The organism is Arthrobacter sp. fls2-241-R2A-172 (assembly GCF_030208885.1).
Taxonomy (GTDB): Bacteria; Actinomycetota; Actinomycetes; order Actinomycetales; family Micrococcaceae; genus Arthrobacter.
Genome location: NZ_JARVTB010000013.1, coordinates 1 through 111,041 on the forward strand (window position 1 = coordinate 1; position 111,041 = coordinate 111,041).

Annotated in this window: 114 protein-coding genes, 1 tRNA gene, 1 pseudogene and 2 riboswitches (1 of these 118 running past the window's edge); of the genes and pseudogenes, 45 read left to right on the top strand and 71 right to left on the bottom strand. The window is 63.7% G+C overall.

The window, feature by feature from the left end:
* Positions 1–260 precede the first annotated feature (260 nt).
* Both QRM57_RS17270 and QRM57_RS17275 read right to left on the bottom strand, forming a co-directional pair.
* Positions 261–827, bottom strand: a complete 567-nt coding sequence (locus tag QRM57_RS17270; RefSeq protein ID WP_284987477.1) for a GNAT family N-acetyltransferase — start codon at positions 825–827, stop codon at positions 261–263.
* A 48-nt stretch (positions 828–875) separates the two neighbouring features.
* Complete coding sequence (locus tag QRM57_RS17275) at positions 876–1,730, bottom strand: LysR substrate-binding domain-containing protein (protein WP_024818365.1); 855 nt, start codon at positions 1,728–1,730, stop codon at positions 876–878.
* 177 nt (positions 1,731–1,907) lie between these two features.
* On the opposite strand from QRM57_RS17275, the gene QRM57_RS17280 reads away from it, so the two are divergent.
* Entirely contained in the window at positions 1,908–3,308 is a 1,401-nt protein-coding gene (locus QRM57_RS17280; RefSeq protein WP_235517884.1) for an MFS transporter, read from the top strand.
* Between the two features lie 51 nt (positions 3,309–3,359).
* Here the strand turns inward: QRM57_RS17280 and QRM57_RS17285 are convergent, their stop codons facing one another.
* The 4 genes from QRM57_RS17285 to QRM57_RS17300 form a co-directional block, all read right to left on the bottom strand.
* The gene (locus tag QRM57_RS17285; RefSeq protein WP_235517883.1) at positions 3,360–4,517 is read right to left on the bottom strand and encodes a N(5)-(carboxyethyl)ornithine synthase; all 1,158 of its coding nucleotides are present in this window, start codon (positions 4,515–4,517) and stop codon (positions 3,360–3,362) included.
* Positions 4,514–4,648 (bottom strand): hypothetical protein, encoded by a 135-nt coding sequence (locus QRM57_RS17290; protein WP_011776304.1) that lies wholly within the window; start codon positions 4,646–4,648, stop codon positions 4,514–4,516. Before QRM57_RS17290 ends, QRM57_RS17285 begins: the two co-directional genes overlap by 4 nt.
* Positions 4,649–4,862: 214 nt before the next feature.
* Positions 4,863–4,933, bottom strand: a tRNA-Gly gene (locus tag QRM57_RS17295).
* 79 nt (positions 4,934–5,012) lie between these two features.
* Positions 5,013–6,479 (bottom strand): M15 family metallopeptidase, encoded by a 1,467-nt coding sequence (locus QRM57_RS17300; RefSeq protein ID WP_284987479.1) that lies wholly within the window; start codon positions 6,477–6,479, stop codon positions 5,013–5,015.
* Positions 6,480–6,696: 217 nt separating this feature from the next.
* Between QRM57_RS17300 and QRM57_RS17305 the strand changes: the two genes are divergently transcribed.
* Positions 6,697–7,140, top strand: coding sequence for an SRPBCC family protein (locus QRM57_RS17305; RefSeq protein WP_284987481.1), 444 nt, complete (start codon positions 6,697–6,699; stop codon positions 7,138–7,140).
* A 3-nt stretch (positions 7,141–7,143) separates the two neighbouring features.
* On the opposite strand, the gene QRM57_RS17310 is transcribed toward QRM57_RS17305, so the two are convergent.
* Positions 7,144–9,075 carry a CAP domain-containing protein gene (locus QRM57_RS17310; RefSeq protein WP_284987482.1) on the bottom strand — a complete coding sequence of 644 codons (1,932 nt, stop codon included), beginning with the start codon at positions 9,073–9,075 and terminating at the stop codon, positions 7,144–7,146.
* Between the two features lie 125 nt (positions 9,076–9,200).
* Between QRM57_RS17310 and dcd the strand changes: the two genes are divergently transcribed.
* On the top strand, positions 9,201–9,776 hold the full coding sequence (dcd, locus tag QRM57_RS17315) for a dCTP deaminase (RefSeq protein WP_011776299.1): 576 nt from the start codon (positions 9,201–9,203) through the stop codon (positions 9,774–9,776).
* Between the two features lie 231 nt (positions 9,777–10,007).
* On the opposite strand, the gene QRM57_RS17320 is transcribed toward dcd, so the two are convergent.
* Positions 10,008–10,130 carry a hypothetical protein gene (locus QRM57_RS17320; RefSeq protein WP_284987483.1) on the bottom strand — a complete coding sequence of 41 codons (123 nt, stop codon included), beginning with the start codon at positions 10,128–10,130 and terminating at the stop codon, positions 10,008–10,010.
* A gap of 36 nt (positions 10,131–10,166) precedes the next feature.
* Between QRM57_RS17320 and QRM57_RS21075 the strand changes: the two are divergent.
* Positions 10,167–10,334: pseudogene (locus tag QRM57_RS21075) on the top strand (hypothetical protein); the annotation flags it as partial.
* Here the strand turns inward: QRM57_RS21075 and QRM57_RS17325 are convergent.
* The 4 genes from QRM57_RS17325 to QRM57_RS17340 all read right to left on the bottom strand — a co-directional run bounded on the left by QRM57_RS17325 (position 10,308) and on the right by QRM57_RS17340 (position 14,161).
* Positions 10,308–10,931: a hypothetical protein gene (locus QRM57_RS17325; protein WP_284987484.1), complete on the bottom strand. Its 624-nt coding sequence runs from the start codon at positions 10,929–10,931 to the stop codon at positions 10,308–10,310. The pseudogene QRM57_RS21075 and the gene QRM57_RS17325 overlap by 27 nt on opposite strands.
* Positions 10,932–11,009: 78 nt before the next feature.
* Positions 11,010–12,209, bottom strand: coding sequence for a cation:proton antiporter (locus QRM57_RS17330; protein WP_284987485.1), 1,200 nt, complete (start codon positions 12,207–12,209; stop codon positions 11,010–11,012).
* A 5-nt stretch (positions 12,210–12,214) separates the two neighbouring features.
* Positions 12,215–12,697 (bottom strand): cation:proton antiporter regulatory subunit, encoded by a 483-nt coding sequence (locus QRM57_RS17335; RefSeq protein WP_211713611.1) that lies wholly within the window; start codon positions 12,695–12,697, stop codon positions 12,215–12,217.
* Positions 12,698–12,760: 63 nt separating this feature from the next.
* Positions 12,761–14,161 carry an MFS transporter gene (locus QRM57_RS17340; protein ID WP_284987486.1) on the bottom strand — a complete coding sequence of 467 codons (1,401 nt, stop codon included), beginning with the start codon at positions 14,159–14,161 and terminating at the stop codon, positions 12,761–12,763.
* A 159-nt stretch (positions 14,162–14,320) separates the two neighbouring features.
* On the opposite strand from QRM57_RS17340, the gene QRM57_RS17345 reads away from it, so the two are divergent.
* From QRM57_RS17345 to mnhG, 6 genes are read left to right on the top strand one after another with little or no spacing between them, the layout of a single operon-like run.
* Positions 14,321–17,326, top strand: a complete 3,006-nt coding sequence (locus QRM57_RS17345; protein WP_284987487.1) for a Na+/H+ antiporter subunit A — start codon at positions 14,321–14,323, stop codon at positions 17,324–17,326.
* Positions 17,323–17,823, top strand: a complete 501-nt coding sequence (locus tag QRM57_RS17350) for a Na(+)/H(+) antiporter subunit C (RefSeq protein WP_257369358.1) — start codon at positions 17,323–17,325, stop codon at positions 17,821–17,823. Before QRM57_RS17345 ends, QRM57_RS17350 begins: the two co-directional genes overlap by 4 nt.
* A complete protein-coding gene (locus tag QRM57_RS17355) occupies positions 17,820–19,388 on the top strand; it encodes a Na+/H+ antiporter subunit D (RefSeq protein ID WP_284987488.1) in 1,569 nt (522 codons plus the stop codon). The genes QRM57_RS17350 and QRM57_RS17355 overlap by 4 nt, the downstream gene beginning before the upstream one ends.
* A complete protein-coding gene (locus QRM57_RS17360) occupies positions 19,385–19,951 on the top strand; it encodes a Na+/H+ antiporter subunit E (protein WP_257369360.1) in 567 nt (188 codons plus the stop codon). The genes QRM57_RS17355 and QRM57_RS17360 overlap by 4 nt, the downstream gene beginning before the upstream one ends.
* Positions 19,948–20,226 carry an MrpF/PhaF family protein gene (locus QRM57_RS17365; RefSeq protein WP_284987489.1) on the top strand — a complete coding sequence of 93 codons (279 nt, stop codon included), beginning with the start codon at positions 19,948–19,950 and terminating at the stop codon, positions 20,224–20,226. Before QRM57_RS17360 ends, QRM57_RS17365 begins: the two co-directional genes overlap by 4 nt.
* A complete protein-coding gene (mnhG, locus tag QRM57_RS17370; RefSeq protein ID WP_284987490.1) occupies positions 20,216–20,599 on the top strand; it encodes a monovalent cation/H(+) antiporter subunit G in 384 nt (127 codons plus the stop codon). Before QRM57_RS17365 ends, mnhG begins: the two co-directional genes overlap by 11 nt.
* Positions 20,600–20,688: 89 nt before the next feature.
* On the opposite strand, the gene QRM57_RS17375 is transcribed toward mnhG, so the two are convergent.
* Positions 20,689–20,949: a DUF4235 domain-containing protein gene (locus QRM57_RS17375; RefSeq protein ID WP_257369362.1), complete on the bottom strand. Its 261-nt coding sequence runs from the start codon at positions 20,947–20,949 to the stop codon at positions 20,689–20,691.
* A 36-nt stretch (positions 20,950–20,985) separates the two neighbouring features.
* Complete coding sequence (locus QRM57_RS17380) at positions 20,986–21,669, bottom strand: NUDIX hydrolase (protein WP_284987491.1); 684 nt, start codon at positions 21,667–21,669, stop codon at positions 20,986–20,988.
* A gap of 270 nt (positions 21,670–21,939) precedes the next feature.
* Positions 21,940–22,076, top strand: a riboswitch (TPP riboswitch).
* Positions 22,077–22,153: 77 nt separating this feature from the next.
* On the opposite strand from QRM57_RS17380, the gene QRM57_RS17385 reads away from it, so the two are divergent.
* The 3 genes from QRM57_RS17385 to QRM57_RS17395 are packed head-to-tail and all read left to right on the top strand — an operon-like array spanning position 22,154 to position 25,130.
* Positions 22,154–22,774 carry an ECF transporter S component gene (locus QRM57_RS17385; RefSeq protein WP_235517858.1) on the top strand — a complete coding sequence of 207 codons (621 nt, stop codon included), beginning with the start codon at positions 22,154–22,156 and terminating at the stop codon, positions 22,772–22,774.
* Complete coding sequence (locus QRM57_RS17390; RefSeq protein WP_284987492.1) at positions 22,774–24,339, top strand: ABC transporter ATP-binding protein; 1,566 nt, start codon at positions 22,774–22,776, stop codon at positions 24,337–24,339. Before QRM57_RS17385 ends, QRM57_RS17390 begins: the two co-directional genes overlap by 1 nt.
* The gene (locus QRM57_RS17395; protein WP_284987493.1) at positions 24,336–25,130 is read left to right on the top strand and encodes an energy-coupling factor transporter transmembrane component T family protein; all 795 of its coding nucleotides are present in this window, start codon (positions 24,336–24,338) and stop codon (positions 25,128–25,130) included. Before QRM57_RS17390 ends, QRM57_RS17395 begins: the two co-directional genes overlap by 4 nt.
* On the opposite strand, the gene QRM57_RS17400 is transcribed toward QRM57_RS17395, so the two are convergent.
* Entirely contained in the window at positions 25,127–25,726 is a 600-nt protein-coding gene (locus QRM57_RS17400; protein WP_284987494.1) for a GNAT family N-acetyltransferase, read from the bottom strand. The genes QRM57_RS17395 and QRM57_RS17400 overlap by 4 nt on opposite strands.
* Before the next feature lie 48 nt (positions 25,727–25,774).
* Positions 25,775–27,907, bottom strand: coding sequence for a penicillin acylase family protein (locus tag QRM57_RS17405; protein WP_284987495.1), 2,133 nt, complete (start codon positions 27,905–27,907; stop codon positions 25,775–25,777).
* 88 nt (positions 27,908–27,995) lie between these two features.
* On the opposite strand from QRM57_RS17405, the gene QRM57_RS17410 reads away from it, so the two are divergent.
* Positions 27,996–28,730, top strand: coding sequence for a siderophore-interacting protein (locus tag QRM57_RS17410; RefSeq protein WP_284987496.1), 735 nt, complete (start codon positions 27,996–27,998; stop codon positions 28,728–28,730).
* Here the strand turns inward: QRM57_RS17410 and QRM57_RS17415 are convergent.
* Positions 28,727–29,080: a hypothetical protein gene (locus QRM57_RS17415; RefSeq protein WP_235517844.1), complete on the bottom strand. Its 354-nt coding sequence runs from the start codon at positions 29,078–29,080 to the stop codon at positions 28,727–28,729. The genes QRM57_RS17410 and QRM57_RS17415 overlap by 4 nt on opposite strands.
* A 116-nt stretch (positions 29,081–29,196) precedes the next feature.
* A complete protein-coding gene (locus tag QRM57_RS17420) occupies positions 29,197–30,141 on the bottom strand; it encodes a DUF6973 domain-containing protein (RefSeq protein ID WP_284987497.1) in 945 nt (314 codons plus the stop codon).
* Positions 30,142–30,351: 210 nt separating this feature from the next.
* On the opposite strand from QRM57_RS17420, the gene QRM57_RS17425 reads away from it, so the two are divergent.
* The gene (locus QRM57_RS17425; RefSeq protein ID WP_284987498.1) at positions 30,352–31,875 is read left to right on the top strand and encodes a UDP-N-acetylglucosamine 1-carboxyvinyltransferase; all 1,524 of its coding nucleotides are present in this window, start codon (positions 30,352–30,354) and stop codon (positions 31,873–31,875) included.
* Here QRM57_RS17425 and QRM57_RS17430 read toward each other — a convergent pair.
* Genes QRM57_RS17430 through QRM57_RS17445 form a run of 4 tightly spaced genes read right to left on the bottom strand, consistent with a single transcriptional unit; the run spans position 31,872 to position 34,415 of the window.
* On the bottom strand, positions 31,872–32,525 hold the full coding sequence (locus tag QRM57_RS17430; RefSeq protein ID WP_284987499.1) for a hypothetical protein: 654 nt from the start codon (positions 32,523–32,525) through the stop codon (positions 31,872–31,874). The two genes, QRM57_RS17425 and QRM57_RS17430, sit on opposite strands and share 4 nt — an antisense overlap.
* 10 nt (positions 32,526–32,535) lie before the next feature.
* Positions 32,536–33,744, bottom strand: coding sequence for an O-succinylhomoserine sulfhydrylase (locus QRM57_RS17435; RefSeq protein ID WP_284987500.1), 1,209 nt, complete (start codon positions 33,742–33,744; stop codon positions 32,536–32,538).
* A complete protein-coding gene (locus tag QRM57_RS17440; RefSeq protein ID WP_284987501.1) occupies positions 33,745–34,155 on the bottom strand; it encodes a rhodanese-like domain-containing protein in 411 nt (136 codons plus the stop codon).
* Positions 34,152–34,415 (bottom strand): DUF1737 domain-containing protein, encoded by a 264-nt coding sequence (locus tag QRM57_RS17445; RefSeq protein WP_211713632.1) that lies wholly within the window; start codon positions 34,413–34,415, stop codon positions 34,152–34,154. Before QRM57_RS17445 ends, QRM57_RS17440 begins: the two co-directional genes overlap by 4 nt.
* Before the next feature lie 13 nt (positions 34,416–34,428).
* Positions 34,429–34,542: riboswitch (SAM riboswitch) on the bottom strand.
* 165 nt (positions 34,543–34,707) lie between these two features.
* Between QRM57_RS17445 and QRM57_RS17450 the strand changes: the two genes are divergently transcribed.
* From QRM57_RS17450 to QRM57_RS17460, 3 genes are read left to right on the top strand one after another with little or no spacing between them, the layout of a single operon-like run.
* Positions 34,708–36,036 carry an NtaA/DmoA family FMN-dependent monooxygenase gene (locus tag QRM57_RS17450; protein WP_350309855.1) on the top strand — a complete coding sequence of 443 codons (1,329 nt, stop codon included), beginning with the start codon at positions 34,708–34,710 and terminating at the stop codon, positions 36,034–36,036.
* On the top strand, positions 36,036–37,601 hold the full coding sequence (locus tag QRM57_RS17455) for an aromatic amino acid ammonia-lyase (RefSeq protein WP_284987503.1): 1,566 nt from the start codon (positions 36,036–36,038) through the stop codon (positions 37,599–37,601). The genes QRM57_RS17450 and QRM57_RS17455 overlap by 1 nt, the downstream gene beginning before the upstream one ends.
* Positions 37,595–38,668 (top strand): PLP-dependent cysteine synthase family protein, encoded by a 1,074-nt coding sequence (locus QRM57_RS17460; protein ID WP_284987504.1) that lies wholly within the window; start codon positions 37,595–37,597, stop codon positions 38,666–38,668. Before QRM57_RS17455 ends, QRM57_RS17460 begins: the two co-directional genes overlap by 7 nt.
* A 151-nt stretch (positions 38,669–38,819) precedes the next feature.
* On the opposite strand, the gene QRM57_RS17465 is transcribed toward QRM57_RS17460, so the two are convergent.
* The 3 genes from QRM57_RS17465 to QRM57_RS17475 all read right to left on the bottom strand — a co-directional run bounded on the left by QRM57_RS17465 (position 38,820) and on the right by QRM57_RS17475 (position 42,143).
* On the bottom strand, positions 38,820–39,302 hold the full coding sequence (locus tag QRM57_RS17465; protein WP_284987505.1) for a carboxymuconolactone decarboxylase family protein: 483 nt from the start codon (positions 39,300–39,302) through the stop codon (positions 38,820–38,822).
* A 193-nt stretch (positions 39,303–39,495) separates the two neighbouring features.
* On the bottom strand, positions 39,496–40,950 hold the full coding sequence (locus tag QRM57_RS17470) for an amino acid permease (protein ID WP_284987506.1): 1,455 nt from the start codon (positions 40,948–40,950) through the stop codon (positions 39,496–39,498).
* 251 nt (positions 40,951–41,201) lie between these two features.
* The gene (locus tag QRM57_RS17475; protein ID WP_284987507.1) at positions 41,202–42,143 is read right to left on the bottom strand and encodes an aminodeoxychorismate lyase; all 942 of its coding nucleotides are present in this window, start codon (positions 42,141–42,143) and stop codon (positions 41,202–41,204) included.
* A gap of 29 nt (positions 42,144–42,172) precedes the next feature.
* Between QRM57_RS17475 and cls the strand changes: the two genes are divergently transcribed.
* Complete coding sequence (cls, locus tag QRM57_RS17480) at positions 42,173–43,702, top strand: cardiolipin synthase (RefSeq protein ID WP_284987508.1); 1,530 nt, start codon at positions 42,173–42,175, stop codon at positions 43,700–43,702.
* 4 nt (positions 43,703–43,706) lie between these two features.
* On the opposite strand, the gene pabB is transcribed toward cls, so the two are convergent.
* The 3 genes from pabB to QRM57_RS17495 form a co-directional block, all read right to left on the bottom strand.
* Positions 43,707–45,740, bottom strand: coding sequence for an aminodeoxychorismate synthase component I (gene pabB / locus QRM57_RS17485; RefSeq protein ID WP_284987509.1), 2,034 nt, complete (start codon positions 45,738–45,740; stop codon positions 43,707–43,709).
* The gene (locus QRM57_RS17490; protein WP_284987510.1) at positions 45,737–46,297 is read right to left on the bottom strand and encodes a low molecular weight protein-tyrosine-phosphatase; all 561 of its coding nucleotides are present in this window, start codon (positions 46,295–46,297) and stop codon (positions 45,737–45,739) included. Before QRM57_RS17490 ends, pabB begins: the two co-directional genes overlap by 4 nt.
* Before the next feature lie 94 nt (positions 46,298–46,391).
* Positions 46,392–47,018 (bottom strand): TetR/AcrR family transcriptional regulator, encoded by a 627-nt coding sequence (locus QRM57_RS17495; RefSeq protein ID WP_284987511.1) that lies wholly within the window; start codon positions 47,016–47,018, stop codon positions 46,392–46,394.
* 100 nt (positions 47,019–47,118) lie between these two features.
* Between QRM57_RS17495 and QRM57_RS17500 the strand changes: the two genes are divergently transcribed.
* Positions 47,119–47,439 carry a putative antibiotic biosynthesis monooxygenase gene (locus tag QRM57_RS17500; protein WP_257369391.1) on the top strand — a complete coding sequence of 107 codons (321 nt, stop codon included), beginning with the start codon at positions 47,119–47,121 and terminating at the stop codon, positions 47,437–47,439.
* 53 nt (positions 47,440–47,492) lie between these two features.
* Here QRM57_RS17500 and QRM57_RS17505 read toward each other — a convergent pair whose 3' ends face one another.
* The 6 genes from QRM57_RS17505 to uriH all read right to left on the bottom strand — a co-directional run bounded on the left by QRM57_RS17505 (position 47,493) and on the right by uriH (position 52,900).
* Positions 47,493–47,816: a hypothetical protein gene (locus QRM57_RS17505; protein WP_257369393.1), complete on the bottom strand. Its 324-nt coding sequence runs from the start codon at positions 47,814–47,816 to the stop codon at positions 47,493–47,495.
* A gap of 116 nt (positions 47,817–47,932) precedes the next feature.
* Positions 47,933–48,427, bottom strand: coding sequence for a GNAT family N-acetyltransferase (locus QRM57_RS17510; RefSeq protein ID WP_257369394.1), 495 nt, complete (start codon positions 48,425–48,427; stop codon positions 47,933–47,935).
* 30 nt (positions 48,428–48,457) lie between these two features.
* Positions 48,458–49,324 (bottom strand): AraC family transcriptional regulator, encoded by an 867-nt coding sequence (locus QRM57_RS17515; RefSeq protein ID WP_257369396.1) that lies wholly within the window; start codon positions 49,322–49,324, stop codon positions 48,458–48,460.
* Positions 49,325–49,449: 125 nt separating this feature from the next.
* Positions 49,450–50,424 (bottom strand): ribokinase, encoded by a 975-nt coding sequence (locus tag QRM57_RS17520; protein ID WP_284987512.1) that lies wholly within the window; start codon positions 50,422–50,424, stop codon positions 49,450–49,452.
* Positions 50,421–51,863 (bottom strand): uridine transporter UriT, encoded by a 1,443-nt coding sequence (gene uriT, locus QRM57_RS17525; RefSeq protein WP_284987513.1) that lies wholly within the window; start codon positions 51,861–51,863, stop codon positions 50,421–50,423. The genes QRM57_RS17520 and uriT overlap by 4 nt, the downstream gene beginning before the upstream one ends.
* Positions 51,863–52,900: a uridine-preferring nucleoside hydrolase UriH gene (gene uriH, locus QRM57_RS17530; RefSeq protein ID WP_257369720.1), complete on the bottom strand. Its 1,038-nt coding sequence runs from the start codon at positions 52,898–52,900 to the stop codon at positions 51,863–51,865. Before uriH ends, uriT begins: the two co-directional genes overlap by 1 nt.
* A 174-nt stretch (positions 52,901–53,074) precedes the next feature.
* Between uriH and QRM57_RS17535 the strand changes: the two genes are divergently transcribed.
* Positions 53,075–54,109, top strand: a complete 1,035-nt coding sequence (locus QRM57_RS17535) for a LacI family DNA-binding transcriptional regulator (protein WP_284987514.1) — start codon at positions 53,075–53,077, stop codon at positions 54,107–54,109.
* Positions 54,110–54,115: 6 nt separating this feature from the next.
* On the opposite strand, the gene QRM57_RS17540 is transcribed toward QRM57_RS17535, so the two are convergent.
* Positions 54,116–54,739 carry a LysE family transporter gene (locus tag QRM57_RS17540; RefSeq protein ID WP_284987515.1) on the bottom strand — a complete coding sequence of 208 codons (624 nt, stop codon included), beginning with the start codon at positions 54,737–54,739 and terminating at the stop codon, positions 54,116–54,118.
* Positions 54,740–54,893: 154 nt separating this feature from the next.
* On the opposite strand from QRM57_RS17540, the gene QRM57_RS17545 reads away from it, so the two are divergent.
* Entirely contained in the window at positions 54,894–55,985 is a 1,092-nt protein-coding gene (locus QRM57_RS17545) for a DNA polymerase IV (protein ID WP_284987516.1), read from the top strand.
* Between the two features lie 26 nt (positions 55,986–56,011).
* Here QRM57_RS17545 and QRM57_RS17550 read toward each other — a convergent pair whose 3' ends face one another.
* The 7 genes from QRM57_RS17550 to QRM57_RS17580 all read right to left on the bottom strand — a co-directional run bounded on the left by QRM57_RS17550 (position 56,012) and on the right by QRM57_RS17580 (position 62,075).
* On the bottom strand, positions 56,012–56,995 hold the full coding sequence (locus QRM57_RS17550) for an aldo/keto reductase (RefSeq protein WP_284987517.1): 984 nt from the start codon (positions 56,993–56,995) through the stop codon (positions 56,012–56,014).
* A gap of 72 nt (positions 56,996–57,067) precedes the next feature.
* Positions 57,068–57,385, bottom strand: coding sequence for a hypothetical protein (locus tag QRM57_RS17555; protein WP_284987518.1), 318 nt, complete (start codon positions 57,383–57,385; stop codon positions 57,068–57,070).
* A gap of 87 nt (positions 57,386–57,472) precedes the next feature.
* On the bottom strand, positions 57,473–58,801 hold the full coding sequence (locus QRM57_RS17560; RefSeq protein WP_284987519.1) for a C40 family peptidase: 1,329 nt from the start codon (positions 58,799–58,801) through the stop codon (positions 57,473–57,475).
* A 182-nt stretch (positions 58,802–58,983) separates the two neighbouring features.
* Positions 58,984–60,207, bottom strand: a complete 1,224-nt coding sequence (locus tag QRM57_RS17565; RefSeq protein ID WP_284987746.1) for an RNA polymerase sigma factor — start codon at positions 60,205–60,207, stop codon at positions 58,984–58,986.
* The gene (locus QRM57_RS17570) at positions 60,208–60,567 is read right to left on the bottom strand and encodes a YciI family protein (protein ID WP_235517814.1); all 360 of its coding nucleotides are present in this window, start codon (positions 60,565–60,567) and stop codon (positions 60,208–60,210) included.
* A gap of 110 nt (positions 60,568–60,677) precedes the next feature.
* Entirely contained in the window at positions 60,678–61,493 is an 816-nt protein-coding gene (locus QRM57_RS17575) for a methyltransferase domain-containing protein (protein ID WP_284987520.1), read from the bottom strand.
* A 69-nt stretch (positions 61,494–61,562) separates the two neighbouring features.
* Entirely contained in the window at positions 61,563–62,075 is a 513-nt protein-coding gene (locus QRM57_RS17580; RefSeq protein ID WP_284987521.1) for a MarR family winged helix-turn-helix transcriptional regulator, read from the bottom strand.
* Between the two features lie 165 nt (positions 62,076–62,240).
* Between QRM57_RS17580 and QRM57_RS17585 the strand changes: the two genes are divergently transcribed.
* Both QRM57_RS17585 and trxB read left to right on the top strand, forming a co-directional pair.
* Positions 62,241–64,406 (top strand): MMPL family transporter, encoded by a 2,166-nt coding sequence (locus QRM57_RS17585; protein ID WP_284987522.1) that lies wholly within the window; start codon positions 62,241–62,243, stop codon positions 64,404–64,406.
* 185 nt (positions 64,407–64,591) lie between these two features.
* On the top strand, positions 64,592–65,569 hold the full coding sequence (gene trxB / locus QRM57_RS17590) for a thioredoxin-disulfide reductase (RefSeq protein WP_257369414.1): 978 nt from the start codon (positions 64,592–64,594) through the stop codon (positions 65,567–65,569).
* Between the two features lie 14 nt (positions 65,570–65,583).
* On the opposite strand, the gene QRM57_RS17595 is transcribed toward trxB, so the two are convergent.
* The 4 genes from QRM57_RS17595 to QRM57_RS17610 form a co-directional block, all read right to left on the bottom strand.
* Complete coding sequence (locus tag QRM57_RS17595) at positions 65,584–65,925, bottom strand: hypothetical protein (RefSeq protein ID WP_284987523.1); 342 nt, start codon at positions 65,923–65,925, stop codon at positions 65,584–65,586.
* A gap of 3 nt (positions 65,926–65,928) precedes the next feature.
* Positions 65,929–66,384 carry a prevent-host-death protein gene (locus QRM57_RS17600; RefSeq protein WP_235517806.1) on the bottom strand — a complete coding sequence of 152 codons (456 nt, stop codon included), beginning with the start codon at positions 66,382–66,384 and terminating at the stop codon, positions 65,929–65,931.
* A 49-nt stretch (positions 66,385–66,433) separates the two neighbouring features.
* A complete protein-coding gene (locus QRM57_RS17605) occupies positions 66,434–67,291 on the bottom strand; it encodes a prephenate dehydratase (RefSeq protein WP_284987524.1) in 858 nt (285 codons plus the stop codon).
* A gap of 97 nt (positions 67,292–67,388) precedes the next feature.
* Positions 67,389–68,114, bottom strand: a complete 726-nt coding sequence (locus tag QRM57_RS17610; RefSeq protein ID WP_284987526.1) for an ArsR/SmtB family transcription factor — start codon at positions 68,112–68,114, stop codon at positions 67,389–67,391.
* 66 nt (positions 68,115–68,180) lie between these two features.
* Here QRM57_RS17610 and QRM57_RS17615 point away from each other — a divergent pair, with 66 nt between their 5' ends.
* Positions 68,181–68,816, top strand: a complete 636-nt coding sequence (locus QRM57_RS17615) for a flavin reductase family protein (RefSeq protein WP_284987527.1) — start codon at positions 68,181–68,183, stop codon at positions 68,814–68,816.
* Positions 68,817–68,873: 57 nt separating this feature from the next.
* Here QRM57_RS17615 and QRM57_RS17620 read toward each other — a convergent pair whose 3' ends face one another.
* On the bottom strand, positions 68,874–70,286 hold the full coding sequence (locus QRM57_RS17620; protein ID WP_284987528.1) for an aldehyde dehydrogenase family protein: 1,413 nt from the start codon (positions 70,284–70,286) through the stop codon (positions 68,874–68,876).
* Between the two features lie 161 nt (positions 70,287–70,447).
* On the opposite strand from QRM57_RS17620, the gene QRM57_RS17625 reads away from it, so the two are divergent.
* Positions 70,448–71,092 (top strand): LysE family translocator, encoded by a 645-nt coding sequence (locus QRM57_RS17625; RefSeq protein ID WP_284987530.1) that lies wholly within the window; start codon positions 70,448–70,450, stop codon positions 71,090–71,092.
* Positions 71,093–71,094: 2 nt separating this feature from the next.
* Here QRM57_RS17625 and QRM57_RS17630 read toward each other — a convergent pair whose 3' ends face one another.
* The 3 genes from QRM57_RS17630 to QRM57_RS17640 all read right to left on the bottom strand — a co-directional run bounded on the left by QRM57_RS17630 (position 71,095) and on the right by QRM57_RS17640 (position 73,183).
* Positions 71,095–71,817 carry a hypothetical protein gene (locus tag QRM57_RS17630; RefSeq protein WP_284987531.1) on the bottom strand — a complete coding sequence of 241 codons (723 nt, stop codon included), beginning with the start codon at positions 71,815–71,817 and terminating at the stop codon, positions 71,095–71,097.
* Positions 71,807–72,493, bottom strand: a complete 687-nt coding sequence (locus tag QRM57_RS17635) for a helix-turn-helix domain-containing protein (RefSeq protein WP_284987532.1) — start codon at positions 72,491–72,493, stop codon at positions 71,807–71,809. Before QRM57_RS17635 ends, QRM57_RS17630 begins: the two co-directional genes overlap by 11 nt.
* A 99-nt stretch (positions 72,494–72,592) precedes the next feature.
* A complete protein-coding gene (locus QRM57_RS17640) occupies positions 72,593–73,183 on the bottom strand; it encodes a TetR/AcrR family transcriptional regulator (protein WP_235517801.1) in 591 nt (196 codons plus the stop codon).
* 121 nt (positions 73,184–73,304) lie between these two features.
* Here QRM57_RS17640 and QRM57_RS17645 point away from each other — a divergent pair, with 121 nt between their 5' ends.
* The 3 genes from QRM57_RS17645 (at position 73,305) to QRM57_RS17655 (ending at position 77,126) form a co-directional block, all read left to right on the top strand.
* Positions 73,305–75,272: a primary-amine oxidase gene (locus tag QRM57_RS17645; RefSeq protein ID WP_284987533.1), complete on the top strand. Its 1,968-nt coding sequence runs from the start codon at positions 73,305–73,307 to the stop codon at positions 75,270–75,272.
* Position 75,273: 1 nt separating this feature from the next.
* Positions 75,274–75,708 (top strand): hypothetical protein, encoded by a 435-nt coding sequence (locus QRM57_RS17650; RefSeq protein WP_284987534.1) that lies wholly within the window; start codon positions 75,274–75,276, stop codon positions 75,706–75,708.
* A gap of 86 nt (positions 75,709–75,794) precedes the next feature.
* Complete coding sequence (locus QRM57_RS17655) at positions 75,795–77,126, top strand: APC family permease (protein WP_284987535.1); 1,332 nt, start codon at positions 75,795–75,797, stop codon at positions 77,124–77,126.
* On the opposite strand, the gene QRM57_RS17660 is transcribed toward QRM57_RS17655, so the two are convergent.
* Entirely contained in the window at positions 77,104–78,000 is an 897-nt protein-coding gene (locus QRM57_RS17660; RefSeq protein ID WP_284987536.1) for a sigma-70 family RNA polymerase sigma factor, read from the bottom strand. The two genes, QRM57_RS17655 and QRM57_RS17660, sit on opposite strands and share 23 nt — an antisense overlap.
* A gap of 17 nt (positions 78,001–78,017) precedes the next feature.
* Positions 78,018–78,476, bottom strand: a complete 459-nt coding sequence (locus QRM57_RS17665; RefSeq protein WP_284987537.1) for a carboxymuconolactone decarboxylase family protein — start codon at positions 78,474–78,476, stop codon at positions 78,018–78,020.
* 93 nt (positions 78,477–78,569) lie between these two features.
* Between QRM57_RS17665 and QRM57_RS17670 the strand changes: the two genes are divergently transcribed.
* Complete coding sequence (locus tag QRM57_RS17670; protein ID WP_284987538.1) at positions 78,570–79,607, top strand: zinc-dependent alcohol dehydrogenase family protein; 1,038 nt, start codon at positions 78,570–78,572, stop codon at positions 79,605–79,607.
* A 12-nt stretch (positions 79,608–79,619) separates the two neighbouring features.
* Here QRM57_RS17670 and QRM57_RS17675 read toward each other — a convergent pair whose 3' ends face one another.
* Both QRM57_RS17675 and QRM57_RS17680 read right to left on the bottom strand, forming a co-directional pair.
* On the bottom strand, positions 79,620–80,855 hold the full coding sequence (locus QRM57_RS17675; protein ID WP_284987539.1) for a pyridoxal phosphate-dependent aminotransferase: 1,236 nt from the start codon (positions 80,853–80,855) through the stop codon (positions 79,620–79,622).
* Positions 80,856–80,903: 48 nt separating this feature from the next.
* A complete protein-coding gene (locus QRM57_RS17680) occupies positions 80,904–81,563 on the bottom strand; it encodes a hypothetical protein (protein WP_257369440.1) in 660 nt (219 codons plus the stop codon).
* Positions 81,564–81,757: 194 nt separating this feature from the next.
* Here QRM57_RS17680 and QRM57_RS17685 point away from each other — a divergent pair, with 194 nt between their 5' ends.
* Positions 81,758–82,366, top strand: a complete 609-nt coding sequence (locus tag QRM57_RS17685; protein ID WP_284987541.1) for a dihydrofolate reductase family protein — start codon at positions 81,758–81,760, stop codon at positions 82,364–82,366.
* A gap of 94 nt (positions 82,367–82,460) precedes the next feature.
* Here QRM57_RS17685 and QRM57_RS17690 read toward each other — a convergent pair whose 3' ends face one another.
* The 5 genes from QRM57_RS17690 to QRM57_RS17710 are packed head-to-tail and all read right to left on the bottom strand — an operon-like array spanning position 82,461 to position 86,511.
* Positions 82,461–83,447: a sensor histidine kinase gene (locus tag QRM57_RS17690; RefSeq protein WP_284987542.1), complete on the bottom strand. Its 987-nt coding sequence runs from the start codon at positions 83,445–83,447 to the stop codon at positions 82,461–82,463.
* Positions 83,440–84,114: a response regulator transcription factor gene (locus tag QRM57_RS17695; RefSeq protein WP_284987543.1), complete on the bottom strand. Its 675-nt coding sequence runs from the start codon at positions 84,112–84,114 to the stop codon at positions 83,440–83,442. Before QRM57_RS17695 ends, QRM57_RS17690 begins: the two co-directional genes overlap by 8 nt.
* A gap of 4 nt (positions 84,115–84,118) precedes the next feature.
* Positions 84,119–84,802 carry a DedA family protein gene (locus tag QRM57_RS17700; RefSeq protein ID WP_284987544.1) on the bottom strand — a complete coding sequence of 228 codons (684 nt, stop codon included), beginning with the start codon at positions 84,800–84,802 and terminating at the stop codon, positions 84,119–84,121.
* The gene (locus tag QRM57_RS17705; protein ID WP_284987546.1) at positions 84,799–85,518 is read right to left on the bottom strand and encodes a phosphatase PAP2 family protein; all 720 of its coding nucleotides are present in this window, start codon (positions 85,516–85,518) and stop codon (positions 84,799–84,801) included. Before QRM57_RS17705 ends, QRM57_RS17700 begins: the two co-directional genes overlap by 4 nt.
* A gap of 60 nt (positions 85,519–85,578) precedes the next feature.
* Positions 85,579–86,511 carry an NAD-dependent epimerase/dehydratase family protein gene (locus QRM57_RS17710; RefSeq protein WP_284987747.1) on the bottom strand — a complete coding sequence of 311 codons (933 nt, stop codon included), beginning with the start codon at positions 86,509–86,511 and terminating at the stop codon, positions 85,579–85,581.
* A 142-nt stretch (positions 86,512–86,653) separates the two neighbouring features.
* Between QRM57_RS17710 and QRM57_RS17715 the strand changes: the two genes are divergently transcribed.
* From QRM57_RS17715 to QRM57_RS17725, 3 genes are read left to right on the top strand one after another with little or no spacing between them, the layout of a single operon-like run.
* Entirely contained in the window at positions 86,654–87,376 is a 723-nt protein-coding gene (locus tag QRM57_RS17715; protein WP_284987547.1) for a TetR/AcrR family transcriptional regulator, read from the top strand.
* 23 nt (positions 87,377–87,399) lie between these two features.
* Positions 87,400–88,191, top strand: a complete 792-nt coding sequence (locus tag QRM57_RS17720) for an oxygenase MpaB family protein (protein ID WP_284987548.1) — start codon at positions 87,400–87,402, stop codon at positions 88,189–88,191.
* Positions 88,184–89,077: a DUF817 domain-containing protein gene (locus QRM57_RS17725; RefSeq protein ID WP_284987549.1), complete on the top strand. Its 894-nt coding sequence runs from the start codon at positions 88,184–88,186 to the stop codon at positions 89,075–89,077. Before QRM57_RS17720 ends, QRM57_RS17725 begins: the two co-directional genes overlap by 8 nt.
* Here QRM57_RS17725 and QRM57_RS17730 read toward each other — a convergent pair.
* A complete protein-coding gene (locus tag QRM57_RS17730; protein ID WP_284987550.1) occupies positions 89,052–89,438 on the bottom strand; it encodes a hypothetical protein in 387 nt (128 codons plus the stop codon). The genes QRM57_RS17725 and QRM57_RS17730 overlap by 26 nt on opposite strands.
* Positions 89,439–89,689: 251 nt before the next feature.
* On the opposite strand from QRM57_RS17730, the gene dnaK reads away from it, so the two are divergent.
* From dnaK to QRM57_RS17750, 4 genes are all read left to right on the top strand, one after another.
* Entirely contained in the window at positions 89,690–91,555 is a 1,866-nt protein-coding gene (dnaK, locus tag QRM57_RS17735) for a molecular chaperone DnaK (RefSeq protein WP_284987551.1), read from the top strand.
* Between the two features lie 2 nt (positions 91,556–91,557).
* Positions 91,558–92,217 carry a nucleotide exchange factor GrpE gene (locus tag QRM57_RS17740; protein ID WP_284987552.1) on the top strand — a complete coding sequence of 220 codons (660 nt, stop codon included), beginning with the start codon at positions 91,558–91,560 and terminating at the stop codon, positions 92,215–92,217.
* Between the two features lie 188 nt (positions 92,218–92,405).
* The gene (locus tag QRM57_RS17745) at positions 92,406–93,386 is read left to right on the top strand and encodes a DnaJ C-terminal domain-containing protein (RefSeq protein WP_284987553.1); all 981 of its coding nucleotides are present in this window, start codon (positions 92,406–92,408) and stop codon (positions 93,384–93,386) included.
* A gap of 10 nt (positions 93,387–93,396) precedes the next feature.
* A complete protein-coding gene (locus tag QRM57_RS17750; RefSeq protein ID WP_235517781.1) occupies positions 93,397–93,825 on the top strand; it encodes a heat shock protein transcriptional repressor HspR in 429 nt (142 codons plus the stop codon).
* Here the strand turns inward: QRM57_RS17750 and QRM57_RS17755 are convergent.
* The gene (locus tag QRM57_RS17755; protein WP_284987554.1) at positions 93,822–94,220 is read right to left on the bottom strand and encodes a nuclear transport factor 2 family protein; all 399 of its coding nucleotides are present in this window, start codon (positions 94,218–94,220) and stop codon (positions 93,822–93,824) included. The two genes, QRM57_RS17750 and QRM57_RS17755, sit on opposite strands and share 4 nt — an antisense overlap.
* A gap of 19 nt (positions 94,221–94,239) precedes the next feature.
* Positions 94,240–94,629, bottom strand: a complete 390-nt coding sequence (locus QRM57_RS17760) for a hypothetical protein (RefSeq protein ID WP_284987555.1) — start codon at positions 94,627–94,629, stop codon at positions 94,240–94,242.
* Between the two features lie 253 nt (positions 94,630–94,882).
* On the opposite strand from QRM57_RS17760, the gene QRM57_RS17765 reads away from it, so the two are divergent.
* Positions 94,883–95,185, top strand: a complete 303-nt coding sequence (locus tag QRM57_RS17765; protein ID WP_257369463.1) for a DUF3040 domain-containing protein — start codon at positions 94,883–94,885, stop codon at positions 95,183–95,185.
* 30 nt (positions 95,186–95,215) lie between these two features.
* Here QRM57_RS17765 and QRM57_RS17770 read toward each other — a convergent pair whose 3' ends face one another.
* The 3 genes from QRM57_RS17770 to QRM57_RS17780 all read right to left on the bottom strand — a co-directional run bounded on the left by QRM57_RS17770 (position 95,216) and on the right by QRM57_RS17780 (position 97,052).
* A complete protein-coding gene (locus tag QRM57_RS17770) occupies positions 95,216–95,638 on the bottom strand; it encodes a hypothetical protein (protein ID WP_257369464.1) in 423 nt (140 codons plus the stop codon).
* An 87-nt stretch (positions 95,639–95,725) separates the two neighbouring features.
* Positions 95,726–96,376: a CG0192-related protein gene (locus QRM57_RS17775; protein WP_257369465.1), complete on the bottom strand. Its 651-nt coding sequence runs from the start codon at positions 96,374–96,376 to the stop codon at positions 95,726–95,728.
* A gap of 10 nt (positions 96,377–96,386) precedes the next feature.
* Positions 96,387–97,052: a TetR/AcrR family transcriptional regulator gene (locus tag QRM57_RS17780; protein WP_284987556.1), complete on the bottom strand. Its 666-nt coding sequence runs from the start codon at positions 97,050–97,052 to the stop codon at positions 96,387–96,389.
* 82 nt (positions 97,053–97,134) lie between these two features.
* Here QRM57_RS17780 and QRM57_RS17785 point away from each other — a divergent pair, with 82 nt between their 5' ends.
* The 3 genes from QRM57_RS17785 to QRM57_RS17795 all read left to right on the top strand — a co-directional run bounded on the left by QRM57_RS17785 (position 97,135) and on the right by QRM57_RS17795 (position 100,341).
* Positions 97,135–98,193 carry an agmatine deiminase family protein gene (locus QRM57_RS17785; protein ID WP_284987557.1) on the top strand — a complete coding sequence of 353 codons (1,059 nt, stop codon included), beginning with the start codon at positions 97,135–97,137 and terminating at the stop codon, positions 98,191–98,193.
* Positions 98,193–99,911 (top strand): amidase, encoded by a 1,719-nt coding sequence (locus tag QRM57_RS17790; protein WP_284987558.1) that lies wholly within the window; start codon positions 98,193–98,195, stop codon positions 99,909–99,911. The genes QRM57_RS17785 and QRM57_RS17790 overlap by 1 nt, the downstream gene beginning before the upstream one ends.
* Before the next feature lie 88 nt (positions 99,912–99,999).
* Positions 100,000–100,341, top strand: a complete 342-nt coding sequence (locus QRM57_RS17795; RefSeq protein WP_284987559.1) for a hypothetical protein — start codon at positions 100,000–100,002, stop codon at positions 100,339–100,341.
* A gap of 247 nt (positions 100,342–100,588) precedes the next feature.
* On the opposite strand, the gene QRM57_RS17800 is transcribed toward QRM57_RS17795, so the two are convergent.
* From QRM57_RS17800 to QRM57_RS17825, 6 genes are all read right to left on the bottom strand, one after another.
* Complete coding sequence (locus tag QRM57_RS17800; protein WP_284987560.1) at positions 100,589–102,340, bottom strand: glycoside hydrolase family 35 protein; 1,752 nt, start codon at positions 102,338–102,340, stop codon at positions 100,589–100,591.
* Positions 102,341–102,359: 19 nt separating this feature from the next.
* Positions 102,360–103,070, bottom strand: a complete 711-nt coding sequence (locus QRM57_RS17805) for a DUF624 domain-containing protein (protein WP_374111526.1) — start codon at positions 103,068–103,070, stop codon at positions 102,360–102,362.
* Positions 103,067–104,008, bottom strand: a complete 942-nt coding sequence (locus QRM57_RS17810) for a carbohydrate ABC transporter permease (RefSeq protein WP_257369472.1) — start codon at positions 104,006–104,008, stop codon at positions 103,067–103,069. Before QRM57_RS17810 ends, QRM57_RS17805 begins: the two co-directional genes overlap by 4 nt.
* Positions 104,008–104,934 (bottom strand): carbohydrate ABC transporter permease, encoded by a 927-nt coding sequence (locus tag QRM57_RS17815; protein ID WP_089596338.1) that lies wholly within the window; start codon positions 104,932–104,934, stop codon positions 104,008–104,010. The genes QRM57_RS17810 and QRM57_RS17815 overlap by 1 nt, the downstream gene beginning before the upstream one ends.
* 112 nt (positions 104,935–105,046) lie before the next feature.
* Positions 105,047–106,327: an ABC transporter substrate-binding protein gene (locus QRM57_RS17820; RefSeq protein WP_284987561.1), complete on the bottom strand. Its 1,281-nt coding sequence runs from the start codon at positions 106,325–106,327 to the stop codon at positions 105,047–105,049.
* 60 nt (positions 106,328–106,387) lie between these two features.
* Positions 106,388–107,401 (bottom strand): hydroxyacid dehydrogenase, encoded by a 1,014-nt coding sequence (locus QRM57_RS17825; protein ID WP_257369474.1) that lies wholly within the window; start codon positions 107,399–107,401, stop codon positions 106,388–106,390.
* Positions 107,402–107,565: 164 nt separating this feature from the next.
* Here QRM57_RS17825 and QRM57_RS17830 point away from each other — a divergent pair, with 164 nt between their 5' ends.
* The 3 genes in view from QRM57_RS17830 to QRM57_RS17840 are tightly spaced (each overlapping or abutting the next) and all read left to right on the top strand, a layout consistent with a single transcriptional unit that may run on beyond the window.
* Positions 107,566–109,530, top strand: a complete 1,965-nt coding sequence (locus QRM57_RS17830; RefSeq protein WP_257369475.1) for a heparinase II/III family protein — start codon at positions 107,566–107,568, stop codon at positions 109,528–109,530.
* The gene (locus tag QRM57_RS17835) at positions 109,527–110,678 is read left to right on the top strand and encodes a LacI family DNA-binding transcriptional regulator (RefSeq protein WP_284987562.1); all 1,152 of its coding nucleotides are present in this window, start codon (positions 109,527–109,529) and stop codon (positions 110,676–110,678) included. Before QRM57_RS17830 ends, QRM57_RS17835 begins: the two co-directional genes overlap by 4 nt.
* Positions 110,678–111,041: the 5' portion of a DUF2264 domain-containing protein gene (locus QRM57_RS17840; protein ID WP_257369477.1), read on the top strand. It continues 1,526 nt past the right edge of the window; the window shows 364 of its 1,890 coding nt (coding positions 1–364); its start codon is at positions 110,678–110,680; its stop codon lies beyond the right edge, outside the window. Before QRM57_RS17835 ends, QRM57_RS17840 begins: the two co-directional genes overlap by 1 nt.

Genomic DNA, 111,041 nt, shown 5'->3' on the forward strand with positions numbered 1-111,041 from the left:
CGCCCGGATACCGCACCCGTTTGCGCCCCGTGCGCCGGAGGTTACTGGTGCGAACGGCGGGAGGGGTTGCCGCGGAGAGGGTGCGCGGGCATGCCGCGCCCTTTCCCGCCCCGTGCGCTGGGTACGCCCGGATACCGCGCCCGTTCGCGCCCGGTGCGCCCGGTGCGCCCGGATACCGCACCCGTTTGCGCCCCGTGCGCCGGAGGTTACTGGTGCGAACAGCGGGAAAGTGTGCGGGCTACATGTCGCACATCTCCGGGCTACAGCTGGAACCAGTAACGCCGGATCGCCTCGGTGACTCCCAACTCCGGGGCAAAACTCTCCGGTGGCCGGACGCTTTCAAGAACGCCGCCGCACGCCTCGATGGTGCGGGCCGACGCCACGTTCGGCTGCTTGCAGGTCACGAGCACTCGTTCCATGCCGAGGTCACGACCCTCCAGAAGGGCGCTTTTCAGTGCTAGTTTGGCGAGCCCCCGGCCCCGCGCACTGGGCCGGATGCCGTAGCCGATGTTGCCTCCCACCTCAACGAGGTAGTCATTGACCAACGAGTGCCTGAGGCTTGCAGCCCCCATGTAGGCATTGCCCGCGACAACCCAGATGGTGGTCTGGTTGGCCAAGCCTTCGGGAGGTTGGAAGCTCTCCTTGGGCAACTCGTGCAGCAGGCCAACCCATTCCGCGAAGTCGCTGCTGTCGCGGAGATCCAGGCCGTACCTCGCGGCCACAAAAGCCGCCGAGCCATCCTGATTAAGGGTCCCCCACTCGTTCCAGCTCTCCACCCAGGAAGCATGGAAGTTTGCGGACGGCCTCGTGAGCTTGGCGTCAATCATTGGGTGAGCGTACTACGGCCGCTTCAACGGGACCGGCACGCGTGGCCATTAATTCGACTTACTCAGTGTGCGGCCCATGATGGCCTGGGTCAGGGCGTCGATCACTTCAGCGTTGGCCAGCGGATTGCGGATCAGGGTGAAGTCGACGTCACCCACAGGGGGCAGGCCGAAGCGTTGCGTGATGACTTTCAGGTCTTCCGGTACCAGCGAAGCAGGCATCACGGCCACGCCAATACCTGCCCGGACCGCAGCCAGGACACCGCTGATCTGCTTGGTACTGCAGGTGATCCGCCAGGTGCGGCCCTCGGCTTCCAAGGCATCGATGGCGAGCTTTCGGCTGAGGCTGGGTGCCGGGTAGGCGATGAGTGGGACTGGCGCTCCAGGTTCCAGCACGGTCTGCTCGACGCCAACCCAGGCGAAGTTGTCATGCCGGACTACTGTGCCTTCCTTGGCACCGGCCACCCACTTTACGAATACAAGGTCAAGCTGCCCGGCGTTGAGTCGCTTGTAGAGCTGGTCGCTTTGGCTGACGGTGAGCTCGAGGTTGATCTGCGGGTACAACTGCCGGAACTCGCGCAGGATCCGCGGGAGGCCCGTGATAGCGAGGTCGTCGGCGGTGCCAAAGCGGAGTCGGCCGCGCATGGCCGAACCCGAAAAGTATCGTGCGGCGGAGTCGTGGGCGGCAAGGATACTTCGGGCAAAGCCGGCCATGGCGTCACCGTTGTCCGTCAGCCTGACTTCGCGGGTATCGCGGGCCACAAGCACCCGTTTCGCGGCAGCCTCGAGCTTACGGACGTGCTGGCTGACCGTCGGTTGCGCAAGTCCCAGACGCTCTGCGGCTTTGGTGAAACTCAGCGTCTCTGCGACGGCCAAAAAGGAACGGAGCTGGACAGGTTCGAACACGGAACTCCTAAAGCGCAGGTCAACGCCGGGCCGGAGTATTGCGCCGTTTCCCTCGTGCCGCAAGCAGCTCATTGCATTCCGCAATGCTAGTTATAGGCGCAATACGCTTCCATAATTGCTGCTGGCAACCATAGCGTTAAACGCATCCCACCGAAACTCTCCATCCGAGGACTACTTTTGGCACCCCCACCGCCTTCAGCGGCACACGTCAGCCAGCCCGTCATCGATTCTCTGTCCGCCCGTCCCTTGCCGGACACAAACCAGCCGGACACCGTCACCCAGCCACTCGCCGTCGTGAGTGAAAAGCTGCCCTGGCGGCATACCTTCATCTCCCTGAAGGTCCCCAACTTCAGGATTTTCGCGATCGGCCACTTCATCGCCGTGATCGCCATCTGGATGCAGCGCATCGCCCAGGACTGGATGGTGCTGGAACTTTCCGGTTCCGTTACCGCCGTCGGAATTACCGTGGCGCTGCAGTTCATGCCGTCGCTCTTCCTGGGACCGTGGGGCGGCATGATTGCCGACCGTTTCCCCAAACGGAAGATCCTCATTATCTGCCAGTCGGCAGCTGCGGTGCTGGCTGCCCTGTTGGCCGTGCTGTCACTGAGCCAGCGGGTTGAGGTCTGGCACGTGTATGCCATTGCCCTGGCGTTGGGCTTCGTGACGGTCCTCGACCAGCCGGCACGGCAGGTCTTCGTCAATGAACTCGTCGGGCCAAAATACCTGCGCAACGCCATCAGCGTGAACTCAACGACCTTCCAGCTCGGCGGCCTGATCGGGCCGGCCCTGGCCGGTGTGCTGCTCACTGCTGTCGGTGCGGGCTGGGCCTTCGCCGCCAACGCGGTTGCGTGCTGCTCCACCGTGACCATGCTGCTCATCCTGCGCAAGGACCAACTGCACCTCAGCCAGCCCACGCCACGCAAGAAGGGCATGCTGCGCGAAGGCCTGAACTATGCGCTCAGCAAGCCCACCATCTACTGGCCTTGGCTTATGGCGGGCTTCGTCGCAGTTTTCGCGATGAGCCTTCCGGTGCTGTTGGCGGCTTTTGCGGACCACGTGTACGACGCCGGCGCCGGAGGCTACGGCCTGCTGAACGCGATGGTTGCGCTCGGTGCACTGACCGGCGCGGTGGCGTCCACCCGACGTCGGCAGTTGCGGTTACGTTCGGTGGTCACGTCCGCCGGGTTGTACGGCCTGATGCTCTGCCTGTCCTCGATCATGCCGTCCATGGTGTGGTTCAGCGTCATCATGGTGCTCGCCGGATTCTGGTGCCTGATGTTCCTGACCGCCGCCAACCAGATGGTGCAGACCAGCTCCAACATGAGCATCCGCGGCCGCGTCATGAGCCTGTACCTCGTGGTGCTGATCGGTGGCCAGGCCATCGGCGGCCCCATGATGGGTTGGCTCGCCGAACACCTCGGTCCGCACCTGGCTATTTTGATAGCGGGCGGCGTGCCGGCCATCGCGGCCGCGGTAGTCGCCGTCGTACTGGCCAGGAAGTCGTCCTTGCACCTGAAGGTAGACCTGCGCGACCGGCGCCGGGTGCTGCGGATTGTGCAGGAGCCCCAGACGGCTTAACAGGGAAGGCAGCGCCGGTGGTGAACCGCCGGCGCTGCCTTCTGTTTGGTGCTACGACGTTGCGAGGTGCGGGTACTCCGCCGAGCGACCCTGGAACTCCAGGACGTCCAAGTTGCGGATGACGCCGTCGCGGATTTCGATGGCGCGGCTGATGGTCTCGTTGGCATCCCACGCGTCCGGTCCCGCCACCACAGTGTCCAAGAAGGGCAACAAAGCCTCGCTGATTTCCCAGCTGGCCGAGTTCCACAGGTACGACGGACTGTGATCCACCGCGTAGTAATTGACGTGTCCACCCACGCGGAACATGGGCTCGTCGAACGTCGTGGTCCGCGCCCAGCTGAAGCCCATGCCTTCGTCGCAGGAAACATCCACGATCAAGCTGTCCGGCTGGAATTCCGCCAGGTCCTCGGTCCGCAAGTATGTCAGCGGCGCGTTCGGGTCCTGCAGGGTGCAATTGACCACGATGTCGGCCGCCGCAAGGAAGGGCGCCAACGGCTTGCGACCGTTGTTGGTGATGACTTCGCTGAGGAACGGGGCCTTACTGTCATGGTCGAACTGCACGATTCGCACTGAATGGATCGGCGATCCCACGGCAGCGACACCCCGGTTGGTCAGGACCTGCACATCGTGGACGCCATGGGCGTTCAACGCGGTGACGGCACCGCGGGCAGTGGCCCCGAAACCGATGACCACCGCACTCAAGCGCCGGCCGTAGTCGCCCGTGGAACCCGTCAGGGCCAAGGCATGCAGCACGGAGCAGTACCCGGCGAGTTCGTTGTTCTTGTGAAAGACGTGAAGGCCAAAACCGCCGTCCCCTGCCCAATGGTTCATTGCCTCGAAGGCAATGAGCGTGAGCTTCTTATCTATCGCCAACTGGGTGATAGCCCGGTCCTGCACGCAGTGAGGCCATCCCCACAACGTTTGGCCGTCGCGGAGTTCGGCCAAATCCTGGGCCTGCGGCTTCGGGAGCAGGATGACGTCGCTGTTGGCGATCAACTCCTCGCGCGTCCCGAGCCCGCCCACCAAAGATTCAAGTTTGCTGTCCGGGACGCCGAACCGTTCGCCGTAGCCGTATTCGAACCGGAGCTGTTGACGCACTTCCGGAGCAATGCGCTCCAAATGCTGGGGATGGATGGGCAGGCGGCGCTCATTGGGCTTCAGCGAGGAAGCGAGGACGCCTATGCTCAGCTGGCCAGTTGGCGCGGTCACTTCTTGTTGCCGGTGGAAGGCTTCGCGGCCTCGGTGGCGGAGGACTCGGAAGCCCGCTTGTCCGCCCGCTTTTCCTTAATGGACTTGCTGGATTTCTTCGATGCGGTTTGGCGCGGTGATTTGTCGCCCATGATGGCTCCCTTAGAGCGGAGTCGACATGACTCCTGACTCCTGACGATACACCTCTAAGGGAGGCGCTGTGGCCGGTGTCACTGGGGATCTGCGCGCAGGGGAGAGGTGAGCCTCGGGCAGGCGGCCCGCGGGGCGGTGAGCCTCGGGCAGGCAGCCGGAGATCAGGCCTGGGACAGAAGAAACCCCGGATCGCTGGATCCGGGGTTTTCCTTGAGCGGGCGACGGGAATCGAACCCGCGTATCGAGCTTGGGAAGCTAGCGCTCTACCATTGAGCTACGCCCGCGTTGCCCGGGAAATTTCGCCCCGAGCGAGTCCTAGCTTAGCGCAGTTGCGGAGGTGCTCATGACAGGCGCGTCGGCCGACTACTTGAACAGTTTCAAGTTGCTCCACCCCGAGCCCACCTGACCGTATGTGGTCCACTGCCCGCGGCCCAGGCCATAGTTATAGAGGTTGCCGTCGGCGGTCTGCGCTGTAATGCCGCGCGTGCCGGCACCGGTCAGACCGAAGCTCGGAGCCAATACACGCATGTACTGCCAGCCCGTGCCCACTGTTGTGGCCGGTCCGTAGAAGCCTGCCCAACCATCACCGCGGTAGTTGATAAGGGAACCGGATGGGGTCCGGGCCAGAATGTCGTTGGCGCCGTCGCCTTCCCAGTCGGCAATGGTAAGTTCCATGCCGTTCCAGCCGGTGCCGATGGTGCGGGGGTTACTTAGTGCGCCACCAAAAGTGTTGGGGTAGTAGCGGAGCACACCGTCCGGGAAGTATCCGACGACGCCCGGCCGGCCGTCCGCGTGGGTCCACTTGCCCACGGTGATGGTCATCCGATCCCAGCCGCCGTCGCCCACGATCACCTGGCCGGCAAAGCCCCCGCCGGGAAGGCCGCGGAAAACGCCCAGAGTGCCGTTGTTCCACTGGGCCAGGAGGTCATAGACGCCATCGATATCCCAGTCCACAACGAAGGCCTGCTTCAGGCCCGTCCACCCGGAACCGATCTGGACCGCGCCCATGTAGCCGCCAGCCGCCGTCGCAGGGTATCGCAGCAGACGGCCGGAAGCGTCTGCTGCCACCAGGTCTGCTCCGGATTTGATGCTGGCTGCTACCGCGGTGTTGCCGGCAAAATACTGCTCCAAGGTGGGGAAACCGCGGCGGTTCATGTCGGTAGCCAAGGCGACGCCGACGTAGCGTAAGTGCCACGGCTCGTAGCTGTAGCCCGTGGTTCCGGTGTAACCGTTGGGATACCGGACAATGAAGCCATACTTGTGGGCATTGGCCGCTACCCATTTCCCCGCGGCGGTATCGCCAAAGCATGTGCTGAGGCCGCAGGAACCCGCCGCATTGCCGATGTCCATGGCCAGACCGGTCTGGTGCTCGCTGTAGCCGGGGCGGGCAGAAATGGTATCCGCGTACGCCTGGCCGTAAATGCTGACGTAGTACGCGTAGACCTGTTGCTGCTGGGCATAAGAACGGTAACCGCTCACGATCGACAAGCCGCCGGTCCCGGCATCAGCCGCGCCTTGGAACAAGCCGTTAAGCCACGCTGCTGCTTCAGCCCGCATGTACTGGCCCGAGCCGCGGGCGTTGACAAGGTCCGACGGCGCGTAGCTGGCAGGGTTCAATGGCCGGGATTTGTTGACCAACACCGAGTAGTTGGTGGGGTCGCTTATGGGGTCCACGCTGGGAAGAGGATTTACTGTGGCAGGGACGGCAGCCGCCGTGGCAGGAACTGCCGAAACAGCGCCGCCAGCCACTGCAATGGCCAGGAAAACCGCACAAGCGGCCACCCGCCGTCGGAATTTACCTTTGAGACCTTGGCGATCCTGACCCTGCATGACGTCCCCCCATTTTTTCGTTTTTCCAACCGGAGGCACTCTACCGTGTGCCCGGGCAGGTGTCAGCGGTGACTTTATTGGTACGTCAGATAACCATTCGGTCAAGGCTCGCTTCCAGGGGACCCAAGCGAAGTTCTGCTGGCTACGCTGAAGGTGTTAGCTGCTGTGTAGGGGGAACCGGGCTACGTAACCGAACCGTACGCCGAAAGAGGTTTCCATGGCATTCGCCGACCATGAAGTGGTGATTCACCGGGACGCCATGACCATTTATGCCTTCCTGATGGACGGAATGAACAACTCACTGTGGCGTTCAGGGATCCGTAGCATTTCCCTCCGATCCGGCAGCCGTGGTCAAAAAGGCGCCCTGTACCAGCAGACCATCAACGGTCCCGGTGGTCGGCCCATAGCCGCCGACTTTCAGATCACCGAAGCACGGCCCGGGGCCGAAGTGCGGTTTGCCGTGGTTGCCGGACCCGCTCGGCCCACCGGCGGTTACTACCTCAGCACCGAAGGCCAGAGCACACGCCTGCGGTTCGCCCTGGAGTACCACCCCAAGGGGCTGCAGAAGCTGATGAACCCCATGATTCAGAAAAGCATGGAGCAGGAAGTGGCACAGTTGGAGCAGTTGAAGAGCGTGATGGAATCGCGGTCCGTGGCCTGAGCCCTACTGGGCCAGCCTGAAGCCGGCCCAGCCGCCGCCTACTGTCACAGGCGTGGTGAGCTTGCCTGAGGTGAGGTCCCAATACTCCAGGACACCGTTGGTGCCCAACCCGGCAACGCCTGTGGTGCCTGGTCCATTGACTCCTTGCAGGGCACGCAATGCAGAGTAGTCAGTCCACGCCGCGCCTACCACCGGCCTGGCTTCTTGTTTGGGGGTGCCCAGGCCGCTGCCGCGGTAGAGGCGCAGGTATCCGTTGGGCTCAACGGTCAACAGGTCCTGCAAGCCGTCCGCGTTGTAATCCACCATGCTGAGCCGGACGGCCTTGTTTCCTGTGCCGATCGCCGCCTGTGAACGGATGAACGTCAGGCCTGCGTTCTTGTATAACCACAAGCCACCGGAGGCATCCATGGCGACGATTTGCGGCAGGCGGTTGTTGGCACACCAGTTACCAATGGCAAGATTCAGGGACTGCCATCCCTGGCCAAGGACGCCCGGGGAACCGAAGCCGCCGCTGGCCCTTCCCGGATAGACCAGTAGTGCACCGTCAGTCCTTTGGGCAATGAGATCGAAAACGCCGTCGCGGTCCCAGTCAGAAACGAACAGCTCCTTGAGCCCCGTAAAGCCGACGCCGATCTTCTTGACGGCGCCATACTTGGCATTCCCCCGCGACGGATACGAATACACCGTTCCGTCGGGCCCCACGGACACGAGGTCGGCAGCGCTGCTGATGGATGCCGCGCTGAGGTTGACCGTAGGCGGTTGGTATTTGTTGTCCGGTTCGCACACAGCCACTGGATCGGTGGGAGGGGTGACCGTTCCCCCGGGCCGTGTGGTGGTCCCCGCCGGGAGGGTGGTGTAGCCAAAGAAGTTCACCACGCCCCAAATTGTGTAACGGTTCGGCGTGGTCTGCCAGTTGCCGTCCGTGTACGTGATGCCAATGCCCATCACGTTGAACCGCGGATCGCGGAGAAGGGCATCGTGGCCCGGTGACTGCTTCCACCACTCCACGAGCTGCGCGGCGTCACGATCCCAGCGGACTGCGATGACTTCACCCGCGCCGTTGTTCGGGTTGAGCGCCCGGGGGTCGGTCCAGAAATTGGGACGGTGCTGGATCACTTCGCGGGTCGCGATGTTGTTGGACCACTCCTGGGCCAGGCTTGCCACTGTTGCGTGGTACTTCACCGGTGCCAAGCCGAGGGACGCGCGGTAGCTGTTGATCGCGTTGAACACCGTCAGGATCGCGGCCGCATTGCTGTCAGGAAGGAGCGCCAATGATCCATTGTCGGGACCGGTTGCCTCGCTGGGTGCTTTGCCGGGGAAGGGGGTTGTGGTTGTCGTGGGTGATGTCGGTTTCGAGGCGGTCGCCGACGGCGCGGGGCTTGGCGTCTGGGTAGGGGCCGACGGCGCGGGGCTTGGCGTCTGGGTAGGGGCCGACGGCGTTGTGCTCGGCGTCTGCTGTGGAACTGGTCCAATGGCGGGAGCCCTTGGCGCGGGATCGGGTGTCACCGCGGATGCGGTGTCACGTGGTGCGGGCTCAGCATCCGCTGAGGGAGGACCAGTGATCCCGGTATCCGGGACACTGGGGTTGTCCGGTCCCCACGACGGTCCGATGTTCGGTACCGGCGGCGGCGTCTCGAACATTGGATCTATCGCGACCGGCCCGTCGCCGGTAGCCGGTTCCGGAGCCGGGATGCTGACGGGGTCCTGGGCGCTGCCGGCTACTGGAGCCGCTTCGGAAGGGCCAGGGTCAGCGAGCGGTGCCGGGTCCGCCGTCGTGCTCGCTTCCGGGGCGTTCAGTCCCGACGGGACACTTGCTGAAGAAGCCGTGCCGTCAGGGACCGTCTGCGTGGCCGGAAGGAGCTGGCTGGAAGCAGCCACGCACAGGGCCAGCGCTCCGGCCAGCACAATAGCGGCGGGCGCTGCCAGTTTTTTCACAATTACCCCGCGAATGCTCGATGCCCCCAGGTACGGGCGCGGTTCTACATGTCCGGGAACTATAATCCCATGGGGCGGCCCGGACAATGCATCGGGTATTTGGTGCATGGGGTATTTTTGATGCTGTGCTGATCTCTGACCGCGATATTCGTGCCGAAATAGACTCCCAACGGATTGTTCTTGAACCGTACGACCCCGCGATGGTCCAGCCGTCTTCCGTGGACGTCCGGATTGACCGGTTCTTCCGGCTGTTCGACAACCACAAGTACGCCCACATTGACCCCGCCGAAGAACAGCCGGAACTGACGCGGCTGGTAGAGGTCGAAGGCGACGAACCTTTCATCCTTCACCCCGGCGAATTCGTGCTGGGTTCCACCTACGAAACGGTCAGCCTCGCGGACGACATCGCCGCGCGCCTCGAAGGAAAGTCGTCCCTGGGGCGCCTCGGGCTGCTGACGCACTCCACCGCCGGCTTCATCGACCCCGGGTTTTCCGGGCACGTGACATTGGAACTGTCGAACGTTGCCACCCTCCCCATCAAGCTGTGGCCGGGCATGAAGATCGGCCAACTCTGCTTCTTCCGCCTCACGTCGTCGGCCGAGCACCCCTACGGCTCCGGCGAATACGGCAACCGCTACCAGGGCCAGCGTGGCCCTACCGCCAGCCGCAGCCACCAGAACTTCCACCGGACGTCTATTTAGTTCTTCTTGGTTCTTGGCGTCGAGGGGTTAGCTCTCGCGTCTTTCGTTGGCGCTGAGGGGTTAGGTTTCGGCACTTTGGGTGATGCTCTCTCCTGAGATCTCACCCCTCGCTGAGGTCCCAAGACCCCACTATTCCTCCACACTGTGGGTAACCCCATAGGTGCTCCTCGAACGTGCCAACAATGGCTGATGAGGATTACTCCGCCGCTTCCGGCTGAACTTCAAGGACGTTCATTCACGCTCGCCGAACAACGTGCTTCCGGCCTCCCGGATCACCGGGCGTGGAACGATGATCTCCTCGTTGCCAGCAGAGGAGTTCGCGTTCCGTGGGGCCAGGCGCAGGATCCCGCGCATATAGCACGGCTCCTTACGGCTCTAAGTGAGGGCGCAGTGTGCTGCCGTGAAACCGCCGCGACACTGTGGGGTTGCCCGTTACCGTGGGATTCCCAGCACGACCTCCTGGTGCATTTGACCAGGCTTGACGGCAGTTTTCGACACCAGCGCAAGGGGGTTCGAGGCCACCGGATGGTTCTATCGCGTGGGGATGTTTGCCAAGTGGACGGCATTCCTGTCACCAGTCCTGCCAGGACATGGCTCGATCTCGCCGCGGTGCTTCCCTTCGAGGACCTCGTTGCGGCCGCGGATCATTTCATCTGTCGGCAGACGCGAAGCTTTGGGCATAACAGGGTGCCGTTCTGTTCTGTCGAGGATTTGAAAGCCCAAATTGATCGGCATCGCGGCGCACGAGGCATTCGGAAAGCACGTGCGGCGCTGGAATTGGCACGCGTCGGAGCCGATTCCGCCCCAGAGACAAGGCTGCGACTCGCCATTGGCCGCGCGTTCCTGCCCGAACCGGTGCTGAGCTACGTCGTTCGCGACCCCTTTGGCCGGGAAGTGGTGTGGCCCCATCTCACCTTTCCGGAGTTCAAAGTCGCAATAAATTACGACGGCGGTCATCACCTCAGCGCCGCGCAGAAGGAATCCGACCGCAGACGAGAGGCTTTGCTCGCAGAAAACGGCTGGATCTCCGTGGTGATTACGGTCGAGCAAGTTAGCGAGCATGGGTACGACGGCGTTGCCCGGCTCGTCCGGGATGCCCTCACCGTGGTGGATGGTCCCCGAGGGGTTAGCTTTCGACTCTTTCGCGGGCTTCATTCAGCCGAGACGTCGCCCCTCGGCGGGAGGGTGAGTTCGAGACGTCGCCCCTCGGCGGGAGGGGAAGGGCGGGGTGGCTTAGGCGGGGGCGCGTTCGGGGCGGCGGGGTGGGGCTCCGGGGGTTTTGCGGAACACCTTGACCACGGGTTCGACGAACCGTGCCGCCAGCGGACCGAGGATGGCCATGATGAGGACGTAGGCCGTGGCGAGAGCGGCGACCTGGCCTGGGACTGCCCCGGACGTGACGGCGAGGCCTGCGATGACGATAGAGAACTCGCCGCGTGCGATCAGCGCTGCCCCTGCGCGGAAACGACCAGGCACCGCGATGCCGGCACGTTTCGCAGCCCAGAATCCCGTGAGCATCTTGGTGAGGGTGGTCAGCACGGCCAGGATAAGGGCCCACCCGAGCACAGGTGGGATGGACGTGGGGTCTGTGTTGAGCCCGAATGCCACGAAGAAGATAGCCGCGAAAAGGTCCCGCAAGGGTTCCAGGATCCGGACGGCGTTGTGGGCGGTCGCCCCCGAGATCGCGATGCCCAACATGAAGGCGCCCACAGCAGCCGATACCTGCAATGCCGAGGCTATGCCCGCGACCAAGAGGGCGAGACCCAGCACGTTGAGAAGGAACACCTCGGAGTTTTCGCTGTGGATTGCTTGGGACACACGGTGGCCGTGCTTGAGGGCGATCACGAGCACCACCGTGACCACTGCCAGGGCGATGCCCACGGTCTGCAGTCCGCCCAGGAAGCCGACACCGGCAAGGATCGCGGTGAGGATGGGGAGGTAGATGGCCATGGCGAGGTCTTCGAACACCAGGATGGACAGCACCACCGGCGTCTCGCGGTTACCGATGCGGCCTAGGTCGGTGATGACTTTCGCTGCAATGCCAGACGAGGAGATGTATGTGACGCCACCCATGACAATGGCGCCAACCAGGCCCCACCCCAGGAGGACAGCTATGCCGGCTCCAGGAATGAAGTTCAGGATGAAGTCCAGGACGCCGGCCTGCCAGGAGCGCCTCAGCCCGGTAACGAGCTCTGATGCCGTGTATTCCAGTCCGAGCATCAGCAGGAGCAGTATGACGCCGATTTCGCCGGAGAGGTGCGAGAACTCGTGCATGCCGTCCAGCTTGACGAACCCGCCGGCACCGAAGGCCAAGCCGCCCACAAGGTAGAGCGGAATGGGCGACATACCAATCCGACCCGCTAACCGAGCCAGGAGACCGAGGCAGAAGACGACGGCCCCCAGTTCAACGAGGGCTAGGGCCAGCGGATCCATCCGGGTTAGCCGTTACGCAGGATGTCGGCTGCTGAGTCAAGACCTTCCTGCGTGCCGACTGCTACAAGTAGGTCACCGGTGTGGAGTACGACGTCGGGCGCGGGCGAGGGGACGACCTCGCCTTCCCGCATGATTGCGACGATGGAAACGCCACTGCGGGTACGAACCTGGGCTTTGCCCATGGGCTGGTTGACGAAGGGCGAATCCGGGGTGATGGAGAATTGCCGGGTGACGATGCCCGGGACCTCGCGGTGGGCTTCGGCCAGGCGCATGGCGATGTGCTGGCCGCCGAGGAGGTTGCCCAGGGCGGCTGCTTCATCGGCTGTCAGGGGTATGGTCGCCTGGCACGTGTCGGGGTCGTCCCACGTGGAGACGAAGAGTTGGGTTTCACCTTCCCGCAGTTCCACCACGCCGATACGCCGGCCGGAGGCCGTGACGAAATCCTTGCGGACACCAAGGCCCGGGAGTTCAGTCTCATCCACATTCATAGCTACACCCTAACTCTGGGAACCGGTCTGGTGTGGGGGTGGCCCTCCGCCGGTCCTATGTAGTTAACGCTCTGGCACCACAGCTATTTCCACTTTCGCGGGCGGCTTTACGGGCAGGATCACCAACAGACCGGCGAGGAGAACCACCATGATCCCAAGGATGCCCCAACGTTGGGCCTGGCCCTCCGCAACAAGGGGAGAGGCAATGGCGATGCAGAGCGTAAAGAGCGTAGGAGCCAGGAAGCTCACGGCACGTCCCGTGGTGGCGTAGAGGCCGAACAGTTCACCTGATTCGCCGGCTGGTGCAAGCCTGGCCAAATACGCGCGTGAGGATGACTGGGCAGGTCCGACGAACAAGCAAAGCATCAGCCCGAAGACCCAGAACGTGGCGGACCCCGGCCAGTCATTGCCGAAGAACACGTAGTCCCCGTTGCCCAAGACCAGGATGAGCGTACCTGCCACGAGGAGGCCCACCAAAGACAGGACGATGACAGCCTTGGGGCCGATCTTGTCATCAAGGAAGCCGCCAATGATGGCACCCACAGCGGCGACAACATTGCCGAAGATGGCAAAGAAGATCACTTCCTTGAGCTCGAAACCGAAGGTGCCCGCGGCAATGACGCCGCCGAAGGTGAACACTGCGGCCAGGCCGTCGCGGAAGATGGCACTGGAGAGCAGGAAATAGATGGTGTGGGGGCTGGTCCGGTAGATGGCCCCGATACGCCGGATGAGCAACCTATATGAGGCGAAGAAGCCCAACGATGCGGTTGCTTTTTTTACGGGCACTTCGGGTACAGCGAACATGACCGGCAGCGCGAAGATGAAAAACCAGAGCGCCGAGAAGATCGCGACGAGCCGGATGTTGAGGGAGTCCTGGGTTGACGCACCGAACCATTCAAACGACGGCTGGACAAAGAGTTGGAGCACCAGCAGGAGCGCCACGATTCCGCCGAGGTATCCCATGCCCCATCCGAAGCCACTGACCTTGCCGATATTCCGCGGCGTCGAGATCTGGGCCAGCATGGCGTTGTAGTTGACGCCTGCGAACTCGAAGAAGATGTTGGCCAGTGCAATGAGGCACACGCCCAGCAAGAGAAACTCCGGGCGGGGGAAGACGAAGAAGCATAGCGCCGTGAGGACCGCAGTGGCGGCAGTGTTGACCCCGAGCCACAGCTTGCGCCGACCTCCCGCATCCGACCGCTGGCCTGTGACCGGAGCGAGCAGGGCAATGGCGAGGCCCGCGATGGCCAAAGCGGCTCCCAGGGCCGCCGACGCTGCGTCTTCTCCGCCGAAAGCATTCGATGTCAGGTAGACGGTGAAAACAAAGGTGGTCATCACGGCATTGAAGGCTGCCGAACCCCAATCCCAGGAGGCCCAAGCAAGGATTTGCCCCTTCTTTGACGCGACGGGACCGGAAGCGAGCTCGGACGATGGGTGGGTTTCGGGAACTGCAGCCGCGTTCATAGCTTGAATGCTATCGGGAGCACGCGAACAGCGCTGGCATGACAGACCATATGTGGATATGACTGTCCGTGCCCCTTGATAAACTGGATAAACCGAACCCAACGTATGACCGCTTGCTCCAACTTTTGACAATTCGTTCCTTACTTTGCGGAGAAAACAGTGATCACAGTTCTCGCCATCACCTTTGTAGCGGCAACTGTGGCGCCCTTGATCTTCCGCAAAATGGGCAGGAACGCGTTCTACGCCCTGGCTGCCGTTCCCGCGGCCGGGTTCGTGTGGCTGCTCTTCCAGTATGAATCCGCATATTCCGCCGGCGGCATAGAAGAGATCCTCCCGTGGATACCCACCCTGAAGCTTGAGCTCGCGTTCCGCATGGACCCGCTGGCGTGGGTGATGTCCTTGCTGATCCTCGGTGTGGGTTCATTGGTGCTGGTCTATTGCGCCCGGTACTTCAAGGACAAAGATCCCGATCTCGGTGGATTCGGCGCCCAACTCCTCGCCTTTGCGGGAGCCATGTTCGGTTTGGTTACCTCCGATGACCTCCTGATGCTCTTCATCTTCTGGGAGCTCACCACCATCCTGTCCTACCTTTTGATCGGCTACGCCCGGACCCGCCTGGCCGCCCGCCGATCGGCGCTTCAAGCCCTGATGGTCACCACAGCCGGTGGCCTTGCCATGCTGGTGGGCCTCATCATCCTGGGCCAGGCCGCGGGAACGTACCGCATTTCAACCATCCTGGACCAAGCCGGGTCCCTCATGGCCGGGCCCATGCAGGGGGCGGTTGCTGCCGCCGTCGTGCTTGTCCTGACCGGTGCGGTGACCAAATCGGCGCTGGTTCCCTTCCACTTCTGGCTGCCCGGCGCCATGGCTGCCCCTACTCCCGTGAGCGCCTACCTGCACGCGGCCGCCATGGTGAAGGCGGGCATCTACATTGTGGCCCGTTTGGCCCCTGGGTTTGCCGAATCACAGTTCTGGCTGCCCGTGGTCCTGGGGCTTGGCCTGGCCACCATGCTTGTTGGCGGTTACCGGGCGCTCAGGCAGACCGACATCAAGCTCATCCTCGCCTATGGCACGGTCAGCCAACTCGGCTTCCTGACTATGGTGGTGGGGCTCGGGCGTCCCGATGCTGCGCTGGCGGGGCTCGGGCTTCTGCTGGCTCACGGCCTGTTCAAAGCGACGCTCTTCTTGGTGGTTGGCATCATCGACCACCAATCCGGCACACGCGATATCCGTAAGCTTTCCGGTGTATTCCGGTCTTCACGGGCATTGGGTGTTGTGGCCGCAATCGCCGCAGCGTCCATGGCCGGCGTCCCGCCTTTGGCAGGTTTCGTGGCCAAGGAGTCGGTCTTTGAGGCGTTCGTCCACTACGGAACGGGCCATGACGCGCCGGCGTGGGGTATCTGGATACTGGTTGGCCTGGTGGTGGGATCGATCCTCACCTTCGCCTACAGCGCCCGCTTCATGTGGGGAGCCTTCGCCACGAAGCCCGGTGTGGAGCCCACACCTTTCAAGCCCATCAAACCCGCGTTCCTTGCAGCTCCCGCCATCTTGAGCCTGCTCACGATCGCCTACGGCCTGTGGCCCGTGCCGGTGGATACGTGGATCCAGCCTTACGCGGCATTGTTCGCAGGCCGTCCGGACGCGGTCGACGCCGGACACTTGGCTTTGTGGCACGGCGTCACCCCGGCTTTGGGTCTGACAGCGATAACGTTCGCGGCCGGCGCCGCGATGTTCTACGGCCGCAATCTCGTTTCCCGCGCCCAAGGCCTGGTCCCGGACTGGGTGGACGGCGACCGCGCCTACCAGAACACCATTGGCGCCTTGGACGATATTGCTGTGTGGGTCACGGGCCGCACCCAGCGTGGTTCGCTGTACTTCTACCTGGCTGTCATCCTGACGGTCGCGTTCGCGGTCCCGGCCACGGCGCTGATCATGGCCAATAAGCCCTTGCCGGAGGGCATCTACTTCATCGACCCCAATTCCCCGCTGCAAATAGTGGCCGGTGCAGGCATCGTGGTGGGAGCTCTTGCGGCCGTTCGCGCCAACAAGCGCTTCCTTGCCGTGCTCATGGTGTCCGTGACGGGCTACGGAATCGCCCTGATGTTCGCGCTGCAGGGCGCCCCGGACCTCGCCCTGACGCAGATGCTGGTGGAAACCATTGTGCTGGTGGCCTTCGTGCTGGCCATGCGCAGCCTCCCCGCGGAGCTGCGGGACAGGACCGGCGGCAGGCTCAGGGTGATCCGTGTGATCATCGGTGCAGCGTTCGGCATCACCATGATCTTCGTCGCGATCTACGCCATGGGCGCCCGCGTGGCAACGCCTGTTTCCCTGGAGTTCCCGCGCTTGGCCTACGAAGGCGGTGGGGGTCTGAACGTGGTCAACGTGACCCTCGTGGACATCCGTGCCTGGGACACCTTTGGTGAGATCTCCGTGTTGGCTATTGCCGCCACGGGTGTCGCCAGCCTGATCTTCGTCCGCAGCCGTGGCGACCGGATCAAGACCTCCGAAGCGGTGCCCGAAGGCAGCGTGGGGCGCCGCACCGGCGTCGAACGTGGTTCCCGGGCCGATGCCACGCTGGCCGTGGCGAAAAAGTTCACCGGCGTGACCCGCGATGCCTGGCTCGTGGCCGGCCGCACCTTGGCACCGGAGCGCCGTTCGATCATCTTCGAAGTGGTGACCCGGCTGATCTTCCACTCGATGATCGTGTTCTCCCTTTACCTTCTCCTGGCTGGGCATAACCTGCCCGGTGGCGGCTTCGCGGGCGGCCTCACCGCAGGACTCGCCCTGACCATCCGTTACCTGGCTGGTGGGCGGTTCGAGTTGAGCGAGGCGGCGACAGTCAGCGCCGGAACCCTCTTGGGGACGGGTCTTGCGACGGCGGCGGCCTCCGGCGTGGTTCCGCTTTTCCTGGGCGGGCAGGTTTTCCAAAGCGCGATTATCGAGTTCTGGCTGCCGGTGTTCGGCAACATCAAGTTCGTCACCTCCACAATTTTCGATATTGGCGTGTACATCGTGGTGGTGGGCTTGGCCCTTGACGTCCTCCGTAGTCTCGGTGCCGAGATCGACGAACATTTTGAAGGCCAAAATTCGCTGGCAGAGGAAGACGCAGCTGGACTGGCCGAAGAAGCAGCCGAGTCAGCCGCATCCGGGAAGGGTACCGCATGAGTATCAACCTGACCCTGCTGATCGTCATGGGCGTGCTTTACGCCTGCGGCATCTACCTGATCCTTGAACGGAGCCTGACCCGTGTGCTGTTGGGATTGATGTTGCTGGCCAATGCCACCAACATCCTGATCCTGAGCACCGGAGGCTACGCCGGGCTGGCACCGCTGTTCAGCAAGGAGACGAACCCCGATGCTTACAGTGATCCCTTGCCGCAGGCACTGATCCTGACATCTATCGTGATCTCGTTCGCGGTGACCGCCTTCATGTTGGGCATCATCTACCGGACGTGGGTCCTGGCCCGCCAGGACGAGATCCAGGACGACCTTGAGGACGTCCGCGTGGCCAAGACTCCGAGCTTCGACGCCGAAGACGACGCCATTGTTCCCTTGGAAACCTCGGAGTTCGCCGTAACGCCCATCACGACGACGGACCGGAGCCATCCGGAAGCCACGGAAAAGCCGCACACCAGCACCACCCAGGAAGGAGGCAGCGCGTGAATCTCGCGAGCCTGTCGCCGCTAGCAGTCCTCCTGCCGATCCTGGGTGCAGCACTCGCATTCCTGTTGATCCGGCACCACTCAGCCCAGCGGGCGGTGAGCATCGGCATCCTGAGCGCCACCCTCTTGCTCGAGTGCCTGCTCCTGGTATCCGTGTGGAACGGCGGCACCACGTCCGTAACCCTGGGCGGTTGGCTGCCTCCGTGGGGCGTCGTCCTTGTAGTGGACCAGTTCTCCTCGCTGATGCTGGTGGTGTCCACCGTGGTGAGCCTCGCGGTGTTGATCTACGCCACCGGCCAGGGCATGGCTGATGGCGACCAGGAAGCGCCGGTCTCGATCTTCCACCCCACCTACCTGATCCTGGTGGCAGGCGTGTCCAACGCGTTCCTCACCGGCGACCTCTTCAACCTTTACGTTGGCTTCGAGATCCTGCTCACGGCAAGCTACGTCCTGATGACCTTGGGCGGGACGGGGCCACGTATCCGGGCCGGCGTCACGTACGTGGTTGTCTCAGTGGTGTCGTCCGTGTTGTTCCTGGTGGCCATCGCCATGATTTACGGTGCCACTGGAACCATCACCATGGCCGACCTTGCGGTAAAGCTCGCCGAATTGGACCAAGGTACCCAGAACCTCCTGCACGTCATGTTGCTGGTGGCGTTCGGCATCAAGGCCGCAGTATTCCCGCTGTCCTTCTGGCTTCCCGACTCCTACCCAACAGCGCCGGCCCCCGTCACCGCGGTGTTCGCAGGTTTGCTCACCAAGGTGGGCGTTTACGCCATGGTCCGCACCGAGACGTTGCTGTTCCCGGGAGATACCCTCAACGTCCCCTTGATGGTGGTGGCGTTGCTGACCATGGTGGTGGGTATCTTGGGCGCTTTGGCCCAAAGCGACATAAAGCGTCTCCTGTCCTTCACGTTGGTGAGCCACATCGGGTACATGGTGTTCGGCCTCGCCATGAGTTCCGTCGCAGGCCTGGGCGCCGCGGTCTTCTACGTGGCGCACCACATCACCGTGCAGACCAGTCTGTTCCTGGTGACGGGCCTTATCGAGCGCCGGGGTGGCAGTTCGTCGATTGACCGCCTGGGTGGCCTGGCCAAACTCTCGCCACTGCTGGCCCTCTTGTTCTTCGTTCCAGCCATGAATTTGGCGGGCATACCGCCCTTCTCCGGCTTCCTTGGCAAGTTGGGCCTCCTGCAGGCAGGCGTGGAACTGGGCACACCGCTGGCCATCACCTTGGTGGTCGGCGGCGTGGTCACCAGCCTGCTGACCTTGTTGGCAATCGCCAGGGTCTGGAACAGGGCTTTCTGGCGCAAGCCCGAGGACGCTGAATACCCGGATCCTGTGCTGTTGGCCAGTGGGAACGTCGGGGTGCTCCCGCGCACCATGGTGGGTTCGACGGCGGGACTGGTGGTTTTCGGGGTGGCGTTGACGGTGTTTGCCGGGCCGCTCTTCCACCTCGCAGACGGTTCGGCCGAGATCATGCTGGACCGCTCGGCGTACATCCATTCGGTCCTGGGTGATTCGGTGGAGATTCCGGCGTTGCCGCAGAGGGCTGGTGCCAAATGAGCCGTAAACCGAACTCCTTCCGTACTGAACTGCCGCTGCTCATCTGGCTGGTCATCGTCTGGGGTGCCCTGTGGCGGGATTTCAGCCCTGGCAACCTGCTGTTCGGTGCTCTGATCGCGGTCCTGGTGGCAAAGTTCTTCTACTTGCCTCCCGTTGAGCTCAGCGGCAGGTTCAACGTACTGCGCGCCATTCCGTTCGCGCTGATCTTCCTCGCCAAAGTGGTGGCAGCGAGCTTCCTCGTGCTGTACCTTGCTGTGGTCAAAGGGCCAAAGGTGCGCAGCGCCGTCGTCGCCGTTCCGTTGCGTAGCCATTCCGACCTCATGGTGACGGCAACAGGGCACGTCATCTCCCTGATTCCGGGCTCGTTGGTGGTGGAAGTGGACCGATCGACGTCCACGCTGTACCTGCACGCGCTCAACATTTACCAAGAGGCTGACATCGAAAAGATCCGTCAGGAAGTCCAGAACATTGAAGCCGGCTTGATCCGCATCATGGGCACCCGCGAGGAAGTCCAGGCGTTGGGAGCCGAGATCAGTCCAGGCGTGAAAGGGGCAGCCCTGTGAAGGAAATCGTCCTCATGGTTACGGCCGTGATTCTTAGCCTGGCCGCTGCCGGCGCCATTGTGCGGATCGCGATCGGTCCTTCGCTGCTGGACCGGGTCTTGGCATCCGACGTTTTGCTGGCCATTCTCGGCGCAGCCTTGGCGATCGACATGGCGGTGAACCGGCACCTGAATAACCTGATGCTGCTGGTAGCGCTGGCCGTGATCGGCTTTATTGGCTCGGTGACAGTAGCCCGGTTCGTGGCTGAGCGGAGGGAACAGAGCAATGAGTCCTGATGCCACCGGCGTGGATGCCGTCATCGACGGTGTGACCGCTGTGTTCCTGGTGGTGGGAGCGCTGATGTCCCTCGGTGCCGCGGTGGGTTTGCTGCGTTTCCCTGACCTGATGAGCCGCATGCACGCTGCTACCAAACCGCAGGTCCTGGGCTTGTTCCTCATGCTGGCGGCCATCGGCCTGCAGATGCGGACCTGGTGGGTTTGGCCCGTGCTGTTGGTGGCATGGATTTTCCAGCTGCTGACCGCGCCCGTGTCGGCACACATGGTGGGTCGGGCCGCGTACCGCACCAAGCACGGCCACCGGGAGATGCTGACCAAGGACGAACTTGAGGCCGTCGTTCAGAGGGCGGCTGCGGGGCAAGTCGACCCGTAGGGTTAAAGCCAACGCGGGGTCACTTCCGGCCCATCCCAGGGGGATTTATGGGCCGGAAGTGACCCCGCGTTGCTTCAAACGGTGATGCGCTAGACGATGTCCTGGGACTTCGCGAAGCGGGCGATGGCACGCTGGGTGCCCCTGCTGGCCAGCACCTGGATGAGTGTGCTCACGAACGCCGAGATCAGGGCGAAGGTGAGGGCGGAGCGAAGGCTCGTTTCCATGTCATCGTTGCCTGTGGGCGGCTTGTTGCCTGTGGCCTTTTCCCACCCTTTGTTGACGAGTTTTGTTCCGACGAAGCCTGCCCCGAGGCTTACTCCGGCGCCGATCAGCTTGAAGAAGAGGTTCATGCCCCCAGCCTAGCCGCAACGCGTGGACCGGCAACGCTAGCGGCGGCTTTCCCGTTCCTTGAGGAAGGCGGCCAGGGAGCCTGCAGGTGCCAGCACGGGGACGACAGGGTGATCGGCCGACCATACGGCGCCGACGGTCCCGTATCCGGCGATTTCCTTGAGGAGGTAGAAGGTGGGCGGCATCAGTTTCAGGGTGCCTGCTGCCTCTGCCGCGAGGATTCCCTCCACGGGCATCCACAGGGATTGCCACGCTTCGGTTGTTTGGTGGTGGGGCTCCATGTCCGTCGAGGGCCTGGCCACATAGAAGAACGTGTCGAAACGCTTGGGCATGTCGATCGGGGTAATCCAGTTGGCCCATGGGCGCAGGTCACTGGCGTCGATGCTCAGTCCGGCTTCCTCACGGACCTCCCGGATCGCGGCTGTGAGCACCATTCCTGCTTTGGCAGCGGCATCGTCGGAACCGATGGAGCTGGCCTGCCAGTCCGCCGCATGGCTGCTGAGCAGTTCGGTGGCGTAGTCCCACCCGGAGTGGTCGGCGGGGTCCACGCGTCCTCCCGGGAAAACCACCATTCCTGCGGCGAAGTCCATGGTGCTGACCCTGTGCTGGACGAACGCCTCGAGCCCGGACGGGGTATCGCGGAGCAGGATGACGCTTGCGGCGAGGCGTGCTTCAGCCACGTCAACGTTGTCTGGGAGGCCAGAGCCGGGTTGGTCCGTCATGAAGTGTGCCCCTTCGCTTTGGATGTTGCTGGATCATTCTCTCAGGTCCGTTGCGAGGCCTGGTGTGCGTGCCAAAGCGTGGGGCAAGGGTGCAGAGTGGGCCTCGCAAAAGCGCGTTCGTTGGGTTGCGAGGCCTGGTGTGCGTGCCAAAGAGTGGGGCAAGGGCGCAGAGTGGGCCTCACAACGGTGGGGGTGGGCCGGAATGTGACCGGACCGCAGTCCCCACCGCGGAGTGCAGGTGTAAACTGAACCAGCCCAGCAGGGCAGATTTAATAACGACAGGGGAGCGCCGCCGTCGGAACCTGCAGAGATGCGGGAGCCGCGAGGGCGCTGAGAGTGCGGACAGCCGCAGACCCTCGAACCTGATCCGGTTAGTACCGGCGCAAGGGAGTCGAGCTTCTCAGAGTGTCCGGAACCGGGCGGCGCAGGCCGGCCGGGTAATCCGGGGAGCACTTTCCCCTCCTGTAACTCAGGAGGCAGAAAAATGACCACGGTAAGCGTGAAGAAGACCAGTTATAACTGGCGTGTTGTAGACATTGTGGTGGCAGCCTTGATCGCCATCGCCGGCGGCGTGATTTTCTGGGCATGGTCCCAAGGCGCCGCACTGGTATCCATCCCCATGAACGCGGCGTATCCGCCGCTGACGGGCCTGATCGCTGGCGGTTGGATGATTCCGGCGGTCCTGGGCATGCTCATCATCCGTAAGCCGGGTGCCGCCCTGTTCTGCGAGTCCGTTGCTGCCACAGGCGAACTCATCATGGGCTCCCAGTACGGCACCACCGTACTGATCTCCGGCGTCCTTCAGGGCCTTGGCGCGGAGCTCATCTTCGCCGCGTTCCTCTACAAGAAGTTCAACCTGCCCACCTCGCTCCTTGCCGGTGCAGGTGCGGGCCTCTTCTGCGGCCTCAACGACTCGTTCCTTCCCTGGGGCTGGAACATCGCCTACGAGGCAATCGACAAGCTCACTTACATCACGTTCACCACGATCTCCGGGGCGATCATTGCGGGCGCACTGTCATGGATTGCCACCCGCGGCCTGGCGAAAACCGGCGTCCTTAGTTCCTTCGCGTCGCGCAAGGCCGCTTCGGAGCCCGTCTTTAGCTGATGCCCGTCATTGAACGCGGCGGCCACGTCCGGCCTGCCGCCATCACAGCCGAGGGCTGGGGATGGCGGCACGCCGGAAGGGCCACGCCAGCCATCCAAGGCCTTGACCTCAGGATCGAACCGGGGGAGCGGGTACTGCTGCTCGGCCCCTCGGGTGCGGGCAAGTCCACGCTCCTGCATGCCCTCGCGGGGGTGTTGGGGGACGAAGAAGACGACTCGGACGAGACTGGCTCGCTGCTGCTGGACGGCGCTTCTCCCCGGGAGCAGCGCGGCCGCGCAGGTCTGATGCAGCAGGACCCGGAAACGCAGGTTGTCCTGTCCCGGGTGGGGGACGACGTCGCCTTCGGCGCCGAGAACCTGGCCGTGCCGCGGGAGGAAATTTGGGCCCGCGTCCATGAAGCGCTCGACGACGTCGGGTTGCGGACCGCTGCCGGCGGCGGACTGGCGTTGGATCATCCGACGGCGGCCCTGTCCGGCGGGCAGAAACAGCGCCTCGCGCTTGCGGGGATTTTGGCGATGCGGCCCGGGCTGATCCTGCTGGACGAACCAACGGCCAACCTGGACCCAGCAGGGGTCCTTGAGGTGCGGGACGCAGTGGGCCGCTGCCTCGACAAGACCGGAGCCACCCTTGTTGTGGTGGAACACCGCGTGTCTGTGTGGAAGGACCTGGTGGACCGGATTGTGGTGTTGCAGCCAGGATCCGGCGGCAACGGCACTCCGGGCGTCCTGTTGGACGGGGCGCCGGAGCAGGTCCTGTCCGAGGCCCGGACCATGCTGATGGCAGCCGGCGTCTGGGTTCCCGGATACGTCCCGGCAACCCGTGCCCGGCGCACTGAGACCTCCGCCGCGCAACTGCTTCTTGCCGCCCAGGATGTGGCAGTCTCGCGAGAAAAGCCCCGCCGAAAGGGATTCCGGACCATCTCTCCGGTTCCTGTGCAATCCGATGTCAGCGCCCAGGTCAGGGCGGGCCAAGCGCTCACCATCACTGGTCCGAATGGTGCCGGTAAGTCTACGTTCGCGCTCACGCTGGCCGGCCTTTTGGCGCCGGTGGACGGCAAAGTGAGTGCCGCCGTCGAGCTTTCAGAAGGGGCCGGGATCGACCCGTTCAGGTGGAAGGCTGACCAGCTGATTTCCCGCATCGGGACCGTATTCCAGGAACCCGAGCACCAGTTCGTCACGGGCAAGGTGCTGGATGAGCTGATGTTTGGTCCGAAGCACCTTGGCCATGGCGAGGAACGCGTGGACGAACTGCTGGAGCGGTTGCGGCTCACGCATCTGGTGAACGCGAACCCGTACACGCTGTCCGGCGGCGAGAAGCGCAGGCTTTCGGTGGCCACGGTGCTCGCCGCGCATCCCAAAGTCCTTGTCCTCGATGAGCCCACGTTCGGCCAGGACGCGAACACCTGGGCCGAGCTGGCGTCGTTCCTTTCGGAGTTGCTCGACGCCGGAACGGCTGTGGTCTCCGTAACCCACGACCAGGAGTTCAGCGCCGTGCTGGGCGGCACGGAGCTGCGCCTGGACCCCGCGGCACGTGCAGCAAGCCGCCAGGAAGCCGGTGCAGCATGAGGGACGCATTGAACCTGCGGGGTAATCACGCCCTGCTGACCACAGCGAACCCGCTGGCCAAGTTCGTCGCGGTCTTCCTGATTTCGCTGGTGCTGGCCCTCTCCATCGACTGGGTCTCAGCATCAACCGCGCTCGTTGCCGAGCTGGCGCTGTTCCCCCTTGCCGGGCTCACGCTGCGGCTTTTGTGGCAGCGGGCCTGGCCGTTGATCATCGCTGCGGCGATTGGTGGCTGGAGCACAGCGATCGTGGCGGCTGACAGCGGCGCTGTACTGCTCGACGTCGGACTCTGGTCCATCAGCGAAGGTTCCCTTGAGCTCGGGCTGGGTTTCATGCTGCGCGGCCTGGCGATTGCCCTTCCGGCGATCCTCCTGATGACCTGCACCGACCCAACGGACCTGGCCGATGCCTTGGCACAGAAAGCGAAGCTGCCGCACCGGTTTGTCCTGGGATCCCTCGCTGCCATGCGCTTGGTGGGCCTCATGGCCGAAGAATGGCAGACCATTGGCATGGCCCGCCGTGCACGGGGTGTCGGTTCGCAAGGCAACCCGTTCCAGCGGTTGAAAGCCACCCTCGGCCAGAGCTTCGGGTTGCTGGTCCAGGCTGTCCGGCGGGCTTCGCGGTTGGCTGTGACCATGGAAGCGCGGGGCTTTGGCGGCGGCCAGCGGACGTGGGCGCGCGAATCCACGTACTCGGTGCTGGATATCTGGGTGGTCCTTGGCGGAGTGGTCATCGCAGCGGGTGCTGTGCTGGCCGCCGTGGGCGCCGGGACGTGGAGCTTCGTCTGGCGCTAACGGGCGGCGCGGTCCTGGACTTCATCGAATCCCGCCCGGGTGAGGAAACCCAGCTGTGCCTCCTTTTCCGCGAGCTGGACGATGGGTCCAAGTTCGAAGCATGTTGCCTCGAGGCGACGGAGGGCCTTGGCGTTGCGGGCATCGGGTTCCACAACGATCCGGTCCTTGCCCGGCAGGGAAAACATGTACTTGATCAATGACGTGGCCAGCCGGGGCGTGAAGTGCGGGATGGGGCGCGTGGCCGGAGCCAGCAGCAGGTGCATGCCGATGTCTTCCTCGCGGGCGGGGTACGCCTCGCCCACGGGGTCGTGCATGGGCTCGTAGGTCTGGAACAACGCCAGTGCCTCCCCGTCCAGGGTCACCAGGAACGCGTGGTGTGTCTCCAGTGAGTCCAGGAATTCGTAGATGCCCAGGACCTCCTCAAAGGTGTGCTCGGTCATTCCCCAGAACCTGGCGCGCGGCTGGGTCACCCACTCAAAGACAAGCCCTAAGTCCTCGTTGGGGACCAGCGGGACGATCCGCAGGGCGCCCCATCCTTCGAGTTCTTCGGAGTAGACGGTGGTGCGGGCGGAGAAGTCCGGGGCGGTGGTGGTCATGGCTTCCTTCGGGTGCTGGGTATTCGGGTGCGACTGGGTGCAGAAGTGTCAGGGTTCGTCTTTGCTCAGGACCGACCAATCCGTGGCCACCGTGGCAAGCTGCCCGGCGGTCCACAGGGGCAATTGGTCGGCGAAATGCTGGTGGCCCGGTGTTCCAGCGGCGCCGAAGGGAACAATCCACCGGCTGTTCCGGCGCTCGGCCAGGTCCCAGACATAGCGGGCCACAGGGCCGCGGAAGCTCCGGTCATCCATGCCCGGGAGGCTCTCAGTGCACAGCACGCATCCGGTGTCACCGCTGAGGCCGGCAGTTGGCGCGGCGTCGGCAAGGGAACCGGGGAGGAGATGAACGGCCAGAAGCTTATGGCGGTCACCCCATGAAGCTCCGTCCAGAAGTGCCTCTTCCAGCGCCGCGTCTTCAAGACTTGCAGCCGCTTCCACTCCAGCATCGATGCCGAGCTCCGAACCTCGGAGCAGCAGCGTCTCAAGGGCGAAACCGACCCGGGAGGGAACGGACAACCACGGCCCGAATAACGGTGAATAGCCTGCGGGGTCGTTCAATGCAGCAAGGGATGGGTGCTTGGCCAAGCGTTGGACCAAGGCACCCCTCCACCCGGAAAAAAGGGCAGCCGGCTTGCTGCCGGCATCCATCCGGCCATCCCAGCGAAGCAGTCGTGAGCGCACTTCCTTGGCCTCCCGGGACAGGTCAGCGGGATCCAAGGCGGCCAGGATCGAGCGGTACAACGGCCATGGACCCAGCAGAGTATCCATGTGGATGGCCTGCATGTGGTCGGGAGCGAGAGGGCCTTCAACCGCTTCAAGCAGCTCGCGGATCCGCGCGGCCCGGTATGCCGGTGCGAACTCCATGGCGACGGCGTCCCCACCGCCTGCTGCGCGGTCATTCGCGCTGACGGCGAACGTTTCAACCGCGGACCGGGGAAGGATCACGTATTGCCCGTCCCACGCATGGCGGGCTGAGTACGCGGGTGCGGGCAGGCGACGGTTGGCGGGATTCCGCTGGGGGACGAGCCCGGCGACAAACTGCGTCACGTTTCCGGACGTGTCAGCGGCAATCACACTGTTGACGGGTTCCACCCATGCATCCAAGGCCGCTTCCACCGCGGAGACGCTCCGGCTCCGCAGCAGCGGCAGGAGGGCCTCAAAACCCAGCCGCCCCTCAACCCGCGCGGGGAACCGCAAACTCAGGGCGCCGCCGTCGGGCGTTTCGGAGATGACAGGTCCGCGGGCGGTCTCAATAATGTCCACGGACACGGACTCACCGTTGCGGACGTGAATGGTTTCCAGATTCACTACGACGGTTTCCCAGCCTTCCGCGCCCCGTGCCTCGATGCGCTCGCCGGAGTAGTCGGTGACCCGGCGCAGCTCTTCCTCGAAGAGGTCCTGGTAGTCGGCCATGGCGTTGGTGACAGCCCACGCGGTGTGCTCTGTCTGGGCGAAGTGCGGAAGGCCGGGAACTCCTGGAAACGCGAACCCGACGGCGTCGAATTCCGGGCAGGCGAGCCGCACCTGCTGGTACACGCCGGGCAGTTCCATGAGGCGGTGCGGGTCACCGGCAACCAGTGGCAAACCGCTCACGGATACCGAACCATGGGCCGCCCAGGCGTTGCTGCCGGACCACACCGGAGCTTCGATACTGAACAGGCTGACGGCATCCTCGCCGAGGGTCCTTGCGACGTGGGCGCGGAACAACTTGTTGGGGAACGTGGAAAAGAGGATGTGGTGAACCAGGAAGACGCCAAGGGGGGTCCAGGGATTCCACGGCTCGGGGCTGCTACCCGACTCGGTGAATTCCGGGCTGTCCCGGAGGCCGTCGGCCAGTGCGCGGTTGACGCCGTCCACGTACTGACCACACCAACGTTGGGTGTCGGCGTCGAGGTTCTCGAAGCAACGGCGGGCGGTGTCATCCAGCCGTGCCTGCCGGGCGAACCGGTCCCAGGCCACCGCGTCTGCGCCAAGTACTTCCGCTGTGCGCCCCTCGGATCGCCAGCGCTCCAATTCGATCTGCCAGGACCGGTCAATCGCGGCATTGTGGCCCTGCATGAAGGCCAGTTCATTGGCAGATCCGGCCCAGAGATGCGGGATTCCCCACGTGTCCCGGTACGTTCCCGGGCCGCCTGCCGGACCGGATTGTTGCGTCGGGGCAGGCGTCATCTTCTCGATCACTTTCATACTTAGGTTAGGCTTACTTAAGTTCAAGATAAGTGGCTTTGGCTCCGTGCACAAATCGTGGCCATTCGTGAAGGAGAGTTCCTTGAAGCGCAATTGGGAAGGCGTGGTCCTCAAGGTGATGGGCGCCAAGGACTTCACCCTGAAGGTGACGGGGCGCGAGGAAATCACCCCGGATTTCCTCCGAATCCATGTACGCGACGGCGGACTCCTGCATCGCAGCGGGCTGCACCCCACCATGTGGATCCGATTGTGGTTCGACGACTCCGGAAAAGCGCACCAGCGCGCCTACACCGTGGTGAACGCGGACCCGGCAGCCGGCACGTTCAGCATGGACTTCGCGATGCACGACGGCGTGGCGGCGGATTGGGCATGGTCGGTACAAGCCGGCGAAACCATCGAGGCCACCGTCCAGGGCAGCTCATTCACCTTCCCACAACCCACCCCGCGCCGCATCTGGGTGGTGGGGGACCCCGCGTCCATCCCCGCCATCAACTCACTGCTGGACGAACGGGACCGATGTGCCCCCGGAGCGGCGCCGGTGACGGCCTGGTTGGAATACCAGCACGACGCCGACACCTCACTGCAGGTGCGCACGTCCGGTTCCGACGTCGTCACCTGGATTCCGCGCAAACGTGACGGGGCTGCCTTGGTGGAGGAGGTCCGCCGCGCCCTTGTGGCAGACGTGGTCTCGGCCTCTGAGGACTTCTTCTGGGTAGCCTGTGAAGCGTCCAGCACGAGGGCCATCGTCAAGCATCTGCGCAAGGAGCTCGGTGTGGACAAGCACCGCATTGACGCCTTGGGATACTGGCGGGCTTAGGACTCCCTCCAGCTCAGGAAACCCTTCTGCCCGTCCGGCGGCGTAAGGACCACATCACGGCCGTACTTCTTTTTTGCTTCGGATCCAATGAACGCGTCGGGAACGATCCGGACCGCCTTGGCAACTTTGCCGTCCTTCATGAAGACGAACAATGCCGGCGATGCCGTATAGCGGTTTTCCTTGGTGATGGGTTCGCCGAAAGCCGCTTCGATGTCTTTGGCCAAGGTCCCCTCCATCACGAAGCCGGCCTGGTCCCATTCGAAATCAGTGGCATCGGCAAGCTTCAAAGCGGTGCCCTTCGTTGCGGCTTCGAGTACTTGGCTGTTGAGTTTGTCGTTGGATTCGGGCATGACAGATCCTCCCAGGGAGCAGGCGGCCAGTATGCAGGCCAGGACGAGGGCGACCAGGCCCAGCAGGGCAGCGGACGTTCGCCCTTGGGGTCGGGCCGGGTCAAGATGTGGTGGGTTCACGAGGTGGTCCGCGATTCGTCGTTGAAATCCGGGTCCTCGCCCGGGGCCGGCGGCGCGTTGCCTGCGTCTCCGGTCTGATCCATGGGGACCTGGTTGGACGGTTGTGGCAGCAGGTCGGGACCCACCACCACGGTGTCCCCGTTGTTGACTGCGTCCTCAATCAAATCTGCGAGCTCCTCCGCGCTGGCGTCCGGGTGGGCGATGGCCACGTTCCGGCCTACTTCATTGTTGTACAGATCCATGGCCTCGCGCGGGGCAGGGTTACCGGGGAGTTGCTCGTGTGCCGTGGCGTAGTCCTCAGCCCACTCTGCGCCGAATTCCTTCACCATCAGGGCGTTCCAGTACGCATGGCGGAAGGCGTCGTTCTGGTCGTCGTTTTGGTCTGCGCTGGGGAAGCGTTCATCAGCGACATTGAAGGCGTCATCGTGGATGCCCTTGAAAGCGTTCAGTTCGAAAGGTCCAAGACCATTCAGCATTTCGGCCTCCTTCTCGGTGACAACCCTCTGGTCCACCACGAACTTCAAAGGGTCCCAATCGCCCGGCCAGTTGGTTGTCTCCGCATCGCTGACCTGGTATTCCTCGAGGATTTCCTGCGGGCTGGGGCGGCCGGGGTCGGTGTTCGTGGCGGCCCACTGAATGGTTCCGCTTCCACCGGACCCGCCACCGACGGAGGCTTCCATGGAAGCACCCGATTGCTCCTCTGCGTTACCACGTGCAGACTTTGATGCCTCGTCAATTCCGCGTGACACCAGGTCCAGCAATGGGCGTAAGCTTCCATGCCACTCGGCAGCGAAGCGTTGGGCATCCTGACCTTGCCAATAGCCGCTTCTGGTGATCAGGGAGTCCAGCTCGCGTGCCCGCGCCGTCAGCATGGAGGCGCCGTGCGCCAAAGACTTTGAGAGTGCTTTGAGTTGGTCGACGTCGGCGCCGTAGAAAGCCATGTTTCCCCCTTGAACTTTGGTGCAATGTTTCGCCATCGGGCTGTTGAGCACAATGGGGACAACTTCCCCTGTGGAAAGGGAGGCGCCTTACCCGCATAGGCGACTACCGACGTCGAGCTTCATATCTCACGGTACGGGTACGGTGTGACATTAGCCGCTCGAACGGAGTTCTGCTGGCAACTTCTAGCTCATCTGTGATATTTCTGGGTTATGACGCAAGCAACGCCAGAACATATAGGCCTCCTGCTCCGCAACGCTCGGGGCGAAAAGGGCTGGACGCAGGGGCAGTTGGCTACCGAGCTGGGAACCAGCCAAAGCGCAATCGCCCGCATGGAACAGGGCAAGCAGAACCTGAGCCTCAGAATGATCGAACGCCTTGAAGCGATTTTTGGGCGATCCATCGTAAAGGTCGGCAAACCCCAGATGACCCACCTGCGGGTAGAAGGTGGCCGGACGCTCGCCGGCGAGGTTGACGTCAACAGCAGCAAGAACGCCGGCGTGGCGCTTCTTTGTGCAAGCCTCATCAACCGTGGCACCACCACGCTGCGCCGCCTGGCCCGCATCGAGGAAGTCAACAGGATCGTTGAGGTCCTGACCTCCATCGGTGTCGAGTGCACGTGGCTCAACGGCAGTGATCTCCGGATCCGCAGGCCCGAGGTCCTGGACCTCGAATCGATGGACGTCGACGCCGCCCGCCGTACCCGCAGCGTCATCATGCTTTTGGGTCCGTTGCTGGATGAGACCAGCGAGTACCTGCTGCCCTACGCCGGGGGTTGCGACCTCGGAACCCGCACTGTTGAGCCGCACATGCAGGCCCTGCGGCAGTTTGGACTCGCTGTGGAAGCCCGCTCCGGGTTCTACTCGGTGACCGCACCACCCGCCGACGGCGATGACCGGTCCTTCGTCCTGACCGAACGCGGCGACACCGTAACCGAGAACGCCATCATGGCAGCCGCCCACCGCGAAGGTACAACGGTCATCCGCAACGCCAGCCCCAACTACATGGTCCAGGACCTCTGCTTCTACCTGCAGGGGCTCGGCGTAGAGATCGAAGGCGTAGGCACCACTACCCTCAAGATCACGGGCCGTCCGGCGATCGATGTGGAGATCGAGTACTTCCCGTCCGAGGACCCCATCGAGGCCATGAGCCTCATCACCGCGGGCATCGTCACCAACTCGGAGGTCACCATCCGCCGGGTGCCCATCGAGTTCATGGAGATCGAGCTCGCCACCCTGGAGCAGATGGGCCAGAATCTGGAAGTCTCGGGCGAGTACATGGCCCGCAACGGCCGGACCCGCCTGGTGGATGTGACCACCAAGCCCTCCGAACTCCGGGCACCCCAGGACAAGATCCACCCCATGCCCTTCCCCGGCCTGAACATCGACAACCTGCCGTTCTTCGCCGTGATCGCAGGCAACGCCGAGGGCCAGACCATGATCCACGACTGGGTCTACGAGAACCGCGCGATCTACTTGACCGAGCTCAACAAGCTCGGTGCCCAGGTGCAGCTGCTGGATCCGCACCGGATCTACGTCAACGGACCCACCAAGTGGCGTGCCGCGGAAATCGGCTGCCCGCCGGCCCTGCGCCCGGCAGCCTGCCTGCTCCTGGCGATGCTGGCGGCCCGGGGAACGTCCGAGCTGCGCAACATCTACGTGATCGAGCGTGGATACGAGGACCTGGCAGAGCGACTGAACACCATCGGCGCGAAAATCGAGTACTTCCAGGACTAGCCTGCGGGAGCGTCGGCTTCGGCTCTTCCGGCCATGGTTCGTTGACCTGGACCCTCCGGTTCCTTCCAGGACATAAGGTAGGCCCCGGTGGCTCCTTCGATGAGGTAGAAAACGAGCGGCGGGATGTCCTTCTTGGCGATCAGGATTCCCCCGAAGACCGGAGCGCTGGCCGCTGCGGTATAGCCGATCCAACGCTGGGCGGGCGACGAAAGCAGGCTCCCGCCCAGCGCCCCGAGCGCCACAACATGCAGTGCTGAATACACAAGGAACGGCGCATTCGATCCGCGTCGGTCAGCGAAGCGCTCCAGGTCCGAGGCGCGGCGCGAAAGGCTGTAAACAAAGAACGGGGCACCGGCGAGCAGTGCGGTTGCGGCGGCAACGGCCCACTTCTTGGGCTTTCCACGTTCTTTGCCGGTGTCCGGAACGGCGCCTGCGAACGCTGCGAATCCCACCGGCACGGCGACGGTTCCGGCGGCAGCCAAGTGCTGTCCCACCACCCAGCCACGTCGACCCGCATGGAGCATCCGCAGTCGTTCTGCTGCGTCCGGCGTGATGTACACACGGCTGACAGGTGAGATTCCCACGAACCACACCACCGTGCCGGCAACGATGACTGCTCCGGCACGGCGGTAAGGATACGTCCCGCTCATGGCAGCAAGGTTAGACCTGTTTGAGGGCCTTCTCCAGATCCAGGATGAGGTCGTCCACGTCTTCCAGGCCCACGGACAAGCGAACCACGCCATCGCTCAGCCCAATTGCTGCGCGGCCCTCCGGACCCATGGCCCGGTGGGTCGTCGTGGCCGGGTGGGTGATGAGGGACTTGGAGTCGCCCAGGTTGTTGGAGATGTCGATGACTCCGAGGCCGTCCAGCAAAGCGAAGGCGGCCTCCTTCGCGGAACGTCCTGACGACGGGGACAACTCGAAAGTCAGCACTGTTCCGCCGGCCTTCATCTGCTTAGCTGCGAGCTCGTATTGCGGGTGGGACTTCAACAGCGGGTACTTGACCCAGCTGATGGCGGGCTGCTGCTCGAGCCATTCCGCGATCTTCAAAGCGGACGCAGAGCTGTGATTCACGCGCAGCCCCATGGTCTCCAAACCCTTGGTCAGCACCCAGGCGTTGAACGCGGACAGCGAAGGTCCGGTGTGCCGCATGAGCTGCTTGACCGGGCCGTCGATGAACTCCTTGGTGCCCAGGATGGCGCCGCCAAGAACGCGGCCCTGGCCGTCGATGTGCTTGGTGCCGGAATACACGATCACGTCGGCGCCCAGCTCACCACAGCGCTGCAGCAGTGGAGTGGCAAAGACATTGTCGACGACGACGGTCGCGCCGGCGGCATGCGCCAGCTCGCTGACCGCGGCGATGTCGACGATCTCCTGCATGGGGTTGGACGGAGATTCGAAAAACACGGCCGTGGTGGGCTTGGACAAGGCTTCACGCCACTGGTCCAGGTCGGGTCCGTCAACGAATACTGTCTCCACGCCCCAGCGCGGAAGGATTTCGTTGAGGATCACGAAGCAGGACCCGAACAGGGAGCGGGCGGCGACTACGCGGTCCCCGGCAGCCAGCAGGGCACCCAAGGCGGTGAATACCGCAGACATGCCGGACGCCGTCGCAAAGCAAGCCTCGGTGCCTTCCAGCAGGCGGAGCCGTTCCTGGAAGGTGGCCACGGAGGGGTTGCCGTAACGGGAGTAGACGAATCGTTCGTCCTCGCCGGTGAAGGCACGTTCGGCAGCGGCAGCCGATTCGTAGACGAAGCCGGAGTTCAGGAAGACGGCCTCGGACGTTTCCTGGAAGTTGGTGCGGTCAAGACCGCCACGGACGGCCTGGGTATCAGGATTCCAGCCAGCGGCGTCGGGATTGAAAGTCACTTAGTCGGTCCCCAGGTTCGTTGGTAGGCCACGGTTTTTCCAGCCATTTACAGTGCGCTCGCCATAGCGGTCAGGTTCGCCTTCAAAGCCCTCAAGGACGTTGTACGCGGTGAAGCCTGCCTGGGTTGCGGCGATGGCTGCTGCGATTGAACGCTGGCCGGAGCGGCACAGGAAGACGAGCTCCACGCCGTCGTCTTCGGGCGCTTGCTGCCGCAGGTCCTCAATGAAGCGGGAGTTGGGGATGCCGCCGGCGAGGTTCCACTGGATGAACAGGGGATCGTTGTCCGTGGCTTTGGTGTCCGGGATACCGATGTGGGCCCATTCGCCCTCGGCACGGACATCCACCAGGATGGCACCTGCCTCAAGTTTGGCCCACGCGTCCTGCGGGGTCAGGTCGCCTGCGTAGCTCATGCGTGGCCCTCGAACGCTTCGTCGTCGTCATTTTCAAGCTGGTCGACGGCGTCGGCCACGGCGGCGTCTGCGTGGGCGATCGCTGCGGGAAGCACGATTGCCTGGGCGACGATGACGTCCGTGCCGTTAAAGGTGGCTGCCGGGCTGCCATGGAGCACATAGCCCTCGGCGAGTGCGGAGCTGATCCGCTCGCAGAAATCGCGGGTGTCCGGGCCTGTGATCAGGCGGTAGGAAAGTTTTTCTTCAGTGGGTTCAGGCATTGCTGGTGCTCCTCAGTCACGCTTGCAGTTCGAATTTGTCCGATACGCCGAGTAGTCACCTGAGGCACCCCGCCGGAGAGAGGGTTGCCGACCAGCAAGTCAGGGCTTCGCGCTGGTACTCATTACTCAAGAAAAACGTAGCATTCAGGGCGCCTGGGCTGCATGTGGCGGGGGTTTGCCCGCCGTCATGTTGCGTAACCGGAGGGTGCTGTGGCAGGACCCATTTATGACGTCCCGGGAGCATAATTGACCCAGTACGTCCCCCTGTAACTTCGCAAGAAACCAGGTCGCGGTGAACGAACAGAGCAGTCCTACACTCAAGGCCATGCTGCATTTTGGATGGTTCGTGGGCCACGGATTCGGAGTTCAGGGTTGGGGGACGCCCGGCTACGGGCTGGGCTATGACTGGAAGAAGCCTGCCCTGTACCAGGAGGCCGTGCGGGCCTTCGAGCGATCCGGGCTCGACCTGTTCATCATCGAGGACTCACTTACCGTTCCTGATACCTACGGCGGTACGGCCGAGGTGTCCTTGGCGCACGCTTCCTTCGCGCCCAAGCACGACCCCCTCGCATTGGTTCCCTACCTGCTCTCCGCCACAGAGCACCTCGGGATCGTGCCCACGGTCAGCGCTTCCTTCTACCCGCCCTTCACTGCCGCCCGGCTGCTGGCCACCTTGCAGCACTTCTCAGAGGGGCAGCTTGGCTGGAACGTGGTGACTTCCGGCAGCGACCTCGCCGCGCAGAACTACGGGCTGGACCAGCAGATTGAACACGACCTGCGGTATGAGAAAGCGGAGGAATTCGTCGACGTCGTGAGGCGGCTTTGGCGGAGTTGGGAACCAGGCGCCGTGCTTGAGGACGTTTCCGCCGGGGTATTCGCAGACCACACCAAGGTTCACCCGATCAACCATGAAGGCGACTTCTTCAAGGTCCGGGGCCCGCTGAACACGGCGCCCCTGCCGGAGGAGCCCGTGTTGGTTCAGGCCGGGGCTTCACCCCGCGGCAAGGCCTTCGCTGGCGGGCATGCCGATGTAGCGATCGCCTTGGCACGAGGCGCAGACGGGATGAAGGCATACCGGGACTCCATCCGTGCCGAGGCTGCGAAGGCCGGCAGGAACCCCGATGACGTGAAGGTCCTGTTTGTCCTCAAGCCCACGGTGGTCGGTTCGGCTGCGGAAGCTGAGGAGCTGCGTGCCCAGCGGCGTGAGCTCACCCAACGGGACATCGACAGCCAGCTCAACTCCATCTCCTACCTTTCTGTCATCGACTTCAAGCAGTTCGACCTCGATGCCCCGTTGCCCGAGCTGACTACCAACAGCAACCAGGGCACCTTGGAGCACTTCGCCAAAGCAGCGCCGCCAGGTTCCACGCTTCGCCAGATCCTGCAGGCCCGTAGCGGCGGGGCAGGGGACTCGATCATCGGTACGGTGGGCGAAATCGCCGACTATCTCGAGGAGACCGGCTCCGCGGTGGGCGGCGACGGGTTCCTTTTCTCCGGCTTCGTGGATCCCGTGACGGTGCATGGAGTGCTGGACAAACTAACCCCTGAGCTGCGTCGGCGGGGGTTGTTGAGGAAGAGTTACGGCAACGGCGGATTCCGGCAGAACCTCCTGGACTTCTGATGACGTCTGATGATGCGGGGACCCTGGTGGTAGGGACGGCCCCGATACGCGCTGAACGCTTGGCCCTGGTTGCCAGCAACGACTCGTTTCACGTGAAACTCAACCATGATGCGTTGACTTTAATCGGCCGATCCCGGGAGATCCTGGAGCAGGTTGCGGCGTCCGGCCAGCGGGTCTACGGGCTCAATACCCTGCTGGGATCCGGTCGTGACACCGTTGTGGAGGACAAGTCGATCCTCAACTATCAGGTTCAGGTTGTCCGGTATCACAACAGTGGCGTGGGCCCATATCTGGACCGCGCCGCCGCCCGGGCCGTCATTCTTGCCCGCCTTGTGGGATTCAGCCGTGGTGGCTCAGGAGTGCGTCCCGACACGGCCCGTTTCTATGCCGAACTCCTGAACCGCGGCGTCCACCCCGCCATCCCTTCCGAAGGCTCAGTGGGCTCATCGGACCTCACCCAACTCGCCGCCGTCGCGGCTGTGGCCCTCGGCGAAGGTGAAGCGTTCGATTCCCACGGCACCTTGGTCCCGGGGGCCAAAGCGCTCGCCGATGCCGGGCTGCAGCCCCTCACTCTCGCAGCCGGTGAGGCCCTGTCACTGGTGAGCGCGAACTCCTACTCCGTGGGCGTCGGTGCCCTGGTCCTTAGGCGACTGCGGCACCTGGCCGAACTTGCCGACGTCGCGCTTTCCTTGTCCCTTGAAACCATCGCAAGGTACGACGGCGGCGGGAACCTCAGCCCGTTTTCGCCGGCGATCCAGGCAGCCAAGGCAGTGAACGGGCAGCGGGACTCGGCCGCTGCTGTTCGTCGACTTTTGAGCGGCGGCTGGCTGGAGGATGTCCGGGCTGAGGTTTCGGTTCAGGACGCCCTCTCCTTCCGGGCCGCACCGCAGACACACGGGGCATTCCGGTCCTTGGTGTCGGATCTGGGTGAGGCGCTGGAAGTGGAACTCAACGGTCGCGGTGATAACCCGTTGGTGGATGTCGGGTCCGGGCAGGTGGTGTCTGGCGGGAATTTCCAGCCCACCCAGTTGGCGCTGTCCTTTGAAGTGTTGCGGCTCGCTTTGGCCCATGTGGGCATCTCCAGCGAGCGGCGCATCGCCAAGTTGTACCCGCCGCAACGGGCCATCCGCGCAAAGCACCTGGCGGCGGCCGCCAACGGGTCTGGCCTTGCACAGGAAGAACTGCCGGGATTGCTCTGGTACTCCGCAGCGGGGCTCCTCGCTGAACTCAAATTCCTCGCCGCACCGGCAACCCTTGGAGCACCAACCCTGTCCGCCGACGTCGAAGACCACTCCACCCTGGCCCCGCTTGCGTTGCAGCAACTCGAAAAGTCGGTGGAGGCCTTGGAGAAGTTGTTGACGATTGAGGCCCTCACGGCGTCCTACCTGCTGCTCGAGGCAGGGGCGGCGCAGCCACTCGGTAAGGGGACGGGCGCCGTCGTCGGTCGCTTGGCCGATGTGCTGGCGGACCGTCCGTCCGCGTCGGATCTGGTGGAGCGGGCGCGGGCGGAACTGCGCGGCCTCGTGCACCACGTCATCGGGTCCGAAGGAGGGGAATCATGGTGAACACCGACATCCGCAAACACGGCGCGCACTCAGCAGGTCCAACACCGGACGTGCTGGATGCTTCAGTCCTGGAGAAGGTGGGAAACACCCCGCTGGTGAAACTTGAGGCCCTGAGCCGTGGGTTGGGCAGCGCCGTCCACATCAAACTCGAATCCGAGAATCCCGGCGGCTCCATTAAGGACCGCACGGCGTTGAGCATGGTCCGTGCCGCAGAACGCTCCGGGGAGTTGAAACCGGGCGCCACGATCGTGGAGAGCACCTCCGGGAACACCGGGATCGGGCTGGCCCTGATCGGGCACCTCACCGGCCACCCTGTTGTTGTCATCACCGGTGACACCATCTCGCAGGAGAAGCTCGCTGCACTGCACAACTACGGCGCGCGTGTGATCCTCACCGACTGGAACGCCCCCTCCGAATCGCCGGAGAATGCCCGTGCCGTGGCGGCGCGCATCACCGCAGAGACGCCCGGCGCCTGGCGGCCGATGCAGTTCGATAACCCTGCCAATCCCGCCGCGCATTATGAGAACACAGGTCCTGAAATCTGGGAACAGACGGGTGGCCTGATCACACATTTCGTGGCAAGCATCGGGACCGGAGGGACCATCAGCGGCAACGGGCGGTTCCTGAAGGAGCAGGTGGCAGCTTCACGCCCGGGCGGCCACCTGGAGGTCGTGGGTGCGGACCCCTACGGATCCGCGTACAGTGGCGGCCACCCCGGCGAAATCCTGGTGGATGGCGTGGGCAACTCGTGGCCCGAACCCGAGTGGCCCAAGGCATTCAACCGCGGGATTGTGGACCGTTTCCTCCGGATACCCAACGACGAGGTCTTCACCACCGTGCACCGGCTCCTGGACGAAGAGGGGCTCGCCCTGGGGCCGTCGTCCGGGCTTGCGGTGGCCGCAGCCCTCCGGGTGGCCCGCGCTGCGCCGCACGGTTCGGTGGTGGTAGCCATAGCCCCCGACGCCGGCACCAACTACCTGAGCAAGGCTTTCAACCCGGTGTGGCTGGCTGAGCACGGCATCCGCCTCGCCGCCGACGTTCCCGACGCCCGCAACCCCCTCCAGTAGACGCTCGCTCACGTTCCGCCCGTTTGGGCCGGACGCTCGCTCACGTTCCGCCCGCTTGGGCCGGACGCTCGCTCACGTTCCGCCCGCTTGGGCCGGGCGCTCGCTCACGTTCCGCCCGCTTGGGCCGGGCGCTCTCTCACGTTCCGTTTTGTTACTTCTTCGTCGCGCGGACGGGATGCTCGCTCAGAATCGACAGTCGATTGAAGGCGTTAATCCCGATTGCTGCCATGCAGAGGACGCTGATCTGTTCGTCGCTGTAGTGCTGGCGCGCCTGTTCGAAGAGTTCAGGACTAGGCCTCGAGCTGCTCATGCGCGTGATCTGTTCTGCGATCTCCATGGCTACCACTTCAGCTGGTTCGAACAGCTGGACTTCCCGGTACACGGCCACCAAGGAAAGCCTCTGTTCTGTTTCGCCGTACTTCAATGCCCGCCGGTGATGAAGATCCAGGCAAAATGCACAGCCGTTGATTTGCGAGGATAAGTAATTTATGAGCTCGAGGGTTCGCCGCGGAACACCTAGCCGGTCAGCTTCTTCGACGAGCTGTTGGGAATAGTGGCTGAGCGTGGCGTAGAGGTCGGGCTGCTGCTTATCCAGATAGCCGGCAAGACGTGGTTTTGTTTCCTGTTCGGGCATGGTTGGAGCCTAACGCAACGCACGCGGGCCAACGAAGTGAGTGAGCGTTGGGGTGATGGGGGTGGGATGTGAGTGAGCGTTGGGGTGATGGGGGTGGGATGTGAGTGGGCGTCAGACGGCACCAGCCCCTGGGAAACCGTTCAGGTTGTCCAGGGGCTGGTTCTTCGTCACGCGAGGTCGGGAGGCTCCGGGCCTAAGCGCCGGCAACCTTCTTGAGCGACCGCCGTCGTCCGTACTTGAAGTAGAAGAACGCGTAGCAGGCTCCAACAAACGGAACACCGAACAACAGCGCGGCGACCTGGTTGGGATCAAAGGCAATGCCGATCAGCGACACCAGGCATAAGGCGAAGGCCAGGATCGGGACCAAGGGGAAGAGCGGGGCCTTGTAGGGGAGCGTTGAGAGGTCCCCTCCGTTCTTCACGAAGGTCCTGCGGTAGATGAAGTGTGAAGCGACGATCGACATCCAGACACCCACCGTCGCGAAGCCGGCCACGGACACCAGCACGAGGTAGACAGTGGAAGGCGCCACAACGCTGCTGATCAGCGAAGCCAGGCCGCCAAGCATGCTGACACACAGGGCGATCATGGGGATGCCGCGTTTGGTCAGCTTCTTGAAGGCTTTGGGTGCGTGGCCTTCGTCTGCCAGCGAGAACAGCATGCGGGCACAAGAGAAGAGCCCGCAGTTACCGGCCGAGAGCAGCGCCGTGATGATCACGAAGTTCATGATGTCCGCGGCGAAGGGGATCCCGAGCATGGAGAAGACGGTGACGAACGGGCTCTCATCCACGCTGACCTGCTCGTACGGGATGGTGGCCGCGATGACCACGATCGCGCCGACGAAGAAGATCATGAGCCGGATGACCGTGGTACGCATGGCCTTGGGGATGGTGGCACCGGGATTGGCCGTTTCGCCCGCTGCGACGCCGATCAGTTCGGAGCCGGAGAAGGCGTAGAAGACGGCCAAGCAGGTGACGAAGACCCCCGTGAAGCCGTTGGGGAAGAGACCATCCGGAGTGGTGAAGTTCGAGCCAAATGAGGGGTAGTCGCCGGTGGCGAGCGGGTGGAAGCCAGCCAGCGCGGCACCGCCCAGGATGATGAGGCCGACGACGGCGGCGACCTTGATCAGCGCGAACCAAAACTCAGATTCGCCGAAGACCCGCGATGAGATGGCATTCAGTGTGAAAAGGACTGTTGCGAAGACGAAGCACCAGATCCATACGTCGATACCGGGGAACCAACGTTGCATCAGGAGGCCGGCCGCGGTGAATTCGGAGCCCAGGGCAACTGCCCAGCAGAGCCAGTAAAGCCACGCGGTGGCGAAGCCCGTTGCAGGGCCGATGGTCCGGGCCGCGTAGATGTGGAAAGCGCCGGAAACGGGGAACGCTACGGCGAGTTCCCCGAGGCAGGCCATCACCAGATAAACGACGACAGCGCCGATAAGGAACGCCAGGACCGCGCCCAAGGGGCCTGCGGTGGCGATCGTGTAACCGGAACTGACGAACAGGCCAGAGCCGATGACGCCACCCATGGCGATCATCACCAGGTGCCGGGCCTCCATGGACCGGCGAAGACCTGTTGACGGGGCGTCAGCCTGGGGCTGCGCCTTGGTTGCCGATGCTTCGGCCTCTGTGGGGGAGCTGAGTCCCATATTCCCTCCGGGAAGTTAGCCAGCAAAGTTTCGGGTAGTGCCAGCCGGACGTGATCCAACTAACACGAGAACAAGATTCATCACATGACGGATGAGCATTTCAAGGAGGATAAGAATTGCGATTGGACCCGCAGGAACGTTGTGGCTGAGGCCAAGCATTTCTTATCTATAAGTCACGCGAGCGATTACTCTGCTTGTGACCTGCTAGGTTCCAAGCGGAGCCCCCTATCCGTGGGCTCCGCGGGACCGGATTACTCGATTCCGGCGAACAGCTCGTTCAACTCGGCTGTGAGCTGCTTCCGCACAGCGGGCGTGCCGATTTCCTTGCCGTTGATGTGGTTCACGGGAGCGATCAAACGGATGCTCGAGATAAGCCAGACAGCGTCGGCGTCGAACAGGTCCTGTGGGACGAGCGGCCCGTAGCCAAGCTCCCAACCTGCTGCCTTCGCTGCAGCAAACAGGGCGCCTTGGGAGGTTCCGGGCAGAATGCCGCTGTCGTGTTGGGGTGTGATGAGGCGGCGTACAGTCCTGACCGAACCCTCGCCGTCGTCGACTTCCTCAAGGTGAGCCAGCAGCACGGTGGACGTCGGGCCTTCCAGGACGCGGCCGTCTGTGGAGGTAAAGATGGCGTCGTCAGCGCCCTGCTTGTGCGCGTAGCGGAGGGCCGCCATGTTGACCGCATACGAGAGCGTCTTGGCGCCCAGCAGCAGCCAGGGTGCACGCTCTCCGGCTTCGGTGTCGAAGCCGCGGTCCAAAAGGACGACGTCGATGCCCGTCTCGCGTTGCCGACGGCCGCCCGCTGGGGACGGTGAGGCCTGTACCCAGCAGGTTGGACTGGCCGCGCCTTCGACGCCGCGGGTCACGATCAGCTTGACGACTACCTCGTCGTCCTCCGGCGTCGCGGCCGGGTGGACACGGCGGAACTCGGTAATGGCGGTATCGATGGCCCTGCGCCAGGCGTCCTGCTCCGGAAGGTCAAGATCGAGCGCATCCGCAGAACCGCCCAAACGGTTCAGGTGCGCCTGGACCTTACGCGGGTGTCCCTGGACCGCCAGCAGCGATTCGAACACTCCATCGCCACGTGTGGCGCCCAGATCCGTTGCCATGAGCTGGGGTTGGCTGGAATCGGCAAGTCGGCCGTTTTCGAACGCGGGATCCAGGAAAACCAGGACCGTGGGGGCAGGTGAAGTCATGGTCCCAGCTTAGTGCCGGGACATCGGATATGACTTTGCCGGATAGGCTGTGGTCACTGTTGTTCACGGAACGTGGGGGTTGGTCGGTGCTCTTTCCTTTTCCTTTGGGCCAGGAGTGGACCTGGTTACTGGGTGTTTGGGCCATTGTGGAAATCGCCATGCGCATCGTGCTGCTTGGCATCATTCCCGGCAACCGTCGTCCCACCACGGCCATGGCATGGCTTCTGGCTGTGTTTCTCATCCCATCGGTCGGCTTCGTCCTTTTCCTGCTTTTCGGAAACTTCAAGCTGTCAAAGCGCAGGCGGGAGCAGCAGGAAGAAGTTAACCGCCGGGTCCGCGCCGTAACCTCCGATCTGTCCGATCCCGTGAGCGATTACTCGGGCCCCGAATGGGTGAAATCGGCAGGAGAACTCAACCATCGGCTGGGATCCTTGCCCATGGTTGACGGCAACAAAGTAGAGCTCATTCCTGGCTACGAAGAGTCCATCAAGGCCATGGCCGAGGCAGTCAGGGGTGCCACCAGGTACGTCAACGCAGAGTTCTACATCATGAGCAGCGACTCCGTCACGGACGAGCTGCTGACGGAGCTGGAAAAAGCGGCTGAACGCGGCGTCGAAGTCAGGCTGCTTTTCGACCACATCGGGACACTAAGGGTGAAGGGCTACCGGCGGCTGATCCGCAGGCTCAAGGCTGGAAAGATCCAGTGGCGGAGGATGCTCCCTTTGCTTCCAATCCATGGCCAGTGGCGGCGCCCGGACCTCCGGAACCACCGCAAAATCATGGTGATTGACGGCATGGTTGCCTTCACGGGCTCGCAGAACCTGATCGAGCCTTCATACAACAACCCCAAGCACCGCAAGGTGGGCCGCAAATGGGTTGAGCTCATGTCCCGACTTGAAGGCCCCATCGTGGCGACCCTCAACGTCGTGTTCGCGACAGACTGGCTCAGCGAGACGGACGAATCCCTGGAGGACCAGCTCCGGCTGCCTTCCCAGCCGTCTCCGGGCAACGTCACGGCTCAAGTGGTTCCGAGCGGTCCGGGTTTTGCAACGGAGAACAACCTCCGCCTGTTCAACACCCTGATCTACTCCGCGCAGCACAGAATCTCCATCTGCAGCCCGTACTTCGTTCCGGATGACTCGTTGCTCTACGCCATCACCACGGCGGCGCAGCGCGGCGTGGACGTGGAGCTGTTCGTCTCCGAGAAAGGCGACCAGTTCCTGGTCCACCACGCCCAACGCTCCTACTACGAGGCCCTCCTGGGTGCCGGCGTGCGCATTTACCTGTACCGGGCACCGTACGTCCTCCACGCCAAGCACTTCACCATTGACGATGAAGTGGCAGTTCTTGGTTCCAGCAACATGGATATGCGCTCCTTCTCCCTGAACATGGAGGTTTCGGTGATGCTGTTGGGCACCGAAACCGTGAACCTCATGCGCGCCGTGGAGTCCACGTATCGCGAGGTGTCCCGTGAGCTTATGTTGGAAGACTGGGTTGATAGGCCCCCGCTGGCCAAGTATGTGGATAACGTGGCCAGATTGACGGCGACGCTCCAGTAGTTCCTCAGTCCGGGAAGCCTGCGCCGAGCGTGGACAGCACGCCGTATGCCTTGGTCCGGATTTCCTCGTACTCGTCATCGGCCACTGAATCCGCAGTGATAGCCCCGCCCACGCCCAGGCTCAGGGTCCGCCCGTTCGCTCCGGAAGGGTTTACCACCAGGGTTCGAATGACCACGGCGAGGTCCGTGGCAGCGTTGAGTGAGAAGTAGCCGATAGCTCCCGAGTAGATCCCCCGGGGCCCCGACTCAAGCTGGTCGAGAATGTCCATGGTGCTGATTTTGGGCGCACCCGTCATGGAGCCCGCAGGGAATGCGGCAGCAACCGCTTCGGCCCGGGGAGCCCCCGGATTGAGGTGCGCATCCACTGTGCTCACCATTTGGTGGACCGTGGCGTAGCTTTCGATCGCGCACAGCCGGCTCACAGTGACCGAACCCGGGATCGCGAAATGGCTAAGGTCGTTGCGTAGCAGGTCCACGATCATGATGTTCTCCGCGCGGTCCTTCAGCGAGGTCACCAGGTCGTGCCGCAAGGCTGCGTCCTCAGCCGGATCGGAACTGCGCCCACGCGTGCCCTTGATCGGCTCGGCGCGCATACCGCCGTCGGACAGGATCCGGAGGAACCGTTCGGGTGACGTACTCGCGACCACCAGTTCGCCGAACCGGAGGTAACTGGCAAACGGTGCCGGGTTACGGCGTCGAAGGTTGAGGTACGCAACCCAAGGATCCAGGCTGCCGGCGGGTGCTTCAAGGGTGGTCGTGAGGCAGACCTCGTACGAGTTGCCTTCAGAAATTTCGTGTTGGGAGGCCGCGATTTTCCGCTTGTAGTCTGTAGCGGAGTCGCGGCTGACGAATTCAGGGACCGTCCCCGAAGGAGCGTCGACGGCGGTGGCAGCCGGGACGGCGGCGGCCACGACGGCGGTGCGTGCCGTGCGGAACCAGGCGTCGGCGTCGGGCGCATCCAGGGCCAGCAGCCATGCGGTTTGTTCGCGGTGATCAAGGACGATGGCGCGGCCGGCGAAGAGCAGCGCTGCGTCGGGGGTTTCGGACTGGACGTCGCTCCCGCCGGTTTCGCGTTTGAGCTCATACCCAAGGTATCCGAGCCAGCCGAGCGTGAACTGGCCGTCGTAACCGTGGGGTGCCCGGACTGCCCGGCGGCCCCACACGGAGTCGAGCCACCGGAAAAACGTCCCGGATGTGGCCACGGTGGCGCAGCCGGCAGTAACTTGCGTGACGCCGGATCGGTGCATCGCCAGCTGGCCGTAAGTGCCGCCGTCGTCAGCCAAAATGCTGAAGCGGCTGCGTGCCGCGGCCTGGGACGTCCCGGCAACGGCCGACGCGTTGGAGGAGTCCAGCCAGACAGCGTTGGCGGACTGGCCGTAGAGCGCCTCAAAAAGCCGGGCTGCGTCAGGCGTGGTGTCCACGCGCTCGGACCGGAGCTGAAGTCCCCTGCGGGCACTGAGCTCCGGGGCGAGGATTGCCGCCATGGACGGCAGGTACATGAGGGCCTGCAGGACGTCGTCGGGGGCGCTCCCATCGGCACGGTTGAGGACGCGGACGTCCGCGGCGCTGGCCACCGGGTCCGATTCCAGCCAGGCGTCTTCCTGCGCCGCCCAAGTGTCCCAGTACGGTTCGTAGGTACTTCCGTCACGCGTCAGGGCTCGACGGCGGCGGTCGTCCCCGGGGGACTCGACCCAGACCACAGCGTCCAGCATCGGCCGGGCGGCTTCCGCAGCGGCGCCCACGCCTTCCACGATCACGATCTCGGCGGGCAGGGTAACTTTCAGGCCGCCGTCGTAATGGCGTTCCCAATCCCAACTTGTCCATTCGGCAGCGAGGCCGGCATTCAGCGGCGGGAGGACCGTGGCAACGTACCGTTCGATGCCGGGCATGAGGCCGTTCCAGCCCGGATAGACGTCTTCCAGGTGGAACAGTGAAACTTTGTGGTGCTGGCGCAACCGGGCCGCCAATTCGACGGCCAAAGTGGTCTTTCCTGCACCGGACCTGCCATCAACAGCAATGATCACGGGTGCAGGGGTCATGACATAGAGGTTACCTGCTGGTGATCGCCGGATTTGGCCTCGACCTGGGGGCCGACGGCTGTTTTGACGTGTTGGACGATCCCGGGAATGGCGTCCTTGATGAGGGTCCACGTGGTGTCGAAGTCCGTGTGGCCCCCATACCAGGGGTCTTCGATGCCCAGATCGAGGGAGCTGCGACCCGCCGTGGCGGGATCGAAACTGCGCAGCATCCGGACTCTTTCCAGTGCGCCGGCGTCCGGAGCGCCCTCCTGTAGCCACCCGAAGTGGTCAACATCCAAGGCGAGGATCAGGTCCCGCTCAGTGAACCATTCACTGCGCCACTGGCGGGCAACGTGGTTCTCCGAGGGTATGTGCTTGGCGGTCAGGACACGCGCGGCCCGGGGGTCTATGGGGTGTCCGACCTCGTACCCGGTGGTGCCTGCCGAATCCACCACCACAACCTCGCTGAGCCCTTCCGCTGCGAAGGCTTCGGTGAGCATGAGGGCTGCCATGGGTGAGCGGCAGATGTTCCCTGTGCAGACCGTAATGATGCGGTATGGGCTCGACGTTGAGTACATGAGGCAAGCATGATTGATGGCACCCCCTCTTGGCTAGGGGCTACTTCACAAGCGAGTCACTTTTCGTGTCAAACCTGTCACAGGGTCGCTGGAGTCAGGCTGTTGCCGCTTCGGTTGTTGCCGCTTCGGATGCCGCCGCTTCGGCGGCCAGCGCGGCGGCCATCAAGTGGACGGTACGTACGACGGCGGCGCGTCGCCTTTCGGTGCGGCCCGGGTTATCGCCGGCCATCAGCCCGTCGAGAGCCGGCAGCACGGGAGCGGAATCGCACAGGCTGACGATGGTGATGAGGAGATCACCCGCGTCCTCCCGCGAGATGCCGGGGAGCGCTGCAATGGTGCTGTTGACCTTGGATGCGCAGTTGGCCATCCGTTTGGGTAGGCCCACAACGTCGGTTCCGCGTTCCAATCCCTCCCAGAACAGCAGTCGCGGGGCAGTGGCATCCACCCGGTGGTGATCGAAAAGCCTCCCGGCGTAATCAGCCATGGCTTCAGGGCCGGAGCCCTCGATGGGGACTTCGTCCATGAGGTTGGTCAGGGCGGTGACAATCACGGCGTCGAACAATGCGTTCTTGTTGCCGAAATACTGGTAAATCCGTTCCTTGTTGACGCCGGCTTCGGCAGCGATCCGGTCGATGCGGGCGCCAGCCAGTCCGCGCGTGCAAAATTCTGTGGTTGCCGCACTGAGCAGCAGCCCCTTGGTTCGCTCCGTGTCCCAGGCCATACGGTCATCTTAGCATTTTCCAACTAAGTGGTTGTAATTTCCTGATGGCCGGGGTTATGGTGATTCCAGTCAATTGCAACTATCTGGTTGGAGAAACCTCATGACCATCGAAGCCACTACAGAACAGGCCACGCCTACCCGCGTCCAGCCAGCAACGCCAGTGCCCCCGAAAGCCCCCTCGGTCCACATGCGGGCCCTGATCACCTGGCTGGCAATTTTCCCGCTGGTTTCCATCGGCATGCTGCTGCTGGGCCCCATCATGGAACCCTTGCACCCCGTGCTTCGCGCCTTGATGCTGACGGCTCTGGTGGTTCCCGCTGCGGTATACGTTGTGGTTCCCCGGCTCATGGCCGGTCACGGCGCACTCAGCCGCAAGGCAGCGGAACGCTCAAGCCAACGCGCTGCCCGCCGGTCCGCCTAAGCGGCGTAGCCGGAGGTTGAGCTGGTGCCCGGCGGAGCGCGGCGCCGTCGGTCCTACTTGGAAGACGGAGTGTAGTCGGGGTAGTACCGCTGGATCTCTTCGACTTTCAAACCGAACTCAACCATGCGTTCAAGGGACATGAGCGAACGGACTTCCTCGTCTGAGGACCTGGTGCTGTTCCAAGGACCTATTGTCTGGTAGCAGAAGTCATTTGGATCGTTGAGCTTGGTGGCGTTGTAGCACTCCGGGTGACTTTTTTCGCCTGCCCCTGCGGTCACAGCCCGCGAGGGTGAGGAAGGGACAGCCCACGCAAATCCGAGTCCAATTATTGGCGCAATAGCCAAGGCCGCGATGGCAGATTTAGATCGTTTATTCATGGTTCCCCCAAGTTCCCGATGACTTGGAGAGCCTATAGCAAAGGGACGTGAAACGAGAGTCGGGAAGCGGGCCGGCGGTTGAATCCGACGCAGCTTTGGCCGGAAGCCGCAGGCCGCTAAAGGACGGCCTCCATGCACAGAAGGCGTGGCCGGTCTTCCCAAGATGGAACGGGAGCGAAACCACGTTTCGCGTACATGCGTATTGCATCGTCCCGCCAGTCCCAGACCGTCAGGCGGATAGGAAGGTCCCTCTGTTTCATGGCGGCATCCATCAAGGCAGAGCCCACCCGGTGTCCCCGCGCGCTGGGTTCAACCCAAAACCGCTTGACCTCGCGCGCCTCTGCACTCTGCTGCACCACCACGATTCCGACCGGCAGATCGTCGAGTTCAGCGAGGTAAACAGCCCCATTCCGGTAGGCCAGCTCTGGGGCGTCGACTTCCTCGCGGTAGCGTCCAGGGAGCGCCGCGTCGTCGAAGATGCCGCCCAAGTGGTCGGCCTTCTCGCGCTCAGTCTGCATGAGATAGGCCTCGACCAGCCGACTCACCGCCCCGGCGTCCGGGCCACGGAGATCCGCCGGTCGGACGGTGTGCATTCCTGATCCGGTTCCCATGGCCTTATTCTGCCAAAGGCCCGGTGTGCACTAGGAACGTTCGATCGGAAGCCAAAGTTCGCAGGTGGCTTCGCTGAAGTCGGCGGTGCGATCCAGTATTGCCACCATCGAGGGCCCGGGGCGCAGCCGCCAGGGATTGGATGGGAACCAATCGGTGGTCGTGGCGGCCCAGGTGGATTGCAGGACCTCCGGATAAGCCCCTTCAGCGTGGAACACTGCCCAAGTCCCTGCAGGTACCTTGATCACGTCAAGTTCTTCGGGCACCGTTGCGGTTTCGGTGACGGCGACGCCGTGAAGGTAGGTCAAGTCGCTGCCCTCTTTGTAGTCGGGGTCGACGTCGGCGCTCACCTGGAGCAGGCCCTTAGGGTCAGTGCCGCTCAAGTCCTTAAGCCGGGCGTGTTCTTCCACTGGCAGTGAGGCGATGTGCGCCTGAATGTGGGGGTTGGGGCCGTGGTGGATAAGCGGCACACGAACAGAATGGCCTGCCAGCCGGAATGCCGGCCGGTCCACGATGCGGGTTTTCATGGTGGTGTTCCCTTCAACGGTCAGGTGGAACCTGAGCTGCGGTTGCGTATGAAGGGGACCGCCGTTCCGGCGTATATGGCCGGGGCCCACGCCGTGTACTGATCGGAAGGCCCGGTTAAAGGCTTCGGTCGAGCCGTAACCGTAGCGCACCGAGATCGCCAGCAGACCGTCTTCTCCCAGAACATCCGTTGCAGCCACGGTCATGCGGCGTCGTCGGACGTACTCGGAGAGCGGCAGACCGGCCAATGCCGAGAACATCCGCCGGAGATGGTACTCCGTCATGCCCAGGCTGACCGCCACAACATCAATGTCGATCTCCTCGGAGAGGTGGCCCTCGATGTAATCGACCAGTTGGTTCAGTGCTTGAATCACGGTCCCCCCTTCGGTTTCAAGTCTGCACGGCCGGCGTACCCCGCACCCTACTATTGCGGTCCGAAATCGTCACCAGCGGGCCACCGGCCATCGGCCGCCGGTCGGCGGCCCGCTGGTCAGGTCACTCAGCCCAGGCCTGCCTGCTGCCGCAATTCCCCAACCTCAGCGGCACTCGGGTACGCGGCCTGCGTTCCCTTCTTGGTGGCAGCCAGAGCGGCGGCCACGGAAGCGAAGGCTGCGGCATCGGCCAAGGAATCGCCCGCGGCCAACCGTGCGGCGACTCCGCCGGTGAACGCGTCTCCGGCACCGGTGGTGTCCACGGCCGTGACGCGGGTGGGCTCAATCCGGGTGATCCGATCCTCGCCGCGAGCCGACGAGTCCAGCACCACAGACCCTTGGGCGCCGAGCGTCACCAGAACGCGCTGCATCCCGCGGTCCGCAAACCGGCTCCGGACGGGTTCCCAGGCTTCGGCGTCCGCGTCGGCGGAAGGGATGCCTGCCTCGTTGCCCAAGAACAGCGCGGCCTCGTGGGCGTTCACCAGCAGGACGTCGCTCAACCGCACCAATTCCTCCGGCACCTCAGCGTAAGGCGAGAGGTTCAGAAGAACCGTTGCGCCGGCGTCGTGCCCTGCTTGGGCCGCCGCAACGACGGTGTCCGTGCCTACCTCCAGGCAGAGGCAGACGACGGCGGCGTCGCTGAAAGCAGCGGGTTCGACGTCGGCAGGGGCCAGGGTGCCGTTGGCGCCAGCCGAGATGATGATGCTGTTTTCGCCGCTGCTGTCCACCGAAATTACGGCCACGCCGGTGGCTGTCCCGGACCGACGGACGCGGGACACGTCCACCCCGGCGCTGGCCGTTGAATCCAGGAGCATAGTGCCGTTGGAGTCCTCACCTACCGCGCCGATCAGGCTGACGTCGCCGCCGAGCTTGCTCGCAGCCACCGCTTGGTTGGCGCTTTTGCCGCCGGGATTGACTGCGAATCCGTTACCGTGAACCGTCTCGCCGGGTTTGGGGAGCCGGTCCGTGTAGATGGTCAGGTCCGCATTGAGGGAGCCGACGACGACGATTCCAGCCTTGGGCGCGTTGGCTGCGGTGCTCATGCGGTGACCTCTTCCTCTGCCGAAACCTCGGCTTCAACGGGCTTGGGGATCAGCAGGGACGCTGCGAAGGCCGCCAGGGTAATGGCGAGTCCCACCATAATGACAGTCAGGTAGGACGCCTTCGCGTCGCCCAATGAGGCCGTAGCCACCAAGACGGCGGGGAGTACAAGGAAGCTCAACCCGGCGCCGAGGTTGAAGGCGCCCGCGTTCATGCCGGGAAGGAATCCGGGGTTTCCCTTGGGAGAGAGCACAACGCCAAGGCCATTGAGCATGATGTTGACCGTACCGGCGTACATGATGCCCAGCAAGGCGGTTCCGACGATCATCAGGGGCAGGCTGCTGAGGCCAAAGAACGCGATGATGGCCAGGGCTACGATGCTGCCGATCATGCCGATGCGCAGGACCTTGGTGTAGCCGAGGACCGGTGCCAGGCGGCCGCTGATTGGACCGAAGACCCACCCCAGGAGGGCGTAGGGCGTGAGGATCATCAGGGACATCTCGGTGGGGCCAACGCCGAAACCGGGCTCTGCTGCCTGAACGTAGGCGGGCACGATGCCGTTGATGACCGCGAAGATACCGGTCATGGTCAGCGTGGTGGTCAGCAGCGGAGCCCAGGTGGAACGCTGGCGGAGGTGCACGGTTTCCACCATGGGCTGCTTGGCGCGCTTCTCAACGGTCCAGAACGCGTAGAACGCGACGGCGGCAATCACCGTGAGGACGATCGCGAGGGTGAGGGTGCCGGAGTCGAAAGGGCTGGCCAGCTTGGAGCCCTCGTTCAGGGCCGTCAGCAGCGCGCCCACGGCGATCACGATGAAGAAGACGCCCAGCCAGTCCATGGTGGTGCCCGCGGCAGGCTTGCTTTCACCGGCCAGGACTGCGACCAGGGCGGTCGCTACGACGGCCAGCGCCACCATGAGCCAGAAGATGCTCCGGAAGCCGAAGTTCTCAGCGAAGTAGCCACCAACAAAGGAGTCAACACCGGCCACGCCGCCGTTGACCGCCGTGATGAGGCCCATGAGGGTGCCGTATTTGCGCGGGTTGCTGACCGCAGAGCGGAGCATGATCAGGCACAACGGAACCGTGGGACCGCTGACACCCTGGATGATGCGGCCTACGAACAGCCACGTGACATCGGGGGCCAGGGCGGCGATGACGGAGCCCACGGCCATGAGGAGCATCATGCCCACCAGGATCTTCTTGCGTCCCACGATGTCGCTGAGCCGGGGGAGGAAGAGGGAGAACAGTGCTGCGGCGGTGAAGAACCAGGTCTGGGAAAGCCCGATGGTTGCTTGGTCGGTCTGGAGCTCGTTGCCCATGGTGACCAGGGCGGGGCTGAGCATGGAGGCGTTGAGTTGGAAGGCAACGCAGGCGGCCAGCAGGGCCACCATGAGCGCGGTGACGTTGCCGCGGGTGGACTTGGTCTCGGCGAGGGTGGACATTACTTTGCCTCTCCTGCCAGAACGGCCTGGGCCGTAGCGTCAACAGTGGTGGCGTCAGCGCCGCCGTCGAGCGTTGGCTCGCCAATCCTGACGATCGCATCGGTGACAAGATCCCAGAACTTCTTGTGGTCCAGGTCCACGGCCACCGAGGTGTGGCAGTCTTCCGGCGCGGGGGCGCGGAAATCGGCAACAGTCATGCCGAGCGTGAGCTTGCCTTGGAGTTCGATGTCCACGGGGACCTTGCGGGTGGTCATGACGGAGGGATCGATGACGTAGGCCACGGCGCAGGGGTCGTGGACGGGCGGGAAGTCGAAGCCCTGGGCATCCTTGTAGGTCTTCTGGAAGAAGTCCATCAGCTCCATGACGAACTTGGCGGGCTTGGTGCCGATCTTTGCGATGCGCTCCACCACTTCGTCCGTGGCCAGAGCCTGGTGCGTGAGGTCCAGGCCCACCATCACTACGGGCCACTTTTCGTTGAACACGATGTGTGCGGCCTCGGGGTCGATGATGATGTTGAACTCCGCCACGGCGCTCCAGTTGCCCACGTGGTAGCCGCCGCCCATGAGGACGACTTCCTTGACGCGTTCAACAATGCGCGGTTCCTTGCGGGCTGCCATGGCGATGTTGGTCAGGCCCGCCGTGGGAACCAGGGTGACCGTGCCCGGCTCATGCGCCATGACGGTGTCAATGATGAGGTCGACGGCGTGGCGCGGGTCCAGCTCAATGGCGGACTGGGGCTGCTCGGGGCCATCCATGCCGGAATCGCCGTGGATGGCGGGTGCGGTTTCAATGGTGCGGACCAAGGGACGGTCGCAGCCGGCAGCGAAGGGAACGCCGGTGATGCCCGCGATGGTGGCCACTGAAAGGGCGTTGCGGGTGACCTTCTCGAGGGTCTGGTTGCCCACCACCGTTGTTACTGCGAGCAGTTCGATGTCCGGGTTGCCATGAGCCAGCAGCATTGCCACAGCGTCGTCATGGCCAGGGTCGCAGTCAAGAATGATCTTCTTGCGGGTGTTGGGATCCACGTTTCTCTCCACGTCATTGGGGCCTGCCAGGTACTTGCCCGGGGCAGGGCGGTAAGCATTCAGGGGTGATTCTGGCACTGCGAAGGGTGTCGCGTCAAACGCTTAACGTGATTGCTGTGGTCACTGCGTTAAGCGCTTGATGCCTTCTCGCAGGTCAGGGCGGCATAACAGCGCTACGATCGATGCATGGAATCCCTGGAACGGCGCCATGCCCGCGCGCCACGAGTGACCGCCGCGATGGTGGCCGCCCGGGCGGGTGTTTCCACGGCGACCGTATCGCTGGTGGCCAACGGCAAGACGCAGGGCCGCGTGTCAGACGACAACATCTCCCGCGTTCGTACCGCCATTTCCGAGCTTGGTTACGTGGTGGACAGCATCGGCAGTTCGCTGGCCCGCGGGGTGAGCTCCATTGTCATCCTGGTGACCCCGGACGTGTCCAACCCGTTCTTCGCCAATGTGATCGCAGGAGTGCGGGAATCGCTGGGTGCCGAATACCAGTTGCTGCTGTCAGTGGCAGATTCGGGGGAGTCGCCACAGGCCTCCGACGTGCGCAAATTGCTGGCCCTCCGCCCCGCTGGCCTGCTGGTGGGCGCTCCCAGTGCCGAATTCCTGGAAGATCTCTCAGCGGCCGGACCCCTGGTGCTCCTGGATGCGCCCGGACTTGAAAGTTTCGCACCATCCGTCAACCTCGACGTTGCCCAGGGTGCCCGCGAACTTGCCCGGCACTTGGCCGCCTCCGGGCACACGAGGGCAGCGTACGTGGACGGCATTACCGGAACGGAAACGTTCAAGCTGCGCCGGGACGCTTTCCTGGAGGAAGCCGCCTCGTTGGGCCTTTCCGTCTCACAGGAGCACATCATCAGAACAGCGATCGACGTCGGTGCTGCCGCCGCCGCGTTCGCCGACGCCTGGCCGGGATGGCAGCGTGAGGGGGTGACCGCCGTCGTCTGCGGGACCGATACGCATGCTTATGGACTGCTGCAGGAGGCGCGGGTAGAGGGGGTTCGCATCCCCGATGAGCTGGCGGTGGCCGGCTTTGATGACTTGCCCTATTCGGCCACCAGCAACCCCAGCCTCACCAGTGTCCACCTGCCTGCGACCCCGCTGGGACGCAAAGCGGGGGAGCAGCTGCGCGGGCTCATGGAGGGCCTCGAGTTGTCCGAGCCGCATGTGACCTTGGAGAGCTCGCTGGTAGTGCGGGGTTCTACGGTCTCCAGCTGATCCTGGCTAGTGGATGACTGCCAGCAGGATGCCCACCAGCACGAACAAGCAACCGAAAATGCGGTTGAGGACCTTCTGGCCACGTTGGTCGTGGGTGAAACGCTGGAATGAACGCGCTGCCAGGGCGAAGAAGAACCACATCACCATGATGTCGATCGCCAAAACTGTGGCGGTCAGCACCACGTATTGCTGGACCAACGGCTGGTCCGGACGGATGAACTGCGGCATGAAGGCCAGGAAGAAGACAATGGCTTTCGGGTTCAGCAGGTTGACCCAGACGCCCCGCTGGAACATGGATAGTGCGGGTTCGTGCTTCTTGTCCTCAACCTGTTCTTCGTCCAGATCGGGTTTCCGAAGGAACTGCCGGATGCCGAGGTACACCAGATAGGCCGCGCCCGCGTAGCGGATGACGTTGAAGATGACCGGGGAGTTGGAGACCAGGACACCAACACCGAGGGCAACGATCAGGATGTGGATGATCAATGCCACCTGCTGGCCCAGGATGCCCCAAATGGAACGTCGGAAGCCGGAGTTGAGCGAGTTGCTCATGGTGAAGATGGCACCCGCGCCGGGAGTGAAACTGATCAGGGTGCCGGCACCAACCAAGGCCAGCCAGAGAGAAAATTGCACCACCTCAGCTTATGCCGGTGAACGGAGTGGTTGGGACGCGTTGCTTCTTGACCCTCTTTGGCCGCGCCGTGGCGGGAATGCATCCGAAAAAGGTTGATTTCACCGGCAACCGATCCCAAAGAAGGTGGTGAAGGTACAGCCAAGGCCCACGGCCATGGGGCAGACTGATCCCGTGAGCGGAATTCCGTGGGTGTTGCACGTTGACCTGGACCAGTTCATTGCGGCGGTCGAGGTACTGCGGCGGCCCGAACTTGCGGGCAAACCGGTCATTGTGGGCGGCAGGGGAGATCCCACGGAGCGGGCTGTGGTGTCCACGGCATCCTACGAAGCGAGGGCCTTCGGTGTTGGCTCCGGGATGCCCCTGCGGATTGCGGCCCGGAAAGTCCCCGACGCCATCATCCTGCCAGTGGACCAGGAGGCCTACCTGGCGGCTTCAGAGGTGGTGATGGCGACCCTGCGCGAGCAGCCGGGCGCAACTGTTCAGGTGCTCGGCTGGGACGAGGCTTTTGTCGGCGTCACAACGGAGGATCCCGAAGCTTACGCACGGCAGATCCAAAAAGCCGTCCTGGAACAGACCCGGCTTCACTGCAGTATCGGCATCGGGGACACCCTGGTCCGCGCAAAGAATGCCACGGACTTCGGCAAGCCGGCAGGGATGTTCAGGCTGACCAAGGAAAACTGGCTGGAGGTCATGGGGGACAAGCCCACCAAGGATTTGTGGGGCGTCGGAAGCAAAATCTCACAGCGCCTCGCGAAGCACGGCATCACCACGGTGAACCAACTCGCCGCAGCCGACCCGCAGGAGCTGGTCCCGGAATTTGGCCCCAAGATGGGGCCTTGGTACGCGCAGTTAGGTCGCGGCGAAGGTGCCACCGAAGTCGACGACACCCCGTGGGTTGCCCGCGCCCACGGCCGCGAGACAACCTTCCAGCAGGATCTCACCGAGCCGGGCGAGGTGGACGCCGCCGTCAAGGAGCTGACCGCCCGAGTCCTTGAGGATGTTGCCGCCGAGGACCGGCCTGTGGTGGGTCTTACGCTGAAAGTCCGTTACAAGCCGTTCTTCACCAAGACCTATGCAAGGAAAATTCCGGCAACCTTCAGCCGTGACGAAGTCCTGGCCCAAGCCTTGGACCTCACCGGAAAAATCGAACCGGACCGCCCCATACGGCTCCTTGGATTGCGCGCCGAAATGGCCATGCCGGACGACGCCCGGAAGGGACACACCCCCACCAGGAGTGGTTGGTGAAACCACGCCCGACGGCGGCCCGGCGGCTACCAGCGCGGGTGAATCGCTTCGCGGAAGTAGCGGTCGTAGATGTCCCGCACCCCGTCGGCCAGTCCCGCACCGACCACCGGCATTTCTCCTGCCTCGGCGTTGACGCGGGCCTGCTCGGCGGACCGCGCTCCGGGGATCACGGAAGTGACGCCGTCCTGTGCCACGACCCAGGCGAGGGCCGCTTGGGAGGTGGTGACGCCGTCGGGAACCAGTGCACTGAACTCCTGGGCGGCTTTGACGCCGGTTTCGAAGTCGACACCGGAGAAGGTCTCGCCGACATCGAAAGATGATCCGTCGCGGTTGTAGTTGCGGTGATCGTTAGCCGGGAACTCAGTTGCGGCCGTGTACTTCCCGGACAGCAGGCCTGAGGCCAGGGGAACACGGGCAATGATCCCCACGTTGGCCGCTTTCGCGGCGGGCAGCACCTCATCGAGGGGCTTCAGGCGGAAGGCGTTGAGGATGATCTGCACGGAGGCGGTGTTCCCGCGCTTGATGGCTTCGAGGGCCTCGTCTGTCCGTTCGACGCTGACCCCGTAGTTGCGGATGGCCCCTTCGCTGACCAGCGTGTCCAGTGCGTCGTAGACTTCGTCGCGGCTGTAGACGGCGGTGGGCGGGCAGTGGAGTTGGACGAGCTCCAGTGTGTCCTGTTGGAGGTTGCGCCTCGACCGGTCTGTCCATGCGCGGAAGTTCTCGAGTGTGTAGTTTTCGGGCACCTGGTCCACGCGGCGGCCCATCTTGGTGGCCACGGTGATATCCAGACCGGGGTTGGCGCGGAGGAATTTTCCGATGATTTCCTCGCTGCGGCCATCGCCGTAAACGTCGGCAGTGTCGAAGAATGTGACGCCGTGGTCTACGGAAGCGTCAAGCACAGCAACCGCATCCGCTTCGCTGACGTCTCCCCAGTCCGCCCCGAGTTGCCAGGTGCCGAGCCCTACTGTCGAGACGGATCGGCCGGTCTTGCCAAGTATGCGCTGTTCCATGGGTTCGACTATAAGGGTTCTTCCTTTGTTAGCGCTGCCATTTTTCCTGAAGACACCGCCGCTCCGGGATCCTCAGCTCGGGGAACGCCGATTGCGCGCTTGGCGGGCCAGCTGAATGAACCCATAAACGAAAGCAGCTTGCACAACCACCATCAATCCCAGGAGCAGCCACTGACTCCGGGCGATGAAGACTACGGCGCCTGTAACTACCAGCGTGGTTCCCAGAACAAGGGCATACACGGCGAATCCGAGGGCGACTTTCGCGCTGCGCACACCCGTTCTGAAACCGAAACCCGCAGGTTCGTTGTCTGGATGGCCGCCCATGGGATCGGGGCGGGCAGGTTTGAGGTTGTCGAATTCTGCCCAGAGGTCCGGGTCCGGATTGCTCATGACTTCATCATCCCGCAGCCTTCCGCGGTTTGGTGAACAAACCCAGGCATGGGACGGCCGATGTCTGCGGCAGCCGGGAGCCGGTGCCTAGTATCTGGCCGCGAAGGGGTAGAGCTCCATACCCACCATTGAACTGATGTTCGAGACCGTGATGCCTTCCTGGGGGTTCAAAGCCTGCACTACCTGCCCGTTCCCCAGATAGATTGCCACATGGTAAAAGTTGGACGGCGAACCCCATACCAAGAGGTCTCCACGGCGCGCCTGTGACAGCGGGACGTGGACCGGGGCTGCGGCATACTGCTGTGAGGCGGTGCGCGGTAGTCGCATCCCGGCGGTGCCGAAGGCGGCCTGCACCAGTCCTGAGCAGTCAAATCCGTAGGGTCCGGTACCGCCCCACTGGTAGTAGAACGGCGAACCAACTTTACCCAAGGCGCTGGAAATTGCTGTTTCGTAAGACCCGCTCGATGGCGGCGCAGGTGCCGGGGCGGGCGCAGGAGCCGGAGGTGCGGCGGGACCCTGGACTGGGGCTGCCGGAGCCGGTGCGGCGGGCCCAGGCGCGTCCGGCGGCGTTGCCTCATCCCGGGCTGCCTGATCCGGCTCTGCCTTGTCGGCACTGGCGGTCAATGCCGCGAGCCGTGCCTCTTCGCGCTGCCGGTCCAGAGCATCCACCCTGGCCGCCTCAAGCTCAACAGTGGTGTTGCGGAGCTGGGCCAACTGGTCCACCAAAGTGGTCCGCTGCGCTTTCGCGTCGGCCACAACCTTGACCTGCGCCGCGTTGGCCTCTTCAGCCTGCGTTTTGCGCTGTTCGGCTGTCTTGGCCGCGTCGTCCGCGGCTTTGGTGGCGTCATCCGCAGCTGCAGAGAGGGACTTGGATGCGGCGGCGGCACCGATGGCAACTTCGAGATCGCGGTTTCGCCTGGCTGAGAGGGCCTCCAGTGTGGCGGCCTGCTGGAAGCTTTCACTACCGCCGGCCAGCGTAACGAGTGCGGGATTCACTCCACCGTTGCGGTACAGGTCACCGGCGATCTGCCCCACTTGTTTGCGCGTCCTGTCCTGTTGTTCCCGGGCGGCAGAGGCTTGGGCGCGGGCTGTAGAGGCGGTTTTGGTCCTCTGCTGCAGCTCCACCAGGGCCTCGCTGTAGGCATTGTTGGCCTGCATGGCAGCTGTGGAGGCTGCCTGCTGGTTAGCGGCTGCGTCCGCGAGGATCCGCTCAATGGAGGCAACCTGGTCCGCCGTCGCCGCTTCACTGGCTTTGGCCGCCGCGATTTCCTCGGGCGAGGGCACCTCCGGAGATGCCCGGACAGTGAGGGGCACAGTTGTTGCGGGTACAGCCGCTGAGGGAGTTACCACTGCCCCGGCGAGTACGACGACGGCGCACAGCACCGCGGCCCCGCGGGCGGATCGGGATAAAGCCATGTACAGAAACCTCGAAACGGGACAGGGGGAGCGAGGTTCTGGAGGAGGCACGACTGCGGCCCCTCAGATGCTCCCGGCAGTCCTGAGGTTACGTGAGCACTTGCACATTGGCAACAGCAGTCACACCAGTAACATAAACCACAACGTTGTGATTTCGGCGGATACTGCGGGTGTGTCGCGGGTCAAGCCCCGCCGGTTTCCAGCCCTGCCACCTTCCCCATCAGATACCGCCGCTCCGGGAGGCTTCCGGCTTTGGCGGCCGCCGCGAGGTAGGCGTTCCGGGCTTCGGTGCTGTCTCCGGCCAGCTCATGAAGATGTCCCCGAACAACATCAAGCCGGTGGGATTTCCCCAGCGCCGAATCGAGACCATCCAGCAGGGCGAGTCCAGCTGCAGGGCCCTTCACCATCGCCACAGCAACGGCACGGTTGAGGGTCACCACGGGACTGGGAGCCATCTTCTCCAGAACCGTATACAGGGCCAGGATCTGTGGCCAGTCGGTCGCGGCGTCTGTGGCGGCTTCGGCATGCACCGCGGCGATCGCAGCCTGCAGCTGGTAAGGGCCCGGACGCGTCCGGCCCAGGACCGAACTCAGGAGGGCAATACCGTCCTGGATCTGTTGATGGTTCCACAGGCTCCGGTCCTGCTCCGCCAGCGGCACCGGAGTCCCGTCAGCCAGCGTCCGTGCCTTCCGACGCGAATCCGTGAGGAGCATCAGCGCCAGTAAACCGGCGACTTCCCCGTCATCAGGCACGGCCGCCATCAGCAGCCGCGTTAGCCGGATCGCCTCGGTGGTGAGGTCTTCGCGCTGGAGTGAGGCCCCGGAACTGGCCGCGTAGCCTTCGTTGAAGATCAGGTACAGGACGTGAAGTACGACGCCGAGCCTCGCCTTTTGTTCGGCAGGCGGCGGCATGGTGAAGGTCGCTCCCGCCTTCTGGATCCCTTGTTTTGCGCGGCTGATGCGTTGTCCCATGGTGGCTTCGGGGACAAGGAAAGCTGAGGCGATTTCCGCCGTCGTGAGTCCTCCAACTGCCCGCAGCGTCAAGGCGAGTTGCGACGGAGCCGAGAGCGCCGGGTGGCAGCAGAGGAACATCAAGGTCAGGGTGTCGTCCGCCCCTGATACTGAGGTGGACTGGGTATTCATTGCACTGAAATGTTCCTCTCGGGAACGCCGTGCACTTTCGCTTCGGTAAAAATCCACCAGGCGCCGGTTGGCGACAGCCATCAGCCAGGCTTTTGGTTCGCGTGGCAGCTCGGCAGGCCACTTCAGCGAAGCTTCCAGCAGGGCTTCCTGGACGGCGTCCTCACAGGCGTCGAACTGCCCGTGCTTGCGTGCCAGCACGCCGAGGACCTGCGGCGCCAGCGTGCGCAGCAGGTCCTCGATTCGTTCGTGCGGTGGGAGTCCCAGTCAGACCTCCGGCGGCCCATCGGCGAGGGCGCGGAGCTCCACGACCTGGGAGTACTTCACAATGCTGGAACAGATCTCCACGGCGCGTTCCTCGCTGGCAACATCGATCACCCAATAGCCCACCAGTGACTCTTTGGATTCGGCGTAGGGGCCGTCCGTGGTGATCACGCCGTCGGGTGTCTGCTTGACCAGTTTGGCTGTGCTTCCGTCAGTCAGGCCTGCGTTGAAGACCAGTTCGCCGGACTCGGTCAGATCCTTGTCGATCTGGATCATGAACCCGATCATTTCCCGGATCCACTCAGGGTCGGCGGTTTCCATCATGCCCTCAGCCGACCCGAACATCATGATCATGTATTTCATCTCAAACTCCTTATGAACGGCACCCGGTGCGGGTGCTTTCATCCATGGGTCGGAACCGCGGTGGACATTTCTACATGGTGCGACAAACTTTTCCGGAATCTTTCGGATTTTTATGCGCGGGCGATCACCTCACCGTTGGGAATGAGGAAATAGCCATCCTCCGTGGCACCCCACCGGTGCCAGCCCGCGGCGATCCGGGCAAGATCGGCTTCGTTTGCCAAGCCGTATTCAAGAGCCTGTTCAGCGAAAGCGGAGTGCAGCACACGTTCGCTCCAGACCCGGGATTGCCAGGCGCGCTGCTGGGCGGTGGCGTAGAGCCAGTTGCTGCTGGTTGGTGCCACCTGGGTGAATCCGGCCTGCTGGGCCCAGGAGACCAGGCGGCGGCCGGCATCGGGTTCTGCTCCGTTGCGGCGCGCGATCTTCTGGTACAGCTCCATCCAGTCGTCGAGCTCGGGGACTTCCGGGTACCAGCTCATGCCATGGAAATCGGCGTCGCGAACCGCGACGATGGCTCCGGGTTTGGCTACCCTGCGCATCTCCCGAAGCGCCGCAACCGGGTCCGTCAGGTGCTGAAGGACCTGGTGGGCGTGGACGAGGTCGAAGCTCTCATCCTCGAAATCGAGGTCATAGATGTTGCCGGTCTGGAAGCTCACGTTGTCCACGCCACGCTCCGCGGCAAGTTCGGTGGCCTGGGCAACGATGTCAGGAGAGCGGTCGAGGCCGATCACCTGGGCGGGCGCAACCAGCCCGGCGAAATCGCACGTGATGCTCCCCGGGCCGCATCCGACGTCGAGCACTGACGTGCCGGGCGTGAGGTGCGGTATGACGAACGCCGCCGAATTCTCGACCGTCCGTGAGGCGTGGGCCCGGACAACCGACTCGTGGTGCCCGTGGGTGTAGACATCTTCAGGCTGCTGCGCGTTCATAGGCAAACGCTACCCAACCGGGTGGCATTATTTCGCGTTTTGAGCGCTGAAAACGCGGACTAATGCGAGCTAGTTGGATTGGGGGTGGCTGGCTTCCTCGCGGGCAGCCATGGTTGCTTCCACCATGTCCGTCATGAAGCGGCTGACAAGGTCCAGTTCCTCGGCACTGTAAGCGGCCATGGCCTTGCCCATTCGGAGGGCCAACGGCAGGAACATGGCGCTGCCGTCGCGATAGGCCTTGGGCGTCATATGGAGCTGGACCTGCCGACGGTCAGTGCCCAGCCGTTCCCTGACGACGTGTCCGGACGCATGGAGCCTGTCGATCAATGCCGTGGTGGCAGGCGAACTAAGCCGGAGCTCGGTCCGCAGGACGCCAGGGGTGACCACCCGGCCCGCGGCGGAGTGGCGCATGATCACGGCGAGCGCATTCAGGTCAGTGCGGTGCATGTCGTTGCGTCCGCCAGCTGCATCGACGTAATGGTTGGCTTCCAGTGTGAAGTCCTGGAGGAGCCGTACAAGTTCCTGCGGGGCCGCGTTCTCGGGCCTGCCGGCGTCATGGCGCGGAGCTGATGGGTCAGACATTGCGCCCTCCTGCCAGCGTTTGTCTCTTGTTTACTGCCTTCCGGATATTACTCCCAGCTGCCACAGATTCCGGTATCAGTTGATGGGCGCTCTTGGAATAGTTCCATCATAGAGATAATCTATGATGGAATAAAGCCCTTGATCATCCCTGGAGGAGAAGGACACATGAACGCGCAGAAAGTACCGTTCTGGCTGAGATGGCTGGTACCCGTCGTGCTGGTCATCACTTGGCTGGGCATCGCCGGCATTGGCGGCCCGACGTTCGGCCGGCTCAGTGAAGTGTCCTCCAACGACCAAGCCTCCTTCCTGCCTGCCGGCGCCGAAGCCACCGAGGCCGGTGAGTGGCAGGCCAAGTTCAGGGATTCGGAAGAGATCCCGGCAGTGGTCATCGTTGAAAACGACGCTCCTTTCACCCCCGCCCAGCTGGCTCAAGCAGCCAAACTTAAAGGCGATATCGACGCACTCAAGCTGGGGAGCGCCGTCGTCGGCCCCATCCCGTCGCAGGACAGCAAGGCTGTTCAGTTCATTGTCCCCATGGCGTCCTCGGACGAGCTAAGGGAAAAGGTCAAGGAGCTGCGCGACGTGGTTCAGCCGGGGGCTCCGGATGGCATGAAGGCGTTCGTTACGGGGCCCGCCGGGCTGACCGCGGACCTTGTGAATGCGTTCGGCGGGATTGACGGCATCCTGTTGCTGGTGGCCCTGGGGGCAGTGTTCGTGATCCTGTTGCTCGTCTACCGGTCCGTGGTGCTGCCTCTGGCGGTGTTGTTCACGTCGGTGTTCGCGCTGTGCGCAGCGATCCTGCTGGTCTTCGGTATGGCCAAGCTCGGCTGGATCCAACTCAACGGACAAAGCCAAGGCATCCTGTCCATCCTGGTGATCGGCGCAGCCACCGACTACGCTCTGCTGTTTGTGGCACGGTTCCGTGAAGCGCTGACGCACACCACCAACCGCACCCGTGCCGTCATCACAGCGTGGAAGGCATCTTTCGAGCCGATCCTCGCCTCGGGCGCCACAGTCATCATCGCCCTGCTCTGCCTGCTTTTCTCCGACCTGAACTCGAACAAGGCGCTGGGGCCCGTGGCTGCGGCCGGCATTCTCTGCTCCCTGTTTGCCGCGCTCACGCTCCTGCCGGCCCTTATGGCACTGCTCGGACGTGCAGCTTTCTGGCCCTTCCGGCCCAAGCTACTGCCCGACGACGAACGCGAACCCGAGCTTGTTACTGGCCTGGAGGGGCAAAAGGGTCTCTGGAAGGGTGTTGGAACCCTGGTCTCCAAGCGCCCGCGGGTGGTTTGGATCGCCTCTGTGCTCCTGCTGCTCGTCGCCTCCGCCGGGGTGCTGCAGCTCAAAGCCAACGGCGTCCCGCAAACAGACGTCATCCTGGCCAAGTCCGATGCTGTGGACGGCCAGGACGCGCTGGCGCGCCATTTCGACGCCGGCAGCGGCAGCCCCGCAGTCGTGGTCGCCTCCCAGGGCGCCGCGCAGCAGGTCCTGGACAAGGTCAAAGCGGCCGACGGCGTGGGTGACGCTTACTTCCTGGCTGACGGGAACGTGCCGATCACCGGAGCTCCGGGCGCCCCCTCCGAACCGGCAGTCCGCGATGGCAGGGTGCTGATCAACGCCACGTTGAACTCTGCGGCCGATTCGATCGAAGCAGAGAACGCCGTGAAGGCCCTGCGAACCGAGGTCCGGGACGTTGACTCCCAAGCCCTGGTGGGCGGTGTGACGGCCACTGCGTTGGATACCAACACCACCGCGCAGCGTGACCTGGTAGTCATCATCCCGGTGGTCCTGGTGGTCATCCTGTTCATCCTGATGCTCCTGTTGCGATCCGTGGTGGCGCCAGTACTCTTGGTGCTCTCCGTGGTGCTTTCTTACGCGGCAGCCCTTGGTGTCTCTGCATGGGTGTTCAACGGGATCTTCAAGTTCTCCGGAGCTGATGCCACCGTGCCGTTGTTCGGATTCGTGTTCCTGGTTGCGTTGGGGGTGGACTACAACATCTTCCTGATGAGCAGGGTCCGCGAGGAATCCCTGAAGCACGGGACCCGCCCCGGTATCCTCCGTGGCCTGGCCGTAACCGGTGGCGTCATCACCTCCGCAGGCGTGGTGCTGGCCGCGACGTTCGCAGCCCTGGGAGTCATCCCGATCATGTTCCTGGTGCAGTTGGCGTTCATCGTGGCATTCGGGGTGCTGCTGGATACGGTGCTGGTCCGCTCGCTCCTGGTGCCCGCACTCGCCTACGACATCGGGGCCAAGATCTGGTGGCCCAGCAAGCTGGGACGCGGTATCACCCCACCTTCGGTGAAGGAACGTGAGGCATCGGTTGTCCGATAGGCCTTGATTGCCGGGCGGGTACTTGTTGCACTTGAACAAGTACCCGCTTCAGCTTAAGGAGATTGTGTGGCCCAGGATCCGCAACGAAAGGCGTCCGTACTGTTCGTCTGTGTGCACAATTTGAAACTTTGATCGACTCGTTGATCCCCGCTGCCAGCTGAACTCGACCACCAGGAGCGTCTCCCATGAGTAACGAACAACTGATTATCATCGGGTCCGGTCCTGCCGGTTACACGGCAGCCATCTACGCTGCACGTGCCGGTCTGAAACCCCTGGTCCTGGCCGGGTCGGTGACTTCCGGCGGCGCGCTCATGAATACCACCGAGGTGGAGAACTTCCCCGGCTTCCCGGCCGGCATCCAGGGCCCCGAGCTCATGGACGGCTTGCAGGAACAGGCCGAAAAATTCGGGGCCCGCATAGTGTTCGACGACGTCACCTCGGTCTCGCTGCAGGGTCACCTGAAGAGCGTGGTCACCGGAGGCGGCGAAACCCACGAAGCACCGGCCGTCATCCTTGCCACGGGCTCTGCGTACAAAGAACTTGGCTTGCCCGAGGAGAAGAAGCTCAGCGGACACGGCGTCTCCTGGTGTGCCACCTGCGATGGATTCTTCTTCCGCGAACAGGACATCATCGTGGTGGGCGGCGGTGATTCCGCCATGGAGGAAGCGACCTTCCTGACTCGGTTCGGGAAGTCAGTGACCGTCGTTGTGCGTAAAGGTGAACTTCGCGCTTCCCGGATCATGGCGCAGCGTGCCAAAGATAACCCGAAGATCAGCTTCGCCTGGAACTCGGCCATCACCGCAATCCACGGAGACACAAAGGTCACAGGCGTGACGCTCAAGGACACCCGCACCGGAGAAACCCGCGAACAGGCGGCGGCGGGCATCTTTGTGGCGATCGGCCACTTGCCGCGGACGGAACTGGTGGCCGGCCAGGTGGAGCTCGACGCCGAAGGCTACATCAAGGTTGACTCACCCACCACGTGCACCAACCTTTCAGGAGTCTTCGCCTGCGGTGATGCCGTTGACCATCGCTATCGCCAAGCCATCACCGCTGCGGGAACCGGATGTGCTGCGGCGTTGGACGCTGAGCGCTATCTCGCCGCCTTGGAGGACGCAGCCAGCATAGCGACGGCGCTGGTGGAGGAACCGACGCATTTCTAGGTGGACTTGGGCAGTTACTTGGTTTCGTTCGGGTGGTGAGTGTGCACTTGTTCCAGATAGACCACTTGTTCCACGACGAAGAACCAGATTCTGGCGTTGCCCTTGAGCGTTGGCTTGTGCTGCCAGCGCTCATACGTCGAGCCGTTGTGGGTGACAAGCCCCAACTCGCCACGCAGTGGGTAATTGGTTGGAGTGCTGAGTTGAGGTGTCCGCGTGAGAAAGTCCCATGAGTCAGCCAGCGCATTACGAGTGGTTGCTCGCAGATCTATCCACCCGCGTCTCGCTTGAACAGAGGCGAACCGAAGTTCGTATTCAGTCTTTTTTATAGGGCGCTCAACCTTTGGATCCTTCGCCATGCCCTAGGGACGCTCTACGGGTTCGGGCTCTTCAAGCCACTCAATGGGTTCCCGGCCCAGACCGGCTGCCATTGCCGTTGCCGACTCACGCCAAGCAGTCAGCTCGGCAATGGCCAGGTGAGGTTGGTTCGTAGCGAACGACGCCCGGGCAGCTGCCAAAATTCCGCTCGCACAGGTTTCCTGGTCGGCTTTGCTTAGAGCCAGCATCCATGGGAAGCGGTCGCTCATGCGGCCGGCCAGCGTCCCCTCGGTGCTGGTTGAGACAGCCACGAGTTGGGCTGCAAGCTCCAGGAGGGAAACTCTAGCTTGATCTGCGCTTTCTGACATCAATACGAGTGCCTCCCCATCTCGGCGGGTGACCCGGACAGGGTGATCCGCCGCGGCCGCAAAGACCTCTGCGGAAGACCTGCTGAGCTCAGAAGATTGGAAAGTTGTCCTTGAGGTGGTGGCGGTGCTCATGCTCTCAATTGTATTCAGAATGTGTTCTGAATGAAAGATGGCTTGCCTTTCAGGCCTTGACCGTGTTCCGTTCGCGGTATCCGTCGGCTGCGTAGACGCCCAGGACCCGGACTTCGGTGGTGAAGAATTCGAGTTCCTCAAGCGCGCGCCTCAAGCGTGCGTCCTCGGGGTGGCCTTCAACGTCGGAAAGGAACATTGTGGCGGCAAACTCATCGCCCACCATGTAACTTTCCAGACGGGTCATGTTCAGGCCGTTGGTCGCGAAGCCGCCGAGTGCCTTATACAGAGCCGACGGGACGTTGCGGACGCGAAAGACGAAGCTGGTGATCGCCGGACCCGGCAGTTCTTCCCTGGTGGGAAGCTCGCGTTCCCGTGCCAGGACAACGAAACGGGTGGTGTTGGTGGGGTCGTCCTCGACGCCGGACGCCAGGACCTCCAGGCCGTACAGTTGGGCGGCAAGCGGCGGCGCCAACGACAGTTTGCGGGGATCGTTCCAGTCCCTGACTTCACGCGCCGAACCTGCCGTGTCGCCGGCGATCACAGGCTTGAGGCCTGCTTCGCGGATGATCCGGCGGCATTGTCCCAGTGCGTGGATGTGACTGTGGACCTCCGTGGCGCCTTCAATGGTGCTGCCCGGAATTCCCATGAGGTCAAAGCGGATGGGCAGGAAGTATTCGCCTACGATCTGCAGCTTCGACTGGGGGAGGAGAACGTGGATGTCGGCTACGCGGCCGGCGATGGAGTTCTCGATCGGGATCATGGCAAGGTCAACCGCGCCGGTGGCTACGAGCTCAAACGCGTCCTCAAAGCTGGCACACGGAACGCTTTCGAGTTCGGGGAACATTTCCTTGCACGCGAGGTCCGAGTTGGCTCCGGGCTCGCCTTGGTACGCAATCTTCTGGGACATGGTGCTCATGCTTTCACGACGGGTATGCGGCTGCGCAAAAGCGTCCGCCCTGTGACCCGACTATGGGCCGGTGTTGCCGTGATCGGGTGCGGTGCGGTCATCCTTGCAGTCGCCGTTCTCCCCGCGCTAGTTCGAGCCCGAAGTGCCTTTTCATTTCCATCACGCCGAGGTCAGTGATCTTCAGGGCCCGGCTTTGAGGCGTGGGAAGCACCCATCCGCTGGCAAGGGCATGCCTGCAGATCGCCCCGCCCACCAGCCCAGCCGCATGGTACTGGCGCCCGGTCCAGTCCAAGCAAGTTCGTATCAGCGGTCTTGTTCCTTGTCTCTCGATTGAGATTCCGGCCCGCGCCAGATCCTGCTCACCTTTGGGGGTCAGCTGTACCCCGGAGTCGAGATTGATGATGTTCCTGGCGACGAGGGCGTTCATCAAACTGACCCCCAGGTCACCTGCAAGGTGGTCATAGCAGGTGCGGGCCCGCCTTAGGGCTTGGTCACGAGTGATGGAGGTGTACGAGCGGCGATTGCTGGGAACCGGCTCGACGTGGCTGGCCATGGTCTCGATCAGCTCCGCGATCCGGGCATCTTCCAGCCGCACGTAACGGTGCCTGCCTTGGCGTATCTCCGTGAGTATCCCTGCTCCGATGAGCTTGTTGAGGTGCTCGGTGGCTGAAGACTTCGGCACCTGGGCGTAGTTTGCCAGTTCAGAGGCGGTCCATGCGCGCCGGTCCAAGAGCGCCAGGCAGAACGTCGCACGAGTCCTGTCAGCAAAGAGTGCAGCGAGGGAAGCAAACCCCTCTCCAGCCGGAAGAACGTCGGTAGCCATGCGTCCATTATTGGCCCTGCATAGTTCGGTCCGTGCCGAACCGTTGGCGCCCTACGCTTCTAAACCATGTCACCGCATATTGAATTGGACCCCAAGATCCTTTACTTCGGCACACCCGTGGTCTTGGTTTGCACTGAGAATTCCGATATGTCCTTTAACCTCGCACCTATCTCCTCCGCGTGGGCGCTTGGCCGCACCATTGTCCTGGGGTTAGGGGAGGACGGGCACACCATCAGCAACCTCCGCTCACGCCCGGAGCTGACCTTGAACTACCCCGAGCCCCACCTTTGGCCGGCTGTCGAGCGGCTTGCTTCGCTGACAGGAGCGTATCCGGTGCCACCGACGAAACCTGCCCGCACTACCTTCGAAGCCAACAAGTTCGCGGCCGCCCGACTCAACAGCCAAGGCTCGGTTGGTGTTCGTCCGCCGCGGGTACAGGAGTGCGGCATTCAACTTGAAGCCCGTGCGACAGTAATCTCTCCATCAGGCGCAGGAGAATTTGCGGTCGTCGAATGCCAGGTGGAGAAGATCCACGTGCGCGAATCCTTGGTCCTGCCGAATACCCAGCACGTCGATCCGACGCAATGGGAACCGTTGATCTACAACTTCAGGCACTATTTCGGGCTCGGCCCGGAGCAAGGCTTCTCCTACCGTTCCGAAACCCCGGGAGGGCGCCCGAAAACCCAACTGGGCAGCAGCTAACGCCCTTATGGGAAAGTCCAAAGGGCGTTAGCTGCTACCTGGTTTGGGAAGGAGATGTCAGCCGTTGATGACCTGCGGTACGCCCAGGGCCTTCAGGCCTTCGGCGCCGAACTCCAGGCCATAACCGGACTGCTTTGCGCCACCAAACGGGACACGGGGGTCCACGGCGCCGTGCTTGTTGATCCACACGGTTCCGGCTTGGATACGGGCGGCGACTTCGCGGGCCGCGCCCAGGTCGGACGACCAGACCGAGGCGCCGAGTCCGACGTCGAGCGCGTTCGCCTTGGCGACTGCCTCGTCAACGGTGCTGTACTTGATGATGGGCAGGGCAGGGCCGAACTGTTCCTCCGCGACCAGCGGGTTGTCGTTGTCGATGTCCGCCACCAACGTCGTCGGGTAGAAATTGCCGGGCTGGTCAGCGTCAGGGTTGCCGCCCACCAGGATGCGGGCGCCCGAGTCGCGGGCGGCCTCAACCAGCCGGGCCACGATGTCGTATTGGGCGCGGTTCTGCAGCGGACCCAGGACGTTGTTCTCATCCAAGCCGTTACCCATGGGCATGGCGGCAGCGACGGCGGCGAGCTCCGTGCACACGGCCTCGTACTGGGATTCGTGGACGTAGAGTCGCTTCAGCGCGGCGCAGGTCTGGCCGGTGTTGATGAACGCGCCCCAGAAAAGGCCCTCGGCTATTGCCTTCGGGTCGGAATCGGGGAGGACGATGCCGGCGTCGTTGCCGCCGAGTTCCAAGGTGAGGCGCTTGACGGTGTCGGCCGAGGAACGGATGATCGCCTTGCCCGTGGCGGTGGAACCGGTGAACATGACCTTGCCGATCGCGTCATGCGAGGCCAACGCTTCGCCGACATCACGGCCGCCGGACACCACGCTGAGCAGCCCCTCAGGAAGCTCTTCGTTGATGATGGCAGCCAGCGCCAGCACGGACAACGGTGTGTACTCGGAGGGTTTGACCACGACGGCGTTGCCCATGCGCAGTGCCGGGGCGATCTGCCAGACGGTGATCATCATGGGCCAGTTCCACGGGCCAATGGCACCCACGACGCCGATGGGCCGGTAGTGCAGTTCGGCGTGGGTTTCGCCGTCATCCACCACGGTTTCCGGGTCGAGCGGCGTAGCGGCGGTGGCGCGCAGCCACGCCGCGCAGGCGCCGACTTCGAAACGCGCGTTCGGGCCGTTCAGCGGCTTCCCCTGCTCGCGGGAGAGCAGTCGGGCGAGTTCTTCGGCGGACCGTTCGACGGCGTCGGCTGCTTTCAGGAGCGCAGCGGATCTGGCGTCGTGACCCAAGGCAGCCCATGCGGGTTGCGCTGCTGCTGCGGCGTCGATCGCAGTTTGAAGGTCTTCGACGGTGTGAACAGGGGCTTCGCCAACCGCCTGACCCGTGGCCGGGTCGAAGATGGTGCGGCTGTTCTGGCCGGGGGCTGGTGTGATCGATGCCAGCAGGGCGTCGTAAGTCTCCATTGGTACTCCGCTCGGATAGTAAGTCTTGGCGGCCGGTTAGGCACGCGGCGATGTTTCCAGTGTGGTGGGCGTCACGGGTATGGGCCTTGTCTATGCACGAACAGCCCTTGACGGGAAGTGAACGCTTTCCCTCACGGCGCCCGTCCCTGATAATCGAGCTTGTGACCCTTGCTTCCCTGGCGGCCTTCGCTGGCCTCTGCCTCGTCTTGTCCGTGACACCAGGCCCTGACACGTTCCTCGTGTTGCGGATTGCGTTGAACCGACCCAGTGCGGGGATTGCTGCCGCCGCGGGTTCGGCGGCTGGCGCGATTGTCTGGGCAGCCCTGGTGGGCGTCGGGCTGGCCGCACTCCTGGAGCAGTCGGCCGAACTGTTCCGTTGGCTCAAGATCGCAGGTGGTTTGTACCTGCTGTACCTGGGCGTCTCCTCATTCATCAAGTCCCGGAAAGCCGCCAAAGCCGCGACCATGGACGGGGCAACGGAGAATGCGCCCCTCCCTTACAGCCGACTTTCCGCTTTGGGTGCCGGAGCGCTGTCAACGCTGCTCAACCCCAAGGTTGGGCTCTTCTACTTGGCCGTGGTCCCGCAGTTCATTCCGCACGGCGGCGACACCATGGGCACTTCCCTGATTCTGGGAGTGGTGGTCGCCGTCATTGCCTTCGCGTACCTCTCGATGATCGCGATGGTCGCTTTCAAGGCCATGCGGTGGCTGAAGCGCCCCAAGGTGAGCACCGCCGTCGAGCGTGTCAGCAGCGGCGTGATCGCCGGCCTGGGCGTTGGTGTAGTGGCGTCGGGGGCCAGCAGTTAAAGCTAATTCAGCGAGAGACGAAGACGTTTCACGCCCTCGGCACATTCCGGCACCTGATCCATGAGCTCTGGTTCATTGGCCAGACGGCCCAACATGTTCGCCAGGTGGTTCTGTTCAGCAGGTTTGTAGGTAATACCGCGAAGGTCCGAGGCGCGCACAACAGAGGCCAAGGTCAGGAAATCATCTACGTGCCGTCGCCAGAGGGGGTCGTTGACGATGGTCAGCGCTCCCGCTTTGCCTATCAGGCTGCCCAGGATGGTTGGCCGGATGACCCTGCCGGACACAAATCCTGCCAGAACCTCGACGGTCTCGGAGCGGTCAAGCGCTTGCTGGCTGGCCGGGGCAGCAATGGTGGTTCCACCCGTAACTCCGCGTCTCTTCTCCGCCCGTTCCCCCAGGTGTCGAGGAATCAGGACATCCACCAGCGCATCTCCGCGTTTCCATCGATGTTGGTACCCCTCGAGGGATTCGCCTTGGGATTCGAAGCCGAGATGCACCAGCAGTTCCGTGAAGTCGTGAAGCATCGTTGGGAATGCCCGGATGTCGAGTGCCATGTCCGCGTCCTTAGTAGCCCGCACGGCCGGAGCACCTCGCTCGACGGCGTGCAGGAAAACGGCTTGGCCGCCTACCAGGACCCATCCTTGGGGCATTGCTCTATGTATTTCAAAGACCGCTTGCCAGGCCTCCTGTTGCTCGCGGGGCATTGCCGGCAGTTCAATGGGCATGGGTTGTCCTGAGCATTTCGCGTGCGGCTTCCTGTTCTCGTGCACCCCGCCGTTCGGCCAAGTCCACCGCGACCGCAAGTGGTGGGAGCTCATCCGGGATTCGTTCGGCGGCCCGCAGCACCACATTGGGTCTCTTGCCGGGGGACGGCTCAACAAGGAACCAGTCTTTGACGATGTCCTCTAGTTCGTCGCGTTGCACGTAAGCCTCCAGCTCCGAATTGGCCAGCAGCCCAGACCGTGGGTGCGAGACTCCGGAAAGATGGATCCGTTTGTCCTCGCGAAGATCGGCAAGGTCGGCCGGGTTGGAAGAGAATTGAAGCTTTTCGGCCCGGTTGGCCAACCATGCCACTAGTAGTTCCAGGGAAGCGGGGGATTCGCTCAGTCGGCTGATGCGTTCCTTCAACCGGTGCTGTTCTACGGGTGAGGGTGCCAGGTACTCCGGGAGGGGACGGCTCTGGCTGTCGTCCCAGAAGCATGCCATGAGTTGCCAGGCGCTGCGTTCGGACAGGGGGCGTCCCGCAGGCCGGCCAGGCAGGTATTGGGAAGCATCGACTTCCTCAACAATCCAACGCCCGCCCACCCGTTGACCTCGGATACGTCCGGATTGAACGAGGTGGCGCGCTCGGCTTTCGTTGACGTGGAGGCGCTTCGCCAAGTCGGGGATGCTGAGTACCATTACACAATGGTATCGGTTGCGCTAGTAATATGTAATAGCTGATCTCAAGGTTTTCCTGTGGTCCTCCACTGGGAATGCCGAGTCGCGAACACTCCGGTTTTATCCAGCCAGCAGTGCCAGGTAGTTGTCCAACTGCCCGGCAAGGTCCTGCGAAAAGTGTTCGTCGGGGGACAACGCCGCCACGATCTGCGCGCCGAGCATCATGTTGAGCAGGTGGTCGGCGACGGCGGCGTCACCGATGGGGGTGCTGATCTCACCGGCCGCGCGGGCTGCTGCGGCATGCGCCGTGATGGTGGTGTGCCACTGGTTCATGGATGCGCTGTGGAGGGCGGCCATGTCGGCGTCGTTCAGCGCTTTCTGCCAGAACGGGATCACGATGCGGGCTTCGTTGACGCGTTCTTCATCCAGCGGCAATACCTCCGCGCAGAACGCCCGCAGCGCCGCTACTCCGGCCAGCCCTTCAGTCATCGAGGCGATGCGCTGGTTGGTGCGGTTGAACACGTGCCCGAACGCCGAGGTCAGGAGCATGTCCTTGGTGGGGAAGTAGGGCTTGAGGGCGCCGTTGGCGAAGCCGGCTTCCTCGGCGATTTCGCGCATGGTGGCGCCTTCCATGCCCAGCCTCGCGATGATGCGCCAGGTTGCGTCCACCAGTTCAAGGCGTCGTTGATCGTGGTCCACAATCTTTGGCACTGTTGGGGCTCCCGGAAAAAATATGGCGGACAGGTCTTGTGACCCATCTTACGTTTTGGTTATTCTCTACAACTATAGAAAATAAATCCTGACCGCACGCGGTCCCGGACAAGAGGCAGCCATGACGCCCACAGCAACTGAGACAGCCGCCATTGAGGAAACGCAGTACCGACTGGCCACGGGTGCCGAAATCTCCCAGGTCCAGGGAATCCTGCAGGCCGCCGGACACCTCGGCCCCGAAAAGCGGATTGCCTACCTGGGGCTGGTGGACCCCTCCCGCGGACAGGCAGACGGAGACCGTCGCTTCCGCATCTTCATCCACGACATCTCCGGTGGCGCACCCACCGACATCCTGGTCTCCGTGACCCGCGGCGAGGTCCTCTCCGCCGTCGAGCTTGACACCAAAGTCTCCGGCGAACTGCCTGTCCTGGAAGAAGAGTTCGAGGTAGTCGAGACGCTCCTGGCAACTGATGAGTGTTGGCTCGCGGCGCTCGCGGCCCGCGACCTCGACGTCGCTAAAGTCCGGGTGGCGCCGCTGTCCGCCGGCGTCTTCGAGTACGACGACGAGAAGGGCCGTCGCATCCTCCGCGGACTGGCTTTCGTGCAGGACTTTCCCGAGGACAGCGCCTGGGCCCACCCGGTGGATGGCCTGGTTGCCTACGTGGACGTGGTCAACAAGCAAGTCACACAGGTGATCGACCTGGGCGTGATGCCCATTCCGGCTGAGCACGGGAACTACACGGACCCGGAACTGACCGGCCCGCTCCGGGAAACCCAGAAGCCCATCAGCATCACCCAGCCGGAGGGCCCCAGCTTCACGGTCACCGGAGGCAACCATGTGGAGTGGGAAAAATGGAGCGTGGACGTCGGCTTCGACGTGCGCGAAGGAGTTGTCCTCCACAATCTGGCGTTCCAGGACGGAGGCAAGAAGCGGCCCATCATCAACCGCGCCTCGATCGCCGAAATGGTGGTGCCCTACGGCGATCCCTCCCCAATCCGGTCATGGCAGAACTACTTCGACACCGGCGAATACCTGGTGGGCCAGTACGCCAACTCCCTGGAACTCGGCTGCGATTGCCTGGGCGATATCACCTACCTGAGCCCGGTCATCAGCGACGCCTTCGGTAATCCCCGCGAAATCCGCAACGGCATCTGCATGCACGAGGAAGACTGGGGAATCCTCTCCAAGCACTCCGACCTCTGGACCGGCATCAACTACACCCGCCGCAACCGCCGCCTGGTGATCTCCTTCTTCACCACCATCGGCAACTACGACTACGGCTTCTACTGGTACCTCTACCTGGACGGCACCATCGAATTCGAGGCCAAAGCCACCGGCGTTGTGTTCACCAGCGCTTTCCCGGAAGGCGGCTCGGACAACATTTCCCAGCTCGCGCCAGGACTTGGAGCCCCCTTCCACCAGCACCTCTTCAGCGCGCGTCTGGACATGGCCATCGATGGTTTCACCAACCGGGTGGAAGAAGAAGATGTGGTCCGCCAGGCAATGGGCGAAGGCAACGAACGTGGCAACGCGTTTTCCCGCAAGCGTACGGTATTGGCCAAAGAGTCCGAGGCCGTCCGGGAAGCCGACGCGCGCGCCGGAAGAACGTGGATCATCTCCAACCCCGAATCCAGGAACCGTCTCGGTGAACCGGTCGGCTACAAGCTCCACGCCGAGAACCAGCCCACCCTCCTGGCAGACCCGGGTTCTTCCATTGCCAAACGCGCTGCATTCGCCACCAAGGACGTGTGGGTCACCCGTTACGCGGACGAGGAACGCTACCCCACGGGAGACTTCGTGAACCAGCACTCCGGCGGCGCCGGGCTGCCCGCGTATGTGGCCCAGGACCGCGACATCGACGGCCAGGACATCGTTCTGTGGCACACCTTCGGCCTCACGCACTTCCCCCGCGTCGAAGACTGGCCGATCATGCCGGTGGACACGGTTGGCTTCAAGCTGCGCCCGGAAGGGTTCTTCGACCGCAGCCCAGTGTTGGACGTTCCAGCCAACGCCTCGGGTTCAAGCTGCCACAGCGAGGCCGGTGCGTCAGGCGAAGAGCACGGCGAGCCCGCCGGGCACTGCCACTAACGTGGCCTCGGCCATCAGTGGAGGGCGGGTCCGGCCCGTCCTCCACCCGCGTGCCTGCGCCGTCCTGACGGCACTCTCCTGCGTGGTGCATCTTGGACTCGCAGCATCAGGGCACCACGACGCCTGGCTGGGTGTCCTCATGATCGCCCTGGCAGCCGTGTGCTTCCCCTGCACAGTCCACATCTGGCGCCACAGCCGCGTCGGTGCACTCCACCAAGTCACCGGCTCAGCCCTTGCCATGGTCGCCCTGCACGCTGTGCTGCTGCTCGGAGCGGGCGGTTCCGGACACGCCCATGGCGGCAGGCCGGCGTCGAACGTTGTTGACACAACCGGGGCAACCCAACTCCTGCTGGTGATCGGACTGGAAATCACGACGGCGTTACTCGCCTCGACGTTGGTGGCCCGCCTCAGGCGGGTCCGGGCGCAGTCCCTGTAACCGGAGTGCCCGAAATTCGGCAGGATATTGCTGTTTGCAGGCAGTATCCCTGCTTGTTGGACCCCTTCCGAATACTGTTCAGTGGGATGGTGAATAAAGCTGTCAACAGTTCGGGCCTGGGCCTCTTCCGTGCAACGGGAATTTATGTTGGTGCCATTCTTGGTTCAGGCGTGCTGGTTCTGCCCGCCATTGCCGCTCAGGTGGCTGGGCCGGCGTCGATATTGGCGTGGGGCTTGCTCCTGGTGTTCTGCACGCCCGTGGCATTTAGTTTCGCCGAAATGTCCCGGCAACAGCCCGACGCCGGTGGCATAGCAACGTTCGTCACAAGGGCCTTCGGGCCCCGGGCGTCAGTGGTGGCCGGCTACCTGTTCTACTTCGCGATACCCTTTGGCGCGCCCGCGACGGCGGTTATTGGCGGGGAGTACATCGCCCACGCCATGGGAGGCGGACGGGAGACGACACTGATTGCCGCGGGGCTGATCCTGGCGGCTGGTTTGCTGAGCAACGCGGTGGGCATCAGGGTCTCCAGCAAACTGCAGCTGCTCCTCATGGTCTTGCTGGTTGCTTTGCTTGCCTTCGCTGTTGCCGTGGCCGCGCCGTATGCCCGGGCGGAGAATTTCGAGCCCTTCGCTCCGCATGGCTACTGGGCTGTGGGAGGTGCGGCCAGCTTGTTGTTCTTTTGTTTCGCGGGATGGGAAGCCGTGACCCACCTGGCCGGCGAGTTCCGCAACCCCGAGCGAGACCTGAAGCGGGCAACTTGGCTGACGCTCGTCGTCGTCGGTGTGGTGTACATCGGGCTCGTGGCTGCGTGCGTAGCTGTCCTGGGCCCCGCGCTCGCGGGCAGCAGCGTCCCGGTTGCCGAGCTGCTGGCGAAAGGGCTCGGCCCTGCGGCAGCACCGGTTACCGCGGTCGCGGCGGCGGTGCTCACGTTCGGTCCGTTGAATACTTTCGTGGCCGGTGCCAGCAAGCTCGGTGCCAGGTTGGCGTCCGACGGCGTGCTTCCGCGGGCTTTGGCGCGCGGCGCCGGGCCGGGGGAGGTCCCATCGGTGAGTCTCGGCGTCCTGGGCATGTTGGCGTCGATCTCCTTCGCTCTCGCCGCGACCGGTTTGCTGAGCATGGAGTTCCAAATTGGGGCGGCCTCGGCGTGCTTCACCGCGGTGACGGCCTTTGGCTTGGCTGCCGGAGTGGTACTTCTCCGCCGTGGAACTCCGGCTTGGTACGGGGTGATCGTGGCGGCGGTGGTGATGCTCGTTGCGCTCGTGTTCAGCGGATGGGCGCTGCTGGTCCCGGCCGGTCTGGGTGTGGCGGCCCTGGCTGCCTGGCGAGTTCGCGGGAAGCCTGCCGCTTCGCACGGAAGTTTCCAGACGAACCCGCAGCCTTCCCGCGAACTCGCGGCTAGGAACGGGAGACCCTCGTAAGTTTGTCCGGATTGGACACTTGCCGCAGGCCCCGGATGCTTCCATCCGGGGCGGCGTCCAGCTCCATGACGTCGGAGCGGCCGTTATGCCTGAGCACCAAAGCCGCTCCGCCGTTGATCTCCACAACCCAGGCCCGGATAGGCTCCACAGGATCGAAGTCCACTGCCTTGCCGAGGATGCCCGCAAAGAAGCGTGCGATCCTCGAGGCCCCGAACAGCGGGTTCATGGCGCTCTTGACCTTGCCACCGCCGTCGGCCCACAGCACTGCGTCGCGGTGGAGCATCGAGACCACCGTGTTGATCTCACCCTGCTCAATGGCTTGGACGAGTTTCTCCAAGGCGGCCCGGTCCTTCGCCCGGGGTGCGGGTGCGTCGGGGTCAATATCCAGGCGGCGTTCGGCCCTCGAAATCAGCTGGCGAACGGCGGCCGGCGTCTTGCCCAGGACGTCGGCGATCTCCGGCGCGGGCATTCCGAAGGCACGGTGCAGGACCAACGCCGCCCGCGCCTCCGGTGCCAGTTGCTCGGCCAGATGCAGCAAGGTCAAGGACAACAGTTCGCGGTTGGCCACTGCCTCCTCCGGCAATTGGGCGGTGTCCACGGGCTCAGGCAGCCACGGTCCGGTGTAGTCCTCCCGCACCGTCGCGAGTTGGCGCACCCGGTCGATGGAACGGCGCACGCACACGGTGGTCAGCCACGCCGGCCAGGAGTCCACGCGGCCGCCGTCGGTCTTCCGTTCCTGCCGTACGGCGTCGATCCCAACCTCGGAGACCACGTCCTCGGCGTGGCCGAAGTCGCCCAGCATCCGGTAGGCAATCCCCAGCAGGCGGTTCCGTTCGCTTTGCCACGCCACAGTGGCCGAGACTGCAAGAGTCATGCTGCCCACGTTACCGTTCAGACCAGCGGATTCTTCTCATCCACCGGCGGCTCCATCTGTGTGCTGATGGCAATCCTGTTCCACACATTGATGGTGGAGATCGCCAGGACCAAACCGCCCATCTGGCCGTCGTCGAAATGGGTGGCCGCAGCGTTCCAGATCTCGTCGGTCACAGTGTCAGGCCCCAACTGGGTCAAGGCATCGGTGAGGGCGAGGACGGCCTGCTCCCGGGCGTCGAAGAACACTTTCGAGTGCTGCCAGGCGGCCACAGCATGCAACTTCCGTGACGGGATGCCACGCTTGTGGCCATCAGTCGCGTGCATATCCACGCAGAAACCGCAGCCGTTGAGGATCGAGGCGCGGAGCTTGATCAGCTCGTAAAGATCGGGATCCACAGAGGTGCGGGCGTAGCCTTCCAGGCCAATGACGGCAGCGTAGCCGAGTTTGTTGCTTCGGCCGATGTTGATGCGGGTCATGCTGTCTTCCCTTCAGAGTTGGTGCGTTACAACAGTGATGTCGGAAGCAGCAGCGAAAGTGTGACAGGGCTGCCCGATTGTTAGAGTCAGTCCGTGCGCGCTGTGATTTTTGATGAAGTCCGGACCCAGCCCGATGTCCGGGAGGTCGACAAGCCCGAGGCCCCTGCCGGGGGCGTTGTGGTGAAAGTACTCGCTACCGGCATGTGCCGCAGCGACTGGCATGCGTGGGCCGGCCACGACGATATTGCCATGCCCCACGTCCCGGGGCATGAGCTTGCCGGGGTGATTTCCGCCGTCGGGCACGGCGTGAAGAACTGGAAGGTGGGCGACCGCGTTACCGTCCCCTTCGTCTGCGGGTGCGGCACATGCGAATGGTGCCTGGCAGGCGACGCGCAGGTCTGCCCGGACCAGCAGCAACCCGGTTTCACCCACTGGGGATCTTTCGCCGAGTACGTGGCACTGCACGCAGCTGACAGCAACCTGGTTGCCATCCCGGACAGTATTGAATTCACGACGGCGGCCAGCCTCGGCTGCCGCTTCGCCACGGCTTACCGGGCATTGGCAGCCCGTGCGCAGGTCAAATCCGGCGAATGGGTGACCGTGGTAGGCGCGGGAGGCGTCGGCCTCAGCGCCGTGATGATCGCAAAAGCCATGGGAGCGAGGGTCATTGCTGTGGACCGGAACCCGTCAGCCCTGGCTGTGGCTGCACGGCTGGGCGCAGAACACACGGTCCTCGCTGATGGCACGGACATCCCCGCCACCGTAAACGTCCTCTCCGGCGGAGGCAGCCACGTGGCGGTGGACGCCGTCGGAAGTGAACAGACCTGCGCCGACGCGATCCTCAGCCTCCGCCGCCGTGGCCGACACGTCCAGATTGGTTTGCTGCCGTCCATCGACGGCAACCCGCAAGTGCCCATGGCAAGGGTGATCGGTTGGGAACTGGACCTGTTGGGCAGCCACGGCATGGCCGCTGTGGACTATCCGGGGATGATGACGCTCATCGAGCAAGGCTCGCTTGAGCCGCAGCTGCTGATCGAACGCACCATCGGGCTGGAAGACGCGGCAGCGCTGTTGCCCGGCTTCGACCAGGCCAGTCCGGCCGGTATGACCATGGTGGACCCGGCCCTCTAATTACCCTCTTGGTTACTGGGCTTCCCGTGCCGGCCGGTTCCGGTATGCCGCGAGGAAGTGCGATATACGGCGCACAGCTTCTTCGATGTCCTCCACTGCCGGCAGGATCACGAAGCGGAAGTGGTCCGGTGTTGGCCAGTTGAAGGCCGTGCCGTGCGAGACCAGGATCTTCTGTTCCTGCAGGAGTTGGAGGACGAACTTCTCGTCGCTTTCGATGGGGTAAATCTCAGGGTCCAACCGCGGGAACAGATACATGGCACCAGCGGCAGGCACGCAGGAAACACCCGGGATGGCCGTCAACAATTTCCACGCCAGGTCCCGTTGTTCGCGCAACCGCCCGCCAGGACGAATGAGGGCCTCGATGCTTTGGTACCCGCCCAGGCAGGTCTGGATGGCGTGCTGCGCCGGAACATTGGCGCACAGGCGCAGGGAAGCCAGCAGTTCCAGGGATTCGCGATACGCGGCAGTGGCGGCAAGCGGCCCGGTCACAGCCACCCAGCCGGCGCGGTAGCCGGGCATGCGGTAGGCCTTGGACAGTCCGCTGAACGTCAGCACGCACACGTCCTCGGCCACCGCTGCGGTGTGGATGTGGGGTGCGTCAACGTAGCGGATCTTCTCGTAGATTTCGTCCGAAAACAGCACCAGGTCATGCTTCCGAGCCAAGGCGGCGAACTGTTCAAGGATGTGCCGCGGGTAGACGGCCCCGGTGGGATTGTTCGGGTTGATGATCACGATACCCTTGGTGCGCGGGGTGATCTTCGCTTCGACGTCGGCCATGTCCGGCCACCAGTTCTCGTCCTCATCGCAGAGGTAGTGGACGGCTTGGCCACCGGTGAACGTCACAGCTGCGGTCCACAGGGGGTAGTCAGGGGCGGGGATGAGGATCTCGTCGCCGTTCTCCATGAACGCCTGGAGGGTCATGGAAATCAGTTCGCTGACGCCGTTGCCGATGAAGAGGTCCTCGACGCCGATGTTCATCAGTCCGCGGGTTTGGTAGTACTGCGAGATGGCGGTGCGGGCGGAGAAGATCCCTTTGGAGTCGCTGTAACCCTGCGCGCCGCGGAGGTGATGGATCATGTCCACCACCACCGACTCCGGCGCCTCCAGGCCAAACGGCGCCGTGTCCCCAAGGTTCATCTTGAGGATCCTGTGACCCTCCGCTTCCATGGCCTTGGCGGCTTGGAGGATAGGACCGCGGAGTTCATAGCGGACGTTCTGGAGTTTGCTGGAGTGCTGCATCGGACGCATGGTTGATCTTTTCATGGGAGCGGCCCCGGGGAGCAAATGATTCCAGAATCAGGTCCAGCGGATGATCAGGGGAAGGCTCCTGGTGCTCGCCGAAACTTCCCGTTCAGTGCCGTCCACGGCAACAGCGAAGTGCTGGAGTTCATCGGTGGATGTCAGCACTTCAAAGTGCCCGGTCGCATCACTGACAGCAGCTGATGCGGATGAGTGGGCGTGGATGTAGGCGTCGGGGATCCCCTTGTTATGTACGTCCACCAGCCGGCCCCGGATCCGGCGGCCTGCACCTGGCGTGCCCGCAGCAGGCTGGGTGGAAGGACCGGACGGTTCCTCGAAGCGGAGGGATACCGGGATGCGCACCAGGAACCCCAGTCCTTGCCGGATGGCGCCGGAGTACTCGTCGAGCTGGAGTTCACCGTTGGAGACCACGGAGTACTGGCTGTGGAGTTCAACAGCCAGCAGCAATTGCTCCATGTTGTCCAGCTGTTCCGGACCGTGGCATTCCACGGCAACCCTCAGTTCCAGGTCCAGGACCGGCCCCTCGCGGCGTGACCTTCCCACCCTGCTGAGGGTTACGGCCCGTACGGTGACTGGAGCGTCCGGTGGCGGAACGACGGCGGTGGGGGACCCGTCGTCGAACCTTACGTGCTGAGGGGCGACGGCGTCGGAAAGTACCCCCAGGAGGTCGGACAGCGACGAACGCACTTGGCCCACGGCAGAACCCCAGCCGGACAGAGATCCACTACATCAACTGGAACAAGGCTACTCCCGCAAATGCCCCTGATGGAGCCTTATTAGGGCACTTTCTGTACAAAGCCGGGGAGGTTCCTCGTAGCCCTTGGCCGCCAGCCGGACTAGGATGGCCCGCATCCAAGGGCAGGCTCGGACTTCCATCGAAGGAGCACACTATGGGCACACTTTCTGTTGACCTTTTCCTCACCCTCGACGGCGTCTACCAGGCACCGGGCGGTCCCGACGAGGACACCTCGGACGGCTTCGAATACGGCGGTTGGCAGGCTGCGTATTCAGACGAAGAGGCCGGCGCCGCGATTACAGCGGGCATCGACCGCATGGACGCGCTCCTCCTGGGTCGAAAAACCTACGACATCTTCGCCCAGTATTGGCCAGAGCAAAGCGGTCACATAGCCGACAAGCTCAATGGCCTGCCCAAGTTCGTGGTCTCGAGCACCCTGGCAGATGCCAAATGGGAAGGGACCACGGTCTTGGCCGAGGCAGAGGACGTGGCGGCGGTGAAGGAACGGTTCAACGACATCCACATCATAGGCAGCGGCGTCCTGGCACGCTCGCTCCTTGAAGCGGACCTCCTGGACAGGCTCAACCTGTACCTCTACCCACTGACGTTCGGAACGGGTAAGCGATTGTTCCCCGACGGCGCGGGCGTGCCCGCCGCCTTCCGGTTGGCCCAGCCACCACAGGCATTTCCCAATGGCGCCATCCTGCTCGCTTACGACCGCGCAGGCGAGCCCGTTACGGGCATTGACATCGGCCAGATGTAGCTGGATCACATCCAACAGAAGCGTTCGACGGCGGGTGCGCACCCGCCGTCGAACGCTTCTGTTTTCTTCTTCTTTGGGTGGGCGCCCGGCATCGTCAGCCGGTTGCCAAGGGCAGCGTAATCCGCATGCACGTGCCTTCCGGGCCTGTGTATGCGACGTCTGCGGTGCCGCCCGCTGCCACGGCAATATCGCGGACCAGCGACAGTCCGATCCCGAAGCTACGCTGCTGTTGGCCCGCGCGTGGGGCGGTTGTCCGGGCGAAACGGTCGAAGATCCGGTCGCGATCAATCCCAGTGATTCCCTGGCCCGTATCGGTGACGGTGATGACCGCCTGGTGGGCGGTCACGTCACTGGCAACCGTGATGTGGCCGCCCGCCGGCGTATGGCCAAGGGCGTTCTCGGCCAGACCGAGGATGGCACGGTGAAGTCGCTGTGGCGTGATCATTGCCCGAGGGTGGCCGGCGCTTGAACAGTGCAGGGTGATGCCCCGGTCCGCTGCCAACTGCTGGAGGCTGTCCACCACTTCCTGGGTGACGTCGGAGATGTTCGTTGGCGCTGCGGCCGGTTCCTGGAGGGAGCCCGTGGCGGATTCGAGGAGTTCGTTGACGATTCCGGTAAGGGCAGCTGTGTCGTCCCGAATCCGCGAGAGTTGCTGGCCGGCAGGTGATTCCGGAGCAGTGCTGCGTTGTGCCACCTGGATTCTGGCATCAAGGATTGCCAAGGGTGTCCGCATCTCGTGGCTGGCGTCCTGGATGAAGCGTCGTTGCAGGGTCAGTGCTTCGCCGAGGGGCCGGATGGCGCTGCGTGCACTGAGCCAGCCAACGCCGCCGGCCAGCAGGATGCCTGCTGCCCCGGCGATGACCATGGCTTTGATCAGGTCTTTGGTGTCGAGATAGGCGTAAACGGCCCCGGGTTCGGCGGGTTCCGTGTTGCCGGCCCGGTTCAGCAGGTAGGCGGTGGCCGCGGCCAGGAGGCAGAGGACCAGCAGGGCGCAGACTGCGCTGATTCGGACCGCGATCTTCAGGGAAGCCTTGCGAAGGATGGCCTGGTCCTGGGACGCGGCCATGGACTGATCAGTCATGCGCTTCGCCTATCTGGTAACCCACCCCGTGGACGGTACGGATGACCGACCTGGCGACTTTTCGCCGGAGGTGATGGACGTGGGTGTCAATGACACCTGGCAGGTCACCCTGGCTGTCAGTGGCGACAATCAGCTCCTCCCTGGTGAACACCCGGTCCGGCTCGGCAGCAAGAACCGACAGCAACTCCGATTCGGTCGCGGTCAAGGAGGCAAGGAAGCCGTGAATGGAGCGCATGGACCTGGTGGTGGGGTCCAGTTCCCAGTCGCCGATAACAGTGGTCCGGGGCGCCTGGTGGTAGGTGCGGGTCAAGGCCCTCAGCCGCGCTCCCAATTCCATGGCGTCGAAGGGCTTGGTCATGTAGTCATTCGCGCCGGCATCGAGCCCCCGGACCTTCTCGTCCACAGCGCCCAGGGCGGTGAGGATGAGGATTGGGGTGGCGAAACCCTTGGAACGGAGCGCGGCGATCAACGAGATGCCATCCAGGCCCGGAAGCCCCCGGTCGATCACCATCGCATCCCAGCCTCCCATCAGTGCCTGCCGCAAACCCTCACGGCCGTCGACGGCGATGCGTACCTGGTAGTCGGGCTCAAGGAGCTCGGCGATCAGGGGTCCCAAGGCAGGATCGTCTTCCACCAGCAGGACGGACAGCTTGGAGTCAGTGATCACGGATCTATTCTTGCGCGGAGGAGGACTCCGATGCGCGGGCACGCCTGTGTTTGAGGTATTCGATGCCCCAGGGCAGCACAGACACCAACACCATGACCACGGCTATGACGTCGATGTTCTTTGCGATGACCTCGAAATGGCCCAACCAGGAGCCAAGGAGGGTAACGGAGCTCGCCCAAAGGATCGCACCCGTGATGTTCCAGAGGGCAAAGGACTTGTAGTGATACCGGGCGATTCCTGCGCTAAGGGGCGCAAAGGTGCGCACCACCGGCACGAAGCGGGCAAGGATCAGCGCGGGGCCGCCACGACGTCTGAAGAAGTCTTCGGCCTTTGCCAAATGTGACGTTTTCAGGACCCGGGCATCATCGGAGAACCACCGGCGTCCGAAGCGGCGTCCCAACAGGTAGCCCACCTGGTCGCCCGCTATGGCGGCCACTGTCACCACCGTAATCAACACAGGAAGTGTCAGGTTCAATTGCTGGTGAAGGAGTCCGGCAGTGAAGAGCAACGAGTCACCTGGCAGGAACGGGAACAGGACCCCCGATTCAATGAAGATCATCAGGGCCACCACTGCGAGGGTTGCCGGACCCAAGCCCTGCAGCAGGCTGGCGGGATCCAGGATGGGGAGGAGCTCGGTACGGTTCAGCGCAGGCGCCAAGGCAAAGGGATCCATAAGGGACTCTTTCATTTGGGGGTGCGTCGGGACATTGCGCGGGAACGGATGGCGGTCGTGACGGAAGGTGCGTAGCGGTTCCAGATTCCGGCCATGATCATCACCGCCGCAATTGATGCAGGGAGTGAGGCAATAACGTCCAGCGGGTAATGGGCCCCGATGTACACGCGGGACCAGGCAACCACAACAGTCACGACCGCCCCCGCGCAGAGGGCAGGCTTCGCCCATCGTGTTTCACGGACCAGAAAGAACACTGCCAGCGTCAGTGCGACGGCCAGGCACGTGTGGCCGCTGGGAAAGCTGTTGGATACAGGTTCCGGTACCAAGGGATCGAACAAAAGGGCAGGGTCCGGCCTGATCCTGCCAATAACCGCCTTGAACACTTGGCACGTCAACCACCCGGAGGCCACTGTGAGCGAAAAAAGTGCTGCATCCTGCGGGGAACGTCGGATCAGTGCGAGATACAGACTGACAACGATCACGATTACCGCGCCCGCGACCGGGCCGAAAAGCACGTTCAAAACCAAGGCAAGCCCCGTCAGCACGGATGAGTGGTGACGGCTGAAGTCATCGTCAACAGCCAGTTCAGCCAGGGTCAGCCCAGGAACTGCCTGGATTGCCCACCCCGCCAAGACGACGGCCGCCGCGAGTACCAGCCCTATGGCCAGCCAGTGTTTCGGTGCGGGCAGAGGCTTGAAGCGCACGGGATGCGGTGTGGACTGCTGAATCATGGAACCCCTCGACAGGACGAATCGTTTCTTCGATTCTGCGCCGAGGGTTTTAAGAACCCGTTAAGAATTGCCCCGGTCCGCCCCGCGCCACCACGCCATGGTTGTGGCGGCGGCTTCCGGCAGGGGAGTTGGGTCCAAGCCCAGCATCCGCTGGCTTTCGGAGGAATCCATCACGAATGGGCGCTCAAACTGATACAGCAATTCAGCCAGTTCGCGCATATCGGTTGAGACCAGTCCGGCGGCCCGCAGTACCCAACCTGGGACGGCGCTCACCTTCGGCGTCGTCAGGCCCGCCGCGCGTGCGTGCGCAACCGCGATTTCCCGCTGTGTCACGGCGGCGCCGGTGGGGGCATGCAGCACGCTGTTCCAGACTTCGGGCTTCCCCGCGGCAGCGATCATGGCCGCAGCGAGGTCCGGTACGTAGGTGAATGAATGGGGCTGGTTCGCGCTGCCAATGAACTGCAGCCGTTTGCCCGACAGGATCGGCGTGACCATGCGCTCGCCGGCATGTGCCATCTTCACGCGCGGCCCAAAGAAGTCACCCGCCACTACGCTCACGGTGTTTGCCGCGTGCTCGCGTCGAGCCTTCAGCAGCGCCGTCCGGATACCGCGCTTCCCACCGGCGGCTTCGCGGGGACTCGATTCGGTCATGATGCGTTCGGGCTCACTGTACGAGTACAGGCTTTCAGGAAATACGACGACGGCGCCCGCGGCTGCGGCTGCGTCCATCACCACTTGCTCGGCTTGGGGGAGTTCCGCTGCCCAGGCCGCCGCCCTGTAGGCGGATCCGTGGATGCAGTGGAAGACGGCCGTGGCACCGGCGACGGCTTCCTTGAGCTGGTCGGGATGGGATGCATCGACGCGCATCTTTTCCACCAGGGGATGGTCCGGGCCGCTGCCCGAGCGGGTCAAAACGCGTACGGGGTGCCCGAGACCTGCGAGTTGCTCCGCGATGGTGTAGCCAACGGGCCCTGCTCCTGTGACGACGTACATGGTGGCCTTCTTTCTCATTCTTCCAGTGGATTTCAAAACAAGAGCAGTGCTCTCTGAATCCAGAATGACGACTATTTTACACAAAGTCAAGAGCAGTGCTCTTGTTTGTTGACGCCGCTCTCCTTTGTGGCAAGCTAGGGGCATGACGTCAGCTGCGACCAAGGCCAAGCCCCCAACTCCCAGGGAGCGCGCCCGCGCCCAAACCATTGCGGACATCATCCGGCTCGGCCGTGAGCACTTGGCCCTCCACGGCGCTGCGGCACTGTCCCTCCGCGCAGTGGCCAGGGATCTCGGAGTCGTGTCCTCAGCCGTCTATCGCTACGTCGAGAACCGCGACGAGCTCCTCACCCTCCTGCTCATCGACGCGTACAACGAGCTCGGCGACCATGTAGACGCCGCCGTGGAGGCCGTTCCTGGCGCCGATTTCGCCGGGCAGTTCCGGGCACTCGGCAACGCTGTCCGATCGTGGGCGCTTCGTGAACCGGCCAGCTACGCCCTGCTTTTCGGTAGCCCCGTCCCCGGCTACCAGGCGCCGGGCGAGCGCACCACCGTCCCTGGAACCCGTGTCATCGTCCGTCTCGTGGGCATCTTTGACGCCGCATACCGCGCCGGCGCCATGAACGCCGAGGTGAGTCCCGCCGTCGTCGTTCCTCCGGCCCTGGCCAAAGACCTGGCGGCCATCCGCGAAGACCTGAACCTCACAGCTCCCGACCCTTCCCTGGCGCGGGGCGTGCTGGTCTGGACGTCCGTGTTCGGGGCCGTTAGTTTCGAGGTCTTTGGGCAGTATGGTGCCGATACCTTTGCTGCCCGGGATGAGCTTTTTGAACACCAACTGGGCGTCCTCCAGGGCGTCGTAGGGCTATAAGCCGCGAACGGTAAAGTATTCAGATGGTTCGTGGACTGGCTGACATCGGGGCGGAGGGCGTGCTCCTCGCCGGAGCGGGCCGCGCAATCCTCCTGCAGATCGCCGACCCCAGGGTGGGTCACGGCGTGGCTGAGCACAGCAACTTCGCCGAGCGCCCCATGGACCGTCTCCGCGCCACCATGACCTACGTGTACGCGGTGGTCTATGGCTCGGAAGACCAGCTGAAGGCTGTCCGCCGGGCCGTCAATCGTGCCCATGCCCCGGTCCGGCGCGGACCCGACGCCACCTCCAGCGGGTACAGCGCCTTCGACGCGGAGTCCCAACTTTGGGTGGTTGCCACCCTTTACGACACAGCAGTTACCGTGTACGAGCAGGTCCACGGACCGCTCGACGACGACGCTGCCGACCGCATCTACCGCGAGTATGCGCGGATCGGGACAGCCCTGCAGCTCCCGGCGGACAGCTGGCCGGCCGACCGGGCCGCCTTTGCCGCCTACTGGGACTCCCGTGTGCGGGGACTTCAACCGGACGACAAAGCGGTCAGGGTCGCGCGGGACCTCCTCTACCCGGCGGGCGGCCCACAACTCCTGCGCCTGGCGATGCCCTTTGCCCGGTTCCTCACGGCCGGCCTGCTGCCTGATCATGTGCGTGCCGGTTTCGGGTTCGACTGGGGGCCGGCCCGAGCCCGGCGTTTCGAGCGGACCATGCGGATGGTTGGCCGTCTCTACCCTCGGCTGCCCCAGCGGATCCGGCATTGGCCGCGCGACTACTACCTGGGCCAACTCGGAGCCGCTCCGAAGGGCGGCAATGCGTAACTCCACCCCGGTTGAACAGGCCATCGACAACCTCGCCCACCGGTATCTGGACGGCAGGAAGGGCAGCCGCTTGCAGTCCGGGCTCACCGAGTTCGTGGTGTTCGGGCTGAAGCAGGCCTGGGCTTGCGTGTTCGGTGCAGCGCTGCTCGCGGTGATCATCGCCGTCCGTCTTTGGTACCCCGACAACGCCGCTCTCGCCCGGAACGACTTCCTCACCCTTGCCGCCGTCGTCATCCAGGTCCTGATGATCACGTTCAGGCTGGAGACGCTGCGGGAGCTGCGTGTCATCCTGCTGTTCCACGTGGTGGGAACGGTCATGGAGTTGTTCAAAACCGACGTTGGCTCCTGGGCTTACGAGGCCGAGGGCCTCCTCCGGATCGGCGCCGTCCCGTTGTTCAGCGGCTTCATGTACGCGGCCGTGGGTTCCTATATGGTGCGCGTTTTCCGCTTGTTCGATCTCCGCTTTGACAGGTATCCCCGACGGTGGATCACGGCCCTTGTGGCAGGGGCGATCTACGTGAACTTCTTCTCGCACCACTACATCGTTGACCTGCGCTGGGTGCTGCTCGCCGCCGTCGTTCTTGTCTACGGACGGTGCGTGATGCACTTCCGGGTGTTCCGGCGTCGCTTCCGCATGCCCATCCTGGTGTCCTTCCTGCTGGTGGCGCTGTTCATCTGGTTCGCCGAGAACATCGGCACGTGGTCGCGCGCTTGGCTTTATCCGAACCAACTGAACGGCTGGCAGGCCGTCTCGATCGACAAGCTCCTGGCTTGGTTCCTGCTGATGATCATCTCGGTGGTGCTGGTGGCGTGGGTGTACAAACCCGAGCCGCTTGCCACTGGCGAAGGCGCGGTTGTTCCTAATCTTCGCCGCGTAACGCCTTGAGCGCCGCACGCCGGGCTTGGAGCAGGGGCTCGACGTCGGCTACCCGCGTCAGGCTTATGGCTTCCGGTTCCGGCGGGTTGCGTTGGGCGTCGATGACGACCCATCTGTTTCTTACTGCCGCATAAGGGTCGTGTGTCGTGGTGACCACCTCAATGTACTGGCCTTGGCATCCGGGGGATGGGTCACCGTGGCTGACGGTGCCCTCGCTGTTGTCCAGTTGCCAACCGCCCAGCATTGCGGCGCCTCCCCACTCGGTGATCCGGAACAGCGAGAGGGCCGCGGCGCCGTCCCTGATCGCTTGTTCCATGCGGTCATTCAGCGCCCAGAATTCGTCCGGCGGCAGGTAACCCGTGAACTCCATTGCGTTAGTTTGTCAGTTCACCGTGGGCGAAACCAGCCCTGCAGCCGCGTAATTACGGGAGTTTTGTGGGTGGGTGAGCCAAAGTTGAGCGCACCTGACTCAACTTTGGATTGACATCTTTCTGAGCCTGAGTACAGTTGAGTGCAGAACGCTCAACTAGCCGATTGTTGAGCAAGCTCCGGCACGACAACCGCCCAGCGGACCGATGCCGGACGCAATCTCCAACATCGGCCATTGAAAGGAAACAAGATATGTCACGTGCAGTAGGTATCGACCTCGGAACAACCAACTCCGTGGTCTCTGTTCTCGAAGGTGGCGAGCCCACCGTCATCGCCAACGCTGAAGGCGGCCGCACCACGCCGTCCGTCGTTGCGTTCTCCAAGTCCGGTGAAGTCCTGGTTGGCGAAATCGCCAAGCGCCAGGCCGTCAACAACATCGACCGCACCATCGCTTCCGTCAAGCGCCACATGGGCACCGACTGGACCGTCGCCGTCGATGACAAGAAGTACACGCCGCAGGAAATCTCCGCCCGTATCCTCATGAAGCTCAAGAACGACGCCGAGAGCTACTTGGGTGAAAAGGTCACCGACGCTGTGATCACCGTTCCGGCCTACTTCAACGACGCCGAGCGCCAGTCCACCAAGGAAGCCGGCGAAATCGCAGGCCTCAACGTCCTCCGCATCGTCAACGAGCCCACCGCGGCTGCACTGGCATACGGCCTGGACAAGGGTAAAGAAGACGAACTCATCCTGGTCTTCGACCTCGGTGGCGGAACCTTCGACGTTTCCCTCCTGGAAGTTGGCAAGGACGAAGACAACTTCTCCACCATCCAGGTCCGCGCAACCGCCGGTGACAACCGCCTCGGTGGCGACGACTGGGACAACCGCGTTGTCGAGTGGCTCCTGAGCCAGCTCAAGGTCAAGGGCATCGACCTCTCCAAGGACAAGATCGCCCTGCAGCGTCTGCGTGAAGCTGCGGAGCAGGCCAAGAAGGAACTGTCCTCCTCCACCAGCACCAACATCTCCCTCCAGTACCTCTCCGTCACCCCCGATGGCCCGGTCCACCTGGACGAGCAGCTGACCCGTGCCAAGTTCCAGGACCTCACCAAGGACCTGCTGGACCGCACCAAGAAGCCGTTCCACGACGTCATCGCCGAAGCCGGCATCAAGGTTTCCGACATCGACCACATCGTCCTCGTCGGTGGCTCCACCCGTATGCCTGCTGTCTCCGAGCTCGTGAAGGAACTCGCCGGCGGCAAGGAGCCCAACAAGGGCGTCAACCCGGATGAAGTCGTAGCCGTCGGTGCTGCACTCCAGGCCGGTGTCCTGAAGGGTGAGCGCAAGGACGTCCTCCTCATCGACGTCACCCCGCTGTCCCTCGGCATCGAAACCAAGGGTGGCGTCATGACGCACCTGATCGAGCGCAACACCGCCATCCCCACCAAGCGTTCGGAAACCTTCACCACCGCTGACGACAACCAGCCGTCCGTGGCCATCCAGGTCTTCCAGGGCGAGCGTGAATTTACCCGCGACAACAAGCCGCTGGGCACGTTCGAACTGACCGGCATCGCTCCGGCGCCGCGTGGTGTTCCGCAGGTCGAGGTCACCTTCGACATCGACGCCAACGGCATTGTCCACGTGTCCGCCAAGGACAAGGGCACCGGCAAGGAACAGTCCATGACCATCACCGGTGGCACTGCACTGTCCAAGGACGACATTGACCGCATGGTCCGTGAAGCCGAGGAGCACGCAGCAGAGGACAAGGCACGCCGCGAAGCTACGGACACCCGTAACTCCGCTGAGCAGCTCGCCTACTCCGTGGACAAGCTGATCGCCGACAACGACGACAAGCTGCCTGAAGAGGTCAAGACCGAGGTCAAGGCCGACGTCGACGCCCTCAAGTCGGCGCTGGAAGGCACCGACGACGCCGCCGTCAAGACAGCGTTTGAGAAGCTGCAGGCTTCCCAGACCAAGCTGGGCGAAGCAATCTACTCGCAGGCCTCCGCAGCTGATGCTCCGGGCGCCGGTGCAGAAGGTGCACCTGCCGGCGAGCAGGCTGCGGCTGACGAGGACATCGTCGACGCCGAGATCATCGACGAAGACGAAGCGAAGAAGTAGCCATGCCTCATCACGGCAACGAAGCAGAGCACTCTGAAGGCAACGAGCCGCGCAAGCCGGTCATCCGGGACAACCGCAAGGTTGACCCGGAAACCGGGGCGGCCCGCCACCCTGAGGGCGAAGCCGCGGCTCCTGCCGAAGGCAACGCTGCTCCCACGGACGGTGACGCCCTCTCCCAGGCTGAGGAAATCCTCAACGGGGTAGGGGTGCCGGCTGCAGAGTCGGTAGCCTCCGGTGCCGCAGCTGAAGCCCAGGCCGCCGAACTCCGCAACGACCTCCTCCGCCTTCAGGCTGAGTACGTCAACTACCGCAAGCGCGTTGAACGCGACCGGGCCGTAGCGGGAGAGATGGCCGTCATCGGCGTCCTGAACTCCCTCCTGCCGGTGCTCGACGACATCGACGCTGCACGCCAGCACGGTGACCTCGAAGACGGCCCCTTCGCCGCCATCGCCACCAAGCTGGAGACCGCGCTGAAGACGTACGGACTGGAGCGCATCGCGGAAACGGGTGTCGAATTCGACCCCACCGTCCACGAAGCACTCATTCAGCAGCCCGGCGAGGACATCCAGGTGGACACGGTCAGCCAGGTCCTGCGCTCCGGATACCGCTCAGGAGAGCGTGTCCTGCGTGCAGCCCAGGTGATCGTCGCGGTTCCCGCTTAGTCCCACCGCGAAGCGAGACAAGGGGCCCCGCCCCTACGCGTGGCGGCTTTAGTCCTACGGACTTAGCCGCCACGCTCCGGCAGGCCCGAAGCCACTCCCGGGCCCCTTGTCTCGCTCCGCTCCGGCGGTTGACTCGCCTAAGGTGGGTGGACGCAGGTGCTTGTTTATTGATTTGAAAGGAAACGCTCTTGGCCAGCCAGGACTGGGTTGAAAAGGATTTTTACGCGATCCTTGGTATCGCCAAGGACGCGTCCGACGCGGATATCAAGAAGGCTTACCGCAAGCTTGCCCGCCAGTACCACCCGGATACCAATTCCGGGGATGCTGCTGCAGAAAAGCGGTTCAAGGACATTTCCGAGGCCTACTCGGTGTTGTCGAGTCCTGAGGACCGGCAGCAGTACGACGCCATCCGTGCCATGGGCGGCGGTGCCAGATTCGCCCCGGGCGCCGGCGGCCGGGGCGGCGCGGGAGGCAATGGCGGGTTCGAGGACCTGTTCGGTGGCCTGTTCGGCGGCGGACCGGGTGCCCGCCAGCCCCAAGGCGGCGGTATTCCTCCGGAATTCGCCGACCTTTTCGGTGGCGGATTCGGCGGGGCCGGGCAGACCGGCTTCCAACGGGCGCCTCAAAAAGGCTCGGACCGCACCGCCACCACGACCATCTCGTTCGCCGGCTCCATCAAGGGCACCACTGTGAGCCTGCGTGAAAGTAACGGCAACATCATCGACGTGAAGATTCCCGCCGGCATCAAAGATGGCCAGAAGGTCCGCCAGCGGGGCAAGGGCAATGTTGGTCCGGCCGGCAACGGCGACCTCATCATCACCGTCAACGTGAAGCCGCACGATTTCTTCCAACGCGACGGCAACAACATCCGTATCCACGTGCCCGTCACGTTCGCGGAAGCCGCGCTTGGCGCCACCATTGAGGTTCCCACGCTCGACGGCGACACCGTCAAAGTGCGCGTCCCGGCGGGCACGCCCTCGGGCCGCACCCTGAGGGTCAAGGGCCGTGGCGTGAAGACGTCCAAGGCCACCGGCGACCTGCTGGTGACCATCGACGTCGCGGTTCCGCAGAACCTCAACAAAGAAGCGGAGGAAGCCGTGAAGGCTTTCGCTGCGGCCACCACCGACGCTGATCCCCGTCACGACCTGGCCGCAAAGGCCCGGTTGTAAGGAGGCGGTGATGGGCATCGACGTCAACCAGCCGATCTTCGTCATCTCCGTTGCTGCGGAGCTTGCCGACATGCATCCGCAGACGTTGCGCCAGTACGACCGGCTGGGCATCGTCTCGCCCAGCCGTGCGCCGGGCAAGTCCCGCCGCTACTCGCAGAACGACGTCAACAAACTGCGGGAGGTCCAGCGCCTCTCGCAGTCCGGCGTCTCACTTGAAGGCATCAAGCGCATCCTCGACCTCGAAAACCAGGTTGCTGCCCTGCAATACCGGGTAGCTGAACTGACAGAGGAACTGACCCGCCGTCGCGCGACAGGGGACGCCCGCATCTTCGCGGCGGGAGCTGCAGGCGACGTCGTCTCGCTGGCGCGTGGCCAGCGTCCCCGGGCGCGCTCCCAAGCCGTTGTGGTCTGGAGGCCGCGGCAGGGTGAAAGCCGCTAGGCGGTCACCGTGTCGGCATGCCGGTGGGCCACTTTCCATTCCCCATCCTCACGGCGGTAGACTTGGGTGGCTCGGAGGACATACTGACGTGGTTCGCCGTTGATCGAGGCCGAGGTGTGCTCCAACCCGGCGGTGTAGGCCATGTCTCCTATGACGTCGTAGGCCTGAAGGTCGAAGCTGTACGAGAGGCAGTCAGAGAAACTCTCCGCCAGCGCCGCAAAGAGTTCGTCCAACTCCTGCTGGCCGTGGGCGTCACGGAACGCGCCGAGCACGCTGACGGGCTCGTTCCGTGACCAGATCGCCCGGCGTGCAGAGGCATCGCCGTTATGGAGGTCAAGTTCCGCTTGATAAAGGGTGGACCTGACCCATCCAAGGAATTCTTCGGTCCCGCTCATGCCTCCAGTATGCGCCTGTCTAGCGCTGCCGGTCCCAGCTGACCACAACGCGTACAGCCCCGTTTTCGGTGCGTTCCACCTTGGTGATGATCTGCTGTTCAGCTGCACCCATGGCCCTGATCTGCTGCCGATAGTCCTCGATATGCGCCTGCAAGGACTCTTCCGTCCATTCGCCCGGCCGCATCCGGGTCGAAATCTCCACTGGTTCCTCGCGGACCAGGATCTCCTCGGGCTCGCTCGGCGGGGCAGGTTCCGGCGTCCGCTGGGGCACCAGCATGCGGAAGGCGAAAACTCCGCCCGCCACGCCTGCGACCAGGCCGGCCGCGATGAGCCAGAGCGTTCGCCGGGGTCCGCGGCCCGCGGGGGTGGTTTTCTGAAGCGCCGTATTCTTTGCAGCTTTGTGTGCCATGGGAATTCAACTTTCCTGTCGGCGATCTGTGTCCGTGCTCGTGGCGCAATGGGCCCGCAGTTCCAGCGTATGCATATTCAGGAGCTGGAGGAACCCGCGGCAGGTGGAACAGCAAGAACCTGTCCCAGGGAACCTGTGGCACACGCACCGAATCGGGCAGATAATGAAGGCATGGCACGGCAAGCAGCGCACGTGCTGATGGCCTGAGCATCGACGCCTTGTCGCGGACCTGCTCGTGTGGTGAGGAACTCCGGTGTCGTTGTCGGAAGAAGAACGCAGGAGCTTGGAGGAGCTGGAACGGGATCTTGCTGCAACGGATCCCGAACTCGCCTCCCAGCTGACGTCGGGCCGCCCGCGAGGAGAAATGGCCCGCATCATCCTGGGGAGCCTGGCTGTCCTTGCCGGGTTCGTGATGGTGATCGCGGGGATCATGACCCAGCTGGTGTTCCTGGGCGTAATGGGTTTCCTGCTTGCCAGCGCAGGAGCCTACTGGCTTTTCGCCAGGGCACCCCTTCGGCGGCGGATCCAACGGCACGACGGCGAAGCCGCACCCTAGTCGGCGCTTCCGCGCCGCTTGTTGGGCTGCTTAGGGAGCCGGGGGCACGGGCGGCTTGATGGGCTCAGCCGGTCGCTTGGCTGGCTCGGGTTCGCCCGGAGGCACCATGGCGCGCCACGCCAGTACGGCTGCCGCGCCGACAACAGCTGCGGCCAGCGCCACCAACAAACCACCACGACGGGAGCGCCGCTGCGGGGCTTTCCGGCTCAACGCCTGGGTGGCCCGCTTAACGGCACGTGCGGCAGTTCGTTGGGCTTCCTTGGCCGTCTTCCTGTTTCCGGTCAGGGTGAGCATCACGCCGTGGACAACGGACGGGACATCGGCGTGGTTGATCCGGGACAACGCCCATCCAACCACTGCCTCGGTTTGCGCGGATGTGCCTTCGGCGGCGTGGCCTACCCATTCGCGGGCCAGGTCCTGTGCAGCGGGAATGATGTTCTGTGCTTTGTTCATGGTGCGCCCCTAACGGAGTAGATGGCTTCGTGTGCCAGCCTACGCTGGAGTCCCATGGGCCAACAGATGCCAGACCCGGTTCCCGGGCTAGTCGCGGACCACGGCCGCCAGCTCCACCGGGTTCTCCAAGCCGGCCCACGTGCCGCTGAGAGTCAGCTCTCCGTGCAACTCGGGCGCAGCAGCAGAGTTCGCGGAGACATCGGCGGCCACATCCAGGACCCTGGCTACTTTCAGCCTCAACCCGCCCGCATCAATAATCGTCACGCCACTGCCCGATACCGGCGCCGAAGCACTCAGGGCGGGTACGCCGTCGTCGAGCTGTCCGCTGCCCTTGACCGTAACGGTGCTGGGGCGCGGTTCGGGCTCGCCGTCGACGAACTGCTCAGCTTCCCGTTGGCCTGTCAGGATCGCAGTTGCGAGGGCCTTGACGTAGATGGGGTCAGCGCAGGCGTCGTACACCCAGCGCTTGCCCAGGACCGAGTGCTCCATGGTTCCGATCAGCCAGTCCTCGGCGCCCGCGAGTTCGTAACCGCGGTAGCTGAGGGGGACCTGGTAGATGCGCTCACCAGCAGTGACCACATGGGTTTCGAGGCCCACTTCGCCTGCGGGATCGTCAAAGCGGTAGGCGCCAATGAGCTCCGGCGTGCCGTCCTGGATGAACCAAGGTTGGTTCGGCAGGTAATCAGCGATGAGTTCGAGCTTGGACGGGGACAGGGTTGCCTTGTGAATGATCGCCATGGTCTCCAGCCTAGGGCAGGGGACTGCGGTCCCTGGCCCCCTGCACCGATGGCTGGCGCACGAGTGACCCGGATGCGGCGCCCACCATTCCCTCCACCGCGCGGGCCAGGTGGCTGCCGCGGTCGTTGACGCCGTCCCAGCGGACCAAGGCCTGCGCGTTCAGGCCGTCCACCATGCCCAGGATCTGCCAGGCGACGGCGGCTGCATCGGAAACGTTGAATGCCCCGGATGCGTTCCCGTCCTCAACCACTCCTTGGAAAACCTTCTGCCAGGCGTCCATTTGCTCGCGGACGGAGGCGGCCAGGGCTTCGTTGCGGCGCCCCAGCGTCCAGGCTTCAACCCAGATGGCCGTGACATCGAGCCTGCTGTTGTCCAGGAGCGTGTCCACCAGCAGGCTGAGCCGTTCGGAGGGCCCGGGGAGCTGACTCAACAGGGCTGCGATTTCCTGTGTCTCCGCAGCCACGATGGTGGCAAACGTGTTGGAAACGAGCGCGTCCATGTTGGGCTGATAGTGCGCCACCAGGCCCGAGGCGACTCCTACGCGGGCGGCTACATTGCGCAGCGTCAGCGCGGTGAGGCCCGTCTCCAGTGCGATCTGGCGGGCGGCTTCCGTGATTTCTGTGGCGCGTTCTGCCGGCGACTTCCGGACCGCGCGCTTCTGTGGAGTTCTTGACATCAAGGACCAGTCTAGATTACCTTTTCAGCATTATTGATCGTTCGATCAACAAGACAATGAAACGCAGACGAAGGAGTCACCCATGGCTTGGAAAATGCCAGCCGAAACCGCGCCGCATGAACGCACTTGGATGGCTTTTCCGCGCCCCGGACTGACCCTCGGCGACGACGCCGCCTCCGCTGAAGAGGCCTACGCGGCCTGGACCGCCGTCGCGCATGCCGTGGCAGAATTCGAACCTGTCACCATGGTGGTTGACCCGAGCGAGCGCCAGCGCGCTGCCCGGATGCTGGGCAGCGGCATCGAGCAGGTCGAGGCTCCGCTGGATGAGTTCTGGATGCGCGACGTCGGACCTACCTTTGTGCTGGATGACGATCGTCCCGGCGTGCTTGGCGCCGTGGACTGGATCTTCAACGGCTGGGGTGCGCCGGCGTGGTCCGAATGGCAGAAGAGCGCAGGAATGGGACGCTTCGTCGCGGAACACTCCGGCGCCGAACTGGTCAGCTCGCTGCTGGTCAACGAGGGCGGCGCCATCCATGTAGACGGCGAAGGCACCGTGCTCGTCACCGAAACCGTGCAGCTGGACAAGGGCCGAAATCCGTATGCGGACAAGGCCGCAGTTGAGGCTGAACTGGCCCGCACCATCGGAGCCGCCAAGGTCATTTGGGTTCCCCGCGGACTGACCCGTGACTACGAGGACCTGGGCACGCGGGGCCACATCGACATGGTGGCCACCTTGCCCACTCCCGGCCGTATCCTGCTGCATTCCCAGACCAACCCGGAGCACCCGGACCACGAGGTCAGCCGCAGCCTCCAGGAATTCCTGGAAACGCAGACAGACGCGGTGGGCAAGCCCTTCGAGATTGTCCCTCTGCCGGCCCCGGCAACGCTCCGCGACGACGACGGCTTTGTGGACTGGAGCTACGTCAACCACCTGGTGGTCAACGGCGGCGTGATCGCCTGCGGTTACGGCGAAGAACGGGCTGACTCCCTTGCCGCAGAAATCCTGGCGGAGGCCTACCCCGGCCGCCGTGTGGTCACTGTGGATGCCCGGCCCATCCTGGCCCGCGGCGGCGGCATCCACTGCATCACCCAGCAGCAGCCGCGTCTCAACCGAACACCGATTGCCGGAGGCGCAGCGTAATGGCTCCATTCGACGTCGTTGAAGCCTCCATTGCGCAACTGCGCGGGGCACTTGAATCGGGTGAGGTGACCAGCGAGGAACTGACCCAGGCATACCTTGACCGCATTGAGGCCTACGACCACAACGGCATCAAACTCAACGCCTTGGTGGTCATGAACCGCGATGCGCTGGCGGATGCCCGGGCATCGGACAAACGTCGGGCGCAGGGGGCGGCGCTCGGACCGCTGGACGGCATCCCCTACACAGCCAAGGACAGCTACCTGGCCAAGGGGCTCACTGCCGCCGCCGGCTCGCCTGCCTTCGAGAATCTGGTGGCGCAGCGCGATGCGTTCACCATCGAACGGCTCAGGGATGCCGGTGCTGTGCTGATCGGCCTGACCAACATGCCGCCCATGGCCAACGGCGGCATGCAGCGTGGCGTGTACGGACGCGCCGAAAGTCCCTACAACTCGGACTTCCTGACGGCAGCGTTCGGTTCCGGTTCATCCAACGGCTCCGGCACCGCGACAGCGGCCAGCTTCGCGGCCTTTGGCCTGGGCGAGGAGACCTGGTCAAGTGGCCGCGCACCGGCGTCGAACAATGCTTTGTGCGCCTACACGCCCTCCCGCGGCGTTATCTCGGTGCGCGGCAACTGGCCGCTGGTCCCCACCATGGACGTCGTGGTGCCGCACACCCGCACCATGGCCGACATGCTGGAACTCCTGGACGTGATCGTGGCCGACGACGCTGAGACGCGGGGTGATTTCTGGCGCGCACAACCGTGGGTTGAGATCCCGAAATCGTCCGAGGTCCGGCCGGAGTCCTACGTGGCGCTCGGTTCGGAAACGCTCGACGGCGGGCGGTCGGCTTTGCGGGGCAAGCGCTTCGGCGTGCCACGCATGTACATCAATGCAGACCCCGACGCCGGAACCAGCGAGCAGCCGGGGATCGGCGGGCCTACCGGGCAGCGCATTGAGACACGCGCTTCCGTGATTGACCTCTGGGAAGCTGCGAAGCGGGACCTGGAAGCTGCCGGAGCTGAAGTGGTTCTGGTGGACTTCCCCGCGGTCTCCAACTACGAAGGCGACCGGCCCGGCGCGCCCACCATCGCCACCCGCGGACTGGTCAGCTCCGAGTACCTCAAACGTGAAATCGAGGACCTTTCGGCCTGGGCGTGGGACGACTTCCTGCAGGCCAACGGCGATCCCGCCCTCAACAGGCTTGCCAATGTGGATGGCGAGGCCATCTTCCCCCACCCAAAGGGCGCCCTCGCGGACCGCTACACCGGATTCGACGACCACATCGCCGGCTATCCCCGGCAGGTCCGCGAGTACGGTGTCTCCCACTTCACCGAGATCCCCGAGCTGGAAGCCGGAGTGCGCGGCTTGGAGGAGACCCGGCGCATTGACCTGGAGAACTGGATGGACGAGCTCGGACTGGACGCGGTCCTGTTCCCGGCAGCGGCCGGCGTCGGACCTGCCGACATGGACATTAACCCGGCATCGGCGGACCTCGGTTGGCGCAACGGAGTGTGGGTATCCAACGGCAACCTCGTCCCGAGACACCTGGGCATCCCGACGGTCACCGTGCCGATGGGAACCATGGCAGACATTGGCATGCCCGTAGGCCTCACGTTCGCAGGGCGAGCCTACGACGACACGGCACTGCTGACGCTGGCTGCTGCCTTCGAAGCCACGGGCTCGCGCCGGACGGTTCCGCCCCGGACGCCGGCGCTCTAGCGGCTTCGCGGCCGGCAAGCCCGACCTAATGCGTGACCGGGGCCTGGCACTGATTACAATCAAAGGGACGTCGACCACTGAGGGAATCATGAAGAAACTCACCACTGTCCTGATCGCTGCCGGGCTCATCGCCTCGGCATCCGCCTGCGCCGCCCAGCCGCAGCTGACTACAGCAGAAACCTGTGACCGGGTTGGCGTCGCCGCAGCCGGCATCCCGAGCAACCAGAGCAAGACCGCCACGACCCGCGTTGCCAACGCCATCCGGCCCCTGGAGCCGGTGGCTTCCACCGAGATGAAGCCAGTGGTGACCGCGATCCTGGAGTTCATGGATGAGCAGTCCAAGGAAAGCCCGGACGAGGCCAAACTGGCCGAACTTGGTCAGGCCTACCAGGAAGCCGGCACCAAATACGGCGAGCTCTGCCGCGGCTAATGACGCCCGCGGCCTAGCGGCCAAGCCGACTTTGCGGCGTGAAAGGGACCGGTTGATCAACCGGTCCCTTTTGTGTTCCCCCAACGCTCTCTCACATCCCACCCCTTTCGCCCTGACGCTCTCTCACCTAACGGCCCTAAAACCGGAACGGTCTCTCACTTCTTTCAAGCAAGTGAGTGACCGATTGGAGAAAAGGGGTGGGATGTGAGAGAGCGATCGGGGAAAGGGGGTGGGATGTGAGAGAGGGCTACTTTTCGTCGGGGCCCAGGTCAGGCCCGACGGCGAAACTCACCTCGCGCGTGGCGCTTCCGTGGAGTTCCAGGATGGCGAGCTCGTTGGTGCCTTCGCGGATCAACGGACCAGGTACGTACAGGGTGCGCTGCGGGCCGCGGCTCCAGTGGCGGCCGAGATTGAAGCCATTTACGAAGACAACTCCTTTGGTCCAACCCTCCAAGCGCAGGAAACGGTCACCGGGGCCGTCGGCCTCGAAGGTCGCAAAGGAAACGGACGGGCCGGCCACGCCGGCCGCAGCATCGCCGGGTGGCAGCGGCACCGCTGCGGACCGGAATGCCTCCAGAGAGTCCAGGTCCACAGCAGCCACTTCCCAGTCCACAACCTCCATACCGTTCAGCAGCGCCGGTCCGATCAAACCCTTGGCTTCGCCGATTCTCTGCCCGTAATTCACCCTGCCTTGGTCCTCAAGGAGAACCTGCAGGCGGCCACCCGCGGGGATGACGACAGAACGCTCGCCCAGTTCCCGGCTCAGCACCCCCACGGGCACGCCGTCCAGGAAAAACTGTGCCCGGTCCCGGACTTCGGAAAAGGACAGGACTCCGCCACCGGGCAGCGAGGCCTCGTACAGGTAGAAGCCACGGTAGTGACCGGTCACTTCAACAGGAGGGACGGAGCCGGAAACCAGCTGCGTGGCAACCGGAACATCCAGCAAGGACACATAGTGAGAGACCGCGAGCGAGGACGTCGGAACCGGCATCCGCCCAGGCGGGACCTCGGCCGGAACCGGGAAATGCTTGGCAATGACGTCCCGGAAGGCGAAGTACTTGGCCGTCGGATGCCCGTCCTCGGACAGTGGTGCGTCGTAGTCGTACGAGGTGATGGTGGGCTCGTAGATGCCTTTGTCGTTGGCACCGTTGGTGAAGCCGAAGTTGGTGCCGCCGTGGAACATGTAAATGTTCACAGAAGCCCCGGCTGTCAGAAGGGCGTCGAGTTCGGCGGCGGAAGCAGCGGCGTCGGTGGTGTGGTGGTGCGTTCCCCAGTTGTCGAACCAGCCGTTCCAGAACTCCGCGCACATCAGCGGCCCTGTGGGCTGCCGTTCGCGCAGGAACGCAAGCCGTTCGTCAGCACGGGACCCAAACGTCCCCGTCTTGTGCAGCTCCGGCAGCGAGCCGTCCTCGATCATGGTCCCGAACGGCTGGTCGCACGTGAACAGCGGAACGTCCACACCCAGGCGCTTGGACAGGCCCACCAGATGCTGCAGGTAGGCGTTGTCGTCCCCGTAGGCACCGTACTCGTTCTCGATCTGGAACATGATCACCGGACCGCCGTGCGTGATCTGCCGGGGAACTACAAAGGCCAGCACCGATTCCATGTACGCGGAGACGGCGTCCAGATACGCGGGCTCGCTGCTGCGGATGCCCACCATGGGGTCGGCGAACAGCCAAGCGGGGAGCCCGCCGTTGTCCCATTCGGCGCAGATGTACGGCCCGGGCCGGACAATCGCGTGCATCCCGGATTCGGCCACAAGGTCAAGGAATCGCCCGAGGTCCAAGCCGTCATCGGTAACAAACGCGCCAGGAACAGGCGAGTGCTCGTTCCACGGCACGTAGGTTTCGATGGTGTTCAAACCCATCAACCGGGCCTTATGGATCCGGTCCACCCACAGGTCGGGGTGCACGCGGAAGTAGTGGATGGCGCCGGAGAGGATACGGAAAGGCTCGTTGTTCAGGAGGAAGTCCTGATCGCCGATGGCGAAGGTGTCCAAGGAGGGTCCTAACAGGGGTCTACGCCGGGCGCAGCACGGCGTGGAATGCGTACGAAGCGTTGCTCCAGATCACGAACAGCAGCGGCGCGGGAGCCAGCGCGATGCCCAGGACCGGCTGCAGCACGGCAGCGGAGACGATGATCCCCAGCAGGATCAGCATCGCCAGGCTGAGGTACCAGCGCTGCACCACGAGATACAGCGACGCCTTGAGGATGCTTTTCAGCCTCGCCTCGGGCAGAAGTACGACGCCGGCAATCGCCGTGACAGCGAGGCTCACCGTCACGGCGGCTGCTACGACGATCAGCGGCACCAGCAGGGCAATGCCCTGGACGTCCCCGCCCAGGTTGTGGACCAGGGCAAGGTCCACGCCGAGGAACATCAACAGGGCCACAGCGCCCACACCCAGCACCGCGGCCTTCGCGAAACTGCGTTTGTATCCCTGAAGGAAGGCGGCAACCGGCTTGACCGCGCCGCCGTCGTCGTTCAATGCCTTGAAGGCAGCGAAGATGCCGGCGAGGGACGGCGCAAGGGTGACCGAGAGTGCCAGGAAGAAGGGCCATGCGGCGGCGGGGTCTGCCACGAGCGAGAGGCTGAGGACCAGCGGCGCGTTGGCCACGGCGAGCAGTGCGTTGCCGGCCAGGAAGGTGTAGATGAACCCGAAGATGCTCCCGAAGGTTTCGAATCCCGGTCCGGCCCACCGCCGTCGCTTCTGCCCAGCCACGGCACTCATCCTTTCATCCCGCTGGTCGCGATGCCTTGGATGAAGTAGCGCTGGCCGATGAGGAAGATGATGAGGATCGGGATCACGGAAATCACAGAGCCCGTCATGATCATGGCGTATTCAGCGTCGAACTGGCCCACGAAGGACCGAAGGCCCAGCTGGACGGTCCAGAGTCGGTTGGACGTGAGGTAGATGAACGGACCCATGTAGTCGTTCCACGTGTTCACGAACGTCAGCAGGGCAAGGCTGGCGAGGGCGGGCTTGGACAGGGGCAGGATTACGCGGGCCCAGATGCCGTACTCGCTGAGGCCGTCGATGCGGGCTGCTTCGCAGAGTTCGTCCGGGATGGTCATGTAGTACTGGCGCATCAGGAACACACCGAAAGCACCGAATGCCTGCAGGAGAATCAACGCGTTGAAGCTGTTGGTCAGGCCAAGGTTCTGCATCATGATGTACTGCGGCACCATGTAGGCCTGCCACGGAACGGCAATGGTGCCGATGTAGGCGAGGAACAGGACATCGCGGCCCGGGAATCGGACTTTGGAGAAACCATAGGCAGCCAACGAGCCCGTGAGGACCTGCAGGCAGGTGATGATCACTGCCAGGTAGAGCGAGTTCTGCAGGTAGCCCATCATGGGGATACGGGTCCAGATGTCCGTGTAGTTGCTCCACACGAACTCCTGCGGAATCCACTGGATGGGGACCGTGAGGACCTGGTTGTTCTCCTTCAGCGAGGACGAAAGCATCCAGATGAACGGCACCATGAGCGCCACCACCAGGACCACCAGGACACCGTAGATCACGATGTTCGCGGTCCGCTTCTTCTGCTCGCGCGGGGAACGCTGACGGTCAGTACGACGGCGGTCTTCCGCAGTGGGTGCCCCTGACGGGGACGGAGCTGCGTCCTTCACAAGGGACGCCTTGAGGTCTTCGGCCATGTTGGTCATCAGCGTTCCCTCCGCTGTTGGATCTTGAACTGCAGGACGGTGACCGTCAGCACGATGATGAACAGGACCAGCGAAATGGCCGAGGAGTAGCCGAACTTACCTTCGCCGATGCCCTCCTGGTAGATCAGCTGGGACAGCACAGTGGTGGAGCGGCCCGGGCCACCGTTGGTCATGACCACGATCAGGTCGAACACCTTGAAGCTGGAGACCGTCAGCATGACCACGACGAAGAACGTGGTGGGACGCAGCGACGGGATGGTGACGTTCCAGAAGCGCTGCCAGGCGCTGGCGCCGTCCACTTCAGCTGCCTCGTACAGCTCTGTGGGGATGGCCTGCAGGCCGGCCAAATACAGGACCATGTAGTAGCCCATGTCCCGCCACACGCTGGTGATGATGACGGCGGGCATGGCCCAATCGGAGCTGGAGGTCCAGCCCGGCGGGTTGGCGATGCCGATGGCGCCGAGGAACTGGTTGATGGGGCCGCTGTCCGGGCTGAACAGCATGTTCCAGACCACTGCGACGGCCACCAGGGAGGTGATGTACGGGAAGAAGATGGCGACCCGGAAGAAGCCGATGCCCTTGAGCTTGCGGTTCAGCAGCATCGCCAGGATGAGGGCCAAGGCCATCGTGAGCGGGACGTGGCCGAGGGCGTAGACAAGGGTGTTCCGCAACGCGATCCAGAAGGAGTCGGATGCGAACATGCGCTCGAAGTTGGCCAGGCCAACCCACTTGGGAGCGCTGAATGAGGTCCATTCCATGAAGGAGAGCGCGAAAGCGGCCACGACGGGAATGAGGGTGAAGGCCAGGAAGCCAAGGAAGTTCGGAAGGATGAACGTCCAGCCGATCAGCGTGTTACGCCTGGCCTGCTTCCTGTTGCCGCGGCTGTGCACGGGGGCAGGCGCCTGGGTGATTGTTTCTGTAGTCATGATGACCGCTCCCGGGGTGGGGGCGTTCCTCCATTTCAGGATCCGGAGAATTCAGGTCCGGCCCGGTGCCGCGTCCAGGGACGCAGCACCGGAGCCAGTGGCTGGTCTGGACTTACTTGCCCAGGACTTCGCTGGTGACGCGCTTGCCCATCTCGGCGATGCCGTCGGTGACGGAGCGCTCGCCGACCATGATGAGGTCGTGCTCCTGGTTGAGGATCTTGTCGGTGGCGGCGGACTTGTCGCTGACGGGCATTTCCAGGGCGGTCTCATCCGGCGAGAACGCCTTCTTGGAGAGCTCGTCCGTGGGCATGCCGTCCAGCTTGAAGTACTCGTCCGTGATGGCGTCGTTCTGCAGCGCAGGGACAACACCGATCTTGGAGATGGCTTTGGCGCCTTCTTCTCCGGCGGCCCACTCGATGAAGTTCTTGGCCTCATCGGAGTGGCTGGCGTTCTTGTTCACAGCGAAGGCTGTGGGCGAACCGAACGTGGTGACCTTGCCGTCGTCGTTCTTCTGCGGCATCGGAGCCAAGCCCCAGTTGACGTTGGTTTTCCCGTCCTTCTTGGCCTGCAGGATGCCCGCGGTGTACCAGGTGCCCATGGGCATCATGGCAGCCTGGCCGGACTCGAACATGGTGCGGTAGCTGGTCTTCTGGCTCTTGGCGGTGCCGAAGTCCAGGGTGGTGCCGGACTTCTGCAGGTCCAAAGCGGTGTTGTACTGATCCTCCATGAAGCCGTAGTCGCCGCTGTTCTGGTCAGCACCGTTCTGGGCGGCAGCGATGGCCTGGACCACGGAGCGCCAAATGTGGTGGTAGGTGCCGTAGACCTTCTTGCCGCCGGCCTCGGTGGTGAGCTTCTTGGCGATCTCCGTGTACTTTTCCCAGGTCAGGTCCTTGGGCTCTTCGATCCCGGCAGCCTTGAACAGGTCCTTGTTGTAGTACAGGAGCCAGAAGTCCTGGCGGTACGGGGCGGCGAAGTACTTGCCGTCCATGTCGAAAGCGTCCAGGCCAGCCAGGTTGTCCTTGCCCACCTTGTCCACAACGCTGTTGATCTCCTGCAGCTGGCCGTTGTTGGCATAACGGGAGTAGTCGATCACGTTCTTCATGGTGAGGACGTCAGTGGTGTCGCCACCGGCAAGCATGGTGGTGACTTTCTGGGGGTAGTCATCGGCCAGGATGTCCACGGGCTCAATGTCGATGTTCGGGTTGGCAGCTTCGTAGCCGTCAAAGAGGGCCTTGAACTCCGGGGTGCCCTCGTAGTTCCAGACCGAAACGGTCAGCTTGGTTTTGCCGTTTGCTGCCGGTTGCTCCGCGGGACCGGCGGCGCCTGCGCAACCGGTGAGTCCAAGCCCTGCAGTCACCGCAAGGGCGATTGCGGCGAGGGTTGTGCGCTTCATTGCGTTCTCCTTTAGTACTGGGTTACAAGTTTGCCGCAGGTGCGGCGGGTGTATTTGGGCCTAGGCGCTGAGGCCGAGGTCCGCGTGGACTACTTGGGCAAGGAGGTCCTTGCCGGCGAGATACCGTTCAAGGTCATCCAGTGCGGCATCGGACATCCGCCGGGTCTCAGTCCCGAGCGAACCTGCGATGTGCGGGGTGATGATCACGTTGGGGAGGTCGTACAGGGTGGATTCGGCGGGCAACGGCTCGGGTTCCGTGACGTCCAACAGCGCCGTGATCCTGCCTGTGGCACACTCCTTCTCTAGTGCTGCCGTGTCAATGAGTGACCCGCGCGCGGTGTTGATGAGCGTCGCGTGGTCCTTCATGGCTTGGAGTTCCGCCGTGCTGATCATGTGTCGGGTCTCTGGGAGTGCGGGTGCGTGGACGGTGACCACGTCCGATACCGGCAAGAGCTCTTCAAGCGGGACCAACGTACCGCCGGCCGCCGCAACCTCCAGAGGATCAGCATGGGGATCGCTCACCAGGCAGGTGACGTCCTGGAGTTGCTGGACCAGATGGACCACCCGGCGGCCGATGCGGGAGAAGCCGATGACGCCGATGACGCGGCCAATATTGCCCAGCTCGCCGCGATCGCTGATGTAGCTCCAGTTGTCCCGGTGCGTACGGGCGTCGTTGGCCAGCACGTGTGCTTTCTTGCCTGCCAGGACGATCGAGGCGAACGTGAACTCCGCAACCGGGATGGCGTTGGCGTCGGCGCCGTTGGTGACGGTGATGCCGCGGTCCCACAGTGCTTCGCTGACGAAGCTGCGGACTGTTCCTGCGCAGTGGAACACTGCCCGAAGTTTTGGCATGCGCTCCAAACGCTCTGCGTTCAGCTGGGGAACCCCCCAGCTGGTGAGGAGGATTTCCACCTCTTCCAGGCGGCCCGCCAGTTCAGGTGCGTCCAAGGAATCCGTCCACGGTTGGTCACCAAGATCGACGAGCCCGGCAAGCCGCTCCAGTCGCGTGGAATCGAACTGGTCAGCAAAGGTTCCGCTATTCATGACCAGCAGTGCCTGGGGCTTGAGCGACATTGAGGGGATCCTCCCTTCGAAATTTCCGGTGGCCTGTTCGACCGTGATTTATGTGTTGCATCAAATCTAATAATCAGTACATACTCATAAACAAGACAGTTCATTCAACTCAATCGAACTTGTTCTGAAACGTTCAAACTCGAACAAATGAGAGAAGAATCCCTATGGCAACCGGCATCGCCGCCGTTGAGGTGCCACCCCTGTATCCCTTGCGAAGTGCCTGGGGCTCCGCAGCCGCCGCGCCCTCCTTGGTGAATTCGCTCCGCGGCTCGTGTGACCGCCTCACCGTCCGTCCAGCGTCCGACGCCGGATGGCAGCGCGCTGCTGCCCAGCCCCTTACGGAGCTGCGCGCCCAAGCAGCGGCGGAGAAGGGGAGCGCGTGGCCCCAACCACTGGTCTCCCACTACGCGCGCTACTTCCGCGACGGCAATCGCACGGCATACGAGGGGCTCGTGGCGAGCAGACAGCAACGGCTGACGCGCGCCGTCGTGATGGCTGCGGTGGGTGAGCCCAATTGGCTCGATGAGGTGATCGACGGGGCATACCTCCTGTGCGAGCAGAGTTCGTGGAGCTGGGCGGCGCACGACGACGTGTTTACCCGCAATGGCGACGTGGTCCCGGATCGTTCCCGGCCTTATCTGGACCTGGGAGCCGGAGAAGTGGTGGCCCAGTTGGCGTGGCTGGACCATGTGCTCGGTGATGCGCTGGACGAGCGGGCCCCGGGCCTCCGGAAACGCCTCCGGCTCGAGACGCACGAGCGTGTGATCCGACCATTCCTGGACCGCCTCGACTGGCACTGGCTGGGGTTGCGTGGAGACGTCCATAACTGGAATCCGTGGATCCACTCGAACATCATTGTGGCCGCGCTGTTGCTGGTGGACGATCCCGAGCTGCGGGCACAGGTTGTTGTCCGGTGCATCGAGGGCCTGGACCGCTTCCTCGCTTCCATCCCGGCAGACGGCGCCATCGACGAGGGCTTCGCCTACTGGTGGAATGGTGCCGGCCGCGCGCTGGAAGGGCTCGCCCTCTTGGAAGAAGCCAGTGGCGGTGTGCTCAACCCGGACTTGCCGGTGATCCGCGCCCTGGTCGCTTTCCCGCACCGCATGCACCTGGGGGACCGGTGGTTCCTCAACGTTGCCGATGGCCCCGCCCGTGCCCATCAAGGACTCCCGTGGGACATGCTGCACCGCTGGGCCGTCCGGCTGGGTGACTCCGAAGCAGCCTGGCTCGCCGCCGCGTTCATGGAGGCAGAGCCCGAGCCCAACGCCGCCGCCGGCCTGGGCCGCGTCCTCACCCAACTAAGCGACAGCAGACCTCGCAATGGGGGTCCATCGGGACAATTGTCGTTACCTGGTGGGGGGACGTACCTGCCATCGGTGCAGATCATGGTCGCGCGCCAGAATCCAGGCTCCAGCGATGGGCTCACGCTCGCGGCCAAGGGCGGACACAACGGCGAGCACCACAACCACCGCGACGTCGGTTCGGTGGTGGTTGCCGTCGATGGCGTGCCCCTGCTGGTCGACGCCGGGCAGCCCACATACACCGCGCAAACGTTCGGCCCTGATCGGTACCGGATCCGGGCCATGCAGAGTGCCTGGCACAGCGTCCCGGCGCCCTTCGGCTTGGAACAGGGGACCGGCGCGGAATTCAAAGCGGCCGTTCTCCAGGAGCCCACTCCCGGGGAGCCGACCCTCGCGCTCGGGCTCGGGGCCGCCTACGGACTGGACCACGCTGAGCAATGGATCCGCACCTCGGTAGTGAACCGTGAGCAGGGGTCCGTGGTGATTGACGACCGCTGGAACCTGCCCGAACAGGCGCCTGAGGGAATGCACCCGCCCGAAGGAACGCCCGACGTCGACATCACCTATCTGGTTGCCGGCACCGTCCACATCGGTACAGACGCGACGGCGACCATCACGCCCGACGGTATTCCAACCGTCAGTGGCGGGCGGGGACTGCACCTCCGCTGGAAGCCCGCCACCGCCGTCGTGCTGGTGGACGAATGGCACCTCGACGATCCGCTCCTCAGCGATATCTGGGGCGGGAAACTGACCCGGATCCGGTTCCGCATGCCCGCCGAAAACCGCGCCTCGGGCGCGTTTACCCTCACAGTGGAGGCAACATCTTGAGTTCCGAACAGACCCCGGAAACGGGCGGCAAGTCCCTCTTTTCCCTGCAGCGCCGTGAACGGCTGATGGAGGAGTTACGGGCCCACGGGGCCATCACGGTCCGCGATATTGCCGCGAAACTGGGCGTCAGTGAGCTGACTATCCGGCGCGACGTGAACACGCTCGCGGACGAAGGACTGGTCTCCCGCGTCCACGGTGGGGCGACGCTGCCGAGTCCGCTGGACCGGTCGGTGGCGGTGGGACGGCCGGCGGCGCACAGCTATTCGATCGGCATGGTGGTTCCATCGCTGGACTATTACTGGCCGCAGGTCATTTCCGGTGCGCGCGGGGAGGCCGAAGCGCAGAACCTCCGGATCCTGGTCCGGGGCTCCGCCTACGATGCCGCAGACAACCGCCGCCAAGTCCAGGCGTTGCTGGACACCCAGAACATCGACGGGCTGATCGTGGCACCGGACATGGGTGGCGAGCACGGCAAGGAGTTGCTCCGCTGGCTCAATGCCCTGCCGATTCCCGTGATCCTGGCCGAACGGCGGGCACCGGCGGAAATCCCCGCGCACCGGCTCGAGTGGGTCGCCACCGATCACTCCTTCGGTGCCGGCATGGCCGTACGCCATCTCTGGCAGGAGGGGCACCGCATGATTGGCTGCCTCACGGACTCCACCAGCCCCACCAGTCCCCACGTGGTCCGGGGCTGGAAGCAGGCACTGGCTGCGCTGAAAATCCCGCTGGACGCATCAATCCATGAGGATTCGGCGAAGCTGGACAACGGCGACCGTGCCAAGCACTTCGACCACGTCCTGGAACTCTGCCGCTCCACCGGGACCACCGCCATGCTGGTGCATTCGGATACCCAGGCTGTGGCATTCGTGCAGCACTGCGTGGACCTTGGCGTGGACGTTCCCGGAAGCATGGCGATCGTGGGCTACGACGACGAAGTCGCCTATCTGGCTGAACCGGCCATCTCCGCCGTCCGGCCTCCCAAAAGCTACGTCGGCAAGGTTGCGGTGCAGCTCATGGCTGCACGCCTGGCCGAAGGAAGGATGCGCCCCGTGCATCGAATTGACCTGAACCCGGAGCTCATTGTCCGGGAATCATCCGTAGGCGCACCGCGAGGGTTGGCTGGAGTCGTCTTGGAGGATTCGCTCTGATGCTTTTGCCGCCCCTGGATTACCAGCTCTCACCCTGCACCGGCCTCACCCGCGAACACTGGTGTGCTTACGCCGACCACCTCCTGCGCTCGGCGCACCACTTTGGCACCCCGGATCACGCCAACATCCACCTTCCCGGGGCCAACAGCCGGTACGGCCCGCGGAGTGATTCACTGGAAGCCTTCGCCCGGACCTTCCTGTTGGCCTCGTTCCGAATCGCGGGCGACCCAGCTACCACCGGCTGGATCGCCGACTGGTACGCCGCGGGCCTTGATGCCGGAACCAACCCCGCGAATCCAGACCGGTGGCCGACGCCGGGCGAGCTGGGGCAGGCGAAGGTGGAGGCGGCGTCGTTGGCTGTTG

Coding starts and splice junctions, on each gene's coding strand:
- uriT (WP_284987513.1), bottom strand. CDS start 51,863: ATGTCCACCCTCGCCGAGACCAAGTCCACCCGCGGCAACGTCACCGCG.
- QRM57_RS17495 (WP_284987511.1), bottom strand. CDS start 47,018: ATGGCCTGGGACACGGAGCGAACCAAGGGGCTGCTGCTCAGTGCGGCA.
- QRM57_RS17775 (WP_257369465.1), bottom strand. CDS start 96,376: ATGGCGATCATTCACAAGGCAACCCTGTCCCCGTCCAAGCTCGAACTC.
- QRM57_RS17325 (WP_284987484.1), bottom strand. CDS start 10,931: ATGAAGCCCGCGAAAGAGTCGAAAGCTAACCCCTCGGGGACCATCCAC.
- QRM57_RS17550 (WP_284987517.1), bottom strand. CDS start 56,995: ATGGAACAGCGCATACTTGGCAAGACCGGCCGATCCGTCTCGACAGTA.
- QRM57_RS17320 (WP_284987483.1), bottom strand. CDS start 10,130: ATGCGCGGGATCCTGCGCCTGGCCCCACGGAACGCGAACTCCTCTGCT.
- QRM57_RS17725 (WP_284987549.1), top strand. CDS start 88,184: ATGCGTAACTCCACCCCGGTTGAACAGGCCATCGACAACCTCGCCCAC.
- QRM57_RS17535 (WP_284987514.1), top strand. CDS start 53,075: ATGGAATCCCTGGAACGGCGCCATGCCCGCGCGCCACGAGTGACCGCC.
- QRM57_RS17505 (WP_257369393.1), bottom strand. CDS start 47,816: ATGAATAAACGATCTAAATCTGCCATCGCGGCCTTGGCTATTGCGCCA.
- dnaK (WP_284987551.1), top strand. CDS start 89,690: ATGTCACGTGCAGTAGGTATCGACCTCGGAACAACCAACTCCGTGGTC.
- QRM57_RS17830 (WP_257369475.1), top strand. CDS start 107,566: ATGGCAACCGGCATCGCCGCCGTTGAGGTGCCACCCCTGTATCCCTTG.
- QRM57_RS17390 (WP_284987492.1), top strand. CDS start 22,774: ATGCCCGTCATTGAACGCGGCGGCCACGTCCGGCCTGCCGCCATCACA.
- QRM57_RS17375 (WP_257369362.1), bottom strand. CDS start 20,949: ATGAACCTCTTCTTCAAGCTGATCGGCGCCGGAGTAAGCCTCGGGGCA.
- QRM57_RS17555 (WP_284987518.1), bottom strand. CDS start 57,385: ATGAGCAATCCGGACCCGGACCTCTGGGCAGAATTCGACAACCTCAAA.
- QRM57_RS17500 (WP_257369391.1), top strand. CDS start 47,119: ATGACCATCGAAGCCACTACAGAACAGGCCACGCCTACCCGCGTCCAG.
- QRM57_RS17465 (WP_284987505.1), bottom strand. CDS start 39,302: ATGCCCGAACAGGAAACAAAACCACGTCTTGCCGGCTATCTGGATAAG.
- QRM57_RS17445 (WP_211713632.1), bottom strand. CDS start 34,415: ATGCCTGAACCCACTGAAGAAAAACTTTCCTACCGCCTGATCACAGGC.
- QRM57_RS17575 (WP_284987520.1), bottom strand. CDS start 61,493: ATGAACGCGCAGCAGCCTGAAGATGTCTACACCCACGGGCACCACGAG.
- QRM57_RS17520 (WP_284987512.1), bottom strand. CDS start 50,424: ATGAGCACCGCAGCCAACGCGCCCAAGGCTGGAATCGTCGTCGTCGGC.
- QRM57_RS17395 (WP_284987493.1), top strand. CDS start 24,336: ATGAGGGACGCATTGAACCTGCGGGGTAATCACGCCCTGCTGACCACA.
- QRM57_RS17620 (WP_284987528.1), bottom strand. CDS start 70,286: ATGGAGACTTACGACGCCCTGCTGGCATCGATCACACCAGCCCCCGGC.
- QRM57_RS17780 (WP_284987556.1), bottom strand. CDS start 97,052: ATGTCAAGAACTCCACAGAAGCGCGCGGTCCGGAAGTCGCCGGCAGAA.
- QRM57_RS17705 (WP_284987546.1), bottom strand. CDS start 85,518: ATGATTCAGCAGTCCACACCGCATCCCGTGCGCTTCAAGCCTCTGCCC.
- QRM57_RS17270 (WP_284987477.1), bottom strand. CDS start 827: ATGATTGACGCCAAGCTCACGAGGCCGTCCGCAAACTTCCATGCTTCC.
- QRM57_RS17665 (WP_284987537.1), bottom strand. CDS start 78,476: ATGACCCGCATCAACATCGGCCGAAGCAACAAACTCGGCTACGCTGCC.
- QRM57_RS17460 (WP_284987504.1), top strand. CDS start 37,595: ATGGTGAACACCGACATCCGCAAACACGGCGCGCACTCAGCAGGTCCA.
- QRM57_RS17560 (WP_284987519.1), bottom strand. CDS start 58,801: ATGGCTTTATCCCGATCCGCCCGCGGGGCCGCGGTGCTGTGCGCCGTC.
- QRM57_RS17825 (WP_257369474.1), bottom strand. CDS start 107,401: ATGTCGCTCAAGCCCCAGGCACTGCTGGTCATGAATAGCGGAACCTTT.
- QRM57_RS17340 (WP_284987486.1), bottom strand. CDS start 14,161: ATGAACGCGGCTGCAGTTCCCGAAACCCACCCATCGTCCGAGCTCGCT.
- QRM57_RS17760 (WP_284987555.1), bottom strand. CDS start 94,629: ATGGCACACAAAGCTGCAAAGAATACGGCGCTTCAGAAAACCACCCCC.
- QRM57_RS17440 (WP_284987501.1), bottom strand. CDS start 34,155: ATGAGCTACGCAGGCGACCTGACCCCGCAGGACGCGTGGGCCAAACTT.
- QRM57_RS17785 (WP_284987557.1), top strand. CDS start 97,135: ATGGCTTGGAAAATGCCAGCCGAAACCGCGCCGCATGAACGCACTTGG.
- QRM57_RS17600 (WP_235517806.1), bottom strand. CDS start 66,384: ATGAGCACCGCCACCACCTCAAGGACAACTTTCCAATCTTCTGAGCTC.
- QRM57_RS17470 (WP_284987506.1), bottom strand. CDS start 40,950: ATGGGACTCAGCTCCCCCACAGAGGCCGAAGCATCGGCAACCAAGGCG.
- QRM57_RS17715 (WP_284987547.1), top strand. CDS start 86,654: ATGACGTCAGCTGCGACCAAGGCCAAGCCCCCAACTCCCAGGGAGCGC.
- QRM57_RS17635 (WP_284987532.1), bottom strand. CDS start 72,493: ATGGTACTCAGCATCCCCGACTTGGCGAAGCGCCTCCACGTCAACGAA.
- QRM57_RS17430 (WP_284987499.1), bottom strand. CDS start 32,525: ATGAGCGGGACGTATCCTTACCGCCGTGCCGGAGCAGTCATCGTTGCC.
- QRM57_RS17710 (WP_284987747.1), bottom strand. CDS start 86,511: ATGTACGTCGTCACAGGAGCAGGGCCCGTTGGCTACACCATCGCGGAG.
- QRM57_RS17720 (WP_284987548.1), top strand. CDS start 87,400: ATGGTTCGTGGACTGGCTGACATCGGGGCGGAGGGCGTGCTCCTCGCC.
- QRM57_RS17490 (WP_284987510.1), bottom strand. CDS start 46,297: ATGTACTCAACGTCGAGCCCATACCGCATCATTACGGTCTGCACAGGG.
- QRM57_RS17335 (WP_211713611.1), bottom strand. CDS start 12,697: ATGAATGTGGATGAGACTGAACTCCCGGGCCTTGGTGTCCGCAAGGAT.
- QRM57_RS17660 (WP_284987536.1), bottom strand. CDS start 78,000: ATGACTCTTGCAGTCTCGGCCACTGTGGCGTGGCAAAGCGAACGGAAC.
- QRM57_RS17755 (WP_284987554.1), bottom strand. CDS start 94,220: ATGAGCGGGACCGAAGAATTCCTTGGATGGGTCAGGTCCACCCTTTAT.
- QRM57_RS17350 (WP_257369358.1), top strand. CDS start 17,323: ATGAGTATCAACCTGACCCTGCTGATCGTCATGGGCGTGCTTTACGCC.
- QRM57_RS17475 (WP_284987507.1), bottom strand. CDS start 42,143: ATGACTTCACCTGCCCCCACGGTCCTGGTTTTCCTGGATCCCGCGTTC.
- QRM57_RS17415 (WP_235517844.1), bottom strand. CDS start 29,080: ATGCCCGAATCCAACGACAAACTCAACAGCCAAGTACTCGAAGCCGCA.
- QRM57_RS17730 (WP_284987550.1), bottom strand. CDS start 89,438: ATGGAGTTCACGGGTTACCTGCCGCCGGACGAATTCTGGGCGCTGAAT.
- QRM57_RS17615 (WP_284987527.1), top strand. CDS start 68,181: ATGTCACCGCATATTGAATTGGACCCCAAGATCCTTTACTTCGGCACA.
- QRM57_RS17300 (WP_284987479.1), bottom strand. CDS start 6,479: ATGCAGGGTCAGGATCGCCAAGGTCTCAAAGGTAAATTCCGACGGCGG.
- QRM57_RS17815 (WP_089596338.1), bottom strand. CDS start 104,934: ATGACTACAGAAACAATCACCCAGGCGCCTGCCCCCGTGCACAGCCGC.
- QRM57_RS17455 (WP_284987503.1), top strand. CDS start 36,036: ATGACGTCTGATGATGCGGGGACCCTGGTGGTAGGGACGGCCCCGATA.
- QRM57_RS17645 (WP_284987533.1), top strand. CDS start 73,305: ATGACGCCCACAGCAACTGAGACAGCCGCCATTGAGGAAACGCAGTAC.
- QRM57_RS17690 (WP_284987542.1), bottom strand. CDS start 83,447: ATGACTGATCAGTCCATGGCCGCGTCCCAGGACCAGGCCATCCTTCGC.
- QRM57_RS17580 (WP_284987521.1), bottom strand. CDS start 62,075: ATGTCTGACCCATCAGCTCCGCGCCATGACGCCGGCAGGCCCGAGAAC.
- QRM57_RS17330 (WP_284987485.1), bottom strand. CDS start 12,209: ATGGATCCGCTGGCCCTAGCCCTCGTTGAACTGGGGGCCGTCGTCTTC.
- QRM57_RS17750 (WP_235517781.1), top strand. CDS start 93,397: ATGGGCATCGACGTCAACCAGCCGATCTTCGTCATCTCCGTTGCTGCG.
- QRM57_RS17790 (WP_284987558.1), top strand. CDS start 98,193: ATGGCTCCATTCGACGTCGTTGAAGCCTCCATTGCGCAACTGCGCGGG.
- mnhG (WP_284987490.1), top strand. CDS start 20,216: ATGAGTCCTGATGCCACCGGCGTGGATGCCGTCATCGACGGTGTGACC.
- QRM57_RS17380 (WP_284987491.1), bottom strand. CDS start 21,669: ATGACGGACCAACCCGGCTCTGGCCTCCCAGACAACGTTGACGTGGCT.
- QRM57_RS17740 (WP_284987552.1), top strand. CDS start 91,558: ATGCCTCATCACGGCAACGAAGCAGAGCACTCTGAAGGCAACGAGCCG.
- QRM57_RS17675 (WP_284987539.1), bottom strand. CDS start 80,855: ATGCGTCCGATGCAGCACTCCAGCAAACTCCAGAACGTCCGCTATGAA.
- QRM57_RS17400 (WP_284987494.1), bottom strand. CDS start 25,726: ATGACCACCACCGCCCCGGACTTCTCCGCCCGCACCACCGTCTACTCC.
- QRM57_RS17425 (WP_284987498.1), top strand. CDS start 30,352: ATGACGCAAGCAACGCCAGAACATATAGGCCTCCTGCTCCGCAACGCT.
- QRM57_RS17610 (WP_284987526.1), bottom strand. CDS start 68,114: ATGGCTACCGACGTTCTTCCGGCTGGAGAGGGGTTTGCTTCCCTCGCT.
- QRM57_RS17510 (WP_257369394.1), bottom strand. CDS start 48,427: ATGGGAACCGGATCAGGAATGCACACCGTCCGACCGGCGGATCTCCGT.
- QRM57_RS17605 (WP_284987524.1), bottom strand. CDS start 67,291: ATGTCCCAGAAGATTGCGTACCAAGGCGAGCCCGGAGCCAACTCGGAC.
- QRM57_RS17770 (WP_257369464.1), bottom strand. CDS start 95,638: ATGAACAAAGCACAGAACATCATTCCCGCTGCACAGGACCTGGCCCGC.
- pabB (WP_284987509.1), bottom strand. CDS start 45,740: ATGACCCCTGCACCCGTGATCATTGCTGTTGATGGCAGGTCCGGTGCA.
- QRM57_RS17290 (WP_011776304.1), bottom strand. CDS start 4,648: ATGGGCGACAAATCACCGCGCCAAACCGCATCGAAGAAATCCAGCAAG.
- QRM57_RS17685 (WP_284987541.1), top strand. CDS start 81,758: ATGGGCACACTTTCTGTTGACCTTTTCCTCACCCTCGACGGCGTCTAC.
- QRM57_RS17630 (WP_284987531.1), bottom strand. CDS start 71,817: ATGCCCATTGAACTGCCGGCAATGCCCCGCGAGCAACAGGAGGCCTGG.
- QRM57_RS17700 (WP_284987544.1), bottom strand. CDS start 84,802: ATGAAAGAGTCCCTTATGGATCCCTTTGCCTTGGCGCCTGCGCTGAAC.
- QRM57_RS17805 (WP_374111526.1), bottom strand. CDS start 103,070: ATGAGTGCCGTGGCTGGGCAGAAGCGACGGCGGTGGGCCGGACCGGGA.
- QRM57_RS17820 (WP_284987561.1), bottom strand. CDS start 106,327: ATGAAGCGCACAACCCTCGCCGCAATCGCCCTTGCGGTGACTGCAGGG.
- QRM57_RS17420 (WP_284987497.1), bottom strand. CDS start 30,141: ATGGCTTTCTACGGCGCCGACGTCGACCAACTCAAAGCACTCTCAAAG.
- QRM57_RS17385 (WP_235517858.1), top strand. CDS start 22,154: ATGACCACGGTAAGCGTGAAGAAGACCAGTTATAACTGGCGTGTTGTA.
- QRM57_RS17360 (WP_257369360.1), top strand. CDS start 19,385: ATGAGCCGTAAACCGAACTCCTTCCGTACTGAACTGCCGCTGCTCATC.
- cls (WP_284987508.1), top strand. CDS start 42,173: ATGACTTTGCCGGATAGGCTGTGGTCACTGTTGTTCACGGAACGTGGG.
- QRM57_RS17305 (WP_284987481.1), top strand. CDS start 6,697: ATGGCATTCGCCGACCATGAAGTGGTGATTCACCGGGACGCCATGACC.
- QRM57_RS17545 (WP_284987516.1), top strand. CDS start 54,894: ATGGGGCAGACTGATCCCGTGAGCGGAATTCCGTGGGTGTTGCACGTT.
- QRM57_RS17655 (WP_284987535.1), top strand. CDS start 75,795: ATGGTGAATAAAGCTGTCAACAGTTCGGGCCTGGGCCTCTTCCGTGCA.
- QRM57_RS17570 (WP_235517814.1), bottom strand. CDS start 60,567: ATGAAATACATGATCATGATGTTCGGGTCGGCTGAGGGCATGATGGAA.
- trxB (WP_257369414.1), top strand. CDS start 64,592: ATGAGTAACGAACAACTGATTATCATCGGGTCCGGTCCTGCCGGTTAC.
- QRM57_RS17810 (WP_257369472.1), bottom strand. CDS start 104,008: ATGACCAACATGGCCGAAGACCTCAAGGCGTCCCTTGTGAAGGACGCA.
- QRM57_RS17595 (WP_284987523.1), bottom strand. CDS start 65,925: ATGGCGAAGGATCCAAAGGTTGAGCGCCCTATAAAAAAGACTGAATAC.
- QRM57_RS17795 (WP_284987559.1), top strand. CDS start 100,000: ATGAAGAAACTCACCACTGTCCTGATCGCTGCCGGGCTCATCGCCTCG.
- QRM57_RS17585 (WP_284987522.1), top strand. CDS start 62,241: ATGAACGCGCAGAAAGTACCGTTCTGGCTGAGATGGCTGGTACCCGTC.